The sequence below is a fragment of the Streptomyces sp. NPDC001530 genome (genome assembly GCF_042894545.1).
Taxonomy (GTDB): domain Bacteria; phylum Actinomycetota; class Actinomycetes; order Streptomycetales; family Streptomycetaceae; genus Streptomyces.
The window spans coordinates 242300-355903 of sequence record NZ_JBIAVS010000003.1 but is presented as its reverse complement, the minus strand read 5'-3'; the positions used below and the strand labels follow the sequence as shown (position 1 = coordinate 355903).

Here is a 113604-nt window from a genome sequence, read left to right as displayed (position 1 = left end):
GGCGGGGCCGGTCGCGACGCCGGTGGGCCGCAACCTGATCGCGATGCATCCGGACGGGGCGGTGTACGAGTACGTGGACCGCCGGGCTGCCGAGTAGTTTTTTTCGCCCCCTCCGCCCCTGCCCTTCCCGTACCTGGGGCTCCGCCCCAGACCCCGCTCCTCAAACGCCGGAGGGGCTGAATCTTTCGCAGGCCGGGGCTGAATATCTTTCAGCCCCGGCCTGCGATCTTTCAGCCCGTCCGGCGTTTGAGGACGAGCGCGTCAGTGCGATACGGGGGTCTGGGGGGCGGCAGCCCCCCAGGTACGGGACGGGTAGGGGCGGAGGGGGCGAACAACCCTCAGCGCTCAGCTTCCGGCGGCCGCATCCGGAACTCGTACCGCTCCGGCACGGGCTCCTCCGTCAACCGCCCCCACAGCTCCGACATCACCTCGGCCCCCTCCCGCAGATCCGCGACCTCGAACCCCGCATCGAAGACGTCCCGAGCCGCCCCCACCTCCCCCTCCGCCAACAGCAGCTGCGCCTCCAGCAGCCGGAACCGACCACGCTCGCGCGTAGCGGGCCGCAGCCGTTCCCACACCGCCCGCGCATCCGCCGCCCGCCGCACCGCGAGCAGGGCCCCGATGGCCTCCCGTCCCAGCGCCGCCGTCGCCGCGGTCCAGACCTCGCCGTCGTCCCGCCGCTCCCGGCACAGATCGTCGAACGCCTCGGCGTACCGGTCGGCGGCCCGCTCCCGGTTGCCCGCCTCCTGGTCGGCGACGGCAAGGCAGCGGAGCAACGGCCAGAGGGACGGGGCGAGTTCGAGTGCCCGTTCCCAACTCCTCACCGCCTGCGCCTGATCACCCGCGTGCCACTGGGCGACTCCGAGGTGGTACTCGGCGATCGGTACGGCGGGCGCCGTCTCCAGCATGTCCCGCCAGTGCGGTGCGACGAGCGTCTCGCCGGGCGGCCCGACCCGTCGCGGCTCGGGGAACGCACCGGACCGCAGCAGCTCCAGCCACGGCGCCTGCGCCTCACCGAGCGTGGACTCGTCGAAGGGCGTTCCCGGCAACTTGTAGGCGGCCCGCAGCACTTCGAGCGCGCCCCAGCCGGATCCGACGGCGAGCACCTCGCCGGGCTCGGCGTCGGCGTGCGGCAGCCAGGTGTCGTACGCGGCGTCGACGTCACCCCGGGGAAGGGAGGCCTCGAGCCGGTCCTCGACCGCCGCCCGCGCCGCCGTCCAGTCCGCCCCGTGGACCGCCTCCGCGTGCGCGGCCAACGGCCCGTACGCCTCCAGCCAGGACACCTCGCTCTCCGCGTCGAGCCGTACGTGTTCGAGTTGCGTGCGCGCGAGCCCGGCCTGGATCTCGCAGTATCCGCCGGTCCCCGGTTCGGTGAGCCATTCCTGCCAGCGCCGTCCGCCCGGGCCGGAGCCCCAGACGAACAGCTTGCGCCCGCGCAGCACGTCGGTGGAGGTCTGCACGAGCCCGTCGCCGGCGTCGTCGAGCGCGGCGATCCAGCGCCGCCGCCCGTCGGGCACCTCGTAGAAGTAGTCGGCAGGGAAGGCGCTGTTCAGCGGATAGGTCCGGTCGACCCCCTCGTACTCGGGTACCGGTACCCGCCGCAGCCGCCGCTCGTACCCGAAGTGCCAGGCCTCCTGGGCCGGCGCCAGTACCCTGCGCTCCTCGGGGACCGCGATGTTGGACCACCAGTACACCGGCGCGGGCTTCTCGTGCGGGTTGCGGATGCGTACGCCGACGTAGAGGAAGTCGGAGCCGTCCGGCAGCCACAGGTCGACCTGGAAGGGGAGGTCGCGCAGCCGCTCCCATTCCCACAGGCGGAGCATTTGGCCGCCGTCGGGGGCGGGAACGCGGGCAGCGTGGACGGGCGAGCAGGACAGGGTGGTGTGGCCCGTCGCGCCGATGTTCCACTCGATGCCGCCGGAGAACCAGGCGCCGTTGAGGGCGAAGCAGGCGGGCTGCAACACCGGGTTGCGGTAGAGGAGTTCACGCTGCGAGGGCTTGTGGACGAGGGAGACGACGCGGCCGCCGAAGCCGGGCAGCACGGTGGCCCGCAGCCGGTCGTTCTCGATCACGATCGTGTCGATCTCGCGCGGTGCCCGCTGTCTGTCGTATCCGTCCCGGATGCGCTCGGGCAAGACGCTGCGCAGCGGCTCGTAGCCGATCTGACGGGCCATGTCGCGCGGCAGGCCCTCCCGTTCCCGTTCGTCGATGCGGTGCATCTCGTCGAGGGGCCGTAGCGGTGGCAGCGGGTTGCTCGGACCCAACCCGGCGGCGGGAAGCGTCAGTACGTCACGTCGGATCGTCGTCACGACGACCATGGAACATGGTCATCGAGGAGCTGACCAGGGTCTCCGCTCGTCAGGATCCGGTCAGGATTCCGCAAAGGCGGCGACGACGAGGTCCGCGAGCAGTTCCCCCGCCGTGCCCTGCGGGTCCAGATGGGGGTCGTAGATGGTGACGTTGAGGCCGACGCACTGTGGGGAGCGCACCAATGGGCGCAGCACCGCGAGGAGTTCGTCAGGGAGCAGTCCGTCGGGGTCCGGGCTGTCCACGGCGGGCATCACGGAAGGGTCGAGGCAGTCCGCGTCCAGGTGCACCCAGAAGCCGTCCAGGTGCGGGAGTTCGAGGGTCTGCACGGTGGCCCGGGCGATCGCGTCCGCGCCCCACTCGCGCAACTCGCCCACGGTCACCGTCGGGATCTTCAGCGCGGCGAGCTCGTCCCGCTCGGTGTCGTAGTCGCGGATGCCGAAGAGCCGTACGTCCTCGTCCCGCAGATAGGGCTTCAGCCCTTCGAGGTTGGTGAGGTCGTCCTGCCCGCGTCCGGTCGCGAGGGCGAGTTCCTCGCCGCCGGCCGCGCCGATCCGGTCCGAGTTCCCGGGGTGCCGGAAGTCCGCGGACCCTCCCCCACTGCCTTAAGGGCGTGGGAGGTGCCCCCATCCGCGGCGAGCCCGTAACGGCCGATGCGGCGCAGCGCGAGCGAGGCGCCGAGCTGGATGGAGCAGTCGCCGCCCAGGACGACGGGCAGGTTACCGGCGCGGACATGGTGCTCGATGCGGTCGGCGAGTGTCCGGGTGTACGTAGCGATGGCGGCCGCGTTGAAGACCCCGTCGCCCTCCTGCCAGTCCCCGCGGTCGTAGCGCGGCGGCACGACGACCCCGCCCTCCAGAGCGCCGAGCCTCCCCCACTGCCTTAAAGGCGTGGGAGGTACCCCCACACGATCCGCTGCTCGCGCAGGGCACCGGCGAGCTTGTAGCAGCCGGGGACGGTGCCGGGTGCGGGTGGACGCAGGCCCAGGTTGGAGGGGGCGTCCAGCACGACGATGTTCCGCATGGCGGTCATCCTCACCCACGGGGAGGCCGACGCGATGGGCGTACGGCGTCGGTCAGCTGGAGCGGACCATCTCCGCGGTGATCGCCCACCGCTCGTGGTCCCGCCAGGCCCCGTCGATGTAGAGGAAGTCCGGCGAGAAGCCCTCCAGCCGGAAGCCGCACCGCCGGGCGAGGGCGATGGAGCCGGCGTTCCCCGGCTGCGCGTTGATTTCGAGCCGGTGCAGCCTCATCGGGCCGAAGGCGTACCGCACGACGAGCCCGAGCCCCTCGGCCATCAGCCCGCGCCCCGCGGCGTGCGCGAAGGCGCCGTACCCCAGCGCCCCGCACAGGAAGCCGCCCTCGACGATGTTGTTGATGTTGATGAAGCCGGCGATGCCCCCGCCGTCGCGCTCGCAGACGAGGAACCCGGCCTTCGTCGGGTCCTCGATGAGCCGCCCCGCGTACGCGGCATAGGCGCCGGCGCTGCGGGGCGGAAAGAGCCATGGCTGATGCAGATCCTTGCTCTCACGGGCCCGAGCGGTGAACTCCGCACCGTCTTCGAGGGTGAAGTGGCGTATGCCCACGCGAGGGCCTTCGGCGAGATAGTCGGCGTTCTCAGGCATCCCGTCACCCTACGCGAGCGCGGTGCTCAGCCTCTGCGCTTCATGGCGTACGCCCCGCACAGCCCGCCGATCACCGCGGTGCCGAGGAGTGCCATCCACAGCGGCATGGTCACTTCCGGAATGAACAGCCGGATCTTGGTACTGCGCGTGTTCTCGAAGACGAAGATCAGGGCGAGGAGGGCCAGCGCACTGACGCTGACCCTGCCGGGCGTCAGCAGCTGGCCGCGGCTCTTCCCACCGCTCGCGTCCGCGCTCTGGGAGGTCTTCGTGCTCATGCGCTCAGCATGAGCCGCGAGGTGACGGCACGCGCGGTGGGAGGTTCCTCCGGGTGACCCCGGGCGCCGAAGGCGCTCAGTCCCCGACGACCGGCAGTTCCAGCGTGCCCGTGTCCTCCGGCGCGCTGGTGACCGTCACCGGCTTCACCCCTCTGTTCCCGAAGTAGGCGTCGTCGCCGGCGGCGACGACGAACTGGAGCCGGTGCCCCGCCTCGTACCGGTGCACGATGCCCGGCAGCGAGACGGTGAAGCGCTTGGTCACGTCCGGCACCCGTACCGGCGCCACCAGCCGGTGCACCAGCGTCTTCGTGCCGTCTGGTGCCACGTCGTACAGCTTGGCGAAGAGGACCAGCTTGTCGGCGGCGTCGCCGGAGTTCTGCACGCGCTCGGTCTTCGGCGAGACGACCTTCAGCGTGACCCGGGGCGCGCCGACCACGTCGACCGTCCGGGTCAGGGGCTCGCTCGTCCAGCCGAGGTAGGTGCCCTCGGTGTCGTACGGCGCCGGGTCGGGCAGCCCGACGATCCCGGCGAGGGAGCTCTCGGAGTGGCTGGTGGGCACCAGCCAGTTGCGGTAGTCACGGCTGCCGCGCGCGACCTTCTTGCGGTTGTCGACGAGCTTGCCGTCGCCGGAGAGGTAGAGCTTTTGGCTGAGCGCGGGCACCCGTGAGGCCGTGGCGTAGGTGGTGTTCGGGTCGGCGATCCAGTCGCGGTAGTACGCGAAGGCGGGTCCCGTGTCGATGTCCTTGTGGTGCTGGAGATAGCGGTCGAACCAGGCGAGGATTCGCCTGCCGACGTAACTTGTCTCCAAGTTGCCCTGGCTCAGGTTGAGTTCACCGCTCGCCGGGTCGGTGAGTCCGCCGCTGTGTCCCCATGACTGCCAGATCATCTTCGTCGGGGTGCCCTGCGCCTTGAGGGTCTTGTACGTCGCTGTCGCCTCGTTGAGGTTGAAGAGGCTGTCGGCCTGTCCCTGGACGAGGAGGGTCGGCGCCTGGACATTGCGCAGATACGAGACGGGCGACACGCTGCGCGCATAGCTGAGCAGCGGTCCCGTCTTGGCTGCCGGGTAGCTCCCCGAGTTCAGGGTCCGCACCGTCTCGCAGGCGTCGGTCACGAAGTGCAGGCAGGTCAGGGAGTTGATCCGGGAGGGGTCGAGGTTCGGCACGGTCAGCGGCTGGCTCTCGCCGATCAGATAGAAGGCGTTGGCCCACTGCCATTTGAAGGCGCCGGGCACGTCACGGGCGCCGACCACGCTGTTGGGGTCCAGCGAGTACGCCAGGTCGTTCCAGGTGATCAGCGGCACGAGCGCGTCGACGCGGTGGTCCACGGCGGCCGTGGCCATCTGGACGGCGCCCCCGTAGGAGCCGCCGATCATACCGACGCGCGGGTCGCCCTTGCCGTCCCGGGTGACGTAGTCGGCTTTCGTACCGTCGTCGGCGGCCCGCGTGCCCGCCAGGAAGTCGACGAGCCTGGACGCGGCCACGCCGTCGATGCGCGGGTCGTCGAGGGAGATGAGACAGCCCGAATTGCCGAAGCCGAGCCCGGAGTAGACGAGCCCCACATAGCCGCGGGCCGCGAACGCCTTGCCGATCGCGTCCGTCGAACCGTCCGACTTGCTCCCACCGAAGCCGTTCGTGGCGAGCACGGCGGGCCCGGTGTGCTCGCGGTCCAGACCCGCGGGCCGGTACAGATCGGCGTCGATCGTGCAGGTGCGGCCACCGGCCTGGACCGTGAACTTCAGTGCGGTGACGGTGTATTGACCGGCGGCCGATGCGGCGGGCGCGGTGAACGCGAGCGGTGCCGTGAGCGCGGCACCGAGGACCAGGGCGAACGAGGCACGGGATCTGGGCACACGCGAGCGACGGGACACGTAGACCTCCACACTGAGGACAACCCGACTACCGACCGGTACTTACCGGCCGGTAGTCATGCTGTGACACGTGTCAGACAGGGTCAATCACCGTGCCGAGGGTTTCTTGACGGAGATTCAGTGAAGCCTGCGCGCTGCAAGCGGGCCGCCGAACGCGCGCATTGGCCGCGCACCCTCGGCCGGCAGCCGCCCGGCTCCGCTAGACGAGAGCGGGCTCGTCCAGCGTCAACGCCCCCGCCTCCGCGTCGAGTTCGGCCCCGAGTCCGAACGGAATCGTCAGCGCGTCCTCACAGTGTCCGAAGCCGAAGTGCTCGACGACGGGCACGCCGAGCCCGCCGAGCCGGTCGGCGAACACCGCGCGCAGCCCGTCGTACGGACCGCAGTCCACCCAGGAACCGAGCGCGATCCCGGCGACCGAGTCGAGCCAGCCGGACCGCAGAAGCTGGGTCAGGATCCGGTCCAGCCGGTATGCCTCCTCGCCGATGTCCTCGATGAGGAGCAGCCCTCCCCGGGCGGAGGCACGGGCGTGCGGTGTGCCCAGGTCGGCGGCGAGCAGGCTCACGCAGCCGCCGAGGGTGACGCCCCGGGCCTTCCCCGGCACGAGCGCGGTGCTCCCGCTCGACGCGATGGTCCGCACCGACTCGGGTTCGAAGAGCGTCGCCCGCAGATGCTCCTGCGCCCGCGTGTTCTTGAGGAAGTCGACGGCCGCCACCATCGGCCCGTGCAGGGTCGATAGCCCCACGCGGTTCGCGAACGCTTCATGCAGCGCCGTGATGTCACTGAACCCGAGAAACACCTTGGGTCCCGCTGCCCGTATCGCGTCCCAGTCGAGAAGATCGACCATGCGCTGCGCGCCGTACCCGCCGCGGGCGCACAGCACCGCGGCCACGTCCGGGTCGCACCAGGCGGCCTGGAAGTCGGCGGCCCGGTCCGCGTCCGTACCCGCCAGGTAATCGAACTCGGTGTGCCGGTCCAGGACATGGGGCGCCACCACCGGTTCCAGATCCCAACCGCGCAGGATGTCGAGACCGGCCTGGAGCCGCTCCTCGGGCACGGGCCCACTGGGCGCGACGACGGCGACGCGGGCCCCGGCGGCGAGTCGCGCGGGTCGGGTCAGGGGGGTCGGTGAGGTCACTCGCTGTGCTCCAGTTCCTGGTCGAAGGGCTTCACTTGACCAGCTCCAAGGTGGGAATGCCGGGCGGGTTCAGCCCGAAGACCTGTGCGTACAGCGAAAGTTCGGACACCAGGACCCGCACCATCGTGTCGGCCCGCCGGAAGCCATGTCCCTCGCCCTCGAAGGCGATGTAGGCGTGCGGAACGCGACGGCCCTGTTCCTCCAGCCTGGCCAGGAAGCGCTCGCACTGCACGGGCGGGCAGATGGCGTCGTCGAGTCCCTGAAGCAGCAGGAAGGGCGCGGTGATCCGGTCGGCGTGCTCGCTGGGCGAACGCTCCATGTACCGGCCCGGTACTTCGGCAAGGGGCCCGACCAGCGTCTCCAGGTACTGCGACTCGAAGTCGTGGGTCTCCCCCGAACCCCAGCCGACCAGGTCGAGGATCGGATAGAGGATCGTGCCGCAGGCGTACACGTCGGTGCTCGTCAGGGACGCGGCGGTCGTCCAGCCGCCCGCGCTGCCGCCGCGGATGGCGAGCCGCCGCCGGTCGGCGGTGCCCTCCCCGGCCAGCGCGAGCGCGACGGCCGCGCAGTCCTCGACGTCGACGACGCCCCACTGCTCGCGCAGCCGGTTGCGGTACTCCCGCCCATGTCCCGTCGATCCGCCGTAGTTGACCTCCGCGACGCCGATTCCGCGCGAGGTGAAGTAGGCGATCTCCAGGTCGAGGACGAGGGGAGAGCGGCCGGTGGGACCGCCGTGCGCCCAGACGACGTATGGCGGCAGCTCGTCGCCGGGGGCGACATGGTCGGGGTGGTGCGGTGGATAGATGTGCGCGTGGATCTCGCGCCCCGCGGGGCCGAAGAAGGTGCGGATCTGCGGCTCCGGGTAGTGCGCGGGGTCGACCGGGTCGTCGTGCGCGGCGCCGATCACCCGGGCCCGCCCGGTGCGGGCGTCCAGCTCGACGACCTCGTAGGCGCTGCGGGGGCTGGCCCCGACGCCCACGATCCTGCTGCCGTGCACGGCGAGCGTCGGGGCGAACTCGGTCCAGGGGCCCGCCGCGTCGACGACCTCGCCGGTCTCCGGGTCCAGTACGCCGAGTGCGGTGGCGCCCCGTCCGTGCACGACGGCGATCAACCCGCTCTCCAGCGGCGCGAACCAGCGGTACCCGATCCGCCACAGCGAGCCGCCGAACTCCTCCTCGCGCGGACAGACCGCCGCCTCCTCGCCGTCCTGCCCGAGTCGGTACAGATTCCACCAGCCGGTGCGGTCACTGACGTACAGCAAGGTGCCGTCGGGGGCCCAGTCGGCCTGCACGACGGACTCCTCCGGGCCACCGGCGACGGACCGCGCGGCACGCAGCGTGCCGTCCTCGGCCACGTCCGCGAGGATCACCTCCGTCCCGTCCCACGGCATGCGCGGGTGGTCCCAGGCGAGCCAGGCCGCCTGCCGACCGTCGGGCGAGAGCCGGGGCCCCGTGACGAACCGGTGCCGCCCGTCGGTCAGTTCCCGCACGGCGTCCCGGTCCTGCGCCGCCGACCCGTCCAACGGCACCGCGGCGACGACCCGCCGTACGTCGGTCGGCCTCTCCCCGGTGAACTCCTCCAGGACGCACCACACTTCACCCCGCTCCGGCCTCAACTGCGGGTCCACCCAGCGCAGTCCGTCTCCCACGGGCGAGACGGGAGTCAACGGCCGGGGTTCGCCACCGACTTCGTACACATAGAGCCGCTGGTCGGCGAAGTTGACGAAGACCACCAGGGGGCCCTCCGGGCGCATGACTCCGGCCCAGGGGTGACCGCCGTACTCGATGACGCGGCTGCGTACGTTCCAAGGGGCCGGCAGCACCGACTCCTCCGTGCCGTCCGTCTTCCGCCGTACGAGCGTGCGCCGCCCGCCTTCCGTGGGCCGGGGCTCGGTCCACCAGGCCTCGTCGCCGACGAAGCCCACGAACTCGGGGTGCCCGTCGTGTGCCGCGGCGAGCGCCCCGTCGATCGGCGAGGGCCACGAACCGTACGCCAGAGTCTGCATCTGATCCCCCCTAGGCCGTGCGCAGAAAGCGGTCGAGGACACGAACGCCGAAGTGGAGCGCCTCGACCGGCACGCGCTCGTCGACGCCGTGGAAGAGCGCCTGGTAATCGAGGCCCTCCGGCAGCTTCAGCGGCGCGAATCCGTATCCGGTGATCCCGAGGCGCGAGAACTGCTTGGCGTCCGTGCCGCCCGACATGCAGTACGGCACCACATGCCCCTCGGGCGCGAACTCCTCGACGGCGGCGCGCATCTTCGCGTACGTCACCGAGTCCACCGGCGCCTGGAGAGCCACCTCGCGATGGTGGAACTCCCACTCCACGTCCGGTCCGGTGAGCCGGTCCAGGGTCGCGCGGAACTCCTCCTCACCACCCGGCAGATATCTGCCGTCCACATACGCGACGGCCTCCCCCGGGATCACGTTGATCTTGTAACCGGCGCTCAGCATCGTCGGGTTGGCGCTGTTGCGTACGGTCGCCTCGACCAGCGCGGCGGCGGGACCGAGCTTCTCCAGGAGGCTGTCGACGTCCTGGAGGTCACCGTCGATGCCGTACAGGGCGGCGAGTTCGGTCAGTGCGGCGCTCACGGTCGGGGTGAGGCGCAGCGGCCACTCGTACGCCCCGATCCGCGTGATCGCGGCGGCGAGGCGGGTCACCGCGTTGCTCCGGTTCACCTTGGAGCCGTGCCCCGCCCGCCCGTGTGCGGTGAGCTTGAGCCAGCCGGTGCCGCGCTCGCCCGCCGCGATCGGGTAGAGCTGCCGCCCGCTGCCGTCGTGGAAGGTGAAGGCGCCCGACTCGCTGATGCCCTCGGTGCAGCCCTCGAAGAGACCGGGGTGCTCGTCGGCGAGGAACCCCGAGCCGTCCTCAGCGCTCGCCTCCTCGTCGGCGGTGAACGCGATGACCAGGTCGCGGCGCGGCCGCACCCCGTCGCGCGCCCATGCGCGGACGACGGCCAGGATCATCGCGTCCATGTTCTTCATGTCGACCGCGCCGCGCCCCCAGACGACGCCGTCGCGGATCTCCCCGGAGAACGGGTGCACGCTCCAGTCCTCCGCCTGCGCCGGCACCACGTCCAGATGACCGTGGACGAGCAGCGCGTCGGCGGACGGGTCGGTGCCCTCGATGCGGGCCACCACGTTCGTACGCCCCTTCGTGCGCTCCAGGAGTGTGGGCTCCAGGCCCGCTTCCGCCAGTCGCGCGGCGGCGTACTCGGCGGCGGGACGCTCCTGGCAGTCCCCGCCGCCGCGGTTGGTCGTGTCGATACGGATGAGGTCGGAGGTGAACCGTACGACCTCATCGAGTGCCAGTGCGTCAGCCATACTGCTCCTCCACCGCCGCCGAGACGATCGTGGTGACCGCCTTGAAGGTGCGAATCCCCTCGTACATGGTGTCGCTGGTGTAGGCCACCTTCCGCTCGCCGATGCGTTCGACGCCGGGCACGACGGTGGCGGCCATCGACAGGTGCTCGGCGTCGAATTCCAGCGCGACGGTGAACGGGCCCCCGACGACTGGCTCGTGACGCACCGCCAGCGACGCGGCCTCCTTGGCGGCGGCCCGGATGTCCGCCGCGGTCCGCGCGGGCGTACGGCACACCGCCGCGTAGCGGGACACATGGTCCTTGACGGCGACCTTCAGCGCCTCGGGCGCGTACCCCAGCGCGTCCTCGCAGGCCACGTCGTCGCCGGTGACCAGCACGACCGGCACGCCGTACTCGGCGACGACATGCGCGTTGAGCAGCCCCTCGCTGGCCCGTATGTCGTTCACCCACACCCCGGTGAGGGAGTTCGCCAGATAGGTGTGTGCGAGGACGCCCTCCATGCCGGCGCCCGCGTGATAGCCGACGAACGCGATGCCGTCCACGTCGTCGTGCTGCACGCCCTCCACCATGGACAGCGACTTGTGCCGCCCGGTGAGCATCTCCGCTCGCTCGTCCAGCCGCTCCAGCAGCAGGTTCCGCATGGTCCAGTGGGCCTCGTTGATGAGCACCTCGTCGGCGCCGCCGTCGAAGAAGCCGAGCACGGCGGCGTTGACGTCCGAGGTGAACATCGAGCGGCACCGCTCCCACTGCGGAGTCCCCGGCAGCACGTCGGCCGGCCAGGTCACACCCGTGGCGCCTTCCATGTCGGCGCTGATGAGGATCTTCATGACCGTCCGTCCCGTCGCAGGTCAGAGGCTTGTCGTCCTTCGGGTGACAGCAGTTTCCGACAGCGTGCGGCGGTCACGGAGATCTTCATGCCGTGTCACGTTACGCGCCGAGTGGGAACCCGGCTACAAAGAGGCACGAAGGTCGCTCCCGACCACCTCGGTGCTGTCGGCCGGGATGCGAGCCGCTCACCCGGAGGACAGCCCGCTCAGGGCCCGCAGTGTTCCCGTCACGATCCGTCCATCCCTCTCCCACCCGAACCCGGCGGGGATGAAGCGAGCCCGGCAGACCCGACCTCCCACATACGTCCAGCGGAAGTCGCCAGACATGGTCAGTGAGGGTTTCTCATCGTGCGGTCCGGGGTGATGGTGATCGTGCGGTCCGGGGTGATGGTGGCTCGTGATCCGGGGGCTGGTGACGCGACAGGGCTCCTGGTCGCCGGACAGCGCGGAGTGCTGGGTCTGGGCGGCCTCCACCGCCGTCTTCGCGAACGCGGCGGCGCCGCGGACCTTGCGGTTCTTCAGCCAGGTCTCGATCCGCTTCGCGCCTGCGCGACGGATCGCCGCCGGGGTCTGGTAGCCGGTCAGCAGCATCACCAGACCCTTGTTGGTCAGGTCCAACCGCTCCAACGCGGGGAAGATCTCCAGCAGTTGGGCGCGCAGGCGGTTGTTCTCCCGGGTGCGGTCGAAGACAACGTCGAGGCGGCGGGTGGTCAGGGTGCGCAGGTCGACGGCGATCTCGTCGCCGGGCCGCAGCAGCCCGAGTTCGCGGGGGACGCGGGCTGTCGAGGCGCGACCCGTCCAGCGTCGGCCCCCACGGCCCGAAGCAGGCGCTACGCGAACCCTTCGGTCCCAGCCAAATGTGGCATGCCCTTCCGTCACGCGCACTTCACGCCGCAGGGCGCCTGTACGCTATTTTCGCAGGTCACGGGCACAAGGGTAGACAACTTCAGCGCGATCTCCTCGTCCGGCAGCCATCCCTTCCTGTAGCCGTCCGTGAAATCGAGCAGTTGCACTGGATCGACCAGCGCCTCAACCGACCGCAGCTCGGCCATCGTCCATCAGCGCGTTTCAGGCCTGTGCGGAACCGACGGACGCCGACAACAAACAGCGACAGGGCCCAGGTCCGCGACCTGGGCCCTGAGATGACGTGAGAGCGAGTCAGGCGGCGGGGCGTTGGAGCCGCTGCTTGAGCGCCTTGCCGCGGGCCTCCATCGTGGCTTCCAGCTGGGCCTTCTTCTGCTCCCGGCGCGCCTTGGCGGCCTCGCGTTCCGCCGCCTCCTCCGCCTCGCGGAGCGCCTTGACCTCGGCTCGCACCCGCTCGGCCGGCCTGCGCTCAAGCACCGCACCGAATCGCATGGCGAGCAGGTCGATCGCCGCCGTGTCGCGCTCGGCGACCTCGGCGACCAGCACCGTGCTGTCCGCGCTGACTTCGTCGGCCACCAGGGCCACCAGGCCGGAGCTCTCCGTCGCCCGCCGCCAGTCGGCGCCGCCGCCCACCAGGGCGCCGGTGCCCCAGCCCAGCACCACGCCAAGTGGTCCACCCAGCAGGCCCACCACCGAACCGACGAGCCCGCCGACCAGCGTGCCCTCTCCCGCCCGGGCGTCGACACCCTCGGGAATGCGCACTGTCCCGTCCAGTCGGCGCTCGACGAGCATCGCGCCCGTGACCTCCACGGTCGCGCCGCCGAGCTGCTTCAGCTCACTGAGCGCCTGGTAGGCGGAGGCCTGTTCGGTGAAGCGGAAGACGACGACGTTCTCGGTCCTGTCCATGGCCACTCCTCAACCACTCATAAGTCCCGTACTCGGCGGAGACCCCCCGCCTGTGAGACATTATGTATCGAAGATGTTCTGTGAGTCAAGCCGTCTCATAGATGTCGGGTGACGTCGTCGGCAGGCCCCGCGCCACCGCACAGACAAGGAAGCAGGTGTCGACTGAGCTAGGTCAAGGTGGACCCCCGTCGCAGCGGGGCGGCCACGGCAGAGCTCCTGGGCGCGGGCCTGGGGCGGTCACCCACGCCGCGGTCGCCGAACACTCCGGTGTCGGCGGGGCCACGGTCTACCGCCAATAGCCGCAGCAGCAACTCCTCCGCGGCCACAGACTGACCGGCTTCGGACGGCAGCGGGCGGGGCGCCGACACATTCGCCACGGCGAAGCCCGGGACCGTCTTCCCGCTCTAGAGATTCGTGCCGGTGTTGCCCTCGCCATTCGAAGAGTCCCGCTGCTTCATCTCGCCCGGAGCAGAGAGGTCCTCTTGCTCGTCCAGCAGCTCCAGGAGCGCGGCGTCTGCCTTCTGCTTGTCCTCTTTCGTCAGTTCAAGAGGTGCGTTGCTGTAGACGGTGTACCGGTCGGGATCATTGATGTTGGCGGCCCTCAAGGTGAACGTCAGAAGGGTGCGCCACCCCTTGCGGTGGCCGACCCTCGCCTGAAGCTGGACCTTGTAATCACGGGGCTCCGGAACGAATCCGGAAAACGGTGCCTCGAACTCGATGAGGAGTTGCTGCGCCTCTCTGCCGGCCACGGCGAATCCGGCCGGCAACTTCGGCTCGTCCTCCGGCCCGGGTTGGAGGCGGGACGGTGAAGACATCCACAGGAGTGGCAGATGGGAGGCGGGCTCATCGGGAAAGGTCAACCTGAGATCCTGCACGACTATCGGCTTGGCACCGGTGTTGTGAAGGACGAGCGGAAGCCGCAGGCGAGCCATGGAACTGTGGACAATCGCGGAAAAGGAATGAGGCTCCCAGGACTTCAGGTGCCCTTGCCTGGCGTTGATCCACCAGAAGGATGCGACGGTAAAGATCAACGCGCAAACGGACACAACGCCGGCGCCAGGAATCGATGGAAACGCATCCTGAACTGCAGCGGCCATCAGCGGAAGCACAAATTCAGTGTGCCAGCCCCAGGGTGCGCACGCTAACAGACCTCGGTGACGCGGGGCCCTTGAGCGGCCCAGCCGCTCGGTGCGGAGCAGCTGGGTTCCTTCATCCTTCGGCGATGAGCTGTGTCAGCCAAGCGTCCAGGTCGATGTGCCCGGGCTCGGCCCCCCTGGGCACCGCTGCCTCCGTTTCCTGCAGGAACGTCTTGATTTCCCGCGCCGGGGCTTTGAGCAAGGCCGTGCCATCTGGCGGATTGAGAAGGATGTACAAGTCGCTGACGTCATGCTCCTCGGCGGGCCATACGCGTATATCCCCCTCGCCGGCGGGGCCCTCCAGACCATCGGCCAGAAGATCTCGCCCAATGATCCATTCCACCGTCTCGTCGCTGCCGACAACGGTGAATGCGGCGCGGACAGCATGGGGATCGCTGGGCTCGTACTGCAGCCTCATGCTCATACACAAGGACATCTCATGCGAGACGACCAGCTGTACAGATAGCCCCCGAATCAAGGTTTTCAACGACTTCATTACTCTCACTCTTGGTGCCGAGTCATACGGGAAGGGCCGTCGGAAGTTCTGTCGTCAGAACAAGCGAGGCCTGAACAGAGAAGCGGTACTACGACGACGAGTGCGGGATGCCACCAACATCAGTTGCCGGACGAAGGCGACCTTCGTGTCAGCGACCGGCGCTGTAGCAGTCGTCGCTGCAGCGGCTCCCCTCGTCACGGTCCCCGCCATGACGCCAGCCGTGGCGACCCTCCCACAGGTAGCTGATGCCGTGGCCCGAAGTGCTCCCGGCACCAAGAACGGCTCCGCCGGCCAGGTTCCGTACGTCGTACGGAACCTCTCCTCATTGATACCATACATCGTATGGAAAGTCGAAGGGTGCTATCGCAGGGGAGACTCACCTGTCACTCGTGATGACGACGACGCGGCGCCGGAACCCGGGCCTCATGCCAGGCGACACTCCGCATGGCGAACTGGATCGCCCGAACGAGACCCGCGCATATCCCGAGGGCGGCCGTTACGAAATACCCCGGCCCATCACGTGGTCAGCGGCAGGTCGAGAACTTGTCCATTTCCTGGGCGACGCGGACCATTTGCCTGGTCACGCGCGGCACGCGTTGATGAAGGGCTGGCCCATGAGCCGATGGGCATCTGCCGTCAACCCGCCGTCAGTTCCGTCAGCGGCAGGGTGTGCTGGGTGCGGACCACCTTGGTACGGAGGTAGCCGACGTTGTGGGCCGTGGTGAAGACGCCCGTGGGAACGTGCTGGGTCACCGTAAGGCCCAGGGTGCGCAGCTGGGCCGACTTGTCCGGATTGTTGGACAGCAGGTCCAACTCAAAGATGCCGAGGGCGGCGAGCATCTGCGCGGCGGCGGTGTAGTCACGGGCGTCCTCGGGGAGGCCGAGGGCCGCGTTGGCCTCGTAGGTGTCGAGACCCTGGTCCTGGAGGGCGTAGGCGTCGAGCTTGTTGTAGAGGCCGATGCCGCGTCCCTCCTGGCGGAGGTAGAGCAGGACGCCTCCGCGGTCGGCGACGCGCTCGACCGCCTCGCGCAGCTGGGGGCCGCAGTCGCAGCGGGCCGAGCCGAAGACGTCGCCGGTCAGGCACTCGGAGTGCAGGCGCACCAGCGGGGGTCGGCCGGCGGCCGGTTCGCCGAGGATGACGGCCACGTGTTCCTGCCCGTCGGCGAGGTGGTGGAAGGTGGCGAGGTCGGCGGTCACCGTATAGCCGTCGCCGAAGCGGAGCGGGACCGTCACGCGGGTGCGCACCGTGGCTGCCGACAGGCCTGTCGGATTCCTGCTGTCGCTGGATGCGGTGGCGTTGCGTGAGTCGCGCATGTCGGTCTGCTTCTCCGGGGCGGCGGTTGCGGCTTGGTCGCGCGAGGGGCCGACTCCGTCGCCGGGACGGCCCATCGCGCTCGGTCGACTCGTCAGGGAACGAGGATGAGGCGGATCGGATCGCCGATCTTGTTCTCCAGGCGGTGGATCGCCTCGGGGGCGTCGGCCAGGGAGATGTGGTCGGTGATGGACGGGGCCAGGTCGAGACGGCCGCTGCCGGCCAACCGGATCAGCTCGTAGACGTGATCGAACGAGGATCCGTAGTGTCCGAACACCTTCTTGTTCATCAGGTTGAAGGTCATCTTCTCCGAGATCTTCAGCGGCTCAGTGGTGATACCCACCAGGACGAGCGCACCGTGGTTACCGAGGAGAGGCGACGCCTGCTCCCGGACCCGGGGAACGCCCGCGAAGTCGAAGGCGTAGTCCAGGCCCAGGCCGTCGGTGGCCCGTAGCACGGCTTCGGCGAAACCGGGGTCGGACGGGTCGAGCGCGATATCGGCGCCGAACGCGAGGGCTCGAGCACGCGCATTGGGCAGCGGGTCGACGGCGATGATCGGCGTGGCACCCATCATGCGGGCCAGCCGGACGGCATGGGCGCCCACCCCGCCGACTCCCCAGATGCCCACGGCCTGGGCGGAACGCACCTGCACGGTCTCGACCAGGGCCGCGTACGAGGTGGAAACGGCGTCCGGGATGATCGCCGCCTGGTCGAAGGGAAGTGTGTCGGGGATGGGGACGACGGTGTCCTCACGGGCGATCGTGTACTGGGACCAGCCACCGTCGTAGTCGACGCCGCGGCCGCGGAACGATACGCACGTGCCGCCGCTGACACAGCGGGCGCACTCGCCGCAGGGCTGTCCCGCCTGCAGGGCGACCCGTGTGCCGACGGCCAGGTCCCGCTTGAGGCCGGGTCCCAGGGAATGGATGACACCGGAGAGCTCGTGCCCGAGGGTGAGCACGTTGGAGTTCAGGTGCAGCGGCGTGATGCTTCCGTCGATGAGGTGGAGGTCGGAGAGGCACACGCCCGCCGCCTTCACTTCGATCAGTACTTCGCCCGGTCCGGGTACGGGGACCGGGATCTCCTCCATGACGAACTTCTTCGTGTCCAGGTGGACGCGTCCTGCCAGCATGGTGTCCATCGGTTTGGGCCCTTCTCGGGTTGTGGTTGCTGATGTGGAGTGCTGCAGCGGTCCGTGGAACCACAGCGGGGTGAGGGGCGCTGCGAGGGGTCGAGGGGGCCTCAGCCGGTAAGAGGCCGAGTCACGTTTGCCCCTGCGGGCTGGTGCGGGGTCGGCCGAACGGCATGCCGGTCCGTCCGGCCGACCCCGTCGGTGCCCCATATCTCCGGCATTGCCGCTCGGCGGCTATGGGGCAGCCTGGGCAACCCGGCTCTGCGCGAGGACAGCGCGCTGGAACAGGGCATGGGCTCGGGATGTCTGGCGGAATGCGAGGTTCTGCAGGGCCAGTTGGAGCCCCCGCTCGGCATCGGCCCCCACGGTGAGCCAGAAGTCGGCCGCGTGGTCGGCGTAAGCCTCCGGGTGACGCAGCACCAGTTCGTCGTAACGCGCCGCCGCGCGCTCGCGCCACTGGTTCGACTCCTGGAACCTGCCGCATGCGTGCAACGCGGCCGCGAGGTGGCCGACGTACTCGGGATCGTCGCTGACCCGGGTGAGGGGACGCAGGAGGGCGACGGCGCCGTGCGGGTCTCCACGCAGCAGGTCGACCTCGGCCAGGTGGCCCAGTGCCGGCGCGTAGTCGGGCACCCGGCGCCGAGCGGCCTCGTAACACGCACGGGCCGCATCGAGATCTCCCTCGCGGTGCCACATCACACCGCGTCGAAAGTCCAACTGGGCGAGCAGAAACGGCGAGGTCCCCTGATAGTGGCGCCGCGCCTCGCCGAACAGCCGCTCCGCCTCGGTGACCTCCCCGCGCTCGGCCTGGAGTACGGCGAGCGCGCCGAGCGTCGTGAAGTCGCTCTGCCGCTCCGCCGCTTTGCGGATCAGGGACATGGCATCCGCGTAGCAGCCGAGGGCCTGCAGGACGACGGCTCGTTCCGCGTCCAGTGTGGCCTCGTCCGCGCCGCTCCGGCCCGCCGCGCCCAGGTCGGCAACGGCCTCTGCGAAGCGGTGCAGGGTCGCCCGCGTCCTGGCGCGGGCGAGCAGGGCCGTGCCGTCCTCGGGTGCGCCGTGCACGAGCCGCTCAGCGAGTTCCGCGGCCCGCTCGTAGTCGGCGACGCGGCCCAGGATGTGGCCTCGGAGGTTGAGGAGGTCGACCAGGGCCGCCCCTTGCGCCACCGCCGACGGGGCCCCCGGCGTCTCCCCGGTACCCGCACGGCTGAGCCGTACGGCCAGGCCGTCGATCTGCCCGTGCAGATTCGTTACGGCGATGGTGCCGTTCGTCGTGACCGGCTCCCACTCCTGGGGAGACGCCCCGGTCATGCCGCTTCCTCGCGGGGAGGCATCTGCGCGGCCAGGCGGGCACCCAGGTCCGGCGGGGTCGGGTTGGGAGCGTTCAGGTAGGGGAAGGTGTCGGTGGCCGGCTGAGTGGGCTGGTCGACGCCGTCACTGATGCGCTCGCCGTCGATGCCGCCCACCAGCAGCGTGTAGAGGGTGTCCACGATGTCGTCGTTGAGCGACCGGCCACCGCAGGTCGTGTGCGGGCGGCCGGCGAGCAGGGCGGTCTCGATCTCGAAACAGCCGTCCTCTGAGTAGGGCTTGGACAGATCGACGACGAGGAAGTCCGCCAGCAGCAGTTCGGTCAGCGGGTGAGCACCCTGCTCGTCCAGCGGCCAGGCGGTCTTGCCGTCCAGGCCGTCGTAGAAGGCCAGGTTGGCGTTGAGCCGTGCGCGGTAGGTGCTCGCATAGTCGGGCCGCACGCTGAAGGCGTCCTCCTCGTTGAAGAGGTCGCGGATCTCCAGATCGCTGTTGACGGTGTCGAACTTCTTGGGCGACATGACCACGTTCTTGATCTCCGGCCGGCCCATGCGCTCCAGCCGGACCGGGCGTCCACCACCGGAAGTCAGGGTCTCGCCGACGACCGCCACCAGCGAGCCGGCGGCCGGACCGAGCACCGCGGCGTCGACTTCGAGCACGATGCTCAGCGCGTTCAGGCCCTCCAGAACGTTGCTGGCATCAGACCTGAAGGCCAGCTTCCCCGTCGCCTCGGTGGCGATCACGCCCACGAAGTCGATGAAGAACGGGTCGAGCCGCGACCCGGCGAAGATCTTCAGTCCCTCGGCCTCGGTGGGCACCTCGTTGCCGACCTGGAAGGAGACCTTCCGGCCGCCGGGCGCCCGGCACGTGCCCGCCTGCACCAGGGTGCCCGTGCCGCCGACCTTCTGGGGGGCGTCGAAGGTGAAGTCGAAGACGTACTCGTCCTCGCCGACATTGAACGCCGCACCGGCGCCCTCGCTCACGGACGTGATCGGCCGGACGCGGAAACGGTGGGTGATCACGTCGGAGAACAGGGCCGTAGGGGCCGAGGCAGGCAGCACGTTGAGGACGAGCACCAGGTTCCCCGGCCGCTCCGGGCTCGGGAAGGCGTACACGTCGCAGATGTCGGACGCAGGGTCCGCGATGGCACGCGGTCCGGAGAAGTGGTCAGCCATGAGAAACGCTCCTTGTCGTGTTGATCGTGAGAGATGTCAGGCGTCGAGGTCGGCGATCCAGCGCAGCGCCGACAGTCCGGGCATGAAGCAGTACTCGCCACCCCGGTTGACGACGAATGGCGGCAGCCCCTTGAAGCGGCGGCGGATCGGCCTGCGCGGGACGGTGAATCCGCCGTCGTCGTTCACGCCGATCAGCGGGTCCTTTTCCGCGGGCGCCCCGATGAACTTGCCGTCGTTCACCCACTGCCGCTGGACGAACTCGAACTGCCGGTCCAGGTGCGCTCCGACAAAGGCGAACATGATGCCGCGGTCGGCGCCGTCGTCCTCCAGCACTCCCTTGGGCAGCGGCGGGCCATAGGTCGTACCGCGCCGGATCATGCGGTGCAGGCGCACCTCACCGGTGACGACCGCGTCCCGCGGGTTCATCCGCCGGGCGTGGGCGCCCACGGGGCACTTGAGGCCCTGCGGGTCGTCGCCGTACAGATACGCGTTGTTGCGCTTGGGATCTGCACCGAGTTCGGGATCGTCCTTGTCCGGCGTCAGCGCCAGCGGGGCGCCGCTGGGCCAGCGGCCGACGAACTTGGCCGCCAGCAGCTCCTCGTCGGCGGGGTCGGTGGCGCGCTCGTGGAGGTACGAACGGAAGTCGGCCACTCGCGTGTGCAGCTTGCGGAAGGCCACGTACGTTCCGTTGCGCCCGAGCACCTCGGGCTGCGGAACGGGTGCGATGCCGTGGGTCTCGTCTTTGTATCCGGTGATGAACTCGCCTGCCCTGAGCGGCTCTTCGTACGGATTGGTGCCGGGGATGCCCGTGCCCTCGATCGCCGGCTGACCGATGCCGTCCCGGAAACCGAACGGTTCCTTCTCGTCCGGTCCGACGTGCACGTCCTGCTGCCAGATGGCAACGACGCCGGGCAGATCGCGCAGGGCGTCGCGGACCAGGAGGACGACCGTCTCCAGGCGGGCGGCATCCGGGGCGAGTCCGCCCAGGATGAGGTGCACGTCCTTCGAACCGAGCGGGCCCTCCCAGTTCTCCGGCGCGCTCTCCCCGACGTCCCCGATGTACTCCGCCCGCGCGGCCATGCCCTCCCGGAACTCCTCCGGGAAGGTGGCCAGCGACTCCTCGGGCACCCCCAAGGCCTTCAGGCCCTGGAAGCTGAGTGCCACCGCGAGCGAGACCTGACGCTCGGGGTCGAACGCGGCGACCGAGTCGACGGCGGGGGTGAGCCGCCGCAGCAGCTCGCGCCCCTGCCGCCGGTCGTCGATGCGCAGGGCGAGGTAGGCGCCCGCATAGGGCGTCGGCCGTGGCTCCAGAGCGGCGGCCTGGATGTCGTCGAGCTCCAGGGCGTTGCCCTTCTCGATGCTCATGATGCCTTCCAGAACTGTCTTGTGTGGACGGAGTTCGTCACGCGGGTCGTGGAGGGGGGCGAGGGGTGCCGCCCGCCTTCCCGAGGGGCCGTAGGCGGCACCCCCCTCCCGGAGGGGGCGGGGGTGGTGCCTCTTCCCGGAGGGGGCGGGGGTGGTGTCCCCTTCCGGGGTGTGGGTCAGCTGGCGGCCTGGGCGAGCAGCGGCTTGAGGGCCGGGTGCTGGAGGGCCTCCTCGGCGGCGGGGTCGTCCAGGACCTCCTGGAAGGCGGCGTTGATCCGGTCGGCCTTGGTGATCTCCGACATCGTCAGGGAGCTGACCGGGTTCCAGTAGGCGGTGGCCTTCTGCTGCCCGTCCTGCAGGATCCACCTCATACCGGCCATGTTCGCGAGGATGTGCTCCTCGAAGCCCTCGCGCGTCTTGTCGCCCGTGAGCGACTCAAGGCCGCCGGACCTCTCGATCCACGGGCCGATCTTGGTGTCCCACTCCTCGGTGTGCTGCATCCAGTCCACGAAGTGCTCAAAGCCGACGGTCAGGAACGCGTCGTCGATGTAGGGCTCCCACTCGGTCTCGAAGGTGGTGGCCCACAGCAGCTCCGTGCCGTTGTTGAAGATCACGTGGCGGGTGTCACGCAGACCGGTCTTGATGGTGGCGGCCATGGGGGCCTGCTTCAGGGCCTCGACCATCCGCCGGCAGGCCGCCGCGCACTCCTGCTCGCGTCCCGGCTTGATGTGGAAGTACGTGGCCATCTCGGAGACGACACCGTCGGTGGCGCCCTTGCCCGCCTTCTTCGTGGTCGTAGCGGTCATGGTTTCCTCCAAAGAGACTTTGTGCGCGAATGCAATGACATTGGCGACATCTATGGACAGTCACGGGATCTGCCGTTTCGCGACCCCCATGTGAGACAGATTGACTCACAGAGAGACTATGAGTCAACTTGTCTCAAAGTGACCTGCGTCACACCGCTTGAGTTTCAACTGGTTGAGTTTCAAAGGTGTGCAGTGATCGGATCGGTGGCACCCGCACGGACTGCGAGCCGATCGGTTCATGCCGACAGGTTCTGCTACTGAAGCAGGGAACCCGGAGGTGACAGGTGCTCACAGCTGCTCATGGGCGCGAAGGACTGCCACCTTGATCAGCCCCGGCCCAACGGCGGACATCCAGCCACGCCGGGGATTCAATGACGCTAGGACCAGCCCCGCAGAGCGGCGTCCACGACGGCGTCCACGGTGTCACGCCCCAGGCGGTTCCCGGCGAGAAAGCGCTCGAAGAACAGGGGACCCGCGGTAGCCATGGCAAAGGTCTCGGGGGTGACGTCGGACCGGAGTTGACCGCGCTCCACGGCCGCGGCAACAGCGGGACGCAGGGCATCGGCGATCTGGTTCAGCAGCGACTCCCGGAGGCGGCGCATGCCTTCGTCATGCCGTGAGCCGCCGAGGATCGCGGCAAGGACGGCACCGGCCTGCTCGTCGTCCCACCGCTCGGCAAGCACGCCCAGGCGGTGTACGAGCTCCGCTCGCGGATCGTTGCCCGAAGCGGCCCGAAGCTCCTCAGGCATCGGAGGCAGAGGTGGCATACCGGCTTCCAGCGCGGCCAGGCGGAGGTCGAGAAGGCCGGGCCAGTGCCGATAGACGGTGGCTCTGCCAACGCCGGCGCGGGTGGCGACCGCTTGATGCGTCACGGCCTCCAGGCCGCCTTCCGTGAGCAACGCGGTGGCCGCCGAGACCATCGCGTCACGGCTGCGCAGCAGACGCGGATCGGTTCTGTCTTGCACCTCTCCGTTCCCTTCTGTGAGACAACACGGCTTACAGCTTACTATGGGACATTCTGTCTCAGAGGCGGGAACTGGGCAGCCGCAGAAAACCTGCAGGACTACCCGGTGCTGCCCCGCCAAAGGTACCCGGACACTTCCCCCCTTTATTCCTTGCGCACGGCAGCAGGTGACTGCGGCCCGGCCTGCGCCTGTCTCAGACAGACCCGTTCGTTGGTCACATGTGAACGACAGGCGCGGCGTTCTCGTCCTGTCGCGGCACGCCGCGGCGGTAGAGCAGGGCGGTCACGCCCAGGCCGATGACGAAGATGGCCGCCGACCACCAGTAGGCGGTGGAGTAGCCCTCGAGGCCGGCCTGGGCCAGGACGCCGGTGTCCCTGGGGTTGCGGTCTGAGAGGTAGTCGGTGACGGCTTCGGAGGCCATCGTGCTGAGCAGGGCGACGCCGATGGACCCGCCGACCTGCTGGACGGTGTTGACGGCGGCGGACGCGGCTCCGGCGTCGGCCGCGGCCACGCCGGAGGTGGCCAGGCTCATCGCGGGCGCGATGACCGCGCCCAGCCCGATGCCGACGAGCACCAGCTGTGGCAGTACCTGCGTCACGTATCCGCTGTTCAGGTCCAGCGCGGTCATCCAGACCAGGCCGGCGGCCGCAATGGCCATGCCCACCGGTACCACCGGCTTGGGGCCTATGCGCGGCACCAGGACGTTGGCGGCCACGGCGGAGGCGGACGACGATGCCACGATCATGGGCAGGAAGGCGAAGCCGGTCTTCAGGGCGCTGTAACCGAGGCTCTGCTGCAGGTAGTAGGTCAGGAACAGGAACACGCCGAACATGCCCGCGCCGCTGACGAAGAGGGCGGCGAAGGAGGCGCCGCGGTTACGGTCCAGCAGGACCCGCAGGGGCAGCAGCGGATATGCCGCCCTGCTCTGCCGCAGGACGAAGAGGGCCACCAGTACGGCACCGGCCGCCAGCATGCCCCAGGTCGCCACCGAACCCCAGCCGTGCGTCTCGGCGTTCGAGAAACCGTAGACCAGGCAGAACAGGCCGGCGGAGACCAGCAGGGTGCCGGGGACGTCGAGTTTCGAGGACGTGTCTCGCGGGGTGCGGTGCAGCAGGGCCGCGCCACCGACGAACGCCACCACCGCGAAGACCACGTTGACGTACATGGTCCAGCGCCAGTCCAGGTACTCGGTCAGCACCCCGCCGAGGATCAGGCCGATGGCTCCACCTGCACCGGCGACCGAGCCTGCCACGGTGAAGGCCTTCGCCCGCTCGCGCGGATCGGTGAAGGTGGTCATCAGGAGCGACAGCGCGGACGGAGCCAGCAGGGCAGCGAACAGGCCCTGGATCCCGCGCGCGGTGACGAGCATGCCGAAACTGTTCGCCGCGCCTCCCAGCATGGAAGCGGCCGCGAAGCCGGTCAGACCTACCAGGAAGGTCACCTTCCGCCCGACCAGGTCTGCGACCCGGCCGCCGAGCAGCAGCAGGCTGCCGAAGGCCAGCGCGTAGGCGGTGACCACCCACTGCCGGTCGCCGTCCGAGAAGCCCAGGTCGCGCTGGGCGGACGGCAGAGCGATGTTCACGATGGTGCCGTCGAGGACTCCCATCAGTTGGGCGAGGGAAATGACCACCAGAATCCACCAGCGGCGCTGGTGTGACGGGTCGACAGACACATTCTCAGGTGCGGTCTCAGCGCCGCGAGCGGCGGCGATGGCGTTCTGTGTCATGGGGACAGCGCTCCAGGCAGCGGACGGGGGTACGGCGGAAAGAGACAGGGACAAAAACGGGTGGAGAGATCAGGTGCGGCTGTGGGACGGCGTGGCCGCCTCGGTGAAGAGGGTCGCGACGCCCTTGTGGAGGCCGAGGCGGGCCACCGCGCCCAGGTTCTTGTGCCAGTACTCCTTCGGCGGACGGCCGTGCGGAACCGCGATCACGTTGTCGGCGAACACTGGGGGCGCGTACGGCGTGCTGCGCGTCGGGAGGGCATCACGCGCCCTCTTCGGTGGCCAGGTCGGGAACCTGGGCGTTGCCGCCCGCGACCCACACGTGGTCGAGGCCCCTGACCTGGAGGGTGCAGGGTGTCGACGTGGCCACGCGGGCCGAGTGGCAGGCCGAAGTGGGCCAAGGCGGGGTTGGAGTGGACGCCGGCTGTCCAGCCGACTCCGACGAGCAGACCCGAGCCCCCGCCCAGGGGGCCTTCCGGCCGGACGAAGTCGGCGCGGACGTTTCATACGCTGTACGGTATCACCTGTTCCGTACGTTGTACGGAACAGGTGCTGGCAGGAGGGTGCGCTGAGCCCCTCCCGCCTGCCGCCCGGGCGCGGTCAGGAGTCGCTGATCCCCAGATCAGCGGCCACCTGCCTACCGTCAGCGGGTATCACGGCGACGTGCACGGTCTGAGCCCACCCGTGCCGACGGCCCATGTCTCACCGGTTGTCGCCGCCTCGGTCGTCGTTGGACCGGTTGGAGTCGTGGTCATACCGAGGTCCCGGAGGGGGCGGGGGTGGTGTCCCCTTCCGGGGTGTGGGTCAGCTGGCGGCCTGGGCGAGCAGCGGCTTGAGGGCCGGGTGCTGGAGGGCCTCCTCGGCGGCGGGGTCGTCCAGGACCTCCTGGAAGGCGGCGTTGATCCGGTCGGCCTTGGTGATCTCCGACATCGTCAGGGAGCTGACCGGGTTCCAGTAGGCGGTGGCCTTCTGCTGCCCGTCCTGCAGGATCCACCTCATACCGGCCATGTTCGCGAGGATGTGCTCCTCGAAGCCCTCGCGCGTCTTGTCGCCCGTGAGCGACTCAAGGCCGCCGGACCTCTCGATCCACGGGCCGATCTTGGTGTCCCACTCCTCGGTGTGCTGCATCCAGTCCACGAAGTGCTCAAAGCCGACGGTCAGGAACGCGTCGTCGATGTAGGGCTCCCACTCGGTCTCGAAGGTGGTGGCCCACAGCAGCTCCGTGCCGTTGTTGAAGATCACGTGGCGGGTGTCACGCAGACCGGTCTTGATGGTGGCGGCCATGGGGGCCTGCTTCAGGGCCTCGACCATCCGCCGGCAGGCCGCCGCGCACTCCTGCTCGCGTCCCGGCTTGATGTGGAAGTACGTGGCCATCTCGGAGACGACACCGTCGGTGGCGCCCTTGCCCGCCTTCTTCGTGGTCGTAGCGGTCATGGTTTCCTCCAAAGAGACTTTGTGCGCGAATGCAATGACATTGGCGACATCTATGGACAGTCACGGGATCTGCCGTTTCGCGACCCCCATGTGAGACAGATTGACTCACAGAGAGGCTATGAGTCAACTTGTCTCAGAGAGGCCTGCGTCACACCGCTTGAGTCCATATGCAGCCCGCGGGGGCAGGCGGCCCTGGTGTTCGAAGCGGCCTCAGCGAACGCCGACGGGGGCGACATCGACAGAGAGTCCCGATGGCCGCACGGCCGTCGGTCCGCCGCGAGCCACGTCTTGGCTGCTCAGCGGGTCGACACGCCCGGGTCGCGACCAGATCCGGTGAGCCGCACCTCGGCGCTGCGAACCTCGCGTTCGACATTTCCGGACATCCTCTGATATCAATGTACTTCCATACAGCGTATGGAACTCAGCGGAGTGCCGCCGGATCGGCGGCCTCCGTTTCGACTGATGGCCGCCGGCTGTGCCCTCACGAGGGGTGAACTCGCCGATGCGGCTTCGACATAGAGGGGCGCACCGCATCACCTGCATGGGATTGCGGACGACGCCAACACGAAGGAGATATCCATGAGGAAGCTCACGAAGCGCATTTCTCTCGCTGCCGCCTCCGCCGCGGTCGCGGGTGGAGCCGTACTCGGCGCCGGAGGCACCGCCTCGGCCGCGGTTCCTGAGTCTGCGCACGTGCAGCGCCCGGCCGTCAGCGTCAAGGCCGACGACTACCGCGAGAACCGCGGTGTCGCCTACCGGCACAACTCCGAGGAGGACTACCGCCGGGACGGATACCGCGCCCGACAGCACAGCGACCGCTTCACCGACTCGGTCCGGTACGACAGCCGGGGTCACTTCTACTACTGGGATGACGAGGACCGCAGCTGGAAGCACAACAGTGACTACCGCTACAGCTGGGACCGGTCCGACCGCGACTCGAACCGGTACGACCGCGACTGGGACCGCTACAACCACGACTCGAACCGGTATGACCACGACTTCAACCGGTCCAACGACGACCGAGGCCGCGACAACCGGTGAGACATGCGCCGTTGGCACGGGTGGGCTCAGACCGTGCACGTCGCCGTGATACCCGCCGGCGGTAGGGAGGCGGACGCGGATCTCGGGATCAGCGACTCCTGACCGCACCCGGGAGGCAGGCAGGAGGGGCTCAACGGCACCCTCCTGCCTGCACCTTTCGCCATTCCCTGCGCCGTACGGAATAGGTGATACCGGTCAGCGTATGAAACGTCCGCGCCGACTTCGTCCCGTCGGAAGACCCGGCACGCGTTCGACGCCGACCACATCGCCGCGATCGACAACACCACCGGCAAGCTCATGGACGAGGGCCGACGTCCCCTGTCGGTCGGCTTCTGGTTCTCCCTGGGGCACTCCAGCGTTGTGTTCGTGCCGGCCCTCCTGCTCTCCCTGGGCGTCAAATCCCTTGCCGCACCGGTCCGCGAGGACAACTCCGAGCTGAAGGTCTACTACAACCTCACCATCACCGGCCTGTCCGTCGCCGTCGCGCTGATCGTCGGCACCGCCGAGCTGCTGGGCCTGCTCGCCGACAAGGCCGACTGCACGGCGCGTTCTGGGACTGGATCAGCGGCCTGGACCTGAACACCGTCGGCTTCGTCATCGTCGGCCTGTTCTTCGCCACGTGGGCTGCTGCCCTGGCCGTGTGGAAGCTCGGCCGTGTCGAGGAGAAGTGGACCGCCGGGCTGCGGTCCGCCGAGCAACAGGCCGACTGACAGCGGGTGATGCGTGAGTTCGGCAGGACGGCGCGCCTATTGTCACGGTGCCGATCGACGCCCTGGTCTCGTTCTCGTGCCCTGACACCTCTGCAGAAAATCCATCACAGCCACCTCCGTGAAAAATGGGCGCCGGTACTCAGAAGAGCACCGGCGCCCACGGCATGACGCCTCTCACCTACCAGGCGGCGGCAGTGCCCTTACGCATAGGCGACGGCGTCCTCGACGGGCACGCGGGGCAGCCGCGGGAACCACGGGTCGGCACCGGGGTGACCGATGTTGACCACCAGTTGCGAGCGCCAGCTGGTACCGGCGAAGAACTCCCCGTCCACGCCGGCCTTGTCGAAGCCCGCCATGGGACCGGCCGCCAGCCCCGCCGCGCGCACCGCGAGCAGGAAGACCCCGGTCTGCAGTGCCGAGTTGTAGGCCGCGAGGCTCTCGCGCTTCTCCGTCTGGTCGGCGAACGCCGCTCGCAGCATCTCGCCGCGAGCCGGGAACACGGTCGGCATCTGCTCGTGGAAGTCGACGTCGTACGCCAGGATCGCCACGGCCGGCGCACTGAGCGTCTTGGCCCTGTTGCCCTCGTCGAGATGCCGGACGAGTCGCTCCTTGCCCTCGCGGGTGCGCACGAAGAGCACGCGCAGAGGCTGGCCGTTGGCGGCGCTCGGCGACCAGCGGGCGAGTTCCCAGATCATGGCAAGTTCGTCGTCGGCAACGGCCACCTCGGCGAAGGTGTTCGCGGTGCGGGCCTCGGTGAACAGCACCTTTCGTCCGGCGTCGTCGAGGACATCGAGGGCCTGCGGTTCGCGGTCGGTCATGCTCATCATTTCTCTCTTACTTCGGTTGTGTGTGGTGCCGGGGCGGGTTGACCGCCCCGGCACCACCCCGTGGGGACGGGTTTGCGGAGCCGGGCGGGGCACAAGGACCTGGTGCTGTCACGTGGGCCTGTGGTCCCCTGACCGACGTCATGTGTGGAGTGCTGACCGCTTGTTCCGCTCCGCGCCCAGGCGGGCGAAGTAGGCGATCAGGTCGGGGTCGTCGACCGCCGCGGGGTTCAGGACCTGCTCGGCGGGGGCACCCTGGAGCAGGCGCTTGACGGGAACCTCGAGCTTCTTGCCGGTCTTCGTGTGCGGGAGAGCCGGTACGGCGAGGATCTCGTCGGGGACGTGGCGGGGTGAGGCGCCGGCGCGGATCGCGTCGCGGATCCTCTCGCGCAGGGAATCGTCCAGGCCGACCCCGTCGGCGAGGACCACGAAGAGCGGCATCCAGTAACCGCCGTCGGGTTCCTCCGCGCCGATGACGAGGGCCTCGGTGATCTCGGGGAGGCGTTCTACGACGTCGTGGATGTCGGCACTGCCCAGGCGTACGCCGTTGCGGTTGAGGGTGGCGTCGGAGCGGCCGTGGACGATCACCGAGCCGTGCGAGGTGAGGGTGATCCAGTCGCCGTGCCGCCACACACCGGGGTAGGCGCCGAAGTAGGCGTCGCGGTAGCGGCTGCCGTCGGGGTCGTTCCAGAAGTACAGCGGCATGGACGGCATGGGCCGGGTGACGACCAGTTCGCCGACCTGATCGAGGACAGGGGTGCCCGTCGCGTCGTAGGCGGCCAGCGCCACGCCCAGGCCGGGGGCGGACAGCTCCCCCGCCCAGACGGGGGTCGTGGAGGCGCTGCCGGCGAAGCCGGAGACGATGTCCGTGCCGCCGCTGGTGGAGGCCAGCTGGACGCCTGCGCCCACGTGGTCGCGGACCCAGGGGTAGGCGGAGGCGGGCAGAGCGGAGCCGGTGCAGCCGACGACGCGGATGGCCGACAGGTCGTGCACGGAGGGTTCGATGCCCAGCTTGGCCATGGCCAGCAGGTACTGAGGACTGGTGCCGAAGACGGTGACCTTGTGACGGGCCGCCAGCTCCCACAGGACGTCCGGACGCGCCTGCGGTGCCGGGCTGCCGTCGTAGGTGCAGGTGGTGGCACCGGTCAGCAGGGTGGAGACGACCAGGTTCCACATCATCCAGTGGGTGGTGGTGTACCACAGCAGGCGGTCCCCGGTGCCCAGATCGGTGTGCAGGCCGAGCATCTTGAGGTGTTCGAGCAGGACCCCGCCGTGCCCGTGGACGATGCCCTTGGGCAGTCCGGTGGTGCCCGAGGAGAAGACGACCCACAGAGGGTGGTCGAACGGCACCGGGGCGATGGTGAGGTACTCGACGCGAGTAGCCGCGTCCTCCCAGGGAACCATCAGCCCCGAGTCCCCGCCCTCGGGCCAGGCAAGGCCCACGTGGTCCACGAGCACCGTGGCCTTCAGCGTCGGCAGGGCGACGGCGAGTTCGAGCGAGGCGGCGCGGCGGTCGTGGGCGGTGCCGTTGAAGAGGTAGCCGTCCGCGGTGATCAGAACCGTGGGTTCGAGCTGGGCGAAGCGGTCGGCGGCGGCCTTGGGTGCGTAGTCCTGCCCGCACACCGACCACACCGCGCCCAGGCTTGCGGTGGCGAGGAAGGCGATGACGGCGTGGGGCGTGTTGGGCAGATAGCCCACCACGCGATCGCCTTGCCCGACGCCCAGGTCGCGCAGGCTGGCAGCGACGGAGGCGACGCGGGCGCGCAGCTCCCGGCCCGTGATCTCATAGCCGGCTCCGGTCTCGTCCAGGGCGGTGATCGCGGGAGCGTCCGGCTGCAGGTTGCGCAGCGCGTGATGGGCGTAGTTGAGGGTGGCGCCGGGGAACCAGCGGGCGCCAGGCATGGTCTCCTCGGCCAGCACCTCCTCGTACGGAGTCGTCGCGTCGATGTCGAAGTACTCCCACACTGCGGCCCAGAACCCCTCGAGGTCGGTGACGGACCACTGGTACAGGGCTCGGTAGTCCGTGGGGTCCTGGATCCCTTCGGCGCCCCGGTGCCGGGCCGCCCATCGGGCGAAGTCCGCGATGCGGCTGTGGGCGGCCGACTGCGGGTCGGGAGTGAAGAAGGGTTCCGGATACGGCGCGGGGTGCGGGGTGGTCATGGTGTGGTGCTCCTCGTCAGGCGGGCCGGGTGTCGGCGGTACGGCGGGCCGTGTGCAGCAGGGGGGCCCAGGCGACGCTGTCCGTGAAGTCGCCGCTGCCGGCCGGGACGGTGTCCATCACGACGCGGTCGGGGCGCAGCAGGACGGCGTCGGCACGGCCACGTGCCAGCCAGCCGGCCAGGGTGCCGTCGTCGCCCAGGTCGTCGGCGTGGACCGTCGGGGCGCCCAGTGCCGTGGCCACGGCCGTCATCTGCGCCGTGGGCGGCACAGCGGTCAGGACGGCGAAGGAGTCCCCGAGGACGTCATCGAGGCGCACTCGCCTGGCGTCGTGCCGTACCCAGGGCTGCGGGCAGAAGGTGCCGGCCAGCACACGGCCGGTCAGCCTGGGGCGGCGCCGTACGAGTGGGCCGGCGGTCAGGGCGGGGCTGAGGTCACGGCTCACCGCCGCGGTCACGCCGGGGATGCGACAGGCCGTGCCCACGACGGCCCGGCGGAACGCCGCACCGCGGTCCTGTCCGCCGGTCATGGCCCAGCCGACGGCGACCGCGACGCGGATCACATGGCGGGCGTGCGGCTTGCGCTCGCGTTCGTAGGTGTCCAGCAGCCCCTCGGGTGCGCCCTGTTGGAGGACGCGGGCGAGTTTCCAGGTGAGGTTGTGGGCGTCGCGCAGGCCCGCGCACAGACCCTGCCCGACGAAGGGCGGGGTGAGGTGGGCGGCGTCGCCCAGCAGGAAGACACGCCCCCTGCGCCACCGGTCGGCGAGACGGGCCCGGAAGGTGTACTGCGCCTGCCGGATCACCTCGAAGTCGTCGCCCGCCGAGGCGGCGGAGGACGGCAGGTCCACCCAGGGGGCGACCAGCTCGCGCAGGCGCTCCCATCCGTCCGGGCCGTCCAGGTTCTGGTCGTCGGCCAGCCGGAACTCCCAGCGGTAGCGGTCCTCGCCGACGCGCATGAAGGTGGCCGGCCGGGTGGGGCAGCAGATCTGCTCGGCCCCTTCCCAGGTGCGCACCGGGCGGCTGGTGCGCACGTCGATGACGCGCCAGCTCTCCTCGAAGTGCAGGTCCTCCCACACGGCGCCGATGGCGTCACGGGTGACACTGCCCGCACCGTCGCAGCCGAGGACGGCATCGGCCCACAGGTGCTCCTCCTCGTCGCTGCCGTCGCGGCGGAAGGTGACCCGGACCGGACCCGTCGGATCGTTCGGTCCGTCGGTGTTCTGCGTGGCGGACTGGGTGACGGACACGACCTCCACCCCGCCCCACAGCTCGCACTCCGGGCGGCGCGCCAGGGCGTCACGCAGCAGGCGTTCCAGCTCGGGCTGGTCGAACATGCTGGTCTGCGGGAAGCCGTGGTGTCCGTGCAGGGACCGCGGGAATTCGGTGATCACGCGGCGCCGGGCGTCCAGCAGCCGCAGCCCGGGCGCCGGGCGGGCGAGGGCGGCGAACTCCTCGTGCACACCGACGCTCTGCAGGATCCGGCGGATCTCGTCGTCCACGACGACGGCGCGCGGCAGAGGGTAGATGTCCCGGTGGCGTTCGAGGAGCAAGCTGCGCACGCCGTGCCGGGCGAGCAGAAGGGCGGCCATGACCCCGACGGGTCCCGCACCGATGATCACCACCGGTCTCCGGGATGCGGCCTTCATGCTGCGTCCGTAACGGGGGTCCGCTGCTCGCCGAGGTCGATCCGCCCGTCCGGGGTGGCGATCGTGGCCGTGATGAGGTCACCGTTGCGCAGGTAACGCGGGTTCTTGGCCTGACCCTTGAAGAACGCCTTCCACTTCAGAGCGGGCGGCAGCAGCGCACCGATCTTCTCGGCCAGCTTGGGCGGGGCCTTCAGGGCCGTGCCGCCGGGAGTGCCGGTCAGCAGCAGGTCGCCCGGGTCGAGGGTCTGGAAGCGGGCGAGCAGGGTGAGCGCCTGTGCGGGCCGCACGATCATGTCGGCCAGCGTGCGGTCCTGGCGCGACACGCCGTTGACCGACAGCCGCAGCCGCAGGTTCAGCAGCAGGGCGAAGTCCTCGGGCTCCAGCAGGGCCAGGTAGGGCCCCGTCGGCGTGAAGGTCGGATAGGACTTGCTCTCGTAGAACTGGGTCTTGGTCAGCTGGACGTCGCGGGCGCTGACGTCGTTGGTCAGGACAACGCCGGCCACGTAGCGCGGCAGGTCCTGCTCCTCGACGACGGTGCCCACGGGCAGGGTCTCGCCCATGACAAGGCCGAGTTCCACCTCGTAGTCGAGGAACTTCACGTGCGCGGGACGGATGACCGTGTCATGGGGGCCGCTGACCGAGCCGGACGCCTTGCGGAAGAAGGTGGGCGGGATGTCGCCGGTGAAGCCCGAATCCTTGGCGTGGCTGCGGTAGTTGACCATCTGGGCGACCACCCGGCACGGGGTGGTGACCGGAGGCAGCGCCACCAGGTCGGCGACGGGCGTGCCGCTCTCGGCGGAGGCTGCGGCCTCGCGGACCGCGTCCCGGTCGGCGAGCAGTTCGGCGGTGGTGACGGCCTTGGTCTCGACGCGGACGGCGCGTTCGTCCCGGACGACCCACCAGCCGTCGGTGGTGCGTAGAACGTTGGTGCTCATGAGCTCATCGCTTTCATCAGGCCCAGCAGGCGTGCGGGGTCGAGTTCGTTGTCGCCACGCAGGGCCGTCATGACCTCGCGCAGCTTGGCGGGGGACGGGTTGGCGCCCAGGAAGTCGCGGGTGACCGGCGGGCCCCACTGGGCCAGGCCGCTCGCCGACATCGGCGCCCAGCCGGGCTCCAGGTCGCAGGAGAACAGGTCGCCGTCGGCGAAGTGCTCCAGCATGAAGTGGTCGGGGTCGCGCCAGTAGTCGAACAGCTGGCTGCCCTGGATGTGCCGGCCGATCCCCCAGCTGCGCTGGTAGCCGCGCTCACCCAGGTACTCCCCACCGGCGGCGATCGCGTCGAGGTCGGTGACCTGGTAGGCCGAGTGGACGTAGCCGGTTCCGGGCCCCAGGTGCAGGGCCAGCGTGTGGTGATCGACGGCCACGCTCCCCTGGTCGCACCGGATGAACGCCATCGTCGGCCCGCGCCCGCGCTGCCCGTCCAGGAACAGGAAGTCGGACACGATCATCCCGAGGGTGTCCAGGTACCAGTCCAGGGTGCGGGCGAACACCCGTGTCTCCAGCACCACATGGCCCAGACGCTGGATGCGGGACGGTTCACGGGGCGGACGCTGGGTGGCGTTCGTACGACGGTGATCGGTACCGAAGTTGAGGATCAGCGGCTCCTGCTCGGGCAGGGCGGGCAGCTGCTCGGCGCAGTGCACGACCCGGACCGGCAGGCCCGAGGGATCGAGCAGGGCGACCGATTGCCCACCGCCCGGTACGCCGATGTCCCGGACGGTACTGCCGGTGGCGCGGGCCAGCCGGTCCAGGTCGGCCCGCTCGGCCGCGCGGAACGCCGGCCCGATGAACCGGGACGCACGCCCCCGCCGGATGACCATGCAGGGTGAGCCCGCGAACGTGCCGCGCAGCCACAGCTCCCCCTCGGTGCGGGCGGCGATCGCGAACCCGAAGTCACGCGCGAAGACCTCAGCCCGGTCCAGGTCCGGCTTCTCGAACTCGAGCCAGGCCAGATCCGCCGCCTTGATCACGGGATTCCGGGAACGTCCGGAGTGCTCTCCGCGCAGGGAGCCCTGCTCACTGTGGAGGTCTTGGTGGGGCGTCTGGGGAGCGGCCCTGTCAACGGGGGTGTGGGACATGGTGTCCTCCAAGCAACACTGCTGTAATGAGGAAATCATCAACTTTGGCGTTACCCATCGTCAATAGGGTGGACCCAAATAATTGATGATCTCATCAGTAATGGCAGACTGATCGTGACGGTTGTTACACTCGCCGTATGCCGACGTCAGCCCCGCCCAAGAACCGCTTCGAGCGGCGCCGCGCCGAGACCCGTCAGGCGCTCGTCCGTGCGGCCCGGCAGATCCTCGCGGAGACCGGGGACACGAGCGCCAGCATCCAGGCCATCGCCGAGCGCGCGGACGTCGGTTTCGGCTCCTTCTACAACCACTTCGAGTCCAAGACGGAGCTGTTCGACGCCGCGGTGACAGACGCCCTGGACGAGTTCGGGCAGGTCATTGACGAGCGCGTACAAGGAATCGACGACCCGGCCGAGCTCGTCGCCGCGGGCTTCCGGCTCACCGCCCGCATGGCCGACTCCCACCCTGAACTCATGCGGATCCTGCGTGACCGCGGTCTGGCCCAGATCCACACCGACCGGGGCCTCGCCCCTCGAGCCCTGCGCGACCTGGAGATCGGCATCGCCTCGGGCCGCTTCACCTGCAGCAACCCGACCACCGCCCTGTCCGCCCTCGGCGGCACCCTGCTGTCCCTCGTGGCGCTGCGGCTGGCCCGCCCCGACCTCGACGGGGACGAGGCCGCCTCCGACCTGGCCGAGATGGTCCTGCGCATGCTCGGCGTCCCGCCGGACGACGCCCACCAGGTGACCCGGCGGCCGCTGCCCGACCTTGGTTGACCCGAGCACCGGCTGCGCCAGGCCCCGTGGACACCGGAAAGCCGTAGGCGTCACCCCGTCCGCCGTGGGCGCGCGGACCCTTGCCTCGACCACGACCAGCCGGTGAGAGCGGGCCCCTCCCGGACACCGCGCAGCCAGATGCGGAAAGTTGAGGCTTCGCGGTCCACCAGGACGGCGTAACGTCGTCAGCGTGGACTTCACCGCGGACAGTCTTCTGTCCCGTGCCGCGCATGAACTCAGCCCGCGAGCGGACGAGCTGATCCACGACGTAGAGCAATGTCTGCGGCGCGAGGTCCCCGAACTGTGGGACGAACCGGACATCGCACAGATGACGGCGGAGAACGTCGCCGAGCACGTCGCCGCCCTGCTTTCCGGCATCGAGCACGGCATCGAGCCAAGGCGGATCGATCCGCCGGCCGCCGACGCAGAGCGCGCGCGTCGGCTGGCTCAGCGCGGGAAGCCGGTCACAGCGATGCTGCGCGCCTTCCGGCTCGCGCAGGGCCTCGTCCTCGACCGGCTGCTCGAAGAGCTGCCCCGGCTCACCAGCGATGCCGAGCCGATCAACGCGGCGACACGCGAGCTGATCGCACTGGCGACCGAGTACATGGACCGCATATCGGAGACGGGCGTCCTGGCCTTCCAGGAGGAGCGGGATCGCCGGGTGCAGTGGCGGCTGTCGGTGGTGAACGAGGCGAGCGTACGCGTCGGAACGACGCTGGACATCGCGCGCACCGCCCAGGAGTTGGCGGACCTGGCCATCGAGCACTTCGCCGACGCCGTCACCGTCGACCTCCTCGACACGTCTTCCGGAGACGAGCCTCCTGCGAAGGGCACACTCGTGGTCCGCCGGGTCGCCCAGCAGTCGGTGATGGACGGTTCTCCCGAGACTGCCACCCTGGAAGCGATCTACGGGGAATCGTCGGTTCCGCCGCAGCAGCTCCACAGGTATCCGGACGGATCACTACCGGCTCGCGCCCTGGCCACCGGCCGGCCCTCACGGCACCACCTCGGCCCGTCCGCGTCCATGCTGCTGGTATCGCTGTGCGCCCGTGGCACCACGCTGGGTGTCGCTCAGTTCTTCCGTCACCACAAGCCCGACGCGTACGGGGACGAGGACCTGCTCCTCGCCCAGGAGATCGCGGCCAGGGCGGCGGTGGCCATCGACAACGCCCGCCGATACACACACGCGCGCGCCACCGCCCTCGCCCTCCAGCGCAGTCTGCTCCCGCGCAGTACACCCGCGCAGTCCGCCGTGGAGGTCGCCTGCCGCTACCTGCCTGCTGCCGCCCAACTCGGCGTGGGCGGCGACTGGTACGACGTCATCCCGCTGTCCGGTGCCCGGGTCGCCCTCGTGGTGGGCGACGTGGTCGGCCACGGCATCCACGCCGCCGCCACCATGGGACGGCTGCGGACCGCCGTGCGCACCCTCGCCGACATCGACCTGCCGCCCGACGAACTCCTCACCCACCTGGACGACGTCGTCATCCGCCTGTCCGCCGAAGTCTCTTCCGAAGTCTCTGCCCAAGCGGACACCGAATCCGCGGGGGACATCGGGGCCACCTGCCTGTACGCCGTATACGATCCCGTCGCCGGCCGCTGCACCCTCGCCCGCGCGGGCCACGTGCTGCCCGTCGTGGTGACCCGGGACGGAACCGCCGACATCCTCGAGCTGCCCGCCGGCCCGCCACTCGGCCTGGGCGGCCTGCCGTTCGAGGCGGCGGAGATCGACCTGCCCGAGGGCAGCCTCATCGCCCTCTACACCGACGGCCTGATCGAGGCCCTCGACCACGACATCGAGGCGGGCCTCACCCGGCTGTGCCACGCCCTCGCGCAGTCCTCCGCCTCCCTCGAGGCGACCTGCGACACCGTCCTCGAAGCCCTGCTGCCCGCAGACCGACCGCACGACGACGTGGCACTTCTCCTGGCACGCACCCACACCCTCGGGGACCGTCAGGTCGCCACTTGGGACGTGGGTGCCGACCCGGCCGAGGTCGCCCTGGCCAGAGCGAGCGTCTCCGAGCAGCTGACCACCTGGGGACTGGAGGAACTCGACTTCACCACCGAACTGGTCGTCAGCGAACTGGTCACCAATGCCATCCGCTACGGCCGGCCTCCCATCCAGCTGCGTCTCATCCACGATCGCACCCTCATGTGCGAGGTCGCGGATGCCGGCAGCACGACTCCGCACCTGCGCCGGGCCCGTGTCTTCGACGAGGGCGGGCGAGGTCTGTTCCTCGTCGCCCAACTCACCGAGCACTGGGGAACGCGCCATGCCCGACGTGGCAAGACGGTCTGGGCGGAGTGCGCCCTGGCCGCGCCGCAGCTCTTCTCGGACGCGGCAGCGCTGGACCTAGAGGGTATTCCTGGGGTCGTATGAGCACCATCTCGCCCGGCCCGCCGAGACGATCGCGAGGTTCTCGGTCCAGCGATCGCACCGGCCACCGCCTCCACGACGTTTCCTCCGACAGTTACGGCCTGCGGCACCAGCCCGGTCGCCTTGATGACCGTACTCACGGGTGGGGGGCGATGACGGCGCGTCCTTGGATCTTGCCGTCGTGCAGGAGCTGGTATGCCTCGTTGGCGCGTTCCAAGGGGAAGTGCTCGACCAGCATCTTGATCTTTTGCTGCTGGGCGAGGGTGATTACTTCCATCAGTTCGGGAAGGGAGCCCCAGTAGGGGGAGGCGACCGAGCACTCGTGCGGCGGGCTCGAGAAGTTGACGGGCAGGGCTCCGCCGGCGAGCCCGACGATGGTCAGGTGGCCAAGCACCCTGGCCACCTGAGCAGCCATCCGCAGAGTCGGGTCTATGCCGACCATGTCCAGCACGAGCTGAGCGCCCTGCTGCCCCGTCATGTCCTTGATGCGCGTGACCGCCTCCTCGCCCGAGAGCAGCACCTCGTCCGCGCCCATGCGCTTGGCGGTTTCCAGCTTGCCGGCATCGGTGTCCACGGCGACGACGGTCGCCGGGCTGAGCGCTCGCACCATCTGGATGGCCATCTGGCCCAGACCGCCCGCCCCGATCACCACCGCGGTCGAGCCCGGCCCCAGCAGGTGCACCGATCGCTTGACGGCGTGATAGCTGGTCAGCCCCGCGTCGCTGAGCGGGGCGGCCTGGCGGGGGTCGAGGGTGCCCAGCGGAATCAGGAATCGCGCCGCCGGGACCAGCAGGTACTCAGCCATTCCGCCATCGTGACCGCCTCCCAGGCCCCCGCCCTGACCACTGACCTTCTGGCAGTAGTTCTCCCTGCCCTCCCGGCAGTTGGCGCACACCCCACAGCCCCAGGGACCGTAGACCATCACAGGGTCCCCGGGCGCGAACCCGGTGACACCCGGTCCCAGCCTCTCCACCCATCCCGCATTCTCATGGCCGAGCGTGAAGGGCAGTTGCGTGGCGAACCCGGGTGGTGGTCCGGGTGCCTCCATGATGTGCAGATCTGAGTGGCACGCACCGGCACCCCCGACCTTCACCAGGACCTGCCCCGGCCCGGGCTCGGGCACCGGCACCTCCCGCAGCTCGGGCGGTTGCTGCCATCCGACTAGTTGAAAAGCCCGCATAGCGATCCTTCACGCATGCCGAGTCAGTCGCGGATCCCGTCGATGTCGACCAGGACGTGGCGCGGGCCGCGGAAAATCTGGTTGTGGCGGTACGGCGGTGGGTCCTCTACGAGCCGGGGGTTTTCCACCCGGCGGACGAACTCGCCGACCGCGACCTGGACTTCGAGCCGCGCGAGCGGAGCGCCGAAGCAGAAGTGGATGCCCTGGCTGAACCCGAGGTGCTGGTTGTCTCGGCGTTCGAGGTCAAGCTCGTCGGGGTTGGCGAACCGCTTCGGGTCGCGGTTCGCCGAGCCGTATGCCAGGAAGATCGGCGCGCCCTTCGGGATGGTGGTGCCTGCGATGTCGATGTCTTCCACGGCGGAGCGGGTGTGCCAGAACTGGACCGACGACTCGAAGCGCAGCAACTCCTCGACCCCGGGAACGATCAACTCGGGCCGGCGGCGCAGCTTCTCGAGCGCGTCGGGGTGCCGCAGCAGGGTGAGCACGCTGTGGGCGATGAGATTGACCGTGGTTTCATGCCCGGCGAAGATCAGGAGCAAGGCATTGCTCACGAGCACGCCCTTGGACATCCCTCCCTCCGCGCCGTCCTCGTGCACCATCGCCGAGAGCATGCCCGGGCCGGGCTGCTGGGCGTACCGGTCGAGCAACTCGGCTGCGAACTGCCCGAACTCCTCCACGGCCTGGCGCCCCCCGGCCAGTCGGCTCTGCATCTCCTCGGAGGCAGCCTCGGGGCCGAAATCCAAAGAGTCCAGGGCCGTCTCGATCCAGCCGTGGAAGCGTGACTCGTCTTCCAGTGGCACGCCCAGGACCTTGCAGATCACGCTCACCGGCAGGGGGTAGGCGAACTCGTCGACGGCATCGATCCGGGTCTTGCCCCGCATGTTGTCCAGAAGGCCGTCCACGATGCGGCGGATCTCGGGTTCCAGGTCGGAGATCAGGTGAGGGGAATGGGGCGGGCCGACGAAATGCGGCGTCATCATCCGGCGATCTCGATCGTGCTCGGGTGGATCCTGGGTGATGATGTTCGGCTCCAAAGAGATGACCGCCTCCGTGATCGGCTCGGCCTCCGCCGAGCCCTCGGCGGGGGCCGCAACCGGGACAGGGAGCTTCCTGGGATCCGAACTGACCCGGGGGTCGTGCAGCAGCGCGACGATCTCTTGGTAGGTACTGACGACGTAGGTGCCGTCCGGCTGCCGCGCCACCGGTGTCCTGCGGAGTTCCTCGTAGAACGGGTACGGATTGGCGCGGTTGGCGTAGCGGAGGGCCTGCTGCCAGGGGGTTTCCTCGACCACGAGGCTCCCCTCCTTCTTCCTGTCGATGCTGTCCGCTTGGACGCCCATCCGGCGGGCGCGTCAACGAGGGCGAGACCGGAACTCGGCCCTCCGCTCGCTCGGGTCGTGGCCGGTCAGGACGACGTCGGGGACCGCCGTCGGGACGCCGGGTTGCGGGAACTCGGCCGGGATCGGCTTCATGTCGGGGGGCTGGTCCCAGCCCGGCGGCGGAGGCGGGAACGGACCCGATTGCTCGATCAGCTTCCCGTAGTACTCCAGCCACTTGCCGTGATCGAAGGTGACGGCGGCGACGATGCGGCCCCGGCGACCGTAGGCGGCGGCGAAGTGGCGCTCCTTGACGGACCCCTGCGTGAAGACGATCTCGTCGCCGAAAGGCGGCACGCCGACGGACTTGATGTTGACGCCGAACTGACCGGACCAGAAGCCGGGCAGCAACAGATGCGGGCGATAGTGAGGCTCGAGGTTCACCATGTTGTGGGCCGCGACCTCGGCGCCGAGAACGGCATTGTCCCAGTGCTCCATCGCGAGGAACTGGTACTCGTACAGCACGTGGGGCGCGCGCGCCACGTCCCCTGCCACGTAGATGCTGTCGGTGATCACGCCGTTGACGTCGAAGGCGCGACCGCCGGCGTCGCAGCCGACGCCCCAGAAACCGGACGCCAGCCCGGCGCCCTCCAGCCATTCCACATTGCGGATCGACCCCAGCGAGGCCACCACCACGTCGGCGTCGATGGTGGTTCCGTCCGAGAGATGAGCACGCCGCACGTGTCCGCCGGAGTCGCCCTCCAGTGACGACACGCCCAGCCCGCAGCGCAGGTCCACGCCGTGGCCGCGCTGCATCTCCGCGGCGATCTCACCGATCACCCCGCCGAGCGCGCCGACCAGTGGCGCCGAGCCCCGCTCGACGACGGTCACCGGGAGATCGAGTTCCCGGCAGACGGAGGCCACCTCCGAGCCGATGAACCCGGCCCCGATGACCATGACCCGCGACGGCGGCGCGGCCAGCGCCTTTTGCAGCTGTGCGGCATCATCACGCGAGCGCAGCGTGTAGACCCCGTCCAGGGCGGCCTCGTCCGGGTTCGGCCACTGTCGCGCCCGGGTGCCCGTGGCGATGAGCAACCGGTCGTAGGGGATCTGCTCGCCGTCGGCCAGGCGCACCTGCTTCGCGGCCCGGTCCAACCCTGTGGCGGCCACCCCGAGCCGCCACTGCGCATTCACTTCTCGCAGGCGGGGCAGCTTGGTGTGGTCGGCCGGCACCCAGCCTTTGAGCACCTGCTTGGACAGCGGGGGACGGTCGTAGGGCTCGTACGGCTCGTCCCCGATGATGGTCAGAGACCCGGTGAAGCCCTCCTCACGCAGGGCTTCGGCGGCCCGCAGTCCGGCCAGGGACGCACCGACGATGACGATCCGGCCGCTGGCCCTGAACGCGCGCACCAGCTCTGCGACCGTTGCCGGCACGGTCATGACGTCGCGCTCCCCTCCGCGCCGTCCAAGCGGTCGATCACGATCGCCTGCACCGGACACGCCGCAGCGGCTCGCTCGACCTGCAGGCGCCGCTCGTCATCGGGGTTCGGCTCGTAGGTGAGCGCCTCCTGGCCAGTCAATCTGAAGTCCTTGTGCGCCAAGTACACGCATTGTGCGTATCCCTGGCACCGATTCAGGTCCACGGCGATCCGCATGGGCAGACTCCTTCCGATCTGCCGCCCAGCTGGACTGCCCACCCGTCGCCCCCGCCGACGCCACCGGCTGAGCACCCGTATGTTCCGATCTTCTTCGCCACGGCGGTACCTTCGCGGTGACGCTTACTGCCGGTGAGCGTCACGGTCCGAAGGTCGTACACATCCGATTGCGTCGGCATCAAGGCTTGCCCCGGCCGTTCCGCTCCTAAAAAAATGCTCGCCCCGTCTTCCGACGACCGCAAATCCGGTGTTACGGAAGACATCTCTCAGGGCAGCTGTCGTTCTTGATCACTGATCGGTTCGTGCAGGTCCGGGGGCTTCCGGCGTGCCTGCGCATGGCCGCTGATCACGCCTTGCACGCCCGGTCACCAATCCTCAAGGACCTCACGGTCGGGTGCCACTGATGGTCCCGGGCCAATGTTGTCGGGCAGCGAGCGGAGTACGGCCGTACGTTCTGTCATCTGCCGGCGCAGGAGTTGGTTCTCGACCGTCGCCTGGTGCAGGGCGCCGATGAGGGCTTCGACGTCGGCCTTGAGCCGGGCGATCTCCTTGGTGTCGGCAGCCCGTAGTTCCTTGAGGCGACAGATCTGCTTGCGCAGGCTTTGCTCGCTGTCCGGGCTGCCGCCCCGGGTGCGGACCTGGTCATAGAACTCGTTCTTCAGGTCGGTGTGCGGAAGGGAAGCGGACCACATCGGGCCCACCCGCGCGTCGTGGACAACGGACGACATCAAGCCCTGTACCGCAGGCCGCGATCAAGGCTGTGAAGGCGCCCGCACCGCTGTGGGCGCCCGCCGCTCCCGCGGACAGCTGCCAAAAGACGTGCCGACTTCGACCGCAGCCGACTGATCGTCAGGTGTTCAGGGCTCCGAGGAATTCCAGGAGCGCCGCATTCACCTCGCCGGGGCGTTCCTCGGCGATCCAGTGGCCACAGCCGGGCAGAATGTGCGCCGGTCCGACGGTCGGGTGGAGCGTAGGCAGGGTGGGGAGGAGTTGGTCCATCCCCGGGAACCCGTAGACCAGGTCCCGATCGCCGGTGATGTAGCGGCCAAGCATCTGGTACTGCGCGCCGTCCCATGGGGCGGTCAGCTGCCAATTGCGGTCGAAGTTGCGGTACCAGTTGAGGGCGCTGGTGAACCCGGCTTCGGTGAACTCCGTCGCGAGCGTGTCGATGTCGGCCTCGGTGAGCCAGGCGGGAAGTTCCTCGGGGTCCTCGAAGAGGTCCAGGAATCCCTTGCCCGGTGGGACGAGCGGCTCGACCGGCGGGTCGCTGTGCGGGTTGTCGCCGCAGAGGCCGTACATCACGCGACGGAAGGTGGCGTGCGGGTCCTTCGCGAGCTCGGCGTCCGCGACGCCGGGGGTCTGGAAGTAGTTCCAGTAGAACTGGCCGCCGAACAGCTCGCGCATCGCCTGCAGCGGAGGAACCGGACCGCGCTGCGGCGGCGGGACGCTGAGGCCCACGACCCCCCGGACGACGTCGGGCCGCATCAGCGCGGTGGACCAGGCGACCATGCCGCCCAGGTCGTGGCCGACGACCACGGCCTGCTGTGCGCCGAGTTCGCGGATCAGGCCGATGACGTCGCCGACGAGGTGCAGGATGGTGTATTCCTCAACCGCGGCAGGCCGGTCGCTGTGGGCGTAACCGCGCTGGTCAACGGCGACGACGTGGTATCCGGCCCCGGCCAGGGGCGTGAACTGGTGGCGCCAGTTGTACCAGCATTCGGGAAAGCCGTGGAGCAGGAGAACCAGGGGTCCTTCACCCTCCGCCGCGATGTGCAGCCGACGCCCTCCAACCGTGACGGTGCGGTGCTCGACCATGGTCACACCCTTCCAGGTGGGTTGGTCCGTAACCCACGCTACTCGCGGGTCACACCGACAGCCGAGTGATCGCCCGCCGTGGTCGCGGGGCCGTTGCTCAGTTCGACACGCACCGCCACGCTCGGCAGGCATCGCATTCCCACGATCAGGCGGTGACCCGGCCGGCAGCGGAAGGGCCGGCGCCGCCGCCGGCAGGTGCAGTCGCTGGTGCTCTCGGTGCCCAAGCGGCCCTACGGGGGCTCGCCGGGCACCACCCATTCATGGCACACCACCGAAGGGTGCGTCTGCCCTTCTCGTCCCCACCACACCCACCGGCCGCAGGCTGATGCCGGGCTCCAGGGCCCCGATTCGCACTTCTGGACCAAAGGCCGTAATAATGATAAAAATCTCATGTATGAGGCTTTTGTCCTACGGAGGAGCTCGTCCATGCCAGCAGTTCTGATCCACGGCGTCCCCGACACCCACCGTGTGTGGGACGGCGTGTGCCAGCACCTGAGCCGAAGTGACGTCGCGGCCTGGGACCTGCCCGGCTTCGGCGCACCGCGGCCGCAAGGCTTCGGCTCCACCAAAGAGGAGTACGTCGATTGGCTCATCGATCGGCTGGAGCAAGTCGGCGAGCCGGTGGACCTGGTCGGCCATGACTGGGGCTGCATTCTCACCGCGCGCGTCGCTTCGATACGGCCGGACCTGGTTCGTACGTGGGCCGGCAGTAGCGCTCCGGTCAGTGCTCAGTACGACTGGCATCCGCTGGCCAAGATCTGGCAGGACCCGGTCGAGGGGGACCGGTTCATGAACGAGCTTGACCCAGCGTCCTTCGCCAAGGACCTGAGCAAACTCGATGTTCCGGCTGACGTGGCCGAGGAAATGGTCCGTCGCGTGGACGGCTCGATGAGGGACAGCATCCTCAAGCTCTACCGCTCCGCCGTGACGGTGGGCGCGGAGTGGGAACCGGAACTGGCGAACGTGTCCGCGCCGTCCCTGGTCCTCTGGGGGACGCTCGACCCGGCCTGTCCGATCGCGTTCGCCGATGAACTCGGCCAAGCTGTGCGAGCGTCCCGGGTCGTCAAACTCGACTGCAGCCACTGGACGTTGATCCAGAAGCCGGCCGAGGTCGCCGCAGCCCTTGAGGCGCACTGGAATGCCTGAGGAGCTGTTGTCTTCCCGGCGTGATGAGCGCGTTTTCTCCGACGAGGCATGCGCGCGGTGATTCCGTGGGAGTGGTGGCCTGTCGTGTCATCGATCCCGGGGCAGGTGGCGTGATGTCGTTGGCCAGCGGACTGCCGGAACAGCACGAACTCACCGCGCGCCGTCGAGCCGAGGGGCTGCGTGGGAACCCGGCCGCATCCGAGCCGAGTTGGACGCGGCCGAGCGGGCCTCGTTGACGTGCCGGGCTCGTCGGCGTCGCCCGCCCCTCATGCCGGGCGCCATCCACCAGCCTTCGAGGATGGCGGCCGCAGCCTGTACTGCTCACGAGCAACGTTCGCGATCAAGAAGATCTCGACTTCGTTGATTGCGTGTGGTGCCTCGGTGTTCCGTGACGGCCGTTCTCGGACACTGCGCAGGTCCCAGTCGGTGATCCAGTTCGCCACGCGGGGCGTCGGCTTCCGGTGCGACGCCCGGGTTCCTGCGCCGCGTCGCCGCCACCATGAGCGAGAGGTGAGCCTCTCCCCTTACTGGCGACGCCCCCATCGATTTTCCATACAGCGTATGGCATTACGGAAGGGAGGTTTCGTACACTGTACGGAATCTGAGGGAGTTGCCTCATCGGCAACCTCTCTCGCGCCCGGTGGCGCTGTGCAGAGCCGGCTGACGCTCATGAAGGAGAGCGTTCCGCGCCGCTGCATCGAACAATCGCCCCGCCGCCGGTGTCGAGGCCAATGACCACCGCTGGGGCGGCGACGAGGACCGTGACCGTGACCATGACCGCCGGGACGGTCACAACGACGACCGCCGGGACCGCGACAAGGCGAGCCACCACCACGACAGGTAGAGCTCCGGTCGCTGCTCTGTTCAGGCCTCCTTGACAGGCCCTTCCGATGGCCCTCCCGGTATGACTCGAGGCAGCAGGAGTAAAGACCAATGAAGTCGTTGAGAACCGTGATTCAGGGGCTGTATGTGCAACTTGTCGTTGCGCATGAGATGTCCTTGCCTGTAAGCATGAGGCTGCGGTACGAGCCCCGTGACCCCTATGTCATCCATGCCGCATTCACCGCTGTCGACAGCGACGAGACGGTGGAATGGATCATTGGACGAGATCTTCTGATCGACGGGCTGGAAGGCCCCGCCGGCGAGGGGGACATACGCATATGGCCCGCCGACGGGCCTGACCGCTGCGACTCGTACATCCTTCTCAACCCGCCAGCTGGTGCGGCCTTGCTCCAAGCCCGGACGCACGAAATCAAGACGTTCCTGCAGGGAACGGAGACCCTAGTGCCCAGGGGAGCCGAGCTCGGGCACATCGACTTGGACGCTTCGCTGGCGCACTTCCTCGCCGAAGGATGAAGTCGGCCCAGCTGCCACTCATCAAGAGGCCGGGTCGCTCGAGGACCCCGCCTCACCGAGCCCTGATAGCGTGCCCACCCTGAGGTGAATTTGTGCTTTTCGTGATGGCCGTTGCTGATCAGAATGCGTCCTCATCGATTTCGGGTGCGGGCTTGCTGTCGATCTGCGCATTGCTCTTCACCATCGCCTCGTTCTGGTGGCTCAACGCCAGACAGGGGCGCCTGGAGTCGTGGGAGCCTCATTCCTTTGCGGCGATTGTCCACGGCTCCATGGTTCGCCTGCGGATTCCGCTCGTCCTTCATAACACCGGTGCCAAGCCGATAGTCGTGCAGGATCTCAGGCTGACCTTCCCTGATGAGCCCGCCTCTCATCTGCCACTCCTGTGGACGGCTTCACCATCCCGTCTCCAACCCGGGCCGGACGAGGAACCGGAGTTGCCGGCCGGATTCATCGTGGCCGGCAGAGAAGCGCAACGACTCTTCATCGAGTTCGAGGCACCGTTTCCCGGATTCGTTCCGGAGGCCCGTGACTACAAGGTCCGAATCCAAGTGAGGGTTGGCCACCGCAAGGGGTGGCGCTCGCTTCTGACGTTCACCTTGAGGACCACCAACATCATTCATCCCGACCGGTACACCGTCTGCCACAACGCGCCTCTCGAACTGACGAAGGAAGACGAGAAAAAGGCAGACGCTGCGCTCCTGGAGCTGTTGGAGGGGCAGGAGAAGAGCGCTTCCGCAAAGAGCGCGACCAAGCGGCGAGACTCTTGGAACGACGAGGGCAACGCCGATACGGACCTGTAGGTCGTGAGGATGGTGCTGAGCTCGGCCAAAGCGCACCGTGTCGGCACCCGCCCGCTGCCGCCGGAGCCGCCGATCCTGCCGGTTCGCCCTCAACAGGAGGGCGCCGCCGGGTCACGTCTGCCGCTGTCGTGCTTCGGTCGCTCGTCCAGCTGGGCGCGCTGGAACGTCTGGACGACGGCCGCTACGTCGTAGGGCTGCGGTTGCTCGAGACCGCTTCCCTGGCTCCGCGCGGTCACGGGCTGCGGTCCGTGGCTATGCCGTACATAGAGGACCTCTTCCACGTCACCCGTCAGCATGTGCTGCTCGCCGTCCGGGAGCAGGGAGAGGTGCCGCTCGTAGAGCGGCTTTCGGCGCGCGACGCGAGCCCCGTGCGATACCGGGTGGGAGGCCGCCTTCCACTTACCGCCACCGGCGTGGGCCTGGTGGTGCTCGCCTTCGCGCCGTCGGCCGTCCAGGACCACGCCATCGACAGCTATGAGCCCGGGGAGGGGGTCGGCCGGGCTCAAGGGTGATCACCGCTCCGGAGATGGGCCAGTTGGTCAGTGCGGGGCCTTGGACGCCGCCGGCCTCGCCCGAAATGAGGTCGATGCGGGCGCCGGCGCGCTGGGCTGACGGGCGGGCCCGGCGGCGTCCCTGGAGCAGTCGCCGGGCGAGCTTCCGATCCCCGGCTCAAGCTGGAAGCCTATGCCGCGCCCGGCGCGCTGATCCCCCGCCTCGGCACGGCACGCCTCGTCGAGGACCCGCCCCCGACCTGCAGAACGCCATGCTCCGTAAGCCGCGCCACCTGCCCGTCAACTGTGAGGCCTGTCGTGGGTCATGGCGTCGTCAGGATCGCACCAGAGATCGCGGCACCTTGATGCTCCGTGAGCGCAGCCATTCGCCGAGTGCTTTGGCCTGCGAGTCCAGCCGCAGTGTCGAGGTGGCGCCGGCCCCGAGCAGTCCTCGGACGAGGAAGTTGACCGCGCCCAGGTAGGGGAGTTCGTGGCGCGAGATCTCCAGTCCGCGTGTTTCGGGAAGAAGGCGCCGCAGTTCGTCGACGGTGAGGGTGGACCTGAGCCAGTCCCATGCCGCACGGTCGCGTACCCAGACGCCGAGATTCGCGTCGCCACCCTTGTCGCCGGAGCGGGCGTGCACGATCTCACCGAGTGGGGCGACGACGAGTTCGTCTGCCCGCGGCGCAGGCACGGATGGCGCGAGCGCCGGCTCGGCCTGCGGCATTACCTCGCCACCGGCTCCGTCCGGGTTGCCGGGGGCGATGATCTCGGTCGTGCCGTCGTAGTGGTGGACCGTGTGCTGGAGCATCCGCTGGTCGAGCAGTGCGGGCCAGTAGACACCGAATGCGGACCCCGGTTGCGGAGGGCCGAGGGAGTACAGCCCGGGGTAGCTCGACAGGGCCAGCTCGACCACGCGCGACGAGAAGACGCGCCCAGCGGCCAGCTGCGTCCCCTGCACGGTGATCCTGAGCAGCTCGGTTCCCGCGTTCTGGGTGTCGGGATCGGGCTGGGCCCGCCCGATGCGCTCGACGGCGACCGCGTCGAGCCCGTTGACGGCCTCGGCGTAGCGGTGGACGAATTGCTCCACGAGGGCGGCCTTCGCGTCGAGGTCCGTGCCGGTGAGCGCGAGGATCGCGCTGTTCGTCCAGCCTCCCACCCCTGTGATCGCGACCTTGGTCGTCCTGGACGGCGCCGTGCCTCGCACGCCGCGGATCCCGACGCGGTCCTCGCCGAGGTCTGTCAGCGTCGCGGTGTCCAGGTGGGCGGTCACGTCGGGGTTGAGATACGCGGGTTCACCGATCTCGTAGAGCAGTTGGGCGGTGACCGTGTCCTGGGTGACCACGCCGCCGGTGCCCGGGTTCTTGGTGATCACCGAGGAGCCGTCGCCGGCGATCTCGGCGATCGGGAACCCCGGCTCCACGAGGTCGGGGACGGAACGGAAGCCGGAGAAGTTACCGCCGGTCGCCTGAGGCCCGCACTCGATGACGTGTCCGGCGGCGACCGCGCCGGCGAGGGCGTCGTGGTCGTCAGGCGTCCAACCCCACCACCAGGCGGCGGGACCGACGACCAGGGAGGCGTCGGTGACGCGGCCCGTGACGACGATGTCGGCGCCGTTGTGGAGGGCGCGCGCGATGCCGAAGCCGCCGAGGTAGGCGTTGGCCGTCAGCGGCTGGTGCGGCCAGTCCGACAGCTGCTGACCACTCGTCAGGTGCGGTAGACAATGGCCCGCTTGCCGCAGATCGCCGAGGCTGGCGAAGACGTCGTCGCCTTCGATGTGGGAGACCCGCAGGTCGTGACCGTGGCGTGCGATCAGTTCGCGCGTCGCGGCGGCCAGCCCGGCGGGGTTGAGTCCTCCGGCGTTGACGACGAGCCTGATCCTGTTGGCGACGAGGTGCTCGAGTGCCGCGTCGAGGTGCTGCAGGAAGGTGGTCGCAAAGCCCTTCGTGCTGTCCTTGGCGCGCGCCTTGCCGAGGATCAGCATCGTGACCTCGGCGAGGTAGTCACCCGTGAGGACGTCGATGCCGCCCGCTCGGGCCATGTCGGCCATGGCCGAGGCGCGGTCGCCGTAGAAGCCGGAGCAGTTCCCGACGCGGAGAGGGCGCTTGCCCCGTTCTGATGCTGACGTCATGCCAACTCTTCCGGTGTAGAGGAGCGAAGACCGCCGGCGTTCTCTCCTTCGGCCCTGCTGACCCGTATCGTCCCTTCGAACCCCACCTCGCCGGAGGGGTGTTCCTCGGCGAGCTCAAGGGTCATGCTGTCGCCCTCGATGTGGGTCACCCGCGCGGTGTAGGCCAGGTTGGCGGGTGCACAGACGGGCTTGCGCAGGCGGTAGGCGACCTTTGTCACGCGCCACTGGGGGCCGAGAGCCTCGGTGACACAGCGCAGGGCAAGCGCCGCTCGCAGGTGGGAGTGCACCACGAGACCGCCGTGGCCCTCCTCGCGTGCGTAGGACTCGTCGAAGTGGATGCGGTGGGGGTTCCAGGTGACGGCGCTGTAGCGGAACAGCTGAAAGGCCGTGGCCGTGTGCTTGAGCCGTGGGAGTGTGTCCCCGACCTGGTAGTTGATGGACACTACGACTCCTGCAAGGGGTTGCGCAGTACGACGGTGCGCCGGTTGCGGTTGAGGACGGCACCCTGGGCGGACGTGAACGTGTGGAGGGTCGTGACGAACACGCAGGTGCCGGCGCGGGTCTGCTTGGGAGTGACCGCCTCGAGGGTGGTTTCGAGCACCACCTCCGTCCCCGCGGTCACGGGAGTGACCAGCTCCATCTCCTCGCCGGCGCCCATGGCGCGCAGCCCGAGGTCGCCGTCACCGAGGGGTGTGTCACCGCCGAGGGGTGTCCCGTCGGGCTGAAGCTGGGCCTCGGGGGTGCCGATGCCCCACTCCACGATCGCGGCGAGCATGTTCGGTGGCGCCACGACATCCGCGTACCCGGCCGAACGTGCGGCCGCGGCGTCGTAGTGGACCGGGTCCGCGGCGCCGATGGTCAGTGCGTAACGGCCGATGCTCACCGCGTCCAGCGTGCCGAGGCTCCGGCGCGAGAGGACGGTTCCGGTCCGCGGGTGGGTCTGGTCGTAGTACTCCGCGAGCGGAGTACCGGGTTCAGGTGTGAACATGCCTGGGATCCTCATCATTGATCTGGGTGCCGGCTTCGCCGGCCGCATCCGCGTGGCCGGCAAGCTCCGCGAGAACGTCCCGCGTCGACTCGCCCAGCGGCGGGGCGGCCCGCAGCGGGCCCACCGGCGAGTCGCTGAGCCTCAGAGGGCATCCCGCCACCGGCACCCGGCCCCTGGCCGGGTGCTCGACGTACTGGATCATGCCGCGCTGGATCAGGTGCTCGTCGGAGTCGACCTCGCGGATCGACTTGACCGGCGCGCAGGGCACACCGGCGGCCTGCAGGTCCCGCACCAGCTCGGCACGCGTCCGGGTCCTGGTGCGGGAAGAGACCTGCTCGTCGACCGCGTCGATGTGGGCGACCCGGTCCTTCTGCGTGCGGAACCTGGGGTCGTCGATCAGCTCGGGCCGGCCCAGTGCGGTTGCCACGCCGTGCCAGTGCCGCTCGGCGATGCAGATGATCGCCAGCCATCCGTCGCTAGCCTCGTAGATGTTGTACGGCGCGATCGCCATGCCCGTATGCCGGTTCCCGGTGCGCTCGGGGAGCTCTCGGCCGGGGTTGTTGTGCAGGCCGCCCAGGCTGGATGCGAGCATCGGGTAGACGGTGTCGTGCATCGAGACCTCGACGATCTGCCCCCGTCCCGTGCGCTCGCGCTGGAACAGGGCCGCGCTGATCGCCCCGAACAGGTGGATGCCGCCGGAGAAGTCCACGAACGCGGCGCCGGCCTTGGTCGGCGGCCCGTCGGCCTCCCCGGTGGCCGAGGCGCTGCCGGACATCGCCTGCACGGTGATGTCCATGGCCGACATGTGTGCGTACGGGCCCGTGGACCCGTAGCCCTTGCCGGAGGCCACGACCAGACGCGGGTTGTGTTCGAGGAGCCGCGCCGGGCTGAGCTGGAGGCGCTCCATAGTGCCCGGCGCGTAGTTCTCGATGAACACGTCGGCGGTCTCGACCAGGTCGAGCAGCGCCTGGCGACCGGCGTCGGTCTTCAGGTCGAGCATCACACTCCGCTTGTGGGAGTTGAGCATCACGAACTCGTGGGACTCGATCGGTTCGTGCGAGCGGAAGCGCAGTGGCTCACCGCCGGGTGGCTCGACCTTGATGACGTCGGCGCCCAGTTGTGCGAACAGGAGCCCGCAGTAGGGGCCGTTGTAGATCTGGCCCAGTTCCAGGACCCGGATGCCGTCGAACGCCGGTCGCATGGCCGCTCCCCTGCCGATCAGGACTTGATCACGCCGGCGGCGCCGCCGTGGATGTAGCCGACCGGTCCCGTGCCCTGCGCCGCCGCCGCGGTCTCGGTCAGGTGCTGGAGGGTCACCGCGTCCATGACCGAGTGGAAGGTGCCGTCCTCGTTGAAGCTGACCTGCGCACCCTCGATCCAGGCCAGGGCAACGGTGTCCTCGGTGTTGTCCTCGGGGGTGTAGAAGGTGTGCACCGAGCCGCCGGGCTCGTACAGGTAGGAGCCCGCCGTCTGCGGCTGGTCGGGGTACTCGCGGTACAGCCAGCGGCCCTGGATCGTCCACACCTGAGCCGTACCGGTGTGGTAGTGGATCGGCAGCTCGACACCGGGTGCCAAGGTGGACAGGAAGACCCACTCTCCGCGCTCGGGGTCCAGGCGCAGCGTCTGGATGTGAATGCCTGGGCCGACAAGATCCTTGAACATCGGAATCTGATCGATGTTGACGGTCAGAAGCTCACCCTGCGGCAGAGAGACGAGCGGCAGCGGAGCGCGGCCGCCGTACGTGCTGATCACCGTGGGAGACACTGGTGCGTTCATGTTCGGGCCTTTCGGTGGGAGTGCCGACCTTCCGGACATGCGAGGTGGTGCGTAGGGATGCAAGGAGAGGCGTACGTATTTACGTACGATGAACCGGATTTCCGGATGGCTGGGACGCTACGGCGACCCACGCCTCCCTGACAAGACTTGTGCACGGACTTTTGGCGGACAGGACGGTGCTAGCATCGGCCGCATGCCTGTCCGCCCGCATCGCACGGTCGATCGAGTGATCGGGATCCTCGAAGCCGTGGCGCTGAGCCCGCGGGGAGTGACGCTGGCTGAGCTGGCAGCCGCCCTGGACGCGGCGAAGAGCTCCGTTCAGGAGCTGACCAACGGACTTCTCGCCCGCGGCTACCTCATCGAGGACGACCGCCGGTTCCACCTCGGACCAGGGCCCTTCATCCTCGCCGCTCGCGCGAACAAGCTGGCCGCGCTGTCACTCGATCACCAGTTCCTGGCCGAGCTCAGCGAGGTCCTCCGCTGCACCGTCCTCGTCGGGGTGCGCGTCGGCGACGCCCTCGTCTACGCCGACCATGCCGGGCAGGAGTCACCCAGCCTGACTTTCGTCGCGCGCACCCACTCCCGACGCCCCCTCTTCACGACCGCTGCCGGCAAGACTCTGCTCGCCAGCGTCCCCGACGAGGAGATGTACCGGCTCCTGGAGCTGGCCGGTGCGGAACAGGCAGGAGAGGTCCGGCAGTTCCTCGCCGAACTCCCCGAGATCCGCTCCCGCCGACTCGCCTTCAACCGCGGAGTCACGTTCAAGGACGCCTTTGCAGTGGCCACGCCCCTGCTGGCATCCGACGGCAGTCCGATAGCGGCGATCAGCGCCGCCGTCGACCCCGCAGAAGCGGATCGTCTCGACGACCTGGGCGAGGAGCTCAAGAAGGCAGTCGCCGTTCTCGGCCCCCGGTACGGGCTCAACCACGCCTGATCCCCCGCGCCGGCGGGCGACCCGGCTGTCGCCCTCCGGTGATGTCCAGCCGTCGCGGCAGCCGCCGCCCGCCTCAAGGGACCTTCACCAGCAGGAGGGCGGTGTCGTCGGCACGTTCTGGTGCTGGCCGGGCGCGGGCGAGAAATGTGTCGGCGATGTCGTCCAGCGGGCAGACGGCTTTGGAGAACACTGTCGCGAAGGGGTCGTCCTGCTCGGCGACTCCGCCTGGTGCATGACCCTGCACTTCGGGCAGGGTTCCGGCATGGGCATCGCGGGCGCCGAACTGCTGGCCCGGCTGCTCGCCGAACGCGACCACCTGCCCGCCGCCCTCGGCGTGTGGGAGCAACGGCTGCGCCCGTTCGTCACCCGCCACCGGAGGGAGCCCCACGCGTGCGGCACTTCTTCATGCCCGCCCGCCGCTTCGGGTACGCCGCCCGCCGCACCCTCATCCGCGCGGCCAACACCCCTGGCGGCCCGCGCTCACCAAGACCCTTGTGAACTGACCGTCCACACAAGACCGTGGGCGCCGGTGCTCCCTCAAGCACCGGCGCCCACTCACCCCTGCCCGAGGTGGTCTTGATGAACTTTTGGTTCAGCTACGGGTTCTGTTCAGGTGTCAGGGAACGAGGATGAGGCGGATCGGGTCGCCGAGCTTGTTCTCCAGCCGGTTGACCGCGTCGGCGGCCTCGGCGAGCGGGATGTGGTCGGTGATGGAGGGGGCCAGGTCGAGACGGCCGACCTCGGCCAGCCGGACCAGCTCGGTGACGGACTCGGGGGTGCCGCCGTAGTGGCCGCGCACCTGCTTGCCGAGGTAGTTGAAGGTCAGACCCTCGGTGATGGTGAGGGGCCTGGGGCTGATGCCGACCAGGATGAGGACTCCGCCCAGGCCGAGTGCGGCGGCGGCCTGCTCGCGGACGGCGGGCACGCCGGCGCAGTCGAAGGCGAAGTCCAGGCCCCGTCCGCCGGTGGCCGCGCGGACCTGGTCGGCGAAGTCGTCGGCGGCCGGGTCCAGGGCGACATCCGCACCGAAGGCCAGGGCACGCTCCCGGGCGCCGGGCAGCGGGTCGACGGCGATGATCGGCGCGGCGCCGGCCAGGCGGGCAACGCGGACGTTGTGGGCGCCGACACCGCCCACGCCCCAGATGCCGACGGACTGTGCGGGGCGCACCCCGGCGGTGGCGACGACGGCGGCGTAGGGGGTGGAGACCGCGTCGGGGATGATCGCGGCCTGGTCGAAGGGGAGGTTGTCCGGGATGGGGATGAGGGTGTCCTCGCGGGCGAGGGTGTACTGGGCCCAGCCGCCGTCGTAGTCGATGCCGGCGGTGAGCATCTGGGTGCAGGGGCGGCGGCGCACGCAGCCGGCGCACTGGCCGCAGGTCTTGCCGGCCTCCAGGGTGACGCGGGTGCCGACGGTCAGGCCGCGCTTGAGGTCGGGGCCGAGGGTGTGGATCACACCGGAGACCTCGTGGCCGACGGTGACCGTGTCGGAGGTGGCGAACAGCGGGACGAGGGAGCCGTCGAGCAGGTGGACGTCTGAGAGGCAGACGCCTGCGGCCTTGACCTCGATGAGGACCTCGCCCGGGCCGGGCACGGGGACAGGGACCTCCTCCACGGCGAACTTCTTGCTGTCCAGGTGGAAGCGTCCGGCGAGCATGGTGTCCATGGTGCTCTGCTTTCTGTGAGCGGCACTCCCGGCGGTTCGGGCCGATGGGTGCCGTGTGGTGCCTCGTGGGTGAGTGGTGGCCGGGAGGGGTGCGGGGTGTCAGGACCGCCGCACCCTCCCGGCGTCTGGGGGGATCAGGCGAAGACGTCCTGCTGGTAGCGCTCGTCCGCTTCCAGCTGGGCGAGCCACTGCTGGGCGGCCTCGTCGTCGCTGCCGGTGTGCTTGCGGTAGATGGCGGCGAGGGCCTCGCGCACGGCGGGTGCCATGCGGCGGCCGTCACCGCAGACGTAGATGTACGCGCCGGCCTGGATGGCCTGCCACACGGTGTCGGCGGCGCCTGCGATGGCGTCCTGGACGAACCGGGCCGGGTGTCCGGTCACCGCGGAGAAGGCGGTGTGCACCCGGGCGATCCCGGCCTGCTCCCAGTCCTGCATCTCCTGCCGGTAGAAGTAGTCGTGCTCAGGGTGGCGGCAGCCGACGAAGACCTGGGACAGACCCACCTGGGTGCCGTTCGCGTGCTGGTGGGCACGCTCCTCCAGGAAGCCGCGCAGCGGCGCGATGCCGGTGCCGGGGCCGATGAGGAGCAACGGCGTGGCGGGGTCGGCCGGCGGGGCGAAGGTCGGGGAGGGCACGCGCACGTAGCCGTAGAAGACGTCACCGGGATTGAGGCCTGCGATGTAGGAGGAGCAGGTGCCGCGGTACCGGCCGTCGCCGGACAGGGCCGGGCCTTCCAGCAGGCCGACGGTCAGGCGCACGTGCCGGGGGTTGGCCAGCGGGGAGGAGGAGATGGAGTAGAAGCGGGGGCGGATCGGGCCCAGCATGTCCAGGAAGACCGCCAGCGGCAGTTCGACCGCGGGGAAGCGCTCCAGCAGGTTGAGCACGGAGACGCGCTTGCCCAGGACTTCGGTCTGGTAGCGCTCCTCGGCCTCGGCGGTGTCGGCCGTGTAGGCCTCCAGCTGCGGCCGGGTCCACGGGCACTCGGTGTGCCCGGCCAGCGTCTGTATCTGGGATCGCGTGGCCACGTCCTGCAGCTCGACGAACTCGGTGAACAGCAGGCCCGCGGTGACGGGAGTGCCCACCGGGAGGTGCGTGCGGCCACCGGCGGGCTGGTCCAGGCGCAGGACCTGGTCGCGGTCGACGCCGAGCCGCGCGAGGGCGCGGTTGACCAGCGCGGGCTCGTTCTTGGCGAAGACGGCCAGGTGGTTGCCGGTGTCATAGGTGACACCGTCGGGGAGTTCGATGGTGATGGACTTCGCGGCCGGGCGCGGCGGCTCGATGCTGAAGTCCCACAGCCCGGTCGCGTCGCTGACCAGCTCCTCGTTGGCGACCACGGTGAGGGGGTAGGCCTGCTCGGAGACGATCGCGGGACGCACCTCCGCCTCGGTCAGCAGCTGCACCTCGAAGCGCGGCCCGGTGGTTTCGGAGGTGTCGGCGGCGTACTCCTCGGCCAGGGTGGTCCACAGGGTGTCCATCCAGCGGGTGGCCATGCCGTCGAAGTCACCGGCGGCGTCCGCGATGCCGCGCTCGATGACGCGGGTGGCGCCGGCGGCCAGCAGGCCTGCCTCGATCCGCTTGGGGAAGGCCTGGTAGGTGGCCACCCACTGGGTGTTGCCGGCACCCAGCAGCGCGAACCGCACGTTGGACAGCGAGCCCTCCGGGAGTCCGGCGGCGAGCAGGTCGTCGAAACGCTGCGAGTTGTCCGGGGCCTTGCCGTTGTAGCTGGAAGCCACGACGACGAGCAGGCCCTCGGTGGGCAGGTTGTCACCCAGCTCGTCCAGGCCGACCAAGGTGGTGCCGAATCCGGAGCGCTCACCGCGGTCGGCGATGGTGCGCGCCAGGTCCTCGCACGAGCCCAGGCTGGAGCCGTAGGCGACGGTCAGGTTCACCCCGACACCGCTGACCGCGGCCTGCGCCCGCGTGTCGTCGGTCTGCAGGTCCACTGCGCCGAACACGGTCCGCTCGTGCTCCTGACGGGCCCGCACGTTCAGTTCGAAGCCGCCGGGCTTGCGCGTCAGCGCTTCCTTGACGTCCATCTTGTAGTCGTCAGTGTCGGAGAACTTGAACTTCTGCAGCACCAGCGCGAGGGCCAGACGGGCCTCGGTGAGCGCGAACTGCCGGCCGATGCAGGCACGCACGCCGTTGCCGAACGGCTTGTAGGCGTGCGGGTGGTGGTTGACCCGGTTCTCCGGCAGCCACCGGTTGATGTCGAACTCCTCCGGCCGGTCCCACGCCTTGGGGTGGGTGTGCAGCGGACCCTCAAGGATGTTGACCCGCGCGCCCTTCTTCAGCCCGTAGCAGCCGCCGATGACGGTGTCCTCCAGCGGGGACTTGCCGATCATCGGGATGGGAGCCCACAGGCGCAGGGTCTCCTCCAGGATCCGCGGGATCACGTCCATCTGCATGACCGTGTCGTAGTCCGGGACCGTGTCACCCGGCAGCAGCCGGTCCACTTCGGCGTAGGCCTGGGCCAGGATGTGCGGGTTGCGCATCAGCGAGTACGTGGCGAACGACAGCAGACCACTGGTGGTCTCGTGACCGGCGATCAGGAACGTCACCACCTGGTCACGGACGTTGTCGTCCTCCAGCCCCTTGCCGGTCTCCGGGTCCGTGGCCTCCAGCATCAGGCCCAGCAGGTCGTCCTCACCCGTGCCGTTCCCCTCACGGCGCTCCTTGATCACACTCTCGACCAGGTCCCGCATCAGCCGGATGTTCGCGCGGTACTTCTTGTCATCGGCCTTGCGCATCTTGGTCATCATCGGCAGCTCCTGCGAGCGCCGCAGCGACTCAACCAGCGCCTCCAGCAGCGCCTTGAGGAAGGGGTGCAGATCCTCCTTGGCGAAGGAGTCGAACCGGTAACCGAACCCCGACAGGGCGATGGTGTCCAGCGTCAGCCGGGTGTAGTCGTCGGTGATGTTGACCGGCCGGCCCTCCTTACGCTCCCACTTGCCCACCAGGTTCTGGGCGATCTCCAGCATCTGCCCGAAGTAGCCCTTCATCGCCCGCTGGCTGAAGGCCGGGAGGAGGACTCGGTGCGCCATGCCCCATTCCTCTTCGTGCTGGTGGGCCGTGAACAGGCCGGCTCCCGTGTAGTCCCGGACATGGGCCAGCGGCGTCTTGTCGATCTGCTTGAAGAACCGCGTCTCGTCGCAGACCTCGGCCACCAGGTCCGGGTCCCAGACGAAGACCTGCTCGATGCCGGCGATCTCCATGCCGTAGAGCCCCTCGGGGAACTGCTTGGACAGCTTGCCGAAGTACTCCACCGGGTTGGTGCTGGGGATCTGCGGCGTGTGGCCGAAGAGCGGGACACCCCGCGGAGACCGGATGGGCCGCAGGTCGGTCTCGGGCTGTGTGGTCATGACTGGCTCCTCCAAGGGGAAAGGCGGGCAGGGCGCCATTCGGTGTGGCGGGGCGCCGGTACGGCAGCACCCGGTTTCCATACGCTGTATGCCTACAGTGGTACCATACGACGTATGGAAACTCAATCGGCAGACCTGGGGTCGAGAAACGGGAATGTTCGGCTCATCAGGGACGGCGTCGCTCGCGCAGCGGGTTCACATCAAGATCAGGCGCTTCCGAACGCGCTCCCGGCTGGAGGAGGCGAGAGGCGAGGCCGGTCGTCGTCAGCCGGCGGCTTGACCGGGCCTCTCCTGGTGGGTGCGACCCGTGGAGGACATCTACGGTCCGCGACGGCGGCCGCGGCGACATCCCGGTGAGCAGCCAATCCCCCTGCCTGCCAGTACGCATCGCGGCGGTCGGATCTGCACCATGCGCGTTGGCGGCTGACGGCAGCACCGGAGAAGCAGGCGCGCGTGCCGCCTCGCGGCGGCGCCTCTCATCTCTACGCCGCGCTCGATCGGTCCGGCATCACCGTGAGAGCGGGCAAGCCGGGTTCGCCAGGGTCCCCTCGGCAGCACATACCTGCGATCTGCTGCCGCAGACGAGCACACCAGGGAAGGGGGGCGGCCGACACGCCTTGCCTGGTTCTATGCCTGCACGCGTTTAGGCGGCAGTGCGCTGAAGCCGCTGCTCGAGCGCCTTGCCGCACTCCTCGAGCACGGCTTCCAGTCGTGCCTTTTCCTGTTCAAGGCGCGCCTTGGCGGCCTCGCCAAGGCCACCAGTCCGGGACTGTCCACCGCCCGCCGCCAGTCGGCGCAGCCCACCAGGCGCACAGCATCGCAACCAGCCCCACTTCCGCGAAGCCGGGATGAACGGAGGGCTGAAAACGATGCCGCTATCCTCCGCATTACTGCCGACACTGCTACCATACACTGTATGGCTAATGAACGGAAGCCCCCTCGGGGCACGAGAAAGAGGGACGTACCGCTCACCAAGGACGGCATCTACGCCATGGCGTTGCAGCTCATCGACGCCGACGGGGTCGAGGCGCTCACCATGCGCAAACTCGCGACCGCGCTCGATGCGAACCCGATGTCGCTGTACCACCACGTGCCGAACAAGGACGCCGTGCTGCGCGGCGTGGCCCACCGGGTCGGTTCGCAGTTCAGCGCGGAGGAGCGGGGAGACATCCCCTGGCAGGACCGACTGCGTGAACTGGCCCGGGACTTCCGCGAACTGTCGCACCGTCACCCGAAACTGATGGGGTATTCCTTCACGCGCCCCGACTACGTGCAGCCGGAGGACCCCTTCTGGCAGGCACTGATCGACATCCTGGCCGCCGCGAAACTGCCCGAGGAGGAGATTCCGCGCGTCGCCGCGACCCTGGTCGGTGTGTTCACGGGTCTGCTGCTCGGCGAACTGAACGGGGCACTGCAGCGGTGGGCCACCCTGCCACCGGCACCGCCGGGCCCCGGCGGAGAAGACGCGCCCCCGCCCTCCAAGGACGTGATCGACACCATGTTCAACTCCGCGCTGGACGCCGCGGTCGCCGGAGTGGAGAACCATGTCGCACGAGCCCGCAAGAGGGTGTGACGAAAGCGGAACGGCTCCGGTGGGGCGGCACCAGGTCGGCCCGGCGGCGTCCCCGCCGGGCCGACCTGGTGCCGCCGCGACAGCGAAGGGCCATAGTGGAGGCAGGAGCACAGAGAGGCCGCTGCGATGTCCGGAGCGCCGACACAGCACACGTCAGCCCGGTACCTGCCGATCGCCGAGCACGGCCTGATCGGGGATCTGCGCACAGCGGCCCTGGTGGGTACCGACGGGACCATCGACTGGTACTGCTGCCCGTCCTTCGACTCCCCGAGCGTGTTCGCCGCCATCCTGGACGCGGACCTGGGCGGGGCGTTCGAACTGTCCGCGGCCGTGCCCGCCGGCACGAAACAGTTCTACTTCCCCGACACCAATGTACTGATCACCCGGTTCTTCACCGAGGACGGGCTCGGGGAGATCCAGGACTTCATGCCCGTGACGCACGCCGACGAGTCCGACCGCCACCGGCTGATCCGGCGGGTGGTGTGCGTCCGCGGGACGATCCCGTTCCGTGCCCGGGTGGCTCCCCGCTTCGGCTACGGCGCCCAACCGCACACCCTGCGGATGCTGGAGGGCGCCGCCCTGTTCGCTTCCGAGGCGCTGTCGCTGACGCTGGCCGCGACGGTGCCGCTGGAGTCCGACGGGAAGGACGTACGGACCGAGTTCACGCTGTCCCAGGGCGACACGGCGGTCTTCGCACTCGAGAGGGTCACCGACGAGACTCCGCCGCGCGGCTGCCCGCACGCCCAGGCCGAGCGGGAGTTCACCGCCACGGTCGCCTTCTGGCGGCGCTGGCTGCAGCAGTCCCGCTACCGCGGCCGCTGGCGGGAGATGGTGCACCGCTCCGCCCTCACCCTGAAACTGCTCACCTACGCCCCCACCGGTGCGATCGTGGCGGCCCCGACCACGAGCCTGCCCGAGCAGCTCGGCGGCGGCCGCAACTGGGACTACCGCTACACGTGGATACGCGACTCCGCGTTCGCCGTCTATGCGCTGCTCAGACTCGGCTTCGCCGAGGAGGCCGAGGCGTTCATGGGCTTTCTCACGCAGCACATCGACCGGCACGACGACGGACCGTCCGGGCCGCTGCAGATCATGTACGGCATCGACGGACGGGCCGAGCTGCCCGAACGCGAGCTGCCCCACCTCGAGGGCTACCGGGGCTCGGCGCCCGTGCGGGTCGGCAACGGCGCGGCCACCCAGCTGCAACTCGATATCTACGGCGCCCTGATCGACTCCGTGTACCTGTACGACAAGTGGTGCCGGCCCCTCTCCAGCGGCCACTGGCGCGCGGTGTGCGCCCTGGTGGACTGGGTCTGCGAGCACTGGGACCAGCCGGACGAGGGCGTGTGGGAGACCCGCGGCGGACGCAAGAAGTTCCTCTATTCCCGCCTCATGTGCTGGGTGGCCATCGAACGCGCCATCCGCATGGCCCTGCGCCGTAGCCTGCCCGCCGAACTCAACCACTGGGGTCCGGTCCGGGACCGGATCTACTGGCAGATCATGGACAAGGGCTGGTCGCCCACCCGGCAAGCCTTCGTCCAGCACGAGGAGGGCGACGTACTGGACGCGGCGGTGCTGATGATGCCGCTGACGAAGTTCGTCTCCCCCACCGATCCCGTCTGGCTGTCCACCCTCGATGCCCTCGGCAACGAACTCGTCTCCGACTCCCTGGTCTGGCGCTACGACCCAGAGGCCAGCCCCGACGGCCTCGAAGGCGACGAAGGCACGTTCTCCATCTGCTCCTTCTGGTACGTCGAGGCCCTCACCCGCGCCGGACGACTGGACGAAGCCCGCCTGGCCTTCGAGAAAATGCTCACCTACGCCAACCATGTCGGCCTGTACGCCGAGGAGATCAGCCACACCGGAGAGCAACTGGGCAACTTCCCCCAGGCATTCACCCACCTCGCCCTCATCAGCGCGGCCTTCAACCTCGACCGTGCCCTGGGCTGACGACCGACCGGCAGCGTTCCTCGATGAGTCGCCGTGCGAGCCTCCCGTTCCGCCCTCATGCGGGAAGAGGGGTCCCCGAGCCCGACCGGTTCGACCCGACCCGCCCGGACAACCAGCACCTTGGCTTCGGCAGCGGCTTCCACCTGTGCTTATAGCGGACCGCTCGCCCGCATCGAGGCCCATGCCTCACTCGGCGCGCTGATCCCCTACCGCGGCACGCACGCCTGGTCCAGGACTCGCCCCCCCAACCGGCAGAACGCCATGCTGCGCGGGCCGCGCCACCCTGCCCGCCCAACTGTGAGGCCGCGGGGACACAGGGCCCCTTCACGTCGCAGTGGGAAGGGGACGCCAGGAGACGTGGCGAGCCTCGTGCGGGGAAAGGCCGAGCATGTGCAGGAGCATCTCCGCCATGGTCTGCGCAGCCTGGTCCATGTCGGCCTCCGGCCGGTTGAACCACAGTTCCAGGAGCGCCAGCAGGCTGCCGTTGACCACCGTCAGGGCGATGACCGGGTCGGTGGCCCGTCATGTCCCAGTACCAGCTTCGTGTCTACACACTGCACATCCCCGAGGCGCTCGCCGCCTACCAGACCATCTGGGCCAAGCACATCCCCGGGCTGAACAAAAACAGCATGTCTGGGCTTTTGACCCTCACTGCTCTTTCGGGTCGAAACCGGCCGCCATGTCCGAGACGGGATTCCCCGGGGGCTCTCCTTCGCAGCGTGCGGCCGGTGGGCGGAGTTGACGGGGGATGCGTCCGGAGGCGCCCAAGGAGTTCTGCGGGGGCTGGCCGTCGCGCCCACCGGCGTGATCGGCTGTGAGCCGGCTTTCCATGCCGCTGATGATCGTGTCCAGCACCAGGCGGAACATCCGGTCCTCGCCAAGGCCCTCGCTCGTCGGCCCGCCCTCGCCGGAGGCGGGTGTGGTGGGCTGGAGGTTCGACCACCGGTGGAGCGCGCCGTTGAGCTCGGCGATCATCACGCCGATGACGACGGCGCACACGAGCGCCGCGAGCTGCGGGATCTCCGACTGCGGCACCCCTGCGGCGTCCAGGACGGCGGTGAGCGCGACCCAGAAGGGATCTTCGGGCTGGATGAAGTCCGGCTGGCTGAACGAGTAGGCCATGAGGTTGGGATGACGGTGTGCCAACGTCCGGAAATCCGTGGCAAGTAGGCGCATGCGCTCCTGCCAGGGAGCGTCCTCCAGTGTCACGGTGCGGAACCGGGCGCCGACCATTCTCGCCACGCCACGCAGCAATGCTTCCTTGTTCGGCACGTGGTGGTACAGCGACATTGGGTTCGCGTCCAGCGCGGCGGCGAGTTTGCGCATCGTGAGCGCCTCGACCCCGTCCGCGTCGATGAGTCGCAGGGCGGAGGTGCAGATCCCTGCCTCGGTCAGAGGCACATCCCTCTTCCGAGTACCTCTAGGGGTACGCTTCGCTCTTTCCATACGATGTACGTTATCAAGCCGTAGGTCAGCGAGGGGGATTCGCCGCCCGTGGTGGCGGTCACTCCTGCGGACCTACGTACGGCACCCGAACGGGCGGGACGGGCCGTGGTTTCTGTCCCTGGAGGTCGCCTGCGGCCCGTGGTCGGGCGGGCTCAGGCTGCGGCGCATGAGGAGGCACCCATCACATCCGGGAAGGCCCTCTCCATGCGGCCGCTGCAGATGCGCGGTGTGCTGCGGCTGGGCCGGGCGACCGATCTGTGGCCGACCTGGTGGTGTACACCGTCGGCGGATCCACGTGCGCGCTCTACGGGCACAGCCCGCCCTACGCCACCTCGCGCTCACCCTTGCCGCTGGTTCGCTCGCCTGGATGGTGTGCGTCGTCCGCGGTCTCGTACGGTCCCAGGAACCGGAGCGTCCGGCAGTTGCCAGGACCCTGGACGCTGCCGGACGGTCGGTCGCACTCCGGACGACGACCCTGTGCATGACTCGGCCGGCCGAGCTGCGGACGCGGCAGCAGCCTGGCGCACGGTGCCGCCGGTACGCGTTCACCCCCCGGTCGGCTGGGCCTCCATGTCACCGGGCGTCGGCCGCCCGTACCGACGGGCACTCAACCGGGTCTTCCGCAACTCCCCCCGACCTGGCCGATCTCGTCCATGCCCGCTGCCGTCCGGCGGGCGCCTTGGCGGAGTTGCGCGGCGTTCTGACACGAACGAGAACGTCGCCGCAGACTTCGAGCGGCTCGGTACCCGTCACCGCAAGGGTGAGTCGGCGGTGGGCGTCAGCACGGACTCGGCGACGCCGACGATCTGACTGATGTCGAAGCCCTCCATGTCCGCACGGAATTCGGGGCTGGACAGGTATGCCCCCAGCCGCTCCTGAACGTCGTCGGCGTCGCGGTAGGAAACGAGGGCGTACAGCTGGCGCTCCTCACTCCCGGGGACCGCAGGCACCGTCCAGACGCCGTGCGTGGCGATCCTGTGCTTGGCCATACCGGGAATGTGCTTGGCCCAGATGTTCTCGTAGGCGACGAGCGCCTCAGGGCTGCGCAGTGTGTAGACACGAAGCTGGTACTGGGACATGAACTCTCTTTCCTTCTCTTCTGTCGCCGGGTCAAAGGTCCCCAGCGGCACGGCGGTTGGGAGGCTTCTCTCAGCCTTTTGCGAACAGGTTCGCCAGTTCGAGCTCCCAGTCGATGTGCCCGGACTCGGTACCCCGTGGCACAAGCGCCTCCGTGTTCTCCAGGAAGGCCTTGACGTCCTGCACGGGAACCTCGAGCAAGGCGGTGCCCGCCGGAGACCCGAGGACGATGTACATCGCTTGGTCACCACGGCCGACGGCCGGCCAGACCTGGATGTCCCCACAGCCCGCGGAACCCGTCAGGCCATCGGCCAGAAGATCACGCCCCAGGACCCATTCGGCCGGCTCGTCGGTGTCGGTGAAAAAGGCGGCACGGACGACATAGGGATCAGTGGGCTCGTAGCGCAGGCTCATGCGCATGGACAGCGAGTAGGTGCGCGAGATGACAAGCTCTACGGCCACCCCCTGCATGACGGTCTTCAAAGACTCCATCGACTTTCACTCCTGCCTGGGCGGCGTTCAGCGACCGCTGATCTCATCCCGGCCGTCGTGGTGCCGGCCATAGATCTCGTCCCAGGAGTAGCCCAGTTCGAGCAGGTAGCCGACACCGTGGTCCCAGCGGTAGTCGCCGGCGTTGACACTGAAGGCCGGGCGTTGGACGTGCGCGGATGCAGAAGTCGCGGCCGAAGCGGTGCCCCCGGCGCCGAGAACGGCGACACCCGCGACCGCCACGGAGAAAGCGGTGACGGCAACGCGCCTCGTGAGCTTCTTCATGGTCTTTCCTTCCCGATTGTGCGATCTGCACCATCGGCTGCAGGCAGGCGATGTACGGCGCCTGGCGTGGTCCGAGCAAACTCTTCCATACGGCGTATGGAAGTGCTCTCCAAGGATTACCATACGACGTATGGAACTGTCGAGGCGGCGAAAATGGCCCGCACGGCCGGCAGCGGCATGAACAGCTCGACGTCCTCGCCGAGACCGCGACGGCCGCCTGGACGAAGTCCGCCTGGCCTTCGAGGAGATGCTCACCTGCATCGGCCATCTCGGGCTGTACACCGACGAGATCAACCACACCGGCGAGCAACTTGCCAGCTACTCCGGGGCGTTCATCCACCTTTCCCTCATCGGTGCGGCCTTCGGACTCGACCACGCCCTGGGCTGAGCCGTCGCCCTGGGCGGACGAGTTGCCCGGGATTTCCCTCGCTGGAGCCGTGGCATGCGGGCGCCTGGATCCGGCCCCATGCTGGAAACGAGGGGGTGCGACAACGGAGGGAGTGGTGGGGATGCAGACCGTTGTGGATCTCACGCGCTGCCAGGGCTATGCGCAGTGCGTCTTCCTCGCGCCGGAGGTGTTCCAGTTGCACGGGGAGGAGGGGTTGCTGTACGCCACGGCCGTCCCCGACGACCAGGTCGAGCGCGTGCGCCAGGCCGCGGCGGCGTGCCCCGTGCAGGCGATCCTCCTCGGTGAGGAGGTGAGCGCCGGTGCCCGGTGACCTCAAGGAGGGCCGCATCGTCATCGTCGGCGCGTCGCTGGCCGGGCTCAGGGCCGCGGAGGCGCTGCGCGAGGAGGGCTTCACCGGCTCACTGACCGTGGTCGGGGACGAGCCCCACCCGCCCTACGACCGACCGCCGCTGTCCAAGCAGGTGCTGCTCGGCCAGGCGACGGCGGACACCACCGGGCTGCCGATGCGCCAGGACCCGAACGCCGATTGGCGGCTGGGCGTGCGCGCCACCGGGGTGGATCTGCTCGCGAAACAGGTGCTGCTGGAGGACGGCGAGTCACTGCCGTACGACCGGCTGCTGATCGCCACCGGGACCCGCGCGCGGCCCTGGCCCAACCCGGAGGAATCCGCTCTGGACGGGGTGTTCACCCTGCGCACCCGCGAGGACGCCGGGGGACTGGCCCAGCGGCTGGCCGCCGGGCCAGAGCGCGTGCTGGTGATCGGCGGCGGCTTCACGGGCTCGGAGATCGCCTCGGCCTGCCGGGAACGGGGACTGGAGGTCACGGTCGCCGAACGCGGCCCCGCACCCCTGGTGGGCGCGCTCGGTGGCACCCTGTCGAAGCTCGCGGCCGTCATGCAGCGCAACCACGGCGTGGACCTGCGCACCGGGGTGACGCACCGCCTTGCGCGGGAACGGCAGCTTCACCGGTGCGGAGCTGTCCGACGGCAGCCGCGTCGACGCCGACGTCTGCGTCGTGGCACTGGGCGCGGTACGCAACGTCGAATGGCTGGCGGAGTCCGGGCTGGCGGCGGGCCCGCGTGGGATCGCCTGCGACGCCGGATGCCGGGCCTTCAACATGTACGGAATCGTCACCGACGACGTCTTCGTGGCCGGTGACGTCTCCCGCTTCCCGCACCCGCTGTTCGGGTACCAGATGCTCTCCCTGGAGCACTGGGGCAACGCGGTCGAGCAGGCCGAGGTTGCGGCTCACAACATGGTCAATCCGGGGCCCCTGCAGCGCCCGCACCTGGCCGTCCCGTCGTTCTGGTCGACCCAGTTCGGGCTCAACATCAAGTCGGTGGGCGTGCCCACCTACTCCGACCACGTGGTCATCGCCCAGGGCTCCCTGGAGGCGCGCCGTCTGGCAATGGTCTACGGCTACCAGGGGCGGGTCACCGCCGCGGTCACCGTCGACATGGCCAAGTCGCTCGACTACTACCGGCACCTCATCGAGACGGCTGCTCCGTTCCCGCCCCCGCCCGGCGCCCAGGACCGTGCGATCGCGGCCGACATCGCGATTCCGTCCGACGTGCCGGATCCGAGCGGGCTGTCCCACGGCCCCACCGTGGCGCTCACCGGTCACCTTCCCGATCGACGGCTGACGGTGGTGTAGCCCACGGACCGACCCACGTCCCGCCCAACCACGAGGAGCCACGATGGCCTCCGAGACCTTGCTGGCACGGATCACCGACTACGCGAGTCGCCCCAACCCCTACCCGCTGTACGCGGAACTCCGCGAGGCCGGTCCCGTGGTGCGGCAGGCAGACGGCAGCTACCTGGTCGGCACCTACCACGAGATCGCCGCTCTGCTCCACGACCCGCGGATGAGTGTCGACCCCCGCAACCGTGGCGAAGTGACACACAAGCTGCCGTTCCTGCGGCTCGACGACCCGGAGCACCACAGGCTGCGCACCCTCGCCATGCGGCCCTTCGGCCCGCCGCACAGCCCGGGCCGGGTCGACGCCATGCGCGGCGAGATCGACCGGATCAGCAAGGAACTGATGGAGTCCTTCGAGGCGGGCCGGCAGATCGACGTCGTCGACGATTTCGCCTACCCACTGCCCGTCACGGTGATCTGCCGCCTGCTCGGCGTACCGCGCGAGGACGAGCCGCTGTTCCGGGCCTGGTCCGACGCTCTGGTCGCAGCCGCCGACGTCAGGCCCGAGGAGGACACCACCGAGACGGACAAGGCGGGCGACCAGGCGCGCATCGAGATGGGCGGGTACCTGGTGAACCTCGCCGAACAGCGCCGTGGCAAGCCGAGCGACGACATGCTCTCCGCCTTCGTCAACGAACCGGACCCGGCCCTGCGGCTCACCCAGGAGGAACTCGCGGAAACCGCCGTGCTGCTCCTCATCGCGGGACACGAGACCACGGTCAACCTGATCACCAACGGGGTGCTCACCCTGCTGCGCCAACCCGAGCACCTGGACCAGCTGCGCCGTGACCCCGACCTGCTGCCGCGAGCGGTGGAGGAACTGCTGCGCTACGAACCACCGGTCCACATACGTGAGCGCCTCCCGCTCGCCGACATCGAGGTCGCCGGTACGCCGATCGCCCAAGGTACCCCCGTCGTTCTGGTGCTGGCTTCGGGCAACCGCGACCCCAGGCGGTTCCACGATCCCGACCGGTTCGACCCCACCCGCCCGGACAACGAGCACCTCGGCTTCGGCAGCGGCATCCACGTCTGCTACGGCGCACCCCTCGCCCGCATCGAAGCCCAGGCCGCACTGGGCGCACTGCTCCCCCACCTCGGCACGGCACGCCTGGCCCAGGACCCGCCCCCCTACCGCCAGAACGCCATGCTCCGCGGACCCCGCCACCTGGCCATCCAACTCTGAGGCTGCAGGGCGGCGACAGCAGGCGAGAGAGACCAGCCTTACGCAGGCTGCGGGAACCGGTGCGCAGTCGGCGCCAGTCGGCCGGTGCGCGACAGGATCCTGTTCACGCTGCAGCGGGAAGGGGCCGCCGGGCGAGGTCACGGGCCTCATCCGGGGAAAGGCCGAGCATGTGCAGGATCATCTCGGCCATTGTGCCTGCGGCCTGGTCGCTGTCGGCCTCGGGCTGGTTGCACCACAGCTCCAGGAGCGCCAGCAGGCTGCCGTTCAGCACGGTCAGGGCGATCACCGGGTCGACCACGGTGAACCGGCCTGCGGCCACGCCCTCCTCCACGTCGCGCTTCGCCCGCGGAGCCAGTCCGTCGCCGGCGCATATCCGACCGAGCTGGCTGTGGCACAGGATCTGCATGATCTCCGGGTATGACTCGGCCATGCGCGCGCTGAGCCGCACGCCCCCAGCCAGGCGCTCGGCGGGATCATCGACGCCGTGCAGGCGCTCGTCGACGGCTTGGGCGTACTCCTCGAGCGCATCGGCCACGGCCGCGTCGAACAGGTCCGGCTTGCCCGTGAAGTGGTTGTAGAAGGAGCCGAGGCCCACGTCCGCGCGATCCGCGATGGCATGGATGCTGGCGCTGATGCCGCCGGACTCGGCCAGGATCTGCCGCGCGGCGCGGACTAGTGCCTGGCGGGTCTCGGCGCGACGGCGTTCGAATCGGTTCCTGCGTGGGGCTGGCATCGGCATGCTCCATAAATAAGAGCAGCAGTTCTGATGAATTCATCATCGCACTGCCCGTCTCGACTGTCCACCCCGGCCCACCAGTCCCGACTCCGCGGTTGCGTGATGTGACAGCGTGCGGTCACATCTGGCGATTTGATCAGTTTCGGGGGACTTGACGATAAAGCGGTCGTATCTGACTATTTCATCAGAAGTGGACAAAGTCGTCCATCGGGCCGACGGCGCACATGCCGACGCTGTCGCACACCTCCGCACCGATGGGAAGAACCGGATGACGATCACCGACCACACGCCGCTCGCCGAACCGGTGAGCCCCCGAGAGATACCCGATGCGGCAATAGCGATGCTCGATGCGGAGGGGACCGTCGTGGGGTGGACGCACGCCGCCGAGCAGCTTGTCGGGTACTCGGCCCGGGAAGTGGTGGGCCGGTCCGCCGCACACGTGCTGCCGCCCGCCGAGGACGCCCCGAGTGCTTCAGCGTTCGCCGAGCGGTGCCGTGCCCAGGATGGCTGGTCCGGCACCGTGACGGTCCGCCACCGCGACGGCCACGCCATCAAAATGACGCTGCGGATCTCGCCGCTGTGGGGGCAGGACGACGGCACCCGGTGGCTGGTGTCCGTGACCGACATAGGCACCCTGTCCTCGGGGGCGTCCAACGGAGCTGTGCGGGAGTCTCTCCTGGCCCACGCACCGATCGGCATCGCCGTCTATGACCCGCAGCTGCGCTGTACCTGGGTCAACGACGTCATGGAGCGCCACCACGGCACTCCTCGTGAGCGATGGTTCGGACGCCGCCTGCGGGACTCACTGCCCGCCGTCGAGGCCGAAGCGCTCGAGGTGGTGATGCGGCAGGTGCTGGAGAATGGCACCACCATGGTCCACGAGTACCGGGCGTGGTCGTCGACGGACCGGCGCCGGGAGCACGCGTTCTCGGCCTCGTTCTTCTGCCTCCTGGACGCGGACGGCACGGCGCTGGCAGTGTGCTCCATGAGCGTGGACGTCACCGGCAACCGGCGGGCGCGCGAGCGCCTTGCCATCCTCAGCGAAGCCGGCACGCGCATCGGCAGCACCCTCGATGTCATGCGGACCGGGCAGGAACTGGCCGACCTTGCCGTGCCCCTGCTGGCCGACCACGCAGTCGTCGACCTGATGGAGTCGGTTCCGTTCGGCGTGGATCCCTCGGCGGGGACCGGCAAGGCGAACGGCGCCCCACCTGTGCTGCGCCGTGCTGGTCTGGCCTCCATCGACCTGGGTATCCTCAAGTTGCCGTGGGTGCGCCAAGAGGTGATCCGCCCCTTCCCGACCTCGCTGTTCGCCACCGTCCTGCGCACGGGCACGTCTTACCTGGAATCGGTGCTGGACACCTATTCAGGCCCCTGGGTCAGTCACGACCCTGTGCGGACGCAGAAGCTCCGTGACAGCGGCATCCACTCTTTGATGGTCGTACCCATCCGTGCGCGGCGCTGTGTGCTGGGACTGGCGGTGTTCGGCCGCACCGAGGAGCAGACGCCGTTCCAGGAGGACGACCTCCTCCTCGCCGAGGAGCTCGTCACCCGGGCCGCGCTCAGCCTGGACAACGCTCTCCAGTACGCTCGCCAACGCACCGCGGCCCTGACGCTCCAACGCGACCTGCTCCCCCACCATGTGGGAGGCGGCGCCGCCCTCGATGTGGCCTCGCGCTATGTGCCGGCTGACACGGACCACGGCGTGGGGGGCGACTGGTTCGACGTGATCAAGCTGTCTGGCGCCCGGGTGGCCCTCGTCGTCGGAGATGTGGTCGGACACGGCATCAACGCCGCGGCGACGATGGGCCGAATGCGCACCGCCGTCCGCACGCTCGCGAACATGGAATTGCCTCCCCACGAACTGCTGGCGCACCTCGATGACACGGTCAGGCGGCTGAGCGAGGAAGATGCCGACGCTCCGGACCAGCTCCCCGCGGCGGTGGGCGCCACCTGTCTGTATGCCGTCTACGACCCGGTCACCCGGCGGTGCACGATGGCGCGGGCCGGGCATCCCCCGCCCGCGATCATCGGCCCGCAGGGCCAGATCACATTCCCCGACATGCCCTCCGGGGCCCCGCTCGGCCTCGGCCTCGGTCTGGTCCCCTTCGAGTCCGTGGAGATGGAACTGCCCGAGGGAACTCTGCTCGCGCTCTACACCGACGGTCTGGTCGAGTCCCGCGACGAGGACATCGACGTGGGCCTGGATCGCCTGGGCGCCGCCCTGGCAGAGTCCGGTTCGTCCCTGGAAGACCTGTGCTCTCACGTGATCGAGACCTTGCCGACTCAGGCCCCGGCCGACGATGTCACCTTGCTCCTTGCGCGGACTCGCGGACTCGAACCGGCCCAGGTCGCCTCCTGGGAACTGCCGAACGTTCCGGCCGCTGTCCGCATCGCCCGGCAGGCAGCCGCCCGTCAGCTCAGCGAATGGGGGCTCGAGCATCTGGTGGCCACCGTGCAGCTGATCGTCAGTGAACTGGTCACCAACGCCATCCGCTACGGCGGCGGGCCGATCCGCCTACGGCTCATCCATCACCAGGTCTTGACCTGCGAAGTCTCCGACAGCAACACCAGCCACCCACGCCCCCGTCATCCCCACATCATCGACGAGAAGGGCCGCGGTCTTTTCCTCGTCGCTCAGTTGTCCCGCAGGTGGGGCTCCCGCTCCGCAACGGACGGCAAGGTCGTCTGGGCCGAACAAGACCTGCCCTCCAACGCCGTTGCGGTCTGACGCGCTGCCGACCGGGCGGCCGACCGCCGCCACAGCATGCCGACCTCTCGAGCCACGGGCTGTCGCAAAGCAAGCCACAGAAGGAAGCCACAGATGGACATAGAGAATGTCAAAAACGCCTACTCGGCAGGCGCCTCCCAAGGATCGACGGGCGTCTCCGGCTCCGGTCCCAGCGGCAGGTCGCACGCCTGCGACGGTCCGGCAGCCGCCGTGCTCGACCATCGAGGCGCGGTGGTGCGGTGGTCCGGGGCAGCAGAGGAGCTGACGGGGTTCCGCGCCGAGGAGGTCTGTGGCCGCCCCGTGCGGGAACTGGTGGCCGGCCTCCCGGACGACCTGCGCGACGCGGAGATACCGGCGTCCGGCCGGGTACGGCTGTGGCACCAGTGCGGCGACACCATCGATGTCACCTTCCGGACCACCAAGGTGGGGGGCTCCGGCTCGGCGGAGGTCCTCGTCCTGGCGGCCCCTACTCACCACGTCGCCGGCCACGAGCAGGGCGCGGCGCTGCTGCGTGCGCTGTCCGCACAGAACCGGATCACCATCGCTGTGTACGACACGGATCTCACCACTGTGCAGACGAACGCCGTGCCGGACACTTTCGACGGCCGTCCGGTACAGCCCGGCGCTCGGCTGAGCGACGTGCTGGACGCCAAGGACGCCGAGAACCTCGAGGCACTACTGCGCCAGGTAATCGAGACGGGTGCCCCAGTAATCCGCAGAAACCAGCAAGTGAGCTGGCGGCACGATCCGGCGCGGCAGCACGCGGTGTCGCTGTCCGCCTTCCGTCTGGAGGACGCGCGAGGACGCCCCACGGGGGTCGCAGCCCTGTACTTCGACAACGCCGACCAGATGCGCGCCCGCCGTCATCTGGATCTCGCCCGCGAGGTGGCCGAGCGAGTAGGAGGATCCCTGGATGTCGTGCGCACCGCACAGGACCTTGCGGACGTTCTCGCACCTGCGTTCGGGGATCTCGCCGCGGTCGACCTTGCGTACTCCGTTTCCGACGGGGAAGAACCCTCGAAGCAGCTGAACGGTGGAAACATGGGCAACGCGGCCCTTGCGCCGGCCACCGCGGTGTGGCCGGCCGGCATCAAGCGCGGCGAGTCCATCCCGCCCCTTCCCGACCACCCCCTGCTGCACAGTTTCCGACACGGCGAGCCAGTCGTCTTCGGCCTTGACGACTTCATCGCCATGGTCAGAGACCCGCACCTGGTCGAGTATCTCGTCCCGAAGGGCGCCCATTCGGTGATGGTGGCACCGTTGCATGCCCGCGGGCTCACGCTCGGCGCCATAACGGCCTGGCGCTGCGGCCGATCCGACCTCTTCACCGAGGACGAGGCGGATCTCATGAAGCAGATCGCCTCACGGGGTGCGCTCGCCATCGACAACGCCCGCCGTTACACGCGCGAGCACAGGGCGGCCGTAGCGCTGCAGCGGCGCCTCCTTCCCCCGGCCACGACCGACACTCCGGCAGCCGAGACTGCCGGCGTCTACCTGCCCGCAGGCGGGGGAGCAGGCAGCAGCGGCGACTGGTACGACGCCATTGCTCTGCCCTCTCTCCGGGTGGCCCTTGTCGCCGGAGACGTGGTCGGCCACGGCATGCCCGCAAGCGCCACCATGGGCCGCCTCCGCGCCGCCATCCAGACGCTCGCGGACCTGGAACTCGAACCGGACGAGCTGCTCACCCGGATCGCCGACCTGGTCCAGCGCCTCGCGGCCGAAGCCCCACTCGGCGACCGCGACATCGTCGGCGGCACATGCCTGTACGCGGTCTACGACCCGGTCACCAGGCGCTGCACCATGGCCAGTGCCGGCCACCCGCCACCCGTCGTGGTCCGGCTCGACGGGACCGCCGAAGCAGTCGGGATCTCCCCGGGGCCACCACTCGCCCTCAGCGGCATGCCGTACGAGACCACCGTGATCGACGTTGAGCCGGGCAGCGTCCTCGCTCTCTACACCGACGGCCTGGTCGAACGGGGCGATCGCGACATCGGTCAAGGCCTGCGGCGCCTAACGGAAGCCCTCGCCGCGTACTGCCGTCCGGATCGTGCCCTGGACGAAACCGGCCGGGCTCTCCTCGCCGACCTGGCAGACCAGGCGCCGCGCGACGACGCGGCCCTGCTGCTGGCCCGCACCCGCGCCGTCCCTGCGGAGGACACCGCTCACTGGGAGATCCCGCCCGATCCCGCCGCCGTCTCCAAGGCTCGAAAGTGGATGACCCGCCAACTCACCATGTGGGGCCTGGACGACCTCCTCTTCACCACCGAACTCATCGTCAGCGAACTGGTGACCAACGCCATCCGCTACGGTCGTCCGCCGATGGACCTCCGTCTGATTCGCCACAACGTCCTGGTGTGCGAGGTCGCCGACTCCAACAGCACCCAACCCCGCCTGCGGCGTGCCCGCACGACCGACGAGGGGGGACGCGGCCTGTTCCTCGTCGCTCAACTCGGCGGACGATGGGGCTGCCGCCATGGCCAGAACGGCAAGACGATCTGGTCCGAGCAAGCCATCCAGGATTCCCCTGAAGCTATGGCTCACCGAGGTGGGTGGCGGCAGAGTCACCCACAGTTCTGATGTCTCTCGACCCGGTGTGTGCCGTGACAGCAGCTACCCGAGGCCGGAGTCTGCGAGCAGGAGCAGACTCCCACCTCGTGGCCGCGGCGCGGCTCGGCTCGATGGAGGCGCAGTGACCGGGATCAGGTGCCATCACCGAAGCCCGGCTTGGCACTGATCGCGGAAGAGACGTCCACGACCACGTCACTCGCACGCTTCTCCGGCACCCCGGCAGCGATCAGGGTGGCGATGACGAGAGGGACGACATCATCATCCAGTACTCCGTCATTAACGCTCTCCAGCAAGGCGACCGTCAGCGCTTCCAGTCCGGCGCTGAGCGCCACGGGAATGGAAAACTCCCTCCCGCTGTCCCCTCTCCAAAATGTCCGTCGCCGCGTCTTGGATCGGAGCCAGGATCCCCGTTACGCGTTCGGCTCCCAAGTGCCCGCGAGCCAGCGCCAAGAGCATCCGATACCTGTCTCCCACGGGCCACATCGCAAGGAACAGCCGCGCCAGCGCCCGCCCAGCTCTGCCGGTCGGTGAACTTCCACACCTTGTGGGCTCACTCGAACTGGATGGTGGGGTGATCCCCCCGCCGGGCGCTGAGAACCGGTCAGGAATTCGGTGCGGCCGACTGCGTCCGTCGAGCGCGGCGGCCCGCAGATGCCCGATGACTTCGGCGGCGGACTACCAGGAGTGACCTCTCCAAAGTCCTGACATCAGTTCCGACATCTGTCGCCGTGGGCCGCAGTGGGTTTCAACGCTCCTGAGTAGCCCAACGAACTGCCATCTTCCGCACGGCGACCCAGGCCACGGCGCCAGACTCGAGAGATGAGGATCTTCATGCCCCAAACCGTACGCGCATCGGCCCGGGCCCGGCAGACCCTGTGGATCCCACCGGCCCAGACCACTGCCATCATCCGATACGCCCGGCCACCAGCCACTTCGACGGAAGTTCGATACGCGAACCGTCGGCCGTGTACTCGGTCGTGACGAGCGGGAGTTCGCCGCTCGCGAGGACCGTGAGGCCCGCGGCGCCGAGGTACTCGGGGACCGCGGCGTCCGCGACCTCGCCGGGGGCGATGCCGTGCCGGAAGATCGGAGCGAGCTTGGGCGGCGGGCCGTCGGGGCTCTGCGCCAGACCCCTCAGGACCAGCCCCGCGGCCTCGGCGAGTTCGACGAGGAAGACCCGGCCGCGCTCCCCCACCAGCGTCGCCAGGCCGTCCACCAACGGCTGGCGGTCGTCCGGCTCGGCCTGATGGAGGACGCCCCGCATATAGACGTTGGCGTCGCCGAGCTCGGCGTGCAGCGTCTGCGCCTCGGTCTTCTCCGCCGCGTCAAGCGGCCGGTACACGGCCTGGCCCGCCGGGTCGGCAAGGCGGGCGTGGTCGAGTGCCGCGGCCGAGAGGTCGGCGCCGACGACGTGTGGGAAACGGTCGGCGAGGAAACGGGTCTGGGTGCCGTTGCCGCAGCCGAGGTCCACGACGGGCAGGTCGCGGGCCGCCAAGTGCGGTTCGAAGAGGGTGAGATGGACGCCGACGGTCAGCGCGGGCTCGGCATCCCAGAAGACCGCCCCCTGTTCCTCAGGAGCCTCGCGCCAGAAGCCCTCCCAGGCTTCCCGGTACCGACTCGTCACGCTCATGGCCGCTCCCCAGGTTGACACCGCAGCCCGCCGGGACTTGGCAGGCCAGAACGGTTTATCGCGCCCCGCGCGAAGCGACAAGCGGATGGCGCATTCCTTCACGGCGCATTCGATACCGTACGCCTTCGCACGCCGCCCGCGCCCCCTGACGCCCGGGCGTCGCGCGAGCGGTTCAGCGTCGCGGCAGCGTCAGTTCGAACCACACGGTCTTGCCCGCGCTGGTCCGGCTGGTCCCCCACTCGCGGGCCAGCGTGCTGACGACGCGCAGGCCGCGCCCGAACTCGTCGCCCGGCCCGGCGCTGAGCAGCGTCGGCAGCGTGTGGTCGTCGTCGTCCACCTCGCACAAGAGCGTGTCGCCCCGGACGAGCCGCAGCTCGATCTGGTGGCTGTGCGCGTGCTGTACGGCATTGGTGACCAGCTCGCTGACCATCTGCTCGGCGCTGTCGGCCAGCGCGGACAGGCCCCACACCTGCAGCTGTTCGCGGACCACGGCGCGTGCCCGGCCCACCTCGATCGGGTCGAGCGCGAGCCGCCACTCGGCGACGTCCTCGGGTTCGATGCCGTTGAGCCGGGCCATCAGCAGGGCGACGTCGTCCTTGCGGCCGCCACGGGTGTTGAGGGCTCGGATGATGGTGTCGCAGGCGTCGTCCATGGACGCGGCCGGGTGGGCGGCGGACTCGCAGAGCGTGGCGAGGCCGACACCGATGTCCTCGCCGCGCACCTCGACCAGGCCGTCGGTGCACATCACGAGCCGGTCGCCGGGCGCCACCGGCACGCTTACCGCCTCGAAGGGCACTCCGCCGACTCCGATGGGCGCGCCCGTCGGCAGGTCGAGCAGCTCGCTGCGGCCGTCCTCGGCACGGACCAGGACGGGCGGGATGTGCCCCGCGTTGGCGATGTGCAGCTCGCCGGCGATGGGGTCGTAGACGGCGTACAGGCAGGTCGCGAGGTAGCTGTCGCCGAGCCGTTGGGCCAGGTCGTCGAGGTTGCGCAGCAGCTGGGCGGGCGGCAGGTCGAGTGCGGCCATGGTCTGGACGGCGGTGCGCAACTGGCCCATCATCGCGGCCGAGTTGAGGCCGTGGCCCATGACGTCGCCGACGACCAGGGCGGTGCGGGAGCCGGGCAGCTTCACCGAGTCGAACCAGTCGCCGCCGACCCGCCCGAGGAGTGTGCCGGGCAGATAGCGGGTCGCGATGTCACAGCCGGACATGCGGGGCGCTATGTGCGGCAGCATGCTGTCCTGGAGGGTCTCGGCGACGCTCTCCTGGTAGGTGTACATGCGCGCGTTGTCGAGCACGAGGCCCGCGCGGGCGGCGAGTTCGGCACCGGTGACCCGGTCCATGTCGTTGAACTCGACCCGCTCGGGGTGGCGCAGCAGGATCATGAATCCGAGGACCACATTGCGGGCCTTCAGGGGTACGACCAGCATGGAGCGGTTGGTGATGAGAGGCCTGATGTCGCGCTTCTCGAACTGCGCGGCGATCATGTGCCCCATCTGCTCGCTGATGCGCGGCACGAGGACGGGCTCACCGGTGGTCATGCAATGGAAGAACGGTGTGTGCGCCGGAAAGGGCATGGCCTCGCCGACCGGCACGACGTCGTCCCAGCGGCCCGGCTCGTCCGTGTGCTCCACGGCGACCCGGTGCCACATGGTGGTCGTGTCGGGCACCCCTTCGGGGAAGCCCTCACCGGCGACGACCTGTTCCCGCAGGTACGTGCCCGCCACATCGGTGAAGCGGGGCACGACGGCCCGGCTGACCTCGATGATCGTCTGCGCCAGGTCGAGGGAGGTGCCGATACGGCCGCTCACCTCGTTGAGGAATTCCAGGCGTTCGCGCACGGCGACGTATTCGAGGTCCTCGCCCTCGTCGTCCTGGACGTCCTGCGGCAGCGGCTCGCCGGAGACCGCCGCGCGGGCCGCCCGCTCGCGGCGCGCCTTGCGCTCGGCCCGTCGGGGCACACCCCAGTCGGGGGTGACGGGCACCCGGTCGTTCTGGCTGAACTCCAGGACCGGATAGCCCAGTTCGAGGACCTGCGCGACGATGCGGGCGCTCTCGCCCACGCTCATGCTGGGCAGGATCTCGGGCAGCCGGCGGGCCAGCTCCTCGGCACCGGGGAAGTCGGTGTGCAGGGCGAAGCCGGGCGCGATGCGCTCGACGGCCACCTCGTCGTCCTCGAGGCGCATCGCGGCCGCGTCGGCGGCGAGCACCAGCAGCCGCTCCCGTCCGGGGCCCACCAAGGGGTATGCCCACCACAGGACGTCGATCCGGTCGGGGCCGGCCACCGTGAGCCGGGCGCGTCCGGCGGCCGGGTAGGAGAGCCGTCCGTCGAGGGAGGACTCCAGGTCGGGGCCGAGTCCGTCGTATGCCGCGTACGCCCCGTGCGGCGCCGCGTCGTCGTCCTCGGGGAGCGCGCCGGAGACGGGGAGCAGGTCGACGGCGGGGCGGCCCACCGCGTCCTCCTTGGGAGCGCCGAACAGGCGCCTGGCGCCGGTGCTCCAGTGCGACACCAGGCCGTCGCGGTCCACGACCACCACGGCCAGCGGGATGCGGCCGGCGGCGGCGTGCTCCACCGCGCCGTTCCCAGCTCCGTGGCTGGGAGCCGCGCCGACTTCGGTGCCACGGTCCATGGCCCAGGCCCTTTCTCCCCACGGCTCCGCAAGATCTGTGCCGCCTCCACTACGGTACGGCGGCGGCCCGTCGCGATGTGTGCCAATACGGGAATTGACCTCTCGAGGGGCGGCTCCGGCGCACTCGGGCCGCGCAACGCCTCCATCTGCCTAGTCTTCGTGCCCCAGCTGCAAGTCCCGTTCCGTCCTGCCGCCCCCGGCGACTTGAAGCACGGTGGCCACGGGCGGGTAGCCCGCCGCGATGACGGTGTACTCACCGGAGGACAGGTCGACGAAACGGAACGTTCCGTCCGCGCTGGTGGTGAGCGTGTCGACCACGTTGCCCGCGGCGTCCAGGAGTGTCACGCGCGCGTCCTCGACGGGGCGTCCGCCGCCCGCCCGTACGGTGCCGCGCAGCACCGCACCGCCGGCGAGTTCGACGTCCTGGCGGGTCTCCCGGGCGGCCTGGACGGTGACGGGGAGGGCGGCCGGGCGGAACGCGGGCGCGCTGGCGGCGAGGGTGTACTCGCCGGCCACCAACTCCGCGATCACGTAACCGCCTTCGCGCCCGCTGCGGCTGGTTGCTACCACCTCACCGTGGACGTTGGTGAGCGTGACGGTGGCCTCGCGCACCGGGGTGCCGTCCGCGGTCAGCACGCTTCCGGCGAGGCGTCCTGCGCCGCCGAGGACGACGTCCAGCTCCACCGGGCGCTCGCCAACGGTCACCGAGACGGCCTGCGGCTGATGGCCGCCCGCCGCGGCGATCAGGACGTACGACCCCGAGCCGGGCGTGGACAGCGCGTACCGCCCGTCCTCTCCACTGGCGCCCCGTCCGATCTGCTGTCCGGCGACGTCGATGAGGGTGAGTGCCGCGCGTGGCACGACGGTGCCGTCGGGGTGCTGCACCGTGCCGCAGACGGGAATTCCGGCGCCGTACGCCGAACGGGCCTGCGGGATCGGGACGTTCACCTGTACGGACTCCGGGTCGGCGGTAGGAGCGTTGTGGGACGCTGAACTGGTCAACAGGGGGGTCTCCTTGAGGAAGACAGCGATGAGCAGGCCGAGGACGAGCACAGGCACGAGGTAGAGGAAGATCCGCGGCATGGCGTCCGCGTAGGCCCCGATGTAGTCGTCGCGCAGGGCGGCGGGCATCGCGTGGACGAGCTGTGGGGTGAGGGACTCCGAGTCCGGAAGACCGGTCCCCGCGCGCGCGGGCAGCCGATCGGCCAGCGCGTCGGTGAGCCGATGGGCGAACAGGGTGCCGAAGATCGCGGCTCCGACACTGCCGCCGATCTGCCGGAAGTAGTTGTTGGCGCTGGTCGCGGTGCCGAGGTCGGCCGGACGTACGGAGTTCTGCACGGCGAGGATCAGGACCGGCATCACCATGCCGATGCCCGCGCCCAGCACGGCCATCCAGATGCTGTAGTGCAGCCGGGGAGTGTCCGCTTCGAGGCGCGACAGCAGCCACATGCCGACGGCCGAGAGGGCGCTGCCGAGGACCGGGTAGACCTTGTAGCGGCCGGTACGGCTGATGAGCTGCCCGGAGACGATCGAGGTGCCGACGATGCCGCCCATCATGGGGAGCATCAGGAGCCCGGACTCGGTGGCGCTGGCCCCGTCGACCATCTGCAGGAAGGTCGGCAGGTAACTGGCGGCCCCGAAGAGGGCGACGCCGATGACCAGGCCCACCAGTGCGGTGATGTTGAAGACGCTGTCCTTGAACAGCCGCAGGGGGATGAGGGGTTCGGCCGCGAAGTGCTCGGCGACGAAAAAGAGGACGGTCGCGGCGAACGCGCCCGCCCCGAGTCCCAGGATGACCCGCGAGCCCCACGCGTACTCGGTGCCACCCCAACTGGTCAGCAACACCAGGCACGTTGACGCGGCGGCGAGAAGCAGTACACCGAGCAGGTCGACGCGCCCCCTGGCGGTGGGCTTCGGCAGCTTCAGTACGACGGTGACGACTGCCAGCGTGAGGAGGCCGAAGGGCACGTTGATGTAGAAACACCACCTCCAGGAGAGGTGGTCCGCGAAATAGCCGCCCAGGAGGGGGCCGGCGACCGAGGCGAGGCCGAACGCGGCGCCGATCAGGCCCATGAAGCGGCCGCGTTCGCGCGGCGGCACGATGTCCGCGATGATCGCCTGCACGCCGATCATGAGGCCGCCCGCGCCGACGCCCTGGATCGCGCGGAAGGCGATCAGCTGCTCCATGGTGCGCGACCAGCCGGCGAGAGCCGATCCGACGACGAAGACGACGATCGCGAACTGGAAGACGCCCTTGCGGCCGAAGAGGTCGCCGAACTTGCCGTAGACGGGAAGGCCGACGGTGGAGGTGAGCAGATAGGCGGTGATCGCCCAGGACATCTTGTCCAGGCCGTGCAGCTCGCCGACGATCTTCGGGAGCGCGGTGGCCACGATCATCTGCTCGAGGGCGGCGAGCAGCAGCGCGAGCATCAGTCCGAAGAAGACCAACCGCACTTGGCGCGGGCCCAGTTGGACGGACTCGGCCGACGCCGAAGTGGAGTCCTGCGGGGGCGCGGCAGCCGGTTGGTCCTTCATCAGAGTGATCCCGCCCACGTACCGCTCCCCTCGTCGCGCCCACCGCACAATTCCCGCTTATCGCGACAACTGCGAGCAAGCGCGACGAGTTACGGCGTACCGCCCCGCCACGCGGAGGTCCACTCGAAACGGTGAGCCACCAACGGGCCCTCTATGGCTGCCCCTTGGCGCGCGGACCGCGTGGAACTACTTCTCCATCTCGGTGGCGAGCTTGGCGAGCACCGCGTCGTAGATCCGGGCGAGGCCCTTGGGGGCGAAGGTCTTCTCGAAGAAGCCGCCGATGCCGCCGGCGCCGTTCCAGACGGTGGTGATCACGACGCGGGACTTGCCCTCGCCGGCCGGGGTGACCCTCCAGGTGGTGACCATCGAGGAGTTGCGGTCCTTCTCGACGAGCTCGCCGTCGGTGGGCTCGCTCACTTCGAGCAGGCAGTCACGGACGCGCTTGCTGGTGGCCTGGAGCCTCCAGTGAACGAGGGTGCCCTCGCCGTCGCCGCCCTCGCGCACCTCGTACTCGCTGAAGTGCTCGGACAGCAGCTTCGCGCGCGTGCCGCTGTAGTCGGCCAGGGCGTCGAACACCGCCTCCGCGTCCGCCGCGATGACCCGCTCCGTCGTGGCCTCGACCTGCGCCATGGCACTTCCTCCAGCAATTGGTTCCTCGGGGGTGTGCGGCCAGCCAACCACCAGGCGGCCGGGCCGCCCAAATCGGGGTCCCCGTGGGGGACGCACGCGCCTCCCCAGGGGCATGGGTAACGAGGTCGCACGATCAAGGGAACATGTGTTCTATTCTGTGGCCAGTGCTATCGAGGAGGCGTCATGCGCTGGGAGAACCTCACAGTGGACCCCGCCGGGGACCCCGCCCGGGATGCCGCGCTGTTCGGCGCGGACGCGGTGACCACCCGCACCTTCGACACTCCGGAGTTCCGCGGGATCACCTTCCACGAGATCCGGGCACGGTCGATCGTGAACCGGGTGCCGGGGGCTTCGCGCATGCCCTTCGAGTGGACGGTCAACCCTTATCGGGGGTGCACGCACGCGTGCGTGTACTGCTTCGCACGCAAGACGCACAGCTATCTGGACCTCGACACGGGACTCGACTTCGACTCCCAGATCGTGGTGAAGGTCAACGCGCCGGAACTGCTGCGCCGGCAGCTCGCCTCACCGCGCTGGCACGGCGAGCACATCGCGATGGGCACCAACGTCGACTGCTATCAGCGGGCGGAGGGCCGCTACCGGCTGATGCCCGGCATCATCTCCGCGCTGCGCGACCACGCGAACCCCTTCTCGATCCTGACGAAGGGCACGCTGATCCTGCGCGACCTCGACCTCCTGAAGCAGGCGTCCGAGGTCACCGACGTCGGCATCTCCGTCTCCGTGGGCTTCACCGACCCCGAGCTGTGGCGCACCGTCGAGCCGGGCACGCCGGCCCCGGAGCGCCGCCTGGACGTCGTGCGCACCCTGACGGACCACGGCATCGGCTGCGGTGTCCTGATGGCTCCCGTCATCCCCTTCCTGGGGGACCATCCGGCCCAACTGCGCGCCACCGTACGGGCGATCGCGGCGTCCGGCGCCACCTCGGTGACCCCGCTCGTGCTGCATCTGCGGCCCGGCGCGCGCGAGTGGTTCATGGCCTGGCTGGAGCGCCATCACCCGTATCTCGTACGGCGTTACGAGCGGCTGTACGCGGAGGGCGCGTACGCCCCGAAGTGGTACCAGCGCCGGATCACCCGTCAGGTGCATGAGCTGGCAAAGGAATACGGCATCGGCCCCACACGCACGGGAATGCCCCGCAGGATCAGCGTCCCCGCCGAGCCGCCCGCGACCCCGGAGGCGACTCAGCTGACGCTCCTTTGATGATCGTTCGTGACCTTTCTGACGGCACCTGAGATCAGTCCTGACGGCATCCGAGCGCATCCGGCGGCTCAATCGGGTCAAGTCTTGTCAGAACGAGTTCTTCCGGCCTCCCTTTCCGGGACGATGCGGCGAGGGTCGTGGCGTGCACGGCTCAAAACCCTCCGTCCTGGGAGGCCTTATGACGAAACGCGCAGCTGCTCTGTGCGGGGCAGCCGCCGTGGTGGCCGGGATGATCACGTCGATCCCGGCCGACGCGAGCGCCGGCTCCGCGACCGCACCGCGCACCACCCAGACCGCGAAGCTCACCTGGAAGAAGTGCGGCACCAGCAACTATCCAACGCTCCAGTGCGCGTCCCTGAAGGTGCCGCTGGACCACTCCCACCCGTACGGCAAGCGGATCACACTCGCCCTGTCCCGCGTTCCGCACACCGCGAAGACGTACCAGGGCCCCCTGCTCGTCAACCCTGGCGGACCCGGCGGCAGCGGGCTCAACCTGGCCGGATTCGTCGCGTCCTCGCTGCCGAAGAAGGTGGCGGCGCAGTACGACGTCATCGGCTTCGACCCGCGCGGCGTCGGTGCCAGCAAGCCCGCTCTGGACTGCAAGCCCGGGCACTTCAACCCGGTACGCCCCGACTCCGTCCCCACCACCTGGGCCATCGAGAAGGCCAACCTCGACCGCGCCAAGGCCTTCGCCAAGGCGTGCGGCAAGAAGTACGCGAGCCTGCTGCCGTACATCGACACGGTGAGCGCGGTCCAGGACATGGACTCGATCCGGAGCGCACTGGGCGCCAAGAAGATCAACTACTTCGGCTACTCGTACGGCACCTACCTGGGCGCCGTGTACGCGAAGCTCCACCCGAACCGCGTACGCCGCCTGGTCCTGGACTCCATCGTCGACCCCACCGGCGTGTGGTACGACGACAACATCGGACAGGACTACGCCTTCAACGACCGCCACCTGGCGTTCCTCGCCTGGGTCGCCAAACACAACGCGACGTACAAGCTCGGCACCGACCCGGCCAAGGTCGAGGCCAAGTGGTACGCGATGCGCGCGGCGCTCGCCAAGAAGCCCGCGCAGAAGAAGGTGGGCGCCTCCGAACTGGAGGACACCTTCATCCCCGGCGGCTACTACAACGGCTACTGGCCCTACCTCGCCGAGGCGTTCGCGGCCTATGTGAACGACAAGAACTCGGACCCGCTCCTCGCTGCGTACAAGAAGTTCGGCGCCGTCGATGCCTCGGGCGACAACGGCTACAGCATCTACACCTCGGTGCAGTGCCGTGACACATCCTGGCCGCGCGACTGGAACCAGTGGCGCAAGGACAACTGGGCGGTGTACGACAAGGCACCGTTCATGGCCTGGAACAACGCCTGGTACAACGCGCCGTGCGCCTTCTGGCCGACGGACTCGCTCCAGCCCGTGAACGTCTCCAACGACGCCCTGCCGCCGACGCTGCTCTTCCAGGCCACGAACGACGCGGCCACCCCGTACGAGGGCGGTGTCACCGTCCATCACCAGCTGCGCGGTTCCAGCCTGGTGGTCGAGCAGGGCGGTGGGAACCACGGCATCACGCTGAGCGGCAACGCCTGCCTGGACAAACACTTGGCGGCGTATCTGACCAACGGCAAGGTGCCGCACAGCGGTGGCGAGGTCGACGCGGTGTGCAAGACGCTGCCCGACCCGGAGCCGCTGACGACCAAGAAGGCGTCCACCGCCTCGCGCGGCTCGGCGCTGCACGGACTGCTCGGCTTCCGGGGCTGAACTCCCGCTGAGCTGCGGCCCGTCGGGGGCGTTGTCAGACCCATGGTCCACCATGGACGCATGAGTGAGCTGACGCGCGTTTCCGCCCCCGACGGGGTCGCCCCCGCCGCCGCCTACACCCACGTCGTCATGGGCACGGGCCGCTTCGTGGCGATCTCGGGCCAGCTCGCCCTCGACGAGGACGGCAAGCTCGTCGGCGAGGGCGACCCGGACGCGCAGGCCCGTCAGGTCTTCGAGAACCTGCGCCGCTGCCTCGCCGCCGCGGGCGCCACCTTCGACGACGTCGTCAAACTCACCTTCTTCGTCACGGACATGGCCCACATGCCCGCGATCCGCGCCGCCCGCGACGCGTACATACCCGCGGACCGCCTCCCGGCCGCGTCGGCGGTCCAGGTCGCCGGGCTGGTCCGCCCGGAGTTCCTGATGGAGATCGAGGCGTACGCGGTTCTGCCCGGGTAATCGAGAGGCATCCGCCGCTCACCGGCGCCTAGGGTTCCGCCATGGACGACCCCACCACCATCCGCGAGATGACCCTCGACGACTGCCGACGTGTGGCCGAGATCCGCATCCGTGGCTGGCAGACCGCGTACAAGGGGCTGATACCCCAGCCGTATCTCGACGCGCTCAGCGTGGAGGAGGACGCGGCGCGGCGTCGCGCGCGCATCGAGCAGGGCGACGCCGAGATCGTGAACCTGGTGGCGGAGCAGCACGGCGAGGTGATCGGCTGGGCCTGCCACGGACCGTACCGGGACGGCGAAGTCCGCACGGGCGACATCGAGTTGTACGCGATCTACGTGCATCCCGACCGCTTCGGGGAGGGGGTGGGGCGCGCACTGCTGCGGGAGTCGGTCGACCGGTGCGCGGCGGCCGGGCACGAGCGGATGCTGCTGTGGGTGCTCAAGGAGAACGGCCCGGCCCGCCGCTTCTACGAGCGGGCCGGGTTCGGCCCCGACGGCGCCGAGGAGCCCTTCGACGTGGAGGGTGTCGCGGTGCCCGAGGTGCGTTACGTGCGCGCACTGACCGACGCCGCACTCGACTGACGTACGCCTACGCACTCCCCTTGTGCAGCCGCTCCAGCGCATGGACGGCCGCCTCCGCCAGTGCCGGATGCGCCAGCGCCTCGTTCAGGACGGGTCGCGCGCGTACGTCCCCCAGCGCGCCCAGGCCCTCCACGCAGGCGAGCGCGACCCTGCGGTACGGGTCGTGCGGGCGCAGCCTGCGTTCCAGGGTGGTGATCAGCGCGGGCACGGCCTCGGGAGCGCGCAGCTCGACCAGGAGCCGTACCGGATGGAGCGCGTAGGCCACACGCAGCTCGTTCGTGGCGAGCGCGGCCGCCGCGCGGGCCGTGCGGGGGTCGCCGAGCCGGGCCAGGGCGTACGCGGCGGACGCGCAGCGCTGCGGATCGCGGTGGTTGAGCAGCAGGACGAGCGCCTCGAAGGCCCGCCGGTCCCCGGCGACCCCGAGCCGGAAGGCGACCAGCTCCCTGGCCCACAGCGGCTGCCCTGGCGCGGTCAGCGCGGCCGCCAGTTCGTCGAGGTCCTCGGTCGCCATGAGGCGGTCGTACGCCGCCGAGGCCCCGGCCTCGGTCCGTAAACGCTCCGTGAGTGATCGCAACGCTTCGTCCATGGCGCCGAGCCTAGAGAAGCCGGTGAGGCGCGGGGACGTACATCACAAACTCGGGGCTGGCGCGCTCGTTACCCGCGGGTTAAGCTCAGACGAGCGAGTTACCCACTCGCGCTTTATCTTGCGGTGGCCTGGTGACGCAGCCACCACGAGAGCAGTCGGTTCGGTACCTCAGGTACCTGCGTACGACACGGCTCCGGGACAGGGCCGGTCGGTCATCACCGTTCCACGCGGCGTCCGTTCATCGACGCCTTCGGACGGCACCGGGCGTGTGCGCTCGTCAGCCCGGCAACACCCGCAACCTCCGCACTGTGTGCGCCTGTTGGCGCACCCTCGTGCGCTCCTCAGTCGTCACCCTCTCCCTGGAGTCCCGCGATGGCCACTCCCCTGTCCGACACCCCTCTGTCCCCGCTCAAGACCGTCGCCGTCGTCGGCCTCGGCACCATGGGCACCGGCATCGCCGAGGTCCTCGCCCGGGCCGGCCGCGAAGTCATCGGCATCGACATCAGCGAGGCCGCGGCCGCCCAGGCCGTCACGGCACTCGAAGCCTCCACCGCCCGCGGCGTGCGCCGCGAGCGCATCACCGAGCAGGAGCGCGGCGACATCCTGTCCCGCTTCCGCACGTTCACCGATCTGCAGGCCGCGGCCGACGCCGACCTGGTCATCGAGGTGACGCCGGAGTCGTACGACATCAAGCAGCAGGTCTTCCGCGCCCTCGACGGCATCGTGCGCCCGGAGACGATCCTCGCGACCGGCACCAACGCCCTGTCCGTGACGCGTCTCGCCGCCGACTCGGCCCGTCCGGAGCGCGTGCTCGGTCTGCACTTCTTCAACCCGGCGCCCGCGATGAGGCTCGTCGAGGTCGTCTCGTCGGTGCTCACCGCGCCGGGCGCGGTGGCCGCGGTCACCGATCTCGCCCTCGAACTCGGCAAGGAGCCCGTCGCGGTCGGCGACCGGCCCGGATTCGTCGCCGACGGGCTGCTGTTCGGCTACCTGAACCAGGCCGCCGCGATGTACGAGGCGAAGTACGCCTCCCGCGAGGACATCGACGCCGCGATGAAGCTCGGCTGCGGGCTTCCCATGGGCCCGCTGGCGCTGCTCGACCTGATCGGCGTCGACACCGCGCGGACGGTCCTGGAGGCCATGTATGCCGAGTCGCGCGACCGGCTGCACGCCCCCGCACCCATCCTCAAGCAGCTCAGCGAGGCGGGCCTGACCGGCCGGAAGTCGGGGCGCGGCTTCTACTCGTACGAGGCTCCCGGCAGCGCCACCGTCGTGCGGGACGCGCTGACGCCGCTGGAGGGGGCCGCGCTCGCCCCGGGCCGCACCGTCCGCTCCGTCGGCGTCGCGGGCTCCGGCACGATGGCGTCCGGTATCGCCGAGGTCTTCGCGAAGGCCGGGTACGAGGTCGTGCTCGCCGCCCGCAGCGAGGAGAAGGCGCAGGCCGCCAAGGCCCGTATCGGCAAGTCGCTTTCGCGCTCTGTCGACAAGGGCCGGATGACGGCCGAGGCGGCGGCACAGACCCTGGAGCGGATCACCCCGGCGGGCTCGTACGACGCCTTCGCCGAGGTGGATCTGGCACTGGAGGCGGTCGCCGAGGACCTGGAGATCAAGCAGCAGCTGTTCGCCACGTTCGACAAGGTCTGCAAGCCCGGAGCGATCCTCGCCACCACCACCTCCTCGCTCCCCGTCGTCGCCTGCGCCCGCGCCACCTCGCGCCCGCAGGACGTGATCGGCATGCACTTCTTCAACCCGGCCCCGGCGATGAAGCTCGTCGAGGTCGTCCGGACCGTGCTGACCGCGGACGACGTGCACGCCACCGTGCGGGAGGTCTGCGCGAAGATCCGCAAGCACCCGGTGGACTGCGGCGACCGGGCCGGTTTCATCGTGAACGCGCTGCTGTTCCCGTACCTGAACAACGCGATCAAGATGGTGCAGGATCACTACGCGTCCCTCGACGACATCGACGCGGCGATGAAGCTCGGCGGCGGCTACCCGATGGGCCCGTTCGAACTCCTGGACGTGGTCGGGCTCGACGTCTCCCTGGCCATCGAGAAGGTTCTGCACCGCGAGTTCCGCGACCCGGGCCTGGCCCCGGCGCCGCTCCTGGAGCACCTGGTGGCCGCGGGCTGCCTCGGCCGCAAGACGGGCCGCGGCTTCCGCGAATATGCCCGGCGCTGAGCGTCCGGGCGACTGGTTCAGAGACAGCGCCGACTGGGGCGGACTGCTCGGCCCGACCGGAAACCCCCCGCCCGTCGAGGGCGGGGGGATCCCCGGACATGCGCGCTCTCCTGCGCCCATGCAGTACGTTCGGGTCATGTCCCAGCCCGCCAAGTCCTCACGTACACCAGCTACGCCCGACGCGCCGGAAAGTGCCGCAGGCAGTCGCGCGGCCGCGCAACGGCTCAAGATGCGCCGCGAGCTGGCGGCCGCGGCCATGGAGCTGTTCGCGACCAAGGGGTACGAGGCGACCACCGTCGACGAGATCGCAGCCCGGGCCGGGGTGGCCCGCCGCACCTTCTTCCGCCACTTCCGTTCCAAGGAAGAGGCGATCTTTCCCGACCACGACGACACGTTGATCCGGGCTGAGGCGGTGCTCAACGCGGCACCCGCGCACGAGCACCCGCTCGACACCGTGTGCCGTGGCATCAAGGAAGTCATGCGGATGTACGCGGCGCGGCCCGAGATCTCCGTCTCGCGCTACAAGCTGACGCGCGAGGTGCCGACGCTGCGCGAGGCCGAGATCGCCTCGGTGGCCCGCTACGAGCGGCTCTTCACCCGCTATCTCCTGGGCCACTTCGACGAGCACGCCCACGACGACGACGCCAACGACGACCCGCTGCTCGCGGAGGTCGCCGCGTCGGCCGTGGTCACGGCGCACAACCATGTCCTACGACGCTGGCTGCGGGCCGGCGGCCAGGGGGATGTCGAGGCCCAGCTGGACCACGCCTTCGCGATCGTCCGCAAGACGTTCGGATCCGGGATCGGCGCCGGGCGCGAGGCCGCACCCAGGTCGGCGCCGGCTTCCTCCTTCACGGAGGGGGACGTTCTGGTGACCGTGGCGCGGGTCGATGCCCCGCTGGACCAGGTGATGCGCACCATCGAGCAGGCGCTCAAGGAACGGTCGTAGCGACCGGAACGGCCTGAGCGACTTCCCTCACAGAACCGCGGCTTCGCCGCTTCTCCTCCATCGCCGGACGGGCTCGATTTGAGCGCGTCCGGCGTTTTTGTTCCCTCGATTCGATCGATCATCGCGCACTCTGATCGATCATCGCTCACGTGTTACGTAAAGATTTCACCTGAGCGCAACTTCTGGCACTCCGTGCCTTGCGGGGTGACACGCCGTGCCATACGTTGAAGGTGTCCGGGCGGCCGGCGTGCAGAGACCTTTCGTACGCCGGCTGTCCCCGCAAGCCAATGGCGAGCGCGCCCGGACGCCTGCGTCACAGGCAACCTCCGCGCCACAAAGCGCTGCCACAGCACCACCTCCGCCGAACCGACGGCACACCCCTCACCCCCAGCAGCAGCACCGACGTAACCCTCAGCGTCCCCCCTCAGGACGCTCATCGCCGGAGGCAACACCGTGAAGGAAATCCTGGACGCGATTCAGTCACCGGACTCCACGTCCGCAGACTTCGCCGCTCTGCCGCTTCCCGAGTCGTACCGCGCGATCACCGTGCACAAGGACGAGACGGAGATGTTCGCCGGGCTCGCCACCCGCGACAAGGACCCCCGCAAGTCGATCCACCTGGACGACGTGCCGGTGCCGGAGCTCGGCCCCGGCGAGGCCCTGGTGGCCGTCATGGCCTCCTCGGTCAACTACAACTCGGTGTGGACCTCGATCTTCGAGCCGCTGCCGACCTTCGGCTTCCTGGAGCGCTACGGCAAGCTCAGCGAGCTCACCAAGCGCCACGACCTGCCGTACCACATCATCGGCTCCGACCTCGCCGGCGTCGTCCTGCGCACCGGCCCGGGCGTCAACGCCTGGAAGCCCGGTGACGAGGTCGTCGCGCACTGCCTGTCCGTCGAGCTGGAGTCCTCCGACGGCCACAACGACACGATGCTCGACCCGGAGCAGCGCATCTGGGGCTTCGAGACCAACTTCGGCGGCCTCGCCGAGATAGCCCTCGTCAAGTCCAACCAGCTGATGCCGAAGCCGGACCACCTCAGCTGGGAGGAGGCGGCCGCTCCGGGCCTCGTGAACTCCACCGCGTACCGCCAGCTGGTGTCGAGGAACGGCGCCGGCATGAAGCAGGGCGACAACGTGCTCATCTGGGGCGCGAGCGGTGGACTCGGCTCGTACGCCACCCAGTTCGCGCTCGCCGGTGGCGCCAACCCGATCTGTGTCGTGAGCAGCGAGCAGAAGGCGGACATCTGCCGGAAGATGGGCGCCGAGGCGATCATCGACCGCAACGCCGAGGGCTACAAGTTCTGGAAGGACGAGCACACCCAGGACCCGAAGGAGTGGAAGCGCTTCGGCAAGCGCATCCGTGAGCTGACCGGTGGCGAGGACGTCGACATCGTCTTCGAGCACCCCGGGCGCGAGACCTTCGGCGCGAGTGTGTACGTGACCCGCAAGGGCGGCACCATCGTCACCTGCGCCTCGACCTCGGGCTACAACCACGAGTACGACAACCGCTACCTGTGGATGTCGCTGAAGCGCATCATCGGCTCGCACTTCGCCAACTACCGCGAGGCGTGGGAGGCCAACCGGCTCGTCGCCAAGGGCAAGATCCACCCGACGCTCTCCAAGGTGTACTCCCTGGAGGAGACCGGGCAGGCCGCCTACGACGTGCACCGCAACCTCCACCAGGGCAAGGTCGGCGTGCTCGCGCTGGCGCCCCGCGAGGGCCTGGGCGTGCGCGACGAGGAGAAGCGCGCCCAGCACATCGACGCCATCAACCGCTTCCGGAACATCTGAGGTTCACCGATGACAGAGCGCCAGAAGGACCGGCCGTGGCTGATGCGTACGTACGCCGGTCACTCCACGGCTGAGGCGTCGAACGAGCTGTACCGGCGCAACCTCGCCAAGGGTCAGACGGGCCTCTCCGTGGCCTTCGACCTGCCGACGCAGACCGGCTACGACCCCGACCACATCCTCGCCCGCGGCGAGGTCGGCCGGGTCGGGGTCCCGGTCTCGCACCTCGGTGACATGCGCCGGCTGTTCCAGGACATACCCCTGGAGCAGATGAACACCTCGATGACCATCAACGCCACCGCCATGTGGCTGCTGGCGCTCTATCAGGTCGTCGCAGAGGAGCAAGGTGCGGACATCACCAAGCTCCAGGGGACGACCCAGAACGACATCGTCAAGGAGTACCTGTCGCGAGGGACGCATGTCTTCCCTCCGGGTCCCTCGCTCCGTCTGACGACGGACATGATCACGTACACGGTGAACCACATCCCGAAGTGGAACCCGATCAACATCTGCAGCTACCACCTGCAGGAGGCGGGCGCCACGCCGGTCCAGGAGATCGCGTACGCGATGTCCACCGCGATCGCCGTCCTGGACGCGGTGTTCGCGTCCGGGCAGATCGCCGAGGACCGCAAGGGTGAGGTCGTCGCGCGTATCTCCTTCTTCGTGAACGCGGGTGTCCGCTTCATCGAGGAGATGTGCAAGATGCGGGCGTTCGGGCGGATCTGGGACAAGATCACGCGCGAGCGGTATGGCATCGAGGACCCCAAGCAGCGGCGTTTCCGGTACGGCGTCCAGGTCAACTCCCTCGGTCTGACCGAGGCGCAGCCGGAGAACAACGTCCAGCGGATCGTGCTCGAGATGCTGGCCGTGACCCTCTCGAAGGACGCACGCGCGCGTGCCGTGCAGCTTCCCGCCTGGAACGAGGCGCTGGGCCTGCCCCGGCCCTGGGACCAGCAGTGGTCGCTGCGCATCCAGCAGGTGCTCGCGCACGAGAGCGACCTGCTGGAGTACGAGGACATCTTCGAGGGCTCGCATGTGATCGAGGCCAAGGTGTCGGCCCTCGTCGAGGAGTCGCTGGCCGAGATCGAACGGATCCAGGAGATGGGCGGCGCGATGGCCGCCGTCGAGTCGGGCTACCTGAAGTCGCAGCTCGTGTCCTCGCACGCCGAGCGCCGGGGCCGTATCGAGTCCGGTCAAGAGAAGATCATCGGCGTCAACATCTTCGAGTCGACCGAGCCGAACCCCCTCACGGCCGACCTGGACGCGGCGATCCAGACGGTCGACCCTGCGGTCGAGGCCCGCGTGATCTCCGCACTCCAGAACTGGCGCGACACGCGCTACCAGCCGCCCTTCAACCACCCGCGCCCCTGCAAGGCGCTGGAGCGGCTGAAGGAGGCCGCCAAGGGCACCGACAACCTCATGGAGGCCACCCTGGAGTGCGCCCGCGCTGGCGTCACGACCGGCGAGTGGGCCGGGGCCCTGCGCGAGGTGTTCGGCGAGTTCCGCGCGCCGACCGGTGTCTCGTCCGCGCCCGTCGCGGTCACCGCCGAGGAGGGCACCGCGCTCGCCCTGGTGCGCCGCAAGGTGGAGCTGACCGCGAAGGACCTGGGCGTCGGCAAGCTCCGCTTCCTGGTGGGCAAGCCGGGTCTGGACGGGCACTCCAACGGCGCCGAGCAGATCGCCGTGCGGGCCCGCGACGCCGGGTTCGAGGTGGTCTACCAGGGCATCCGGCTGACGCCCGAGCAGATCGTGGACGCCGCCGTCGCCGAGGACGTGCACGGTGTCGGACTGTCCATCCTGTCCGGCTCGCACGCCCAGTTGGTGCCGGACGTGCTGGAGAGGCTGCGCGAGGCCGGCGCCGCCGACATTCCGGTGATCGCGGGCGGGATCATCCCGAACGCCGACGCCGAACAGCTGCGGGCCGCGGGAGTGGCCGCGGTCTTCACCCCGAAGGACTTCGACATCACCGGAATCATCGGCCGTATCGTCGACGAGATCCGCAAAGCGAACAAGCTCGACCCCCTGGAGGTCCCCGCATGACCACGCCCGTCAACCGTCTGCGTCCGCGTCGCTCCTGCCTCGCGGTGCCGGGGAGCAACCCCCGCTTCCTGGAGAAGGCTCAGGGCCTCCCCGCGGACCAGGTCTTCCTCGACCTGGAGGACGCGTGCGCCCCGCTCGCCAAGCCCGAGGCGCGGCACACCATCGTCAAGTTCCTCAACGAGGGCGACTGGACCGGCAAGACGCGGGTCGTGCGCGTCAACGACTGGACGACCGAGTGGACGTACCGCGATGTCGTGACCGTGGTCGAGGGCGCGGGCCAGAACCTTGACTGCATCATGCTGCCGAAGGTGCAGGACGCGCAGCAGGTCGTGGCTCTTGATCTGCTGTTGACGCAGATCGAGAAGACGATGGGCTTCGAGGTCGGCAAGATCGGTATTGAGGCGCAGATCGAGAACGCGAAGGGTCTGGTCAATGTTGACGAGATCGCCGCTGCCTCACCGCGTGTAGAGACCATCATCTTCGGCCCGGCCGACTTCATGGCGTCGATCAACATGAAGTCGCTCGTCGTGGGCGAGCAGCCCCCGGGCTACCCCGCGGACGCGTACCACTACATCCTGATGCGCATCCTGATGGCCGCGCGCACGCACAACCTCCAGGCGATCGACGGCCCCTACCTGCAGATCCGCAACCAGGAGGGCTACCGCGAGGTCGCCCAGCGCGCCGCCGCCCTCGGCTTCGACGGCAAGTGGGTGCTGCACCCGGACCAGGTCGCCGCGGCCAACGAGATCTTCTCGCCCTCCCAGGAGGACTTCGACCACGCCGAGCTGATCCTGGACGCGTACGAGTACTACACGTCCGAGGCGGGCGGCAAGAAGGGCTCCGCGATGCTCGGCGACGAGATGATCGACGAGGCCAGCCGCAAGATGGCGCTGGTCATCTCGGGCAAGGGCCGGGCCGCCGGCATGCAGCGCACGTCCAAGTTCGAAGCCCCGGAGGCCTGAGCACCATGCAGTTCGGACGCACCTACGAAGAGTTCGAGGTCGGCGCGGTCTACAAGCACTGGCCCGGGAAGACGGTCACGGAGTACGACGACCACCTCTTCTGTCTCCTGACGATGAACCACCACCCGCTCCACATGGACGTCAACTATGCGGAGAACACGACGGACTTCGGGAAGAACGTCGTAGTCGGGAACTACATCTACTCGCTGCTGCTGGGCATGTCCGTGCCGGACGTGTCGGGCAAGGCGATCGCCAACCTGGAGATCGAGTCGCTGCGTCATGTGGCGCCGACCTTCCACGGCGACACGATCTACGGCGAGACGACGGTCCTTGACAAGACACCGTCGAAGTCCAAGAACGACCGCGGAATCGTCTACGTCGAGACCAAGGGCTACAAGCAGGACGGCACGCTGGTCTGCGTGTTCCGCCGCAAGGTGATGGTCCCCACCGAGACGTACATCAAGGAGCGCGGCGGCGAGCAGCCCGGCCGTCCAGAACTGACCGCACCTGCGGAAAAGAATACGGAGAAGTAGCCATGGCGCGACTCGCCCAGACCGCCGGTCTGACCGACATCCAGCAGGAGATCCTCTCCACCGTCCGCGACTTCGTGGACAAGGAGATCATCCCGGTCGCGACCGAGCTGGAGCACCGCGACGAGTACCCGCAGCAGATCGTCGACGGGCTGAAGGAGTTGGGCCTCTTCGGCCTGATGATCCCCGAGGAGTACGGGGGCCTGGGCGAGTCGCTCCTCACCTACGCGCTCTGCGTCGAGGAGATCGCCCGCGGCTGGATGTCGGTCTCCGGCATCATCAACACCCACTTCATCGTGGCGTACATGCTCAAGCAGCACGGCACGCAGGAGCAGAAGGACTACTTCCTGCCGCGCATGGCGCTCGGCGAGGTGCGTGGGGCCTTCTCGATGTCGGAGCCGGGTCTTGGCTCGGATGTGTCGGCGATCACGTCGAAGGCGGTCAAGGACGGCGACGAGTACGTCCTGAACGGTCAGAAGATGTGGCTGACCAACGGCGGCTCCTCGACGCTCGTGGCCGTTCTCGTACGAAGTGACGAAGGACACCCCGAGGGCACCGCGCCCCACAAGTCGATGACGACCTTCCTGGTCGAGAAGGAGCCCGGCTTCGGAGAGGTCCGCCCCGGCCTCACCATCCCCGGGAAGATCGACAAGATGGGTTACAAGGGCGTCGACACGACCGAGCTCATCATGGACGGACTGCGCATTCCGGCCAATCGTGTACTCGGCGGGACCACCGGCCGAGGGTTTTACCAAATGATGGACGGAGTGGAGGTCGGCCGCGTCAACGTGGCGGCGCGTGGCTGCGGCGTCGCACAGCGTGCGTTCGAGTTGGGTGTCTCGTACGCCCAGCAACGTCACACTTTCGGCAAGCCGATCGCGCAGCACCAGGCCATCCAGTTCAAGCTCGCCGAGATGGCTACCAAGGTCGAGGCGGCCCATGCCATGATGGTGAACGCGGCACGCAAAAAGGACTCTGGCGAACGAAATGACCTCGAAGCAGGGATGGCGAAGTACCTCGCCTCCGAGTACTGCAAGGAGGTCGTGGAGGATGCTTTCCGGATCCACGGCGGCTACGGCTTCTCCAAGGAGTACGAGATCGAGCGCCTCTACCGTGAGGCCCCGATGCTGCTGATCGGTGAAGGTACCGCCGAAATCCAGAAAATGATCATCGGCCGCAGGCTGCTCGAAGAGTATCGACTCCAGGGCTAGATGTCCGGGTTCGGGGTGTTTTCTTCGAGAAGAAGATCACACCCCGTCAACACTCTTCGGCCGCCGACTCGACTTCCTGGCTTGCCCAGTTGTGGCCCGCGACCGGTACGATCCCGGGAAAGCCGCCGTCCCCCGTCACAGCGCGGCATCATCCGCTACGAAGGTCATCCATGCCCCACAGCCAAACCTCTGCACCACGCGGCCGGGTCCGCCTCGCGCGCGGAGCATCGCCGTGGCTTCTCCCGACCGTTGCCACCGCAGCACTCAGCCTCGCCCGCGCGCGCCGCTCCGGCGCCGCCAAGGCCGTGGCCGTACCCGCCACCGCGCTCGCGGCGGGCATGCTGTGGTTCTTCCGCGACCCCGAGCGCGAGATCGCCCAGGGCCGGGTCATCTCGCCCGCCGACGGTGTGGTGCAGAGCATCATGCCGTGGAAGGACGGACGCACCCGCGTCGCGATCTTCATGAGCCCGCTCAACGTCCACGTCAACCGCGCGCCGCTCTCCGGCACGGTGGCCTCGGTCGAGCACATCCCCGGTGGGTTCGTTCCGGCGTTCAACAAGGAGAGCGAGAACAACGAGCGTGTCGTCTGGCACTTCGACACCGAACTCGGCGACATCGAGATGATCCAGATCGCCGGAGCGGTCGCCCGGCGTATCGTGCCGTACATCCCCCAGGGCACGAAGGTCGAGCAGGGCGACCGGATCGGTCTGATCCGCTTCGGCTCGCGCGTCGACATCTACCTCCCCGAGGGTGTTGACGTCGACGTGGAGGTCGGTCAGAAGACCGTGGCTGGGGTGACTCGAATTGACCGTGATTGATCCCGAGACACAGGCCGGCTGGGTGCCGGAAGCCGACGAGGTGGACGACGAGGAGGAGATGCCCCTCTCGCTCCGCCTCTCAATAGCGGACACCCTCACCCTCGGTAACGCCACGTGCGGCTTCATGGCGGTGTACTTCACCACCACCGGCATCCTGATCCCGCACCTCACCGGCGACCAGGAGACCGGCATGGCCCGCCACAGCGCGGCCACGGCGGTGATCCTGATGCTGTGCGCGGCGGTCTTCGACCTCTTCGACGGTCTGGTCGCCCGCAAACTGCGCTCCTCCCCCATGGGCGCGGAGCTGGACAACCTGTCCGACCTGATCAGCTTCGGGCTGGCGCCGGCGTACTTCGTACTCGTCTACGGCATGGTCGCGGACGACGCGCATCAGCGGGTGGCGGCGGTCGGGGCGATCGTGGTCCTGCTCGCGGTCGTCCTGCGCCTCGCGCGGTTCTCCTGCGTCACGGTCAAGGACGGCACGTTCCAGGGCATGCCGTCGCCGTTCGGCGCGCTGACGGTGGTGTCGATCGTGCTGCTGGAGCTTCCCTTCGTGGCGACGCTCATGGCGATCCTGGGCACCGCGTGGCTGATGGTGAGCCGGGTCGAGTACCCGAAGCCGCGGGGGCGCCTCGCGGTGGCGATGCTCTCCTGGATCGTGCTCAGCATGGGGTTGCTGGCGGCCTGGGCGTTCGACGCCCCGAGCGGGCAGCTGCTCCTTCAGACGGGCTGTGCGCTGCAGCTCGTCATGGGTGCGGTGATTCCCCTCTTTGCCACGGCTCGGAGGGTGAACAACTTCCGGGACAACCGGCGCGAGGCTCGCGCGGCGCAGCTGCCGTAGCGGTAGCCCGTTGTACGTGACTGAAGGGCCCCGAACCTGTGTGGTTCGGGGCCCTTCGGTCTTTTCGCCCAGCTGCGGGTGCGTGGGGGCTGGTCGCGCAGTTCCCCGCGCCCCTTCAGGGGCGCGGGGGCGAAGAAACCCCTGCTCAGCCTCCCAAGAAGTCCCGCCCGATGTTCTCCGCCACCCGCTCCAGGATCGGCCCGGCGTCCGCGATGCACTTCGCGATGTCGGGCTCGACCTCGGTAAGGGGGTAGGCGCGGCGAATGCCGGCCTTGCCGAGCGCCTCGGGGCGAAGGGCGAGGCGGCCGCAGACCGCGACGACCTCCTTGTCCGCCGCGCGGGCTGCGGCGGCGACCCCGGCGGGAGCCTTGCCGTGGAGGGTCTGCTCGTCGAGGGACCCCTCGCCGGTGATCACCAGCGTGGCACGCTCCAGCGCGGGCGCGAAGCCGAGGACGTCGAGCATGACCTCGATGCCGGGGCGGAAACGGGCGCCGAGCACCAGAGCCCCGTATCCGATGCCGCCCGCGGCCCCGGCGCCTGGCGCGGCCGCGAACTCGGCGGCCCGGGAACCGAGCGCCTTCTCCAGGACCGTGGCGAAGTGGGCGAGCGCCGCGTCCAGCGTCGCCACGTCATCGGGGCTCGCGCCCTTCTGGGGGCCGTACACGGCGGGGGCGCCCTTGGGACCCGTCAGCGGGTTGTCCACGTCGCTGGCGAGGACGAAGTCGATCGAGGAGAGTCGGGGGTCCAGGTCGGACAGATCGGCGCTGACTACGTCGCGCAGCGCGGCACCGCCAGGAGCCACCGGCTCCCCGTCCGCGTCCAGGAAGCGCGCGCCGAGCGCGGACAGCATGCCCGCCCCGCCGTCCGTCGTGGCACTGCCGCCCACGCCGAACACGATCGTCCGCGCCCCGTCGTCCAGCGCGGCGCGCAGCAGCTCCCCGGAGCCGTACGTCGAGGACGTGAGCGGCGCGAAGACCCCGGCGGGCAGCCGCTGCAGCCCGCTCGCCTCGGCCATCTCCACCACCGCGGTGTCACCGCGCAGCGCGTACGCCGCCGTGACCTGGTCGCCCAGCGGCCCGGCGACCGGCACCTCACGCCGCTCGAAACCGGCCGCGACCGCCGCGTCGACGGTGCCGTCGCCGCCGTCGGCCACGGGCAGCGCCTCGACCTCGACCCGCGGCGCGACCCGGCGCAGTCCGGCCGTCACCCGCTCCGCGACCTGAACGGCCGTCAGCGATCCCTTGAACTTGTCCGCGGCGATGAGCACACGCGGGGTCCGATTCACAGCAGCGTCCGCCACCTTGCATTCCCCTTGCTTTCCGGGCCTTGCTCACGTCAAGGCAGTCGCGCCGCTGCGACCTTAACCGGCGGAAGCCCCCGCCGTCATGCCCCGCCCAGCCCGCGGAATCACGCACACCCAGGAATCGCCCGGCTCTCGCAATACCGCGCGCGCCCGCCCGGAATTGGGTAAACCGGAGCTATGACCCCTGTGGGCACTGAGCTTGCCGACCGCGTCCTCGGGGGCTGGCTGGGCCGGATCGCGGGCAACATGCTCGGCAAGCCGGTCGAGCAGGGCGACCACTGGACGCGGGACCGGATCGACCGTTATCTGCGGCAGGCCGCGGCCCTGCCGCTCACCGACTACCTCCCCGAGCCCGTCGGCGACAGCGCGGCGAACGACGAATTCGAGCTGCGGCCCGAGTGGCGGCAGTGCGTTCGCGGCCGTATCCACGGCAGCTGCCGCGACGACGACGTCGACTACGCGATCCTCGGGCTCGACCTCCTGGAGACCCACGGGTTCTCGTTCAGCACGGAGCAGGTCGGTGATCTGTGGCTGCTGCGGCTGCCGTATCTGCAGACGTTCACAGCGGAGCGGGCCGCGTACCGCAACCTCGCCAATGGGCTCAAACCCCCGCTGACCGCGACGTACGACAATCCCTACCAGGAATGGATCGGCGCTCTCATCCGCGCCGACGTCTACGGCTGGACCTGCCCGGGGCTGCCGCGCCGCGCGGCCTCCCTGGCCCGCCGGGACGCCGTCCTCTCCCACACCGGCAACGGCGTGTACGGCGCGATGTGGGCGGCCGCGCTCATCTCGGCGGCCTTCACCGCTCCGACCGTGCGGCACGCGCTGGACACCGCGCTCACGGTGATCCCGGCGAGCAGCCGCCTCTCGCGCACCGTGCGCCGGGTGCTCACGCTCCACGAGACCCGGATGACCTGGGAGGACACGCTCAGCACGGTGGGCGAGGAGACCGCGGGCCTGGGCTGGATCCATACGATCCCGAACGCCGCGGTCCTCACCGCGGGGCTCCTGTACGGCGACGGCGACTTCACCCGCACCATCACGCTGACCGTCCGCGGCGGCTTGGACACCGACTCGAACGGCGCGACCGCGGGCTCCGTCGCGGGCGTCCTGTGCGGGGCCGCGGCGGTCCCCTCCCAGTGGAAGGATCCGCTGGAGGACACCGTCCGCAGCGCGGTGTTCGGCTTCGACGGCGTACGGATCAGCGAGCTGGCATCGCGCACGGTCGCGCTGGCGGAGGCCGAAGCCTAGAGCGCGGCGGGCGCACGCGTCCTGAAGACAGCAGCCGTCACCCCCATCGCCCGCAGCAGCAGCCGGTCGCGCAGGCCGCCTGGGAGGAAGCGGAGCAGGGCGAGGGCGCGTCCGTCGCGTCCGGTGGTGTAGAGGTTGTCGGGTCGGCGGGCGGTGAGGGCGCGCACGACCGCGTTGACGGCCGGGGCCACAGGTCCCAGCGGCTGGCGGGCCGCCGCGGCCTGTACGGCGTCCAGGGCGGCCGCGTACCGGTGCTGGGTCTCGGCCGAGCCCGCCCAGCCCGTGTCGGCGCTCGCCTTGTCCGCCGTGGTGAAGATGGCGGTGTCCATGGCCCCCGGCTCGACGAGCGAGACCTGGACACCCTGGTGGCGGAGTTCCATCCGCAGGGCCTGGGTGAGTGCCGACAGGGCGGCCTTGGATGCGGCGATCGGGCCGAAGAAGGGCGGGGTGACGCGGGCGGAGACGGCACCGAGGTTCACGATCCGGCCGCCGGCGGCACGCACCGCGGGCAGGAAGGCGCGGATCACCGCCGCCTGCCCGGTCACGTTGATCTCGAACTGGCGGCGCCAGGCCTCGGCCGGCACCAGTTCGACGGGGCCCTGCCCCATGATGCCCGCGCTGTTCACCAGGGCGTCGAGGCGGGAGCCCACGACGTCCGCGGCCGCCGCGATGGACTCCTCGTCGGTGAGGTCGAGAAGGACGGGGGTGAGGCCTGCGTCGCGCAGCGCTTCGGCGTCCGCGGGTGTGCGGTGCGCGGCGTACACGATCCAGCCGTCGGCGCTCAGCCTCCGCGCGAGGGCGCCACCCACGCCACCGGTGGCGCCGGTGATCAGAACGGTTCGGGGAGGGGTCAGCTCAGCCACAAGGGCCGCCTTTCACAAGGGGGTTCACTTTCGCTTCGCGGTCCCTCCCACCCTCCGCCAGGCCGCACCCCCGTTGAAGAGTGCAGAATTTACTGGTGGCAGCGACACCAGTACCGCGACCTGGACCCGGACAGGTACCCGACGATCACGGCCGCAAGGCCCTCGCGGCCTTCCTGCGCTCCCGCCGTGAGCGCGCCGACCCCGCGGGCACCGGGCTGCCACCGGGTGGCCGTCGCCGTACTCCCGGACTGCGCCGCGAGGAGGTCTCGCTGCTCTCCGGCGTGAGCCTGACCTGGTACACCTGGCTCGAACAGGGCCGCGACATCCATGTCTCCCCGCAGATCCTGCTCGCCCTGGCCCGCGCCCTCCAGCTCGACGAGGTGGAACGGGCGCACCTCTTCCGGCTCGCGGGCCTTCCGGTGCCCCAGCCCGCCGAACGCTCGATGGAGGTCCCGGACGCCGTCCGCACCTTCCTGGACACCCTCATGCCCAACCCGGCGTTCGTCATCGACCGCTGCTTCGACATCCTCGCCTGGAACCCGGCACAGGAGCGGATCCTCGGCCCGGCCCTGCTGGACCGCCCGCGCCGCGAACTCAACAGCGCCTGGATGCTGTTCCGCGTCCCGCAGATCCGCGCGCTGATGCCGGAGTGGGACAGCGAGGCCCGCTGGATGGCCGGTCTGCTGCGCCAGCAGGCGGCGTACGAACTCGACAACCCGCGCTTGTCCGAACTGGTCGCCGAACTCATCGACACCAGCCCGTACTTCGCTCAGGCCTGGGAGACCCACGACGTCGTCGAGTTCCGCTCCTCCGTACGCCGCTACCGGCACCCGGAGGTGGGCGACCTCGAAGTGTCGTACGTACGGCTGGCGTTGGAGGAGGCGCCCCGGCTCAGCCTGATCTGCCACTTCGCCGAACCGGGCAGCGACTCCGAGGAACGCCTGCGCAAGCTCGTGACCCCTGGCGTATGACGACTCTCGTTACCCTTCGTGGATGACCACTCCAGACTTCGCCACGTACATCGCGGGCCTGCCCCGCGTTCTCGCCGGGGCCGCCGCCCTCTTCCGCGACGCCGAGGGCCGGGTGCTGCTCGTCGAGCCGAACTACCGTGAGGGCTGGGCCCTTCCGGGCGGCACCGTCGAGTCGGACGACGGGGAGACCCCCCGGCAGGGCGCGCGCCGCGAGACGGCCGAGGAGATCGGCCTCGACGTCGAGCTCGGCCGGCTCCTCGCGGTCGACTGGGTGCACGGGACGGCGCGACCCCCGCTGGTGGCCTACCTGTACGACGGCGGGGTCCTCGGCGAGGACGACCTCAAGGCGATCCGGCTGCAGGAGGAGGAGCTGCTGTCCTGGCGTCTCGTCCCGCGGGAGGAGCTGACCGAGTATCTGCCGGGTGCCCTGGGGCGGCGCGTGCTCGCCGGACTCGACGTACTGGCCGAGGGCGCGGGGACGGCGGAGCTGGAGAACGGCCACCGGGTGGGCTGACCCGGGCGCGGTTCAGCCCTCGACGTCCCGCGGCTCGGCGTCCACCGCACGCAGCGCCTCGTCACGTTCCGTGACCCTGGCCTCCGTGCGGTGACCGCGCTCGATGTAGTCGCGTACGACGAGTTCGACGGCGTCCTGGGGGTTGCCCACGCCCGCGAGCACCATGACTTCCACGACGAGTTCGGCATCGAGCGAGACGGTGACCTTGGCCATGGGCGGACCCTAACACCGGGGACTCCCGGCAAACCGATATCCGTTCGCCGCACCCGGAACCCCGGGCCTACCCTCGGTGACATGACCAAGCCCCTCGTCGCCATTCTCAGCGGTGCCGGTATTTCCACCGACTCCGGGATCCCGGACTATCGCGGGCCGAACGGGCTGTGGCGGCGGGATCCCGAGGCCGAGAAGCTCGTGACGTACGAGTACTACATGGGCGACCCGGAGATCCGGCGCCGGTCCTGGCAGATGCGGCGCAAGAACCGGACGCTGAAGGCCGAGCCCAACGCCGCGCACCTGGCCGTCGCCGAGCTGGAGAAGTCCGGGATCCCGGTGCGGGTGATCACGCAGAACGTGGACGGCCTGCACCAGCTCGCCGGGATGCCCGCTCGCAAGGTGCTGGAACTGCACGGCACCGCGCGCAGCGTCGTGTGCACGAAGTGTCACGCCCGGGGGCCCATGGAGGACGCGCTGGCACGGGTCGAGGCCGGGGAGGAGGACCCGCCCTGCCTGGAGTGCGGCGGCATCCTGAAGTCGGCGACCGTGATGTTCGGCCAGAGGCTGGACCCGGCCGTCATCGGTGAGGCGCTCGCCATCACCAAGGCCTGCACCGTGTTCTTCGCCGTCGGCACCAGTCTGCAGGTGCAGCCCGCCGCCGGGCTCGCCGGCGTCGCCGCCGACAACGGCGCACGGGTCATCATCGTCAACGCCGACCCGACACCGTACGACGACCGCGCCGACGAAGTGATCCGCGAACCCATCGGCACCGCCTTGCCCAAGCTGCTGCGCACGCTCGGTGCTGAGCACAACCAGTAGGTCCGTCTTCCTGACGCAAGTCGGCCTCACTGGTGGGTTACTTCCGCCAACCAGCACTACTGCACGATCTGCATCGCCCGGAGCTGAGAGTTACAGCCCTAACGAGAACATTTTGCGCAGCGCGTCAGCGCCGGTGTCTCGACCCGAATGAGGGAACACCCATTCGGTTCGAGCTGCCTGGAGTGAGTCAAACTTTCCGGCAGGGGGTTGAGTTGAGGGGTCGGTAAGGATGGCTGGGTCAGCAGACAGCACAAGCCGTCACGGCAGGTGTCGGTGGACGAGCAGATCCAGGCCGTGTTGGCCGTGTTGAAGGGCGAGTTGTCGCTGGCCGAGGCAGCACGTCGGCATGGGGTGCCCTCGGCGACGGTGGGCAACTGGCGTGACCTTCGCTGACGCGTTCGCCGACGACGACCCGCTGTTCCGTCACGTCCGTACACGGGTGAGAGCCAATAAACCAATGGCGTGGTCGAGGGGTTCTTCGGCACGCTGCCGTACGAACATCTCTACCGCGCCACCATTGTCGACGGCGACGGCGACGGCGACGGCGACGCCCTCGCCGTCGAAGTCAACCTGTTCCGCCACACCCTGGGAGGTCCTGACATGGCCAGTAAGTTCACCGAGCTTGCGATCGACTGTGCCGATCCCAACGGTCTCGCCCGGTTCTGGTGCGCGGTCCTTGACTACGAGGTGCAAGACGAAGACGACGGATATATCGCAATTGGCTCCCCTATGGTGCCTGAAGGCAAGGAGCGCCTTGGTCCAGTGCCACCGACGTTGGCATTTGCGCGCGTGCCCGAGGGCAAGACCGTCAAGAACAGGCTCCACATCGACGTCAACCCAACGGACAGGGAGCAGGACGAAGAGGTCCGTCGCCTGCTCGACCTAGGTGCTCGGCACACCGACGTCGGCCAAACGGGCGATGACAGCTGGGTCACACTTGCCGACCCAGAGGGCAACGAGTTCTGCGTCCTTGCGGGCCGCCGCCCCTGATCGGAGGACAATGACAGTCCGTCGGATCTTCTGGCGGGCCGTTTCGGCTGTTCGGGCTGCGTGCGGACCGGCCGACGCGTTCGGACAGCTCATGCCTCATGCCATGGTGGGCACCTACTTGCCGCGGGCCTCTGCGAGGGTGTGTGCGACGAGGGCGTTGGCGTGGCCGTGGCCGAGCCCATGCTCGGTCTTGAGCCAATTCACCAGCTCCATGTGCTTGGTCAGCGGCGAGGAGTGGATAAGGTCCTTCCACTCCGCTATCGGGCGACCGTACTTATTCTCGATGGAAGGGAAATAGCTGGCAGGGCCCTTGACGGTGTCAGTCATGTCCGCAGTGTCCCGTCTGTCTGTGCTCGATGTTCCTGGACTGCCCGCCGCGCCACACGTCCATCCGGCAGCGGGGCAGTGTTGTCGCCTGTATGACCGGCGGGCGCGACTCGTGTCATCGGCCGGTGAAGGTGTGCTGCGTCACACTTCAGATCTCGGGCAGCCCTGCCACGGGAGCCGACTCTCCTACGCGTTGATGTGGGCAGGCAGGTTGAACAGCGGAAACAGGCGCTCGGTGTCGCGGAAGACGCTGATGTCCGTGATCCGGTCCCCGGAGAAGTCGATGACCTGAAGCGCCCAGGGCTCAAACCCCGCGCCGTCGATGCTGGGCCGGTACTGGCCGAACGCCGGCGAGCCGTTCGCGAAGGTGGGAATCAGACGTGACCCCCGGCAGCCGACGGCTGGTCCGGTCAGCCACGCTCGGATGTCCGAGACGCCTTGCATCCACAGGGCGTACGGCGGCAGAGACATGGTGGCGTCCACATGCAGCAGCATGCTCAGCTCCTCCATGTCGAAGCCGGAGAAGGCTGTCGCATACCGCTTCGCCAGTACCTGCTGGACGGTGCTGGGCGGCCGTACCGCCGTGTCGTTGGTCGCTTCGCGCCGGGCGGCGAGTGTGGCACGGGCGCGCTGGAGTGCGCTGTTGACTGAGGCGACAGTGCAGCCCTGCAGGTCCGCGACTTCCCGCGCCGAGAAGCCCATGACCTCCCGCAGCAGGAGAGTCGCGCGCTGCTTGGACGGCAGGTGCTGCAGCGCGGCGATGAACGCGAGGTGCACCGATTCGCCAACCTCGGCCGCCTCTGCGGGATTGTCCGTCGTGCGGATCAGAGCAGCCGGACACGGTTCGATGCAGAGGCCGGTGTCCAGTGGCGTGCCTGGTGAAGTGGCGCCGCCGGTCGGGCCGGAGAGGTCCATCGGGCGGGCCCGGCGCTTACCGGCGGCGAGTGCGTCGAGGCAGACGTTGGTGGCGATTCGATAGACCCATGACCGCAGCGACGACCGTTCCTCGAACCGCTCGAGGCTGCGCCAAGCCCGGACCATGGTCTCCTGCACGGCATCTTCCGCTTCGAAGACCGATCCCAGCATCCGGTAGCAGTAGCCGATCAGCTCAGCCCGGTGCCTCTCCAGCCGGACCACCCCCGCTTCCTGTCCGGGTTCGAATTCGGTTCCGACTTGGCCGACTTCAAGACCGTTCATTCCCGCCCCCTGACGCGCACAGAACCCGCAGGACGCGCGCTGTCGCGCGGACCCTGGTCCCGGCGCCTGCGTCAGTCGGCATCTGTGCCGACTTCGTCCACCGAGCAGCACGCCCTGCCTGGGCAGGATAACTTCCGCGGCTTCGAGGGGTTCTCCACCGATGCCTTGCGACTCCGGGATCCCGGACCATCGCGCGCCGAACGGGCTGTGGCGGCGGGACCCGGAGGCCGACAAGCTCGTCACGTACGAGTAGTACATGGGCGATCCGGAGATCCGGCGCCGTTCGTGGCAGATGCGGCGGAAGAACAGGACGCTGAAGGCGGAGCCGAACGCGGCGCATCGCGCGGTGGCCGAGCTGGAGCGGACCGGGGTACCGGTGCGGGTGATCACGCAGAACGTGGACGGGTTGCACCAGCTCGCGGGTATGCCGGCGCGGAAGGTGCTGGAGCTGCACGGGACCGCGCGGACCGTGGTGTGCACCAACTGCCATGCGAAGGCGCCCATGGAGGACGCGCTCGCGCGGGTCGAGGCCGGCGAGGACGACCCGCCGTGCCTGAGGTGCGACGGGATCCTCAAGTCGGCGACGGTGATGTTCGGCGAGCGGCTCGATCCAGTGGTACTGGGCGAGGCGGTCGCCATCACCAAGGCCTGCCAGATCTTCATCGCCGTCGGGACCAGCCTCCAGGTACAGCCCGCGGCGGGCCTGGCCGGTGTCGCCGCCGACCACGGCGCGCGGCTCGTCATCGTCAACGCCGAGCCGACACCGTACGACGAGCGGGCCGACGAGGCCGTACGGGAGCCGGTCGGCACCCCCCCGCCGGAGCTGCTGCGCGAGATTGCCGAGTAGCGGCGGACGGTGCGGCGGCGGACGCAGGGCTGTGTGAGGGCGGAGGTTGAGTGACAGGCCCAAGTCCGATGCGGAGCACGGGAGTTCGAGGTCGGTGGCGAGGGAGGCTTCCGGGTCGCCGTGGGCGTGCATCGCGGGCGTGCAGTAGCCGACGGCGCTGATCTGTGGGCGTGAGGGGGCTCGAGCGGGGGGTGTGACACCTGATGGCATCGGTGCGCTGGAGGGACTACAACCCCACACGACATGCGCTGATGAGTCATGTCACGACGCCTGTGATCGGAACAGAAAAGCCTTGCCCCACGCAGACATCACCGTCGGATGCACCCCCTGCCCTGGCCGAAAACGCGTCAGCCTGAACGTGGTCGGCGACACATTGGTTGCGAGGGTATGAGCCGTCCAATGAGAGCCCGGCACAAGCGCTCCCGTGATCCACGTGGGCACTGGCTGCTGTTGATCCTCGTGCTCCCTTTGATGTTCGCCTCCCTGCTCTTCGAGGGCTGGACGAACAACGAGGTGGACGCCCCGCAGCCGCGGCACGACTGCACCGAACCGGTGCCGAAGGCCGTGAGCCAGGGCGGTCCGGTGTTGCGCATCAACGGCGACAAGGTGAAGTCCGCCTCGATACCCGCCCATACCGTCGCGCTCACCTTTGACGGCGGGCCCGACCCGGTGTGGACCCCGCGTCTGCTGGACCTGTTGCGACGGCATCGGGCGCAGGCCACCTTCTTCCTCTTCGGCTCCCAGGCGGCCCGCTATCCGGAGCTGGTGCGGCGGATCCGCGCCGAGGGCCATGAGATCGGGTCGAACACCTACACCGGCGCCGACCTGGGCGCGTCATCGGCCATCCGCTCCCGGATGGAGCTGTCGCTCACGCAGACGGCGCTGGCCGGCTCCGGGAGCGTCCGCACCACTTTGCTGCGGATGCCGCAGACCACCTCGGTGGACACGCTGTGCGGCGCCGAGTGGAAGGCGGCGCGAAGCGCCGCGGCGAACGGTTACCTGTTGGTCGCGGCAGACAAGTGGAACCGAAAGCCGTCGCAGGGTGTGATCCGGCAGTTCAGCCAGACGGAACTCGCGTACAAAGAGACGGAAAAGCTGCTCAACGACCGGAATATCGACAAGTTCACCACGGTGACGGCCGGACTTCGGCTGCCCGCGGTCAACACGCCGGTGTCCACGTTCGAACGAGGGCAGGGCAAGGGCCTGATCTGGGTCTCCGCCATGGGGCACGCGTTCTCGAGCGGCATGACCTGGGTGCTCGGGGTGGCGGGCGCGCTGGGGGTGTTGCGGCTGCTGACGCTCGTCGTCTTCGCCCGCGCCCATGTCCGGCGTCTCACCAGCTTCCGCCCGGGAGCGCCCCGGCTGCGGGAGATCAACGACCCGGTGACGATCCTCATACCCGCCTACAACGAAGAGGCGGGCATCGAGTCCACCATCCATTCACTGCTCGCCTCCACGCACCCGTACCTGCAGATCATCGTGATCGACGACGGTTCGACGGATCAGACGGCGGACCTCGCCACATGGATCAACGATCCCCGGGTGATGGTGATCCGTCAGCCCAATGCGGGCAAAGCCGCCGCTCTCAACACCGGTCTGGCCCATGCGATGCACGAGATCGTGGTCATGGTCGACGCCGACACCGTCTTCGAGCCGGACGCCATCTACCGGCTCGTCCAGCCGCTGGCGCACCCGGCCGTCGGCGCGGTCAGCGGCAACACGAAGGTCGGCAACCGGCGTGGCCTGCTCGGCAGATGGCAGCACCTGGAATACGTCTTCGGGTTCAATCTCGACCGTCGGATGTTCGAGGTCCTGGAGTGCATGACGACGGTCCCGGGTGCCATCGGGGCCTTCCGCCGGGACGCGTTGATGGGCGTCGGCGGAGTCAGCGACGACACCCTCGCCGAGGACACCGATCTCACGATGGCCCTGTGGCGGGCGGGCTGGCGGGTGGTCTACGAGGAGTCCGCCATCGCCTGGACCGAGGTGCCCAGCTCGCTGCGCCAGTTGTGGCGGCAGCGCTACCGCTGGTGCTACGGCACGATCCAGGCCATGTGGAAGCATCGCCGTGCCGTTGTCGAATTGGGCCCGGCAGGGCGCTTCGGCCGCCGCGGCCTGAGCTACCTCGCGCTCTTCCAGGTCGCACTGCCGCTGATGGCTCCGATCGTCGACCTCTTCGCCCTGTACGGGGTGCTCTTCCTCAGCCCCCTGCAATCGGCCGGCGTGTGGCTCGCCTTCCTCGTCCCCCAGCTGATCTGCGCCGGATATGCCCTGCGACTCGACGGTGAGCGGGTGCGGGCGCTGTGGTCGATGCCCTTCCAGCTCTTCGTCTACCGGCAGCTGATGTATCTGGTCGTCATCCAGTCCCTGGTCGCCATCCTGCTCGGTACTCGGCTGAGGTGGCACCGGATGGACCGCTCCGGCACGGCGGCCCAGCACATCGGTCAACCCGCCCCGGCAGCAGAGCTGACATCGAGATGACCAAGGACAGCTCATGAGTGATCGGCAGAACGGGTGGCCCGACAGTGACGGGCTCGACGCACAGCAGGGGACACATCGTGTCATCCAAGGGGAGGTGTGGCACCGGACCGACCATCCGCCCCGGCCGCACGCGGCGCGGCCACCGTACGCATCACCGGACGCCGACACCTCGCTCGCCGGCATCCCTCATCAGCGGGACAACCGTGCACGCACGTATGACGGCGGCGGTGACGGTACCGCCCCAGGGACCGGCCGATCCCGTCGGCCCCTCAGAGTGCGCCGCAGCCGGGCCCGCAGGATCATCCGGGCCGTGATCCTGCTGCTCTGCGTGCTCGTGGTCTCATCCATCAGCACATACGTCTGGGCCGACGTCAGGCTCAACCGCGAGGTGGACCTCGGCAAGATCACGGACCATGTGCCGCACGGCAAGGGAACCAACTACCTCATCGTGGGCTCCGACAGCCGGGCGGGCCTTTCCGAGAAGGCCATCAAGGATCTGCACACCGGCGGCTCGGCCGCCGACGGCCGCCGCACCGACTCGATGATCCTTCTGCACACCGGCGCTCACGGCACCACGATGATGAGTCTGCCGCGAGACTCGTGGGTGACCATACCGTCGTACATCCGCCCCGACACCGGCAGGCACTACCCCCCGGCGAAGAACAAGCTGAACGCGGCGTTCTCGTTCGGCGGACCCGAACTGCTCGTACGGACCATCGAGCTCAACACGGGTCTGCACATCGACCACTACGCGGAGATGGGTTTCGCGGGCTTCGTGGGCATCGTGAACGCGGTCGGTGGCGTCCAGATGTGCGTGGACAGGGACATCAAGGATCAGAAGTCGGGACTGGACCTGAAGAAGGGCTGCCACAACCTCGACGGCCGCGACGCGCTCGCGTTCGTCCGGCAGCGCCACCAGGAGGCCGAGGGCGACCTGGGGCGCTCCCGCAACCAGCAGAAGTTCCTGGCCGCGCTCGCCCGCAGGGCCGCCACACCGGGCATCGCGCTCAACCCGTCCAAGCTCTATCCGACCATGAGCGCAGGGCTGGACACGCTCATCGTGGACAAGGACATGAGCCTGCGCATCCTCGCGTCGCTGTTCCAGGCGATGAGGAGCGTCACGGCCGGCCGCGGCGCACAGATCAATGTTCCCGTTTCGTCCCTCGGCTTCCAGACCTCCGAGGGCAGTGCCGTGAAGTGGGACGAGGCGCAGGCGAAGAGGCTCTTCGCCGAAATCAGGAACGACCGGCCGGTGACGTTCGCGAAGAAGAAGTGACGGCGGTCGGCGAAGAAACGGCCCGCTTCGCAAGCGGAGCCGCTTCGTGGCGAGTGGTCAGCCGAGCGACTAGAAGAGAGCCGCTCCGCTCTCGAAGTCCAGCAGCCGCTTCTTGCGGTCCAGGCCGCCGCCGTACCCCGTGAGGCTGCCGTTCGCACCGACGACGCGGTGGCAGGGCACGATGATGCCGATCGGGTTCTTGCCGTTGGCGAGGCCGACCGCGCGGGAGGCGCCTGGGTTGCCGAGGACCTCGGCCAGTTCGCCGTACGAGCGGATCTCGCCGTACGGGATCTTGCGGAGCTGCTCCCAGACGCTGCGCTGGAAGGACGTACCGTCCATGCGCAGTTCGAGGGTGAACTCCTTCAATTCGCCTGCGAAATAGGCCCGTAGCTGCTCGATTGCCTCGTCGAAGAGCGTGTCGTCACGTTCGCCGAAGTTCTCCTCCGGCGGGCGGTGGCGCTGGCCGACCATGTAGAGGCCGGCCAGAACACCGTCCGTGGCAACCAGCGTCAGAGGTCCGTACGGGCTGTCGATGACCGTGTGCTGTTTCATTGAACGTCCTTATACGGGCAGGAAGTTGATCGGGTGGCTGTCGGTCGCCCACAGGTACTGGACCGCGTAGGCGCGCCACGGGCGCCAGGCCGCGGCGCGGGCCGTGAGGGCGGCCGGGGTGGACGGGAGACCCAACTCCTGGGCCGCGCGGCGGATTCCGAGGTCGGTGGCGAGGAAGGCGTCGGGGTCGCCGAGGGCGCGCATCGCGATGACGTCGACCGTCCAGGGGCCGAAACCGGGGAGGGCGAGCAGCCTGGCGCGCGCCTCCGCCCAGTCGCTCTCCACGCCCAAGTGGAGGGCTCCGTCGGCGAGTTGGCGTACGAGGGTGGTGAAGGTGGTGCGGCGGGTGCGCGGCATCGCGAGGGACTCGGGGTCGAGCGCGGCGAGCGCCGCGGCCGAGGGGAAGAGGTGGGTGAGGCCGCCCTCCGGGTCCTCGACCGATTCGCCGTGCGCGGTGACCAGGCGGGCCGCGTGGGTGCGGGCCGCGGCCGTGGAGACCTGCTGGCCCAGCACGGCCCGTACGGCGAACTCGGCCTCGTCGACCGTGCGCGGCACCCGGCGGCCCGGTGCCTTGTCGATGAGCGGGGCGAGCAGCGGGTCGGTGCGCAGCTGGTCGTCGACCGCGACCGGGTCGGCGTCCAGGTCGAGCATGCGACGGCAGCGGCTGATGGCGACGGGCAGGTCGCGCAGGTCGCTGAGGGTCAGGCGGCACGCGATGTGGTCCGACATCGGCGTCAGCGCGACGATCCCGTGCCCGTACGGCAGCCTCAGCGTCCGCCGGTACGCGCCGTCGCGCCACTCCTCGACGCCCGGTACGGCGGTCGCCGCGAGGTGGCCGAAGAGGTTGTCGGGGTTGAGCGGGGCGCGGAAGGGGAGTCTGAGGCTCAGCACGCCCGGCGTGACTCCCGCACGCTTCTTGGGCAGACGTGCGCGCAGTTCGCTCGGCGACAGGGCGAAGACCTCGCGCACGGTGTCGTTGAAGGTGCGGATGGAGGAGAAGCCCGCCGCGAAGGCGATCTCCGCCATCGGCAGGGAGGTGGTTTCGATGAGCAGCCGCGCGGTCTGGGCGCGCTGGGCCCGGGCGAGGGCCAGCGGTCCCGCGCCCAGCTCGGCCAGGAGCTGCCGCTCGATCTGGCGCGTGCTGTAACCGAGCCGGGTGGCCAGGCCGGGCACGCCCTCGCGGTCCACGACGCCGTCGCCGATCAGGCGCATCGCGCGGGCGACCAGGTCGGCGCGCTGGTTCCACTCGGGCGAGCCGGGGCTGGTGTCCGGGCGGCACCGCTTGCAGGCCCGGAACCCGGCCTGCTGGCAGGCGGCCGCGCTCGGGTAGAACGTCATGTTCTCCGGCTTCGGCGGCACGACCGGGCAGCTGGGCCGGCAGTAGATCCGTGTGGTCAGAACCGCCGTGAAGAACCATCCGTCGAAGCGCGCGTCCTTCGACTGGACGGCGCGCACACAGCGCTCCGTGTCGGTGTGCATCCCGTTCTGCATACGTCCAGCATCGGGGACGGGCGAAGCCGGGGCTGGCGGGAATCCGACATGTACGTGGCGTGGCCTGGGCCGGGCGTCATGCCCTTGCGGCCTCGTCCGCCGACGCGAGACGCCGGCCCAGGGCGTCGGCCGGAAGGGATCCGGCCGGCCCCTTCGCCGCTCCCTGGATCCAGCGCCGGCTCTCGCCCAGGACCGTGGCCATGGGCGCGGCGTGGCTGTGGGTGGTGCTGCTCGCGCCGATCGCCGTCGTACCGTCGCCGCCGGCGCTCGGCCCGCTGGTGGCGGGCATGGCGTTCGTGGGCCCGGTGTGGAACGTGGTGGTCGTCGGCTACCAGTACGAAGTCATCCCCGATCACCTGCTGGGCCGGATCAAGAGCGTGGTGCTGCTGGTCAGTTGGGGCGCCATCCCCTTCGGCTCACTGGTCGCCGGCCACCTCCTGGACACCGCGGGCCCCAGGGGCTCCGTCGTCGCCCTGACGGGCCTCACCCTTCTGGTCGCCGTCATCGCCACCGCGAGTCCCGGCATCCGCAAGGCGGCCGTCCTGTCCGAAGGCTGACGGCCCCGCACCGTGGCACCGCGGCGCCTTCCCGTACTCGCCGCTGTTTCCTCCGCGCCAGGCCGACTCCCGCAGCAGGCGCAGCCCGTTGAGGCCGACGAGGACGGTGGATCCCTCGTGTCCCGCGACGCCGAGGGGCAGCGGCAGTGTGCCCGCCAGGTCCCAGGCGACGAGCCCGGCGATGCACACGCCGGCGACCACGAGGTTCTGCACGACGAGCCGGCGGGCCCGCCGGGACAGCGCGATCACCGCGGGCACGGTGGCCAGTTCGTCGCG

At 69.3% G+C, this 113604-nt stretch carries 97 protein-coding genes and 6 pseudogenes (2 of these 103 only partly in view); 40 read left to right on the top strand and 63 right to left on the bottom strand.

All coding sequences use genetic code 11. The features are described 5' to 3' along the window. Positions 1-97: the 3' end of a VOC family protein gene (locus ACFY0T_RS07175; RefSeq protein WP_388865392.1), read on the top strand. The gene continues 257 nt to the left of window position 1, outside the view; 97 of the gene's 354 nt are visible here — the last part of the coding sequence; its start codon lies beyond the left edge, outside the window; its stop codon occupies positions 95-97. Positions 98-338: 241 nt separating this feature from the next. Here the strand turns inward: ACFY0T_RS07175 and ACFY0T_RS07170 are convergent, their stop codons facing one another. The 24 genes and pseudogenes from ACFY0T_RS07170 to ACFY0T_RS07055 form a co-directional block, all read right to left on the bottom strand. Continuing rightward, positions 339-2318: a DUF5107 domain-containing protein gene (locus ACFY0T_RS07170; protein ID WP_388865390.1), complete on the bottom strand. Its 1980-nt coding sequence runs from the start codon at positions 2316-2318 to the stop codon at positions 339-341. 51 nt (positions 2319-2369) lie between these two features. Beyond that, positions 2370-3330, bottom strand: a pseudogene (locus tag ACFY0T_RS07165) (arginase family protein). Between the two features lie 52 nt (positions 3331-3382). Then, entirely contained in the window at positions 3383-3931 is a 549-nt protein-coding gene (locus ACFY0T_RS07160) for a GNAT family N-acetyltransferase (protein WP_388865388.1), read from the bottom strand. Between the two features lie 26 nt (positions 3932-3957). Beyond that, positions 3958-4206, bottom strand: coding sequence for a DUF1049 domain-containing protein (locus tag ACFY0T_RS07155; RefSeq protein WP_388865386.1), 249 nt, complete (start codon positions 4204-4206; stop codon positions 3958-3960). 76 nt (positions 4207-4282) lie between these two features. Then, on the bottom strand, positions 4283-6055 hold the full coding sequence (locus tag ACFY0T_RS07150; RefSeq protein ID WP_388865384.1) for a CocE/NonD family hydrolase: 1773 nt from the start codon (positions 6053-6055) through the stop codon (positions 4283-4285). A 217-nt stretch (positions 6056-6272) separates the two neighbouring features. After that, positions 6273-7208: an LD-carboxypeptidase gene (locus ACFY0T_RS07145; RefSeq protein ID WP_388865382.1), complete on the bottom strand. Its 936-nt coding sequence runs from the start codon at positions 7206-7208 to the stop codon at positions 6273-6275. Between the two features lie 31 nt (positions 7209-7239). Next, entirely contained in the window at positions 7240-9213 is a 1974-nt protein-coding gene (locus ACFY0T_RS07140) for a prolyl oligopeptidase family serine peptidase (RefSeq protein ID WP_388865380.1), read from the bottom strand. 10 nt (positions 9214-9223) lie between these two features. After that, positions 9224-10528, bottom strand: coding sequence for a M20/M25/M40 family metallo-hydrolase (locus ACFY0T_RS07135; protein WP_388865378.1), 1305 nt, complete (start codon positions 10526-10528; stop codon positions 9224-9226). Next, complete coding sequence (locus ACFY0T_RS07130) at positions 10521-11354, bottom strand: M55 family metallopeptidase (protein WP_388865376.1); 834 nt, start codon at positions 11352-11354, stop codon at positions 10521-10523. Before ACFY0T_RS07130 ends, ACFY0T_RS07135 begins: the two co-directional genes overlap by 8 nt. A 429-nt stretch (positions 11355-11783) precedes the next feature. After that, positions 11784-12194 (bottom strand): annotated as a pseudogene (locus ACFY0T_RS07125) (transposase); the annotation flags it as partial. Between the two features lie 35 nt (positions 12195-12229). Next, entirely contained in the window at positions 12230-12406 is a 177-nt protein-coding gene (locus ACFY0T_RS07120) for a hypothetical protein (RefSeq protein WP_388865374.1), read from the bottom strand. A 106-nt stretch (positions 12407-12512) separates the two neighbouring features. Next, positions 12513-13124 (bottom strand): histidine kinase, encoded by a 612-nt coding sequence (locus ACFY0T_RS07115; protein WP_388865372.1) that lies wholly within the window; start codon positions 13122-13124, stop codon positions 12513-12515. A gap of 404 nt (positions 13125-13528) precedes the next feature. Then, a complete protein-coding gene (locus ACFY0T_RS07110; RefSeq protein WP_388865370.1) occupies positions 13529-14233 on the bottom strand; it encodes a hypothetical protein in 705 nt (234 codons plus the stop codon). A 100-nt stretch (positions 14234-14333) separates the two neighbouring features. Further along, entirely contained in the window at positions 14334-14756 is a 423-nt protein-coding gene (locus tag ACFY0T_RS07105; protein ID WP_388865368.1) for an SsgA family sporulation/cell division regulator, read from the bottom strand. 636 nt (positions 14757-15392) lie between these two features. Beyond that, positions 15393-16070: a GTP cyclohydrolase II gene (gene ribA, locus ACFY0T_RS07100; protein ID WP_388865366.1), complete on the bottom strand. Its 678-nt coding sequence runs from the start codon at positions 16068-16070 to the stop codon at positions 15393-15395. 92 nt (positions 16071-16162) lie between these two features. Then, positions 16163-17209, bottom strand: a complete 1047-nt coding sequence (locus ACFY0T_RS07095; RefSeq protein WP_385124611.1) for a zinc-binding dehydrogenase — start codon at positions 17207-17209, stop codon at positions 16163-16165. Positions 17210-17434: 225 nt separating this feature from the next. After that, the gene (locus ACFY0T_RS07090; protein WP_388865363.1) at positions 17435-18508 is read right to left on the bottom strand and encodes a tetratricopeptide repeat protein; all 1074 of its coding nucleotides are present in this window, start codon (positions 18506-18508) and stop codon (positions 17435-17437) included. Beyond that, the gene (locus ACFY0T_RS07085) at positions 18505-19677 is read right to left on the bottom strand and encodes a DUF4331 family protein (RefSeq protein ID WP_388865361.1); all 1173 of its coding nucleotides are present in this window, start codon (positions 19675-19677) and stop codon (positions 18505-18507) included. The genes ACFY0T_RS07090 and ACFY0T_RS07085 overlap by 4 nt, the downstream gene beginning before the upstream one ends. Positions 19678-19713: 36 nt before the next feature. Continuing rightward, positions 19714-21042, bottom strand: coding sequence for a Dyp-type peroxidase (locus ACFY0T_RS07080; protein WP_388865359.1), 1329 nt, complete (start codon positions 21040-21042; stop codon positions 19714-19716). Positions 21043-21218: 176 nt separating this feature from the next. After that, entirely contained in the window at positions 21219-21848 is a 630-nt protein-coding gene (locus ACFY0T_RS07075) for a hypothetical protein (RefSeq protein ID WP_388865353.1), read from the bottom strand. Positions 21849-22225: 377 nt separating this feature from the next. Further along, positions 22226-22813, bottom strand: coding sequence for a TetR/AcrR family transcriptional regulator (locus tag ACFY0T_RS07070; RefSeq protein WP_388865357.1), 588 nt, complete (start codon positions 22811-22813; stop codon positions 22226-22228). A 214-nt stretch (positions 22814-23027) separates the two neighbouring features. Next, positions 23028-24539, bottom strand: a complete 1512-nt coding sequence (locus ACFY0T_RS07065) for an MFS transporter (RefSeq protein ID WP_388865355.1) — start codon at positions 24537-24539, stop codon at positions 23028-23030. A 108-nt stretch (positions 24540-24647) separates the two neighbouring features. Beyond that, positions 24648-24967 (bottom strand): annotated as a pseudogene (locus ACFY0T_RS07060) (NAD(P)/FAD-dependent oxidoreductase); the annotation flags it as partial. A gap of 373 nt (positions 24968-25340) precedes the next feature. Beyond that, positions 25341-25970 carry a hypothetical protein gene (locus ACFY0T_RS07055; RefSeq protein WP_388865353.1) on the bottom strand — a complete coding sequence of 210 codons (630 nt, stop codon included), beginning with the start codon at positions 25968-25970 and terminating at the stop codon, positions 25341-25343. A 579-nt stretch (positions 25971-26549) separates the two neighbouring features. Here ACFY0T_RS07055 and ACFY0T_RS07050 point away from each other — a divergent pair. Further along, a complete protein-coding gene (locus ACFY0T_RS07050) occupies positions 26550-27011 on the top strand; it encodes a hypothetical protein (RefSeq protein WP_388865351.1) in 462 nt (153 codons plus the stop codon). Between the two features lie 240 nt (positions 27012-27251). Continuing rightward, positions 27252-27721 (top strand): annotated as a pseudogene (locus ACFY0T_RS07045) (hypothetical protein); the annotation flags it as partial. A gap of 200 nt (positions 27722-27921) precedes the next feature. Here the strand turns inward: ACFY0T_RS07045 and ACFY0T_RS07040 are convergent. The 5 genes from ACFY0T_RS07040 to ACFY0T_RS07020 all read right to left on the bottom strand — a co-directional run bounded on the left by ACFY0T_RS07040 (position 27922) and on the right by ACFY0T_RS07020 (position 34424). Then, on the bottom strand, positions 27922-28539 hold the full coding sequence (locus ACFY0T_RS07040) for a malonic semialdehyde reductase (RefSeq protein ID WP_388865349.1): 618 nt from the start codon (positions 28537-28539) through the stop codon (positions 27922-27924). A gap of 147 nt (positions 28540-28686) precedes the next feature. Then, positions 28687-30705 (bottom strand): acetoacetate--CoA ligase, encoded by a 2019-nt coding sequence (locus ACFY0T_RS07035; RefSeq protein ID WP_388865347.1) that lies wholly within the window; start codon positions 30703-30705, stop codon positions 28687-28689. A 16-nt stretch (positions 30706-30721) separates the two neighbouring features. Then, on the bottom strand, positions 30722-32347 hold the full coding sequence (locus tag ACFY0T_RS07030) for a bifunctional 3-(3-hydroxy-phenyl)propionate/3-hydroxycinnamic acid hydroxylase (protein WP_388865345.1): 1626 nt from the start codon (positions 32345-32347) through the stop codon (positions 30722-30724). Then, positions 32344-33282, bottom strand: a complete 939-nt coding sequence (locus tag ACFY0T_RS07025) for a fumarylacetoacetate hydrolase family protein (RefSeq protein ID WP_388865343.1) — start codon at positions 33280-33282, stop codon at positions 32344-32346. The genes ACFY0T_RS07030 and ACFY0T_RS07025 overlap by 4 nt, the downstream gene beginning before the upstream one ends. Further along, positions 33279-34424, bottom strand: a complete 1146-nt coding sequence (locus tag ACFY0T_RS07020; protein WP_388865341.1) for a VOC family protein — start codon at positions 34422-34424, stop codon at positions 33279-33281. Before ACFY0T_RS07020 ends, ACFY0T_RS07025 begins: the two co-directional genes overlap by 4 nt. Before the next feature lie 137 nt (positions 34425-34561). On the opposite strand from ACFY0T_RS07020, the gene ACFY0T_RS07015 reads away from it, so the two are divergent. Both ACFY0T_RS07015 and ACFY0T_RS07010 read left to right on the top strand, forming a co-directional pair. After that, complete coding sequence (locus tag ACFY0T_RS07015) at positions 34562-35197, top strand: TetR/AcrR family transcriptional regulator (RefSeq protein WP_388865339.1); 636 nt, start codon at positions 34562-34564, stop codon at positions 35195-35197. 190 nt (positions 35198-35387) lie between these two features. Then, entirely contained in the window at positions 35388-37574 is a 2187-nt protein-coding gene (locus ACFY0T_RS07010) for a SpoIIE family protein phosphatase (protein ID WP_388865337.1), read from the top strand. Between the two features lie 133 nt (positions 37575-37707). Here ACFY0T_RS07010 and ACFY0T_RS07005 read toward each other — a convergent pair whose 3' ends face one another. The 6 genes from ACFY0T_RS07005 to ACFY0T_RS06980 form a co-directional block, all read right to left on the bottom strand. Next, on the bottom strand, positions 37708-38751 hold the full coding sequence (locus tag ACFY0T_RS07005) for an NAD(P)-dependent alcohol dehydrogenase (protein ID WP_388865335.1): 1044 nt from the start codon (positions 38749-38751) through the stop codon (positions 37708-37710). A 23-nt stretch (positions 38752-38774) separates the two neighbouring features. Further along, positions 38775-40043, bottom strand: a complete 1269-nt coding sequence (locus tag ACFY0T_RS07000; protein ID WP_388865333.1) for a cytochrome P450 — start codon at positions 40041-40043, stop codon at positions 38775-38777. Positions 40044-40103: 60 nt separating this feature from the next. Then, a complete protein-coding gene (locus tag ACFY0T_RS06995; protein WP_388865332.1) occupies positions 40104-41507 on the bottom strand; it encodes an NAD(P)/FAD-dependent oxidoreductase in 1404 nt (467 codons plus the stop codon). Continuing rightward, positions 41504-41722: a ferredoxin gene (locus ACFY0T_RS06990; protein ID WP_388865330.1), complete on the bottom strand. Its 219-nt coding sequence runs from the start codon at positions 41720-41722 to the stop codon at positions 41504-41506. The genes ACFY0T_RS06995 and ACFY0T_RS06990 overlap by 4 nt, the downstream gene beginning before the upstream one ends. A 365-nt stretch (positions 41723-42087) precedes the next feature. Continuing rightward, positions 42088-42414 (bottom strand): hypothetical protein, encoded by a 327-nt coding sequence (locus ACFY0T_RS06985; protein WP_388865328.1) that lies wholly within the window; start codon positions 42412-42414, stop codon positions 42088-42090. A 157-nt stretch (positions 42415-42571) separates the two neighbouring features. Beyond that, the gene (locus tag ACFY0T_RS06980) at positions 42572-43537 is read right to left on the bottom strand and encodes an alpha/beta fold hydrolase (RefSeq protein ID WP_388865326.1); all 966 of its coding nucleotides are present in this window, start codon (positions 43535-43537) and stop codon (positions 42572-42574) included. Positions 43538-43963: 426 nt separating this feature from the next. Between ACFY0T_RS06980 and ACFY0T_RS06975 the strand changes: the two genes are divergently transcribed. From ACFY0T_RS06975 to ACFY0T_RS06960, 4 genes are all read left to right on the top strand, one after another. After that, complete coding sequence (locus ACFY0T_RS06975; protein ID WP_388865324.1) at positions 43964-44683, top strand: alpha/beta fold hydrolase; 720 nt, start codon at positions 43964-43966, stop codon at positions 44681-44683. Between the two features lie 933 nt (positions 44684-45616). Continuing rightward, positions 45617-46039, top strand: a complete 423-nt coding sequence (locus ACFY0T_RS06970; RefSeq protein ID WP_388865322.1) for an SsgA family sporulation/cell division regulator — start codon at positions 45617-45619, stop codon at positions 46037-46039. A gap of 92 nt (positions 46040-46131) precedes the next feature. Further along, positions 46132-46839 (top strand): hypothetical protein, encoded by a 708-nt coding sequence (locus tag ACFY0T_RS06965; RefSeq protein ID WP_388865320.1) that lies wholly within the window; start codon positions 46132-46134, stop codon positions 46837-46839. Between the two features lie 128 nt (positions 46840-46967). Beyond that, positions 46968-47351, top strand: coding sequence for a hypothetical protein (locus tag ACFY0T_RS06960; RefSeq protein ID WP_388865319.1), 384 nt, complete (start codon positions 46968-46970; stop codon positions 47349-47351). Positions 47352-47664: 313 nt separating this feature from the next. On the opposite strand, the gene ACFY0T_RS06955 is transcribed toward ACFY0T_RS06960, so the two are convergent. The 5 genes from ACFY0T_RS06955 to ACFY0T_RS06935 are packed head-to-tail and all read right to left on the bottom strand — an operon-like array spanning position 47665 to position 52225. Then, on the bottom strand, positions 47665-49461 hold the full coding sequence (locus tag ACFY0T_RS06955) for an acyclic terpene utilization AtuA family protein (RefSeq protein WP_388865317.1): 1797 nt from the start codon (positions 49459-49461) through the stop codon (positions 47665-47667). Beyond that, entirely contained in the window at positions 49458-49904 is a 447-nt protein-coding gene (locus tag ACFY0T_RS06950; RefSeq protein WP_388865315.1) for a MaoC/PaaZ C-terminal domain-containing protein, read from the bottom strand. The genes ACFY0T_RS06955 and ACFY0T_RS06950 overlap by 4 nt, the downstream gene beginning before the upstream one ends. Continuing rightward, positions 49904-50449 (bottom strand): MaoC family dehydratase N-terminal domain-containing protein, encoded by a 546-nt coding sequence (locus tag ACFY0T_RS06945; RefSeq protein WP_388865313.1) that lies wholly within the window; start codon positions 50447-50449, stop codon positions 49904-49906. Before ACFY0T_RS06945 ends, ACFY0T_RS06950 begins: the two co-directional genes overlap by 1 nt. Beyond that, positions 50436-51650, bottom strand: coding sequence for a CaiB/BaiF CoA transferase family protein (locus tag ACFY0T_RS06940; protein ID WP_388865311.1), 1215 nt, complete (start codon positions 51648-51650; stop codon positions 50436-50438). Before ACFY0T_RS06940 ends, ACFY0T_RS06945 begins: the two co-directional genes overlap by 14 nt. A 17-nt stretch (positions 51651-51667) precedes the next feature. Next, positions 51668-52225 (bottom strand): 2,4'-dihydroxyacetophenone dioxygenase family protein, encoded by a 558-nt coding sequence (locus tag ACFY0T_RS06935; RefSeq protein ID WP_388865309.1) that lies wholly within the window; start codon positions 52223-52225, stop codon positions 51668-51670. A 193-nt stretch (positions 52226-52418) separates the two neighbouring features. On the opposite strand from ACFY0T_RS06935, the gene ACFY0T_RS06930 reads away from it, so the two are divergent. Continuing rightward, complete coding sequence (locus ACFY0T_RS06930) at positions 52419-53159, top strand: IclR family transcriptional regulator (protein ID WP_388865307.1); 741 nt, start codon at positions 52419-52421, stop codon at positions 53157-53159. A gap of 73 nt (positions 53160-53232) precedes the next feature. Here ACFY0T_RS06930 and ACFY0T_RS06925 read toward each other — a convergent pair whose 3' ends face one another. The 3 genes from ACFY0T_RS06925 to ACFY0T_RS06915 form a co-directional block, all read right to left on the bottom strand. Further along, complete coding sequence (locus ACFY0T_RS06925) at positions 53233-53547, bottom strand: hypothetical protein (RefSeq protein WP_388865305.1); 315 nt, start codon at positions 53545-53547, stop codon at positions 53233-53235. 228 nt (positions 53548-53775) lie between these two features. Further along, positions 53776-54822: a zinc-binding dehydrogenase gene (locus tag ACFY0T_RS06920; protein WP_388865303.1), complete on the bottom strand. Its 1047-nt coding sequence runs from the start codon at positions 54820-54822 to the stop codon at positions 53776-53778. Between the two features lie 134 nt (positions 54823-54956). After that, entirely contained in the window at positions 54957-58178 is a 3222-nt protein-coding gene (locus tag ACFY0T_RS06915) for a cytochrome P450 (protein WP_388865301.1), read from the bottom strand. 916 nt (positions 58179-59094) lie between these two features. Between ACFY0T_RS06915 and ACFY0T_RS06910 the strand changes: the two genes are divergently transcribed. Beyond that, positions 59095-59751 (top strand): TetR/AcrR family transcriptional regulator, encoded by a 657-nt coding sequence (locus tag ACFY0T_RS06910; RefSeq protein WP_388865300.1) that lies wholly within the window; start codon positions 59095-59097, stop codon positions 59749-59751. Between the two features lie 126 nt (positions 59752-59877). Then, positions 59878-61701 carry a glycoside hydrolase family 15 protein gene (locus ACFY0T_RS06905; RefSeq protein ID WP_388865298.1) on the top strand — a complete coding sequence of 608 codons (1824 nt, stop codon included), beginning with the start codon at positions 59878-59880 and terminating at the stop codon, positions 61699-61701. Positions 61702-62025: 324 nt separating this feature from the next. On the opposite strand, the gene ACFY0T_RS06900 is transcribed toward ACFY0T_RS06905, so the two are convergent. The 5 genes from ACFY0T_RS06900 to ACFY0T_RS06880 all read right to left on the bottom strand — a co-directional run bounded on the left by ACFY0T_RS06900 (position 62026) and on the right by ACFY0T_RS06880 (position 64998). Continuing rightward, entirely contained in the window at positions 62026-62205 is a 180-nt protein-coding gene (locus tag ACFY0T_RS06900) for a hypothetical protein (RefSeq protein WP_388865697.1), read from the bottom strand. A gap of 144 nt (positions 62206-62349) precedes the next feature. Further along, the gene (locus tag ACFY0T_RS06895) at positions 62350-63102 is read right to left on the bottom strand and encodes a TetR/AcrR family transcriptional regulator (protein ID WP_388865296.1); all 753 of its coding nucleotides are present in this window, start codon (positions 63100-63102) and stop codon (positions 62350-62352) included. 794 nt (positions 63103-63896) lie between these two features. Then, positions 63897-64226, bottom strand: coding sequence for an NIPSNAP family protein (locus tag ACFY0T_RS06890; protein ID WP_388865294.1), 330 nt, complete (start codon positions 64224-64226; stop codon positions 63897-63899). Between the two features lie 70 nt (positions 64227-64296). Then, positions 64297-64716, bottom strand: coding sequence for an SsgA family sporulation/cell division regulator (locus tag ACFY0T_RS06885; RefSeq protein ID WP_388865293.1), 420 nt, complete (start codon positions 64714-64716; stop codon positions 64297-64299). Between the two features lie 27 nt (positions 64717-64743). Beyond that, on the bottom strand, positions 64744-64998 hold the full coding sequence (locus ACFY0T_RS06880) for a hypothetical protein (protein ID WP_388865291.1): 255 nt from the start codon (positions 64996-64998) through the stop codon (positions 64744-64746). A 247-nt stretch (positions 64999-65245) separates the two neighbouring features. On the opposite strand from ACFY0T_RS06880, the gene ACFY0T_RS06875 reads away from it, so the two are divergent. From ACFY0T_RS06875 to ACFY0T_RS06860, 4 genes and pseudogenes are all read left to right on the top strand, one after another. Continuing rightward, positions 65246-65386: a hypothetical protein gene (locus tag ACFY0T_RS06875; protein WP_388865289.1), complete on the top strand. Its 141-nt coding sequence runs from the start codon at positions 65246-65248 to the stop codon at positions 65384-65386. A gap of 121 nt (positions 65387-65507) precedes the next feature. Next, the gene (locus tag ACFY0T_RS06870; RefSeq protein WP_010982020.1) at positions 65508-65717 is read left to right on the top strand and encodes a ferredoxin; all 210 of its coding nucleotides are present in this window, start codon (positions 65508-65510) and stop codon (positions 65715-65717) included. After that, positions 65707-67060: pseudogene (locus ACFY0T_RS06865) on the top strand (NAD(P)/FAD-dependent oxidoreductase). Before ACFY0T_RS06870 ends, ACFY0T_RS06865 begins: the two are co-directional and overlap by 11 nt. Positions 67061-67103: 43 nt before the next feature. Continuing rightward, a complete protein-coding gene (locus ACFY0T_RS06860; protein WP_388865287.1) occupies positions 67104-68288 on the top strand; it encodes a cytochrome P450 in 1185 nt (394 codons plus the stop codon). A gap of 103 nt (positions 68289-68391) precedes the next feature. On the opposite strand, the gene ACFY0T_RS06855 is transcribed toward ACFY0T_RS06860, so the two are convergent. Next, positions 68392-69027 (bottom strand): TetR/AcrR family transcriptional regulator, encoded by a 636-nt coding sequence (locus ACFY0T_RS06855; protein WP_388865285.1) that lies wholly within the window; start codon positions 69025-69027, stop codon positions 68392-68394. 265 nt (positions 69028-69292) lie between these two features. On the opposite strand from ACFY0T_RS06855, the gene ACFY0T_RS06850 reads away from it, so the two are divergent. Continuing rightward, on the top strand, positions 69293-71755 hold the full coding sequence (locus tag ACFY0T_RS06850; RefSeq protein WP_388865283.1) for a SpoIIE family protein phosphatase: 2463 nt from the start codon (positions 69293-69295) through the stop codon (positions 71753-71755). Between the two features lie 93 nt (positions 71756-71848). After that, positions 71849-74332: a SpoIIE family protein phosphatase gene (locus ACFY0T_RS06845; protein WP_388865281.1), complete on the top strand. Its 2484-nt coding sequence runs from the start codon at positions 71849-71851 to the stop codon at positions 74330-74332. Positions 74333-74454: 122 nt separating this feature from the next. Here the strand turns inward: ACFY0T_RS06845 and ACFY0T_RS06840 are convergent, their stop codons facing one another. From ACFY0T_RS06840 to ACFY0T_RS06820, 5 genes are all read right to left on the bottom strand, one after another. Continuing rightward, on the bottom strand, positions 74455-74655 hold the full coding sequence (locus tag ACFY0T_RS06840; RefSeq protein WP_388865279.1) for a hypothetical protein: 201 nt from the start codon (positions 74653-74655) through the stop codon (positions 74455-74457). A gap of 572 nt (positions 74656-75227) precedes the next feature. Further along, positions 75228-75953, bottom strand: coding sequence for a class I SAM-dependent methyltransferase (locus ACFY0T_RS06835; protein WP_388865278.1), 726 nt, complete (start codon positions 75951-75953; stop codon positions 75228-75230). 172 nt (positions 75954-76125) lie between these two features. Beyond that, a complete protein-coding gene (locus ACFY0T_RS06830) occupies positions 76126-78582 on the bottom strand; it encodes a SpoIIE family protein phosphatase (RefSeq protein ID WP_388865276.1) in 2457 nt (818 codons plus the stop codon). A gap of 150 nt (positions 78583-78732) precedes the next feature. Further along, positions 78733-81135, bottom strand: coding sequence for an MFS transporter (locus tag ACFY0T_RS06825; protein ID WP_388865274.1), 2403 nt, complete (start codon positions 81133-81135; stop codon positions 78733-78735). A 168-nt stretch (positions 81136-81303) separates the two neighbouring features. Then, a complete protein-coding gene (locus ACFY0T_RS06820) occupies positions 81304-81747 on the bottom strand; it encodes an SRPBCC family protein (protein ID WP_388865272.1) in 444 nt (147 codons plus the stop codon). Positions 81748-81930: 183 nt separating this feature from the next. On the opposite strand from ACFY0T_RS06820, the gene ACFY0T_RS06815 reads away from it, so the two are divergent. The 4 genes from ACFY0T_RS06815 to ACFY0T_RS06800 all read left to right on the top strand — a co-directional run bounded on the left by ACFY0T_RS06815 (position 81931) and on the right by ACFY0T_RS06800 (position 85770). Then, positions 81931-82968 (top strand): Rv2578c family radical SAM protein, encoded by a 1038-nt coding sequence (locus tag ACFY0T_RS06815; RefSeq protein ID WP_388865270.1) that lies wholly within the window; start codon positions 81931-81933, stop codon positions 82966-82968. 178 nt (positions 82969-83146) lie between these two features. Further along, positions 83147-84730 (top strand): alpha/beta hydrolase, encoded by a 1584-nt coding sequence (locus ACFY0T_RS06810; RefSeq protein ID WP_388865268.1) that lies wholly within the window; start codon positions 83147-83149, stop codon positions 84728-84730. A 60-nt stretch (positions 84731-84790) separates the two neighbouring features. Then, complete coding sequence (locus ACFY0T_RS06805; protein WP_388865266.1) at positions 84791-85189, top strand: RidA family protein; 399 nt, start codon at positions 84791-84793, stop codon at positions 85187-85189. Between the two features lie 41 nt (positions 85190-85230). Next, on the top strand, positions 85231-85770 hold the full coding sequence (locus tag ACFY0T_RS06800) for a GNAT family N-acetyltransferase (protein WP_388865264.1): 540 nt from the start codon (positions 85231-85233) through the stop codon (positions 85768-85770). Between the two features lie 7 nt (positions 85771-85777). On the opposite strand, the gene ACFY0T_RS06795 is transcribed toward ACFY0T_RS06800, so the two are convergent. Further along, complete coding sequence (locus ACFY0T_RS06795) at positions 85778-86356, bottom strand: adenylosuccinate lyase (protein ID WP_388865262.1); 579 nt, start codon at positions 86354-86356, stop codon at positions 85778-85780. A gap of 372 nt (positions 86357-86728) precedes the next feature. Between ACFY0T_RS06795 and ACFY0T_RS06790 the strand changes: the two genes are divergently transcribed. From ACFY0T_RS06790 to pssA, 9 genes are all read left to right on the top strand, one after another. Continuing rightward, positions 86729-88534 (top strand): 3-hydroxyacyl-CoA dehydrogenase family protein, encoded by a 1806-nt coding sequence (locus ACFY0T_RS06790; protein ID WP_388865261.1) that lies wholly within the window; start codon positions 86729-86731, stop codon positions 88532-88534. Positions 88535-88670: 136 nt separating this feature from the next. Further along, a complete protein-coding gene (locus ACFY0T_RS06785) occupies positions 88671-89483 on the top strand; it encodes a TetR family transcriptional regulator (protein WP_388865259.1) in 813 nt (270 codons plus the stop codon). A gap of 453 nt (positions 89484-89936) precedes the next feature. Beyond that, positions 89937-91274 (top strand): crotonyl-CoA carboxylase/reductase, encoded by a 1338-nt coding sequence (ccrA, locus tag ACFY0T_RS06780; protein ID WP_388865257.1) that lies wholly within the window; start codon positions 89937-89939, stop codon positions 91272-91274. 9 nt (positions 91275-91283) lie between these two features. Further along, the gene (locus ACFY0T_RS06775; protein WP_388865255.1) at positions 91284-93311 is read left to right on the top strand and encodes a protein meaA; all 2028 of its coding nucleotides are present in this window, start codon (positions 91284-91286) and stop codon (positions 93309-93311) included. Continuing rightward, entirely contained in the window at positions 93308-94273 is a 966-nt protein-coding gene (locus ACFY0T_RS06770) for a CoA ester lyase (RefSeq protein ID WP_369250215.1), read from the top strand. Before ACFY0T_RS06775 ends, ACFY0T_RS06770 begins: the two co-directional genes overlap by 4 nt. 5 nt (positions 94274-94278) lie before the next feature. Beyond that, positions 94279-94806: a MaoC family dehydratase gene (locus tag ACFY0T_RS06765; protein ID WP_388865253.1), complete on the top strand. Its 528-nt coding sequence runs from the start codon at positions 94279-94281 to the stop codon at positions 94804-94806. Positions 94807-94808: 2 nt separating this feature from the next. Next, positions 94809-96014, top strand: a complete 1206-nt coding sequence (locus tag ACFY0T_RS06760) for an acyl-CoA dehydrogenase family protein (RefSeq protein ID WP_327433252.1) — start codon at positions 94809-94811, stop codon at positions 96012-96014. A 170-nt stretch (positions 96015-96184) separates the two neighbouring features. Further along, a complete protein-coding gene (locus ACFY0T_RS06755; RefSeq protein WP_388865250.1) occupies positions 96185-96832 on the top strand; it encodes a phosphatidylserine decarboxylase in 648 nt (215 codons plus the stop codon). A 22-nt stretch (positions 96833-96854) separates the two neighbouring features. Beyond that, a complete protein-coding gene (pssA, locus tag ACFY0T_RS06750; RefSeq protein ID WP_388865694.1) occupies positions 96855-97673 on the top strand; it encodes a CDP-diacylglycerol--serine O-phosphatidyltransferase in 819 nt (272 codons plus the stop codon). 145 nt (positions 97674-97818) lie between these two features. On the opposite strand, the gene ACFY0T_RS06745 is transcribed toward pssA, so the two are convergent. Then, complete coding sequence (locus ACFY0T_RS06745; RefSeq protein WP_388865248.1) at positions 97819-98958, bottom strand: glycerate kinase; 1140 nt, start codon at positions 98956-98958, stop codon at positions 97819-97821. A 195-nt stretch (positions 98959-99153) separates the two neighbouring features. Here ACFY0T_RS06745 and ACFY0T_RS06740 point away from each other — a divergent pair, with 195 nt between their 5' ends. Next, positions 99154-100230 carry an ADP-ribosylglycohydrolase family protein gene (locus ACFY0T_RS06740; RefSeq protein WP_388865246.1) on the top strand — a complete coding sequence of 359 codons (1077 nt, stop codon included), beginning with the start codon at positions 99154-99156 and terminating at the stop codon, positions 100228-100230. On the opposite strand, the gene ACFY0T_RS06735 is transcribed toward ACFY0T_RS06740, so the two are convergent. Next, on the bottom strand, positions 100227-101093 hold the full coding sequence (locus tag ACFY0T_RS06735; protein WP_388865244.1) for an SDR family NAD(P)-dependent oxidoreductase: 867 nt from the start codon (positions 101091-101093) through the stop codon (positions 100227-100229). The two genes, ACFY0T_RS06740 and ACFY0T_RS06735, sit on opposite strands and share 4 nt — an antisense overlap. A 95-nt stretch (positions 101094-101188) precedes the next feature. Between ACFY0T_RS06735 and ACFY0T_RS06730 the strand changes: the two genes are divergently transcribed. Both ACFY0T_RS06730 and ACFY0T_RS06725 read left to right on the top strand, forming a co-directional pair. Then, the gene (locus ACFY0T_RS06730; RefSeq protein WP_388865243.1) at positions 101189-102064 is read left to right on the top strand and encodes a helix-turn-helix transcriptional regulator; all 876 of its coding nucleotides are present in this window, start codon (positions 101189-101191) and stop codon (positions 102062-102064) included. Positions 102065-102086: 22 nt separating this feature from the next. Next, complete coding sequence (locus ACFY0T_RS06725) at positions 102087-102578, top strand: NUDIX domain-containing protein (protein ID WP_388865241.1); 492 nt, start codon at positions 102087-102089, stop codon at positions 102576-102578. 12 nt (positions 102579-102590) lie between these two features. On the opposite strand, the gene ACFY0T_RS06720 is transcribed toward ACFY0T_RS06725, so the two are convergent. Further along, on the bottom strand, positions 102591-102791 hold the full coding sequence (locus tag ACFY0T_RS06720) for a DUF2191 domain-containing protein (RefSeq protein WP_388865239.1): 201 nt from the start codon (positions 102789-102791) through the stop codon (positions 102591-102593). 81 nt (positions 102792-102872) lie between these two features. On the opposite strand from ACFY0T_RS06720, the gene ACFY0T_RS06715 reads away from it, so the two are divergent. From ACFY0T_RS06715 to ACFY0T_RS06705, 3 genes are all read left to right on the top strand, one after another. Continuing rightward, positions 102873-103610 carry an NAD-dependent deacetylase gene (locus ACFY0T_RS06715; RefSeq protein WP_388865237.1) on the top strand — a complete coding sequence of 246 codons (738 nt, stop codon included), beginning with the start codon at positions 102873-102875 and terminating at the stop codon, positions 103608-103610. A 273-nt stretch (positions 103611-103883) separates the two neighbouring features. Beyond that, positions 103884-104003 (top strand): helix-turn-helix domain-containing protein, encoded by a 120-nt coding sequence (locus ACFY0T_RS06710; protein ID WP_388865235.1) that lies wholly within the window; start codon positions 103884-103886, stop codon positions 104001-104003. 207 nt (positions 104004-104210) lie between these two features. Beyond that, positions 104211-104600, top strand: coding sequence for a VOC family protein (locus tag ACFY0T_RS06705; RefSeq protein ID WP_388865691.1), 390 nt, complete (start codon positions 104211-104213; stop codon positions 104598-104600). Positions 104601-104714: 114 nt separating this feature from the next. Here the strand turns inward: ACFY0T_RS06705 and ACFY0T_RS06700 are convergent, their stop codons facing one another. Together ACFY0T_RS06700 and ACFY0T_RS06695 are read right to left on the bottom strand one after the other, a co-directional pair. After that, positions 104715-104927: a DUF4287 domain-containing protein gene (locus ACFY0T_RS06700; protein ID WP_388865234.1), complete on the bottom strand. Its 213-nt coding sequence runs from the start codon at positions 104925-104927 to the stop codon at positions 104715-104717. Between the two features lie 186 nt (positions 104928-105113). Beyond that, positions 105114-106124 (bottom strand): sigma-70 family RNA polymerase sigma factor, encoded by a 1011-nt coding sequence (locus ACFY0T_RS06695; RefSeq protein WP_388865232.1) that lies wholly within the window; start codon positions 106122-106124, stop codon positions 105114-105116. Between the two features lie 160 nt (positions 106125-106284). Between ACFY0T_RS06695 and ACFY0T_RS06690 the strand changes: the two are divergent. The 3 genes and pseudogenes from ACFY0T_RS06690 to ACFY0T_RS06680 all read left to right on the top strand — a co-directional run bounded on the left by ACFY0T_RS06690 (position 106285) and on the right by ACFY0T_RS06680 (position 110728). After that, positions 106285-106971, top strand: a pseudogene (locus ACFY0T_RS06690) (Sir2 family NAD-dependent protein deacetylase). A gap of 399 nt (positions 106972-107370) precedes the next feature. Further along, positions 107371-109452: a bifunctional polysaccharide deacetylase/glycosyltransferase family 2 protein gene (locus ACFY0T_RS06685; protein WP_388865230.1), complete on the top strand. Its 2082-nt coding sequence runs from the start codon at positions 107371-107373 to the stop codon at positions 109450-109452. Positions 109453-109762: 310 nt separating this feature from the next. Further along, positions 109763-110728, top strand: coding sequence for an LCP family protein (locus ACFY0T_RS06680; RefSeq protein WP_388865228.1), 966 nt, complete (start codon positions 109763-109765; stop codon positions 110726-110728). Positions 110729-110797: 69 nt separating this feature from the next. Here the strand turns inward: ACFY0T_RS06680 and ACFY0T_RS06675 are convergent, their stop codons facing one another. From ACFY0T_RS06675 to ACFY0T_RS06665, 3 genes are all read right to left on the bottom strand, one after another. Beyond that, on the bottom strand, positions 110798-111280 hold the full coding sequence (locus tag ACFY0T_RS06675) for a methylated-DNA--[protein]-cysteine S-methyltransferase (protein WP_388865226.1): 483 nt from the start codon (positions 111278-111280) through the stop codon (positions 110798-110800). 9 nt (positions 111281-111289) lie between these two features. Beyond that, complete coding sequence (locus ACFY0T_RS06670; RefSeq protein WP_388865689.1) at positions 111290-112759, bottom strand: AlkA N-terminal domain-containing protein; 1470 nt, start codon at positions 112757-112759, stop codon at positions 111290-111292. Positions 112760-113187: 428 nt separating this feature from the next. Beyond that, on the bottom strand, positions 113188-113604 hold the end of the coding sequence (locus ACFY0T_RS06665; protein ID WP_388865224.1) for a heavy metal translocating P-type ATPase. It continues 1722 nt past the right edge of the window; 417 of the gene's 2139 nt are visible here — the last part of the coding sequence; the start codon falls outside the window, past its right edge; the stop codon is at positions 113188-113190.

What these genes read in the sequence shown, in the direction of transcription:
- ACFY0T_RS07105 (WP_388865368.1), bottom strand. Translation starts at nt 14,756, where the DNA reads ATGAAGTCGTTGAAAACCTTGATTCGGGGGCTATCTGTACAGCTGGTC.
- ACFY0T_RS06705 (WP_388865691.1), top strand. Translation starts at nt 104,211, where the DNA reads ATGGCCAGTAAGTTCACCGAGCTTGCGATCGACTGTGCCGATCCCAAC.
- ACFY0T_RS06980 (WP_388865326.1), bottom strand. Translation starts at nt 43,537, where the DNA reads ATGGTCGAGCACCGCACCGTCACGGTTGGAGGGCGTCGGCTGCACATC.
- ACFY0T_RS06985 (WP_388865328.1), bottom strand. Translation starts at nt 42,414, where the DNA reads ATGTGGTCCGCTTCCCTTCCGCACACCGACCTGAAGAACGAGTTCTAT.
- ACFY0T_RS06940 (WP_388865311.1), bottom strand. Translation starts at nt 51,650, where the DNA reads ATGCGACCGGCGTTCGACGGCATCCGGGTCCTGGAACTGGGCCAGATC.
- ACFY0T_RS06975 (WP_388865324.1), top strand. Translation starts at nt 43,964, where the DNA reads ATGCCAGCAGTTCTGATCCACGGCGTCCCCGACACCCACCGTGTGTGG.
- ACFY0T_RS06955 (WP_388865317.1), bottom strand. Translation starts at nt 49,461, where the DNA reads ATGACGTCAGCATCAGAACGGGGCAAGCGCCCTCTCCGCGTCGGGAAC.
- ACFY0T_RS06765 (WP_388865253.1), top strand. Translation starts at nt 94,279, where the DNA reads ATGCAGTTCGGACGCACCTACGAAGAGTTCGAGGTCGGCGCGGTCTAC.
- ACFY0T_RS06755 (WP_388865250.1), top strand. Translation starts at nt 96,185, where the DNA reads ATGCCCCACAGCCAAACCTCTGCACCACGCGGCCGGGTCCGCCTCGCG.
- ACFY0T_RS07085 (WP_388865361.1), bottom strand. Translation starts at nt 19,677, where the DNA reads ATGGCTGACCACTTCTCCGGACCGCGTGCCATCGCGGACCCTGCGTCC.
- ACFY0T_RS06920 (WP_388865303.1), bottom strand. Translation starts at nt 54,822, where the DNA reads ATGGACACCATGCTCGCCGGACGCTTCCACCTGGACAGCAAGAAGTTC.
- ACFY0T_RS06855 (WP_388865285.1), bottom strand. Translation starts at nt 69,027, where the DNA reads ATGCCGATGCCAGCCCCACGCAGGAACCGATTCGAACGCCGTCGCGCC.
- ACFY0T_RS06835 (WP_388865278.1), bottom strand. Translation starts at nt 75,953, where the DNA reads ATGAGCGTGACGAGTCGGTACCGGGAAGCCTGGGAGGGCTTCTGGCGC.
- ACFY0T_RS07135 (WP_388865378.1), bottom strand. Translation starts at nt 10,528, where the DNA reads ATGGCTGACGCACTGGCACTCGATGAGGTCGTACGGTTCACCTCCGAC.
- ACFY0T_RS06945 (WP_388865313.1), bottom strand. Translation starts at nt 50,449, where the DNA reads ATGTTCACACCTGAACCCGGTACTCCGCTCGCGGAGTACTACGACCAG.
- ACFY0T_RS06805 (WP_388865266.1), top strand. Translation starts at nt 84,791, where the DNA reads ATGAGTGAGCTGACGCGCGTTTCCGCCCCCGACGGGGTCGCCCCCGCC.
- ACFY0T_RS06885 (WP_388865293.1), bottom strand. Translation starts at nt 64,716, where the DNA reads ATGGAGTCTTTGAAGACCGTCATGCAGGGGGTGGCCGTAGAGCTTGTC.
- ACFY0T_RS06790 (WP_388865261.1), top strand. Translation starts at nt 86,729, where the DNA reads ATGGCCACTCCCCTGTCCGACACCCCTCTGTCCCCGCTCAAGACCGTC.
- ACFY0T_RS06800 (WP_388865264.1), top strand. Translation starts at nt 85,231, where the DNA reads ATGGACGACCCCACCACCATCCGCGAGATGACCCTCGACGACTGCCGA.
- ACFY0T_RS06845 (WP_388865281.1), top strand. Translation starts at nt 71,849, where the DNA reads ATGGACATAGAGAATGTCAAAAACGCCTACTCGGCAGGCGCCTCCCAA.
- ACFY0T_RS06720 (WP_388865239.1), bottom strand. Translation starts at nt 102,791, where the DNA reads ATGGCCAAGGTCACCGTCTCGCTCGATGCCGAACTCGTCGTGGAAGTC.
- ACFY0T_RS06860 (WP_388865287.1), top strand. Translation starts at nt 67,104, where the DNA reads ATGGCCTCCGAGACCTTGCTGGCACGGATCACCGACTACGCGAGTCGC.
- ACFY0T_RS07080 (WP_388865359.1), bottom strand. Translation starts at nt 21,042, where the DNA reads ATGAGCATCGAGAAGGGCAACGCCCTGGAGCTCGACGACATCCAGGCC.
- ACFY0T_RS07120 (WP_388865374.1), bottom strand. Translation starts at nt 12,406, where the DNA reads ATGGCCGAGCTGCGGTCGGTTGAGGCGCTGGTCGATCCAGTGCAACTG.
- ACFY0T_RS06760 (WP_327433252.1), top strand. Translation starts at nt 94,809, where the DNA reads ATGGCGCGACTCGCCCAGACCGCCGGTCTGACCGACATCCAGCAGGAG.
- ACFY0T_RS06970 (WP_388865322.1), top strand. Translation starts at nt 45,617, where the DNA reads ATGAAGTCGTTGAGAACCGTGATTCAGGGGCTGTATGTGCAACTTGTC.
- ACFY0T_RS06915 (WP_388865301.1), bottom strand. Translation starts at nt 58,178, where the DNA reads ATGACCACACAGCCCGAGACCGACCTGCGGCCCATCCGGTCTCCGCGG.
- ACFY0T_RS06685 (WP_388865230.1), top strand. Translation starts at nt 107,371, where the DNA reads ATGAGAGCCCGGCACAAGCGCTCCCGTGATCCACGTGGGCACTGGCTG.
- ACFY0T_RS07015 (WP_388865339.1), top strand. Translation starts at nt 34,562, where the DNA reads ATGCCGACGTCAGCCCCGCCCAAGAACCGCTTCGAGCGGCGCCGCGCC.
- ACFY0T_RS07055 (WP_388865353.1), bottom strand. Translation starts at nt 25,970, where the DNA reads ATGACCGCTACGACCACGAAGAAGGCGGGCAAGGGCGCCACCGACGGT.
- ACFY0T_RS07065 (WP_388865355.1), bottom strand. Translation starts at nt 24,539, where the DNA reads ATGACACAGAACGCCATCGCCGCCGCTCGCGGCGCTGAGACCGCACCT.
- ACFY0T_RS07035 (WP_388865347.1), bottom strand. Translation starts at nt 30,705, where the DNA reads ATGACCACCCCGCACCCCGCGCCGTATCCGGAACCCTTCTTCACTCCC.
- ACFY0T_RS07130 (WP_388865376.1), bottom strand. Translation starts at nt 11,354, where the DNA reads ATGAAGATCCTCATCAGCGCCGACATGGAAGGCGCCACGGGTGTGACC.
- ACFY0T_RS06770 (WP_369250215.1), top strand. Translation starts at nt 93,308, where the DNA reads ATGACCACGCCCGTCAACCGTCTGCGTCCGCGTCGCTCCTGCCTCGCG.
- ACFY0T_RS06815 (WP_388865270.1), top strand. Translation starts at nt 81,931, where the DNA reads ATGCGCTGGGAGAACCTCACAGTGGACCCCGCCGGGGACCCCGCCCGG.
- ACFY0T_RS06990 (WP_388865330.1), bottom strand. Translation starts at nt 41,722, where the DNA reads ATGCGGATCGCCGTGGACCTGAATCGGTGCCAGGGATACGCACAATGC.
- ribA (WP_388865366.1), bottom strand. Translation starts at nt 16,070, where the DNA reads ATGCGCGACTCACGCAACGCCACCGCATCCAGCGACAGCAGGAATCCG.
- ACFY0T_RS07025 (WP_388865343.1), bottom strand. Translation starts at nt 33,282, where the DNA reads ATGAGCACCAACGTTCTACGCACCACCGACGGCTGGTGGGTCGTCCGG.
- ACFY0T_RS06935 (WP_388865309.1), bottom strand. Translation starts at nt 52,225, where the DNA reads ATGAACGCACCAGTGTCTCCCACGGTGATCAGCACGTACGGCGGCCGC.
- ACFY0T_RS06700 (WP_388865234.1), bottom strand. Translation starts at nt 104,927, where the DNA reads ATGACTGACACCGTCAAGGGCCCTGCCAGCTATTTCCCTTCCATCGAG.
- ACFY0T_RS06890 (WP_388865294.1), bottom strand. Translation starts at nt 64,226, where the DNA reads ATGTCCCAGTACCAGCTTCGTGTCTACACACTGCGCAGCCCTGAGGCG.
- ACFY0T_RS06930 (WP_388865307.1), top strand. Translation starts at nt 52,419, where the DNA reads ATGCCTGTCCGCCCGCATCGCACGGTCGATCGAGTGATCGGGATCCTC.
- ACFY0T_RS07160 (WP_388865388.1), bottom strand. Translation starts at nt 3,931, where the DNA reads ATGCCTGAGAACGCCGACTATCTCGCCGAAGGCCCTCGCGTGGGCATA.
- ACFY0T_RS06675 (WP_388865226.1), bottom strand. Translation starts at nt 111,280, where the DNA reads ATGAAACAGCACACGGTCATCGACAGCCCGTACGGACCTCTGACGCTG.
- ACFY0T_RS06695 (WP_388865232.1), bottom strand. Translation starts at nt 106,124, where the DNA reads ATGAACGGTCTTGAAGTCGGCCAAGTCGGAACCGAATTCGAACCCGGA.
- ACFY0T_RS07155 (WP_388865386.1), bottom strand. Translation starts at nt 4,206, where the DNA reads ATGAGCACGAAGACCTCCCAGAGCGCGGACGCGAGCGGTGGGAAGAGC.
- ACFY0T_RS06910 (WP_388865300.1), top strand. Translation starts at nt 59,095, where the DNA reads ATGGCTAATGAACGGAAGCCCCCTCGGGGCACGAGAAAGAGGGACGTA.
- ACFY0T_RS06995 (WP_388865332.1), bottom strand. Translation starts at nt 41,507, where the DNA reads ATGACCGTGCCGGCAACGGTCGCAGAGCTGGTGCGCGCGTTCAGGGCC.
- ACFY0T_RS07005 (WP_388865335.1), bottom strand. Translation starts at nt 38,751, where the DNA reads ATGCGGGCTTTTCAACTAGTCGGATGGCAGCAACCGCCCGAGCTGCGG.
- ACFY0T_RS06715 (WP_388865237.1), top strand. Translation starts at nt 102,873, where the DNA reads ATGACCAAGCCCCTCGTCGCCATTCTCAGCGGTGCCGGTATTTCCACC.
- ACFY0T_RS06670 (WP_388865689.1), bottom strand. Translation starts at nt 112,759, where the DNA reads ATGCACACCGACACGGAGCGCTGTGTGCGCGCCGTCCAGTCGAAGGAC.
- ACFY0T_RS06810 (WP_388865268.1), top strand. Translation starts at nt 83,147, where the DNA reads ATGACGAAACGCGCAGCTGCTCTGTGCGGGGCAGCCGCCGTGGTGGCC.
- ACFY0T_RS07050 (WP_388865351.1), top strand. Translation starts at nt 26,550, where the DNA reads ATGAGGAAGCTCACGAAGCGCATTTCTCTCGCTGCCGCCTCCGCCGCG.
- ACFY0T_RS06725 (WP_388865241.1), top strand. Translation starts at nt 102,087, where the DNA reads ATGACCACTCCAGACTTCGCCACGTACATCGCGGGCCTGCCCCGCGTT.
- ACFY0T_RS07170 (WP_388865390.1), bottom strand. Translation starts at nt 2,318, where the DNA reads ATGGTCGTCGTGACGACGATCCGACGTGACGTACTGACGCTTCCCGCC.
- ACFY0T_RS07115 (WP_388865372.1), bottom strand. Translation starts at nt 13,124, where the DNA reads ATGGACAGGACCGAGAACGTCGTCGTCTTCCGCTTCACCGAACAGGCC.
- ACFY0T_RS07140 (WP_388865380.1), bottom strand. Translation starts at nt 9,213, where the DNA reads ATGCAGACTCTGGCGTACGGTTCGTGGCCCTCGCCGATCGACGGGGCG.
- ACFY0T_RS06740 (WP_388865246.1), top strand. Translation starts at nt 99,154, where the DNA reads ATGACCCCTGTGGGCACTGAGCTTGCCGACCGCGTCCTCGGGGGCTGG.
- ACFY0T_RS06785 (WP_388865259.1), top strand. Translation starts at nt 88,671, where the DNA reads ATGTCCCAGCCCGCCAAGTCCTCACGTACACCAGCTACGCCCGACGCG.
- ACFY0T_RS07040 (WP_388865349.1), bottom strand. Translation starts at nt 28,539, where the DNA reads ATGACCGACCGCGAACCGCAGGCCCTCGATGTCCTCGACGACGCCGGA.
- ACFY0T_RS06830 (WP_388865276.1), bottom strand. Translation starts at nt 78,582, where the DNA reads ATGGACCGTGGCACCGAAGTCGGCGCGGCTCCCAGCCACGGAGCTGGG.
- ACFY0T_RS07095 (WP_385124611.1), bottom strand. Translation starts at nt 17,209, where the DNA reads ATGGACACCATGCTGGCAGGACGCGTCCACCTGGACACGAAGAAGTTC.
- ACFY0T_RS07090 (WP_388865363.1), bottom strand. Translation starts at nt 18,508, where the DNA reads ATGACCGGGGCGTCTCCCCAGGAGTGGGAGCCGGTCACGACGAACGGC.
- ACFY0T_RS07030 (WP_388865345.1), bottom strand. Translation starts at nt 32,347, where the DNA reads ATGAAGGCCGCATCCCGGAGACCGGTGGTGATCATCGGTGCGGGACCC.
- ACFY0T_RS06875 (WP_388865289.1), top strand. Translation starts at nt 65,246, where the DNA reads ATGCTCACCTGCATCGGCCATCTCGGGCTGTACACCGACGAGATCAAC.
- ACFY0T_RS07020 (WP_388865341.1), bottom strand. Translation starts at nt 34,424, where the DNA reads ATGTCCCACACCCCCGTTGACAGGGCCGCTCCCCAGACGCCCCACCAA.
- ACFY0T_RS06820 (WP_388865272.1), bottom strand. Translation starts at nt 81,747, where the DNA reads ATGGCGCAGGTCGAGGCCACGACGGAGCGGGTCATCGCGGCGGACGCG.
- ACFY0T_RS06775 (WP_388865255.1), top strand. Translation starts at nt 91,284, where the DNA reads ATGACAGAGCGCCAGAAGGACCGGCCGTGGCTGATGCGTACGTACGCC.
- ACFY0T_RS06795 (WP_388865262.1), bottom strand. Translation starts at nt 86,356, where the DNA reads ATGGACGAAGCGTTGCGATCACTCACGGAGCGTTTACGGACCGAGGCC.
- ACFY0T_RS06870 (WP_010982020.1), top strand. Translation starts at nt 65,508, where the DNA reads ATGCAGACCGTTGTGGATCTCACGCGCTGCCAGGGCTATGCGCAGTGC.
- ACFY0T_RS06905 (WP_388865298.1), top strand. Translation starts at nt 59,878, where the DNA reads ATGTCCGGAGCGCCGACACAGCACACGTCAGCCCGGTACCTGCCGATC.
- ACFY0T_RS06880 (WP_388865291.1), bottom strand. Translation starts at nt 64,998, where the DNA reads ATGAAGAAGCTCACGAGGCGCGTTGCCGTCACCGCTTTCTCCGTGGCG.
- ACFY0T_RS06850 (WP_388865283.1), top strand. Translation starts at nt 69,293, where the DNA reads ATGACGATCACCGACCACACGCCGCTCGCCGAACCGGTGAGCCCCCGA.
- ACFY0T_RS07075 (WP_388865353.1), bottom strand. Translation starts at nt 21,848, where the DNA reads ATGACCGCTACGACCACGAAGAAGGCGGGCAAGGGCGCCACCGACGGT.